The 85,118-nt window shown below is 42.9% G+C and carries 70 protein-coding genes; 23 read left to right on the forward strand and 47 right to left on the reverse strand.

Annotated elements, in window-relative coordinates; all coding sequences use genetic code 11:
* Positions 1-297: 297 nt before the first annotated feature.
* Positions 298-2,871, reverse strand: coding sequence for a phosphoenolpyruvate carboxylase (locus AC1DU2_RS24570; protein WP_477357003.1), 2,574 nt, complete (start codon positions 2,869-2,871; stop codon positions 298-300).
* 196 nt (positions 2,872-3,067) lie between these two features.
* Between AC1DU2_RS24570 and AC1DU2_RS24575 the strand changes: the two genes are divergently transcribed.
* Both AC1DU2_RS24575 and AC1DU2_RS24580 read left to right on the forward strand, forming a co-directional pair.
* A complete protein-coding gene (locus AC1DU2_RS24575; RefSeq protein ID WP_477357005.1) occupies positions 3,068-5,302 on the forward strand; it encodes an FUSC family membrane protein in 2,235 nt (744 codons plus the stop codon).
* A gap of 211 nt (positions 5,303-5,513) precedes the next feature.
* Entirely contained in the window at positions 5,514-6,464 is a 951-nt protein-coding gene (locus AC1DU2_RS24580) for an aldo/keto reductase (RefSeq protein ID WP_477387634.1), read from the forward strand.
* Positions 6,465-7,051: 587 nt separating this feature from the next.
* Here the strand turns inward: AC1DU2_RS24580 and AC1DU2_RS24585 are convergent.
* From AC1DU2_RS24585 to AC1DU2_RS24605, 5 genes are all read right to left on the reverse strand, one after another.
* Entirely contained in the window at positions 7,052-8,497 is a 1,446-nt protein-coding gene (locus AC1DU2_RS24585; RefSeq protein WP_477387636.1) for a hypothetical protein, read from the reverse strand.
* A 1-nt stretch (position 8,498) separates the two neighbouring features.
* On the reverse strand, positions 8,499-9,479 hold the full coding sequence (locus tag AC1DU2_RS24590) for an aspartyl protease family protein (protein ID WP_477387638.1): 981 nt from the start codon (positions 9,477-9,479) through the stop codon (positions 8,499-8,501).
* A 57-nt stretch (positions 9,480-9,536) separates the two neighbouring features.
* The gene (locus AC1DU2_RS24595) at positions 9,537-10,202 is read right to left on the reverse strand and encodes an ATP-binding cassette domain-containing protein (RefSeq protein WP_477357013.1); all 666 of its coding nucleotides are present in this window, start codon (positions 10,200-10,202) and stop codon (positions 9,537-9,539) included.
* A 2-nt stretch (positions 10,203-10,204) separates the two neighbouring features.
* The gene (locus AC1DU2_RS24600; protein ID WP_477357015.1) at positions 10,205-10,507 is read right to left on the reverse strand and encodes a hypothetical protein; all 303 of its coding nucleotides are present in this window, start codon (positions 10,505-10,507) and stop codon (positions 10,205-10,207) included.
* Positions 10,508-10,726: 219 nt separating this feature from the next.
* Positions 10,727-11,587: a sigma-70 family RNA polymerase sigma factor gene (locus tag AC1DU2_RS24605; RefSeq protein ID WP_090466905.1), complete on the reverse strand. Its 861-nt coding sequence runs from the start codon at positions 11,585-11,587 to the stop codon at positions 10,727-10,729.
* Positions 11,588-12,395: 808 nt separating this feature from the next.
* Here AC1DU2_RS24605 and AC1DU2_RS24610 point away from each other — a divergent pair.
* Positions 12,396-12,725 carry a hypothetical protein gene (locus tag AC1DU2_RS24610; protein ID WP_477357017.1) on the forward strand — a complete coding sequence of 110 codons (330 nt, stop codon included), beginning with the start codon at positions 12,396-12,398 and terminating at the stop codon, positions 12,723-12,725.
* Positions 12,726-12,830: 105 nt separating this feature from the next.
* Here the strand turns inward: AC1DU2_RS24610 and AC1DU2_RS24615 are convergent, their stop codons facing one another.
* The 4 genes from AC1DU2_RS24615 to AC1DU2_RS24630 all read right to left on the reverse strand — a co-directional run bounded on the left by AC1DU2_RS24615 (position 12,831) and on the right by AC1DU2_RS24630 (position 16,202).
* Positions 12,831-12,980, reverse strand: coding sequence for a hypothetical protein (locus AC1DU2_RS24615; RefSeq protein WP_477357019.1), 150 nt, complete (start codon positions 12,978-12,980; stop codon positions 12,831-12,833).
* A gap of 76 nt (positions 12,981-13,056) precedes the next feature.
* Positions 13,057-13,461 carry a DUF983 domain-containing protein gene (locus AC1DU2_RS24620; RefSeq protein WP_477387640.1) on the reverse strand — a complete coding sequence of 135 codons (405 nt, stop codon included), beginning with the start codon at positions 13,459-13,461 and terminating at the stop codon, positions 13,057-13,059.
* Positions 13,462-13,474: 13 nt separating this feature from the next.
* Entirely contained in the window at positions 13,475-14,350 is an 876-nt protein-coding gene (locus AC1DU2_RS24625) for an AraC family transcriptional regulator (RefSeq protein WP_477387642.1), read from the reverse strand.
* 88 nt (positions 14,351-14,438) lie between these two features.
* Positions 14,439-16,202: an ATP-binding protein gene (locus tag AC1DU2_RS24630; protein WP_477387644.1), complete on the reverse strand. Its 1,764-nt coding sequence runs from the start codon at positions 16,200-16,202 to the stop codon at positions 14,439-14,441.
* Positions 16,203-16,513: 311 nt separating this feature from the next.
* Between AC1DU2_RS24630 and AC1DU2_RS24635 the strand changes: the two genes are divergently transcribed.
* On the forward strand, positions 16,514-17,305 hold the full coding sequence (locus AC1DU2_RS24635) for a PhzF family phenazine biosynthesis protein (RefSeq protein ID WP_477357027.1): 792 nt from the start codon (positions 16,514-16,516) through the stop codon (positions 17,303-17,305).
* A 385-nt stretch (positions 17,306-17,690) separates the two neighbouring features.
* Here AC1DU2_RS24635 and AC1DU2_RS24640 read toward each other — a convergent pair whose 3' ends face one another.
* Positions 17,691-18,338 carry a hypothetical protein gene (locus AC1DU2_RS24640; protein ID WP_477387646.1) on the reverse strand — a complete coding sequence of 216 codons (648 nt, stop codon included), beginning with the start codon at positions 18,336-18,338 and terminating at the stop codon, positions 17,691-17,693.
* Here AC1DU2_RS24640 and AC1DU2_RS24645 point away from each other — a divergent pair.
* The 4 genes from AC1DU2_RS24645 to AC1DU2_RS24660 all read left to right on the forward strand — a co-directional run bounded on the left by AC1DU2_RS24645 (position 18,337) and on the right by AC1DU2_RS24660 (position 32,439).
* Positions 18,337-21,468: a T9SS type A sorting domain-containing protein gene (locus tag AC1DU2_RS24645; protein WP_477387648.1), complete on the forward strand. Its 3,132-nt coding sequence runs from the start codon at positions 18,337-18,339 to the stop codon at positions 21,466-21,468. The genes AC1DU2_RS24640 and AC1DU2_RS24645 overlap by 2 nt on opposite strands.
* A gap of 538 nt (positions 21,469-22,006) precedes the next feature.
* The gene (locus AC1DU2_RS24650; RefSeq protein ID WP_477387651.1) at positions 22,007-25,429 is read left to right on the forward strand and encodes a T9SS type A sorting domain-containing protein; all 3,423 of its coding nucleotides are present in this window, start codon (positions 22,007-22,009) and stop codon (positions 25,427-25,429) included.
* Between the two features lie 726 nt (positions 25,430-26,155).
* Positions 26,156-32,203 (forward strand): LamG-like jellyroll fold domain-containing protein, encoded by a 6,048-nt coding sequence (locus AC1DU2_RS24655; protein WP_477387653.1) that lies wholly within the window; start codon positions 26,156-26,158, stop codon positions 32,201-32,203.
* A 14-nt stretch (positions 32,204-32,217) separates the two neighbouring features.
* A complete protein-coding gene (locus AC1DU2_RS24660) occupies positions 32,218-32,439 on the forward strand; it encodes a hypothetical protein (RefSeq protein ID WP_477387655.1) in 222 nt (73 codons plus the stop codon).
* 51 nt (positions 32,440-32,490) lie between these two features.
* Here the strand turns inward: AC1DU2_RS24660 and AC1DU2_RS24665 are convergent, their stop codons facing one another.
* The 6 genes from AC1DU2_RS24665 to AC1DU2_RS24690 all read right to left on the reverse strand — a co-directional run bounded on the left by AC1DU2_RS24665 (position 32,491) and on the right by AC1DU2_RS24690 (position 36,004).
* A complete protein-coding gene (locus AC1DU2_RS24665; RefSeq protein WP_477387657.1) occupies positions 32,491-33,150 on the reverse strand; it encodes a DUF4136 domain-containing protein in 660 nt (219 codons plus the stop codon).
* 62 nt (positions 33,151-33,212) lie between these two features.
* Entirely contained in the window at positions 33,213-33,782 is a 570-nt protein-coding gene (locus AC1DU2_RS24670; RefSeq protein WP_477387659.1) for a Maf family protein, read from the reverse strand.
* Between the two features lie 98 nt (positions 33,783-33,880).
* Complete coding sequence (locus AC1DU2_RS24675) at positions 33,881-34,402, reverse strand: KdsC family phosphatase (RefSeq protein ID WP_147052511.1); 522 nt, start codon at positions 34,400-34,402, stop codon at positions 33,881-33,883.
* A 99-nt stretch (positions 34,403-34,501) separates the two neighbouring features.
* Positions 34,502-34,744, reverse strand: a complete 243-nt coding sequence (gene iscX, locus AC1DU2_RS24680; protein ID WP_477357041.1) for a Fe-S cluster assembly protein IscX — start codon at positions 34,742-34,744, stop codon at positions 34,502-34,504.
* Positions 34,745-34,869: 125 nt separating this feature from the next.
* Positions 34,870-35,202: a 2Fe-2S iron-sulfur cluster-binding protein gene (locus AC1DU2_RS24685; RefSeq protein ID WP_090648362.1), complete on the reverse strand. Its 333-nt coding sequence runs from the start codon at positions 35,200-35,202 to the stop codon at positions 34,870-34,872.
* 19 nt (positions 35,203-35,221) lie between these two features.
* Positions 35,222-36,004 carry a Rossmann-like and DUF2520 domain-containing protein gene (locus AC1DU2_RS24690; RefSeq protein WP_477387661.1) on the reverse strand — a complete coding sequence of 261 codons (783 nt, stop codon included), beginning with the start codon at positions 36,002-36,004 and terminating at the stop codon, positions 35,222-35,224.
* A gap of 82 nt (positions 36,005-36,086) precedes the next feature.
* Between AC1DU2_RS24690 and AC1DU2_RS24695 the strand changes: the two genes are divergently transcribed.
* Entirely contained in the window at positions 36,087-37,013 is a 927-nt protein-coding gene (locus tag AC1DU2_RS24695; RefSeq protein WP_477387663.1) for an alpha/beta fold hydrolase, read from the forward strand.
* A 137-nt stretch (positions 37,014-37,150) separates the two neighbouring features.
* Here the strand turns inward: AC1DU2_RS24695 and AC1DU2_RS24700 are convergent, their stop codons facing one another.
* Complete coding sequence (locus AC1DU2_RS24700; protein ID WP_477387665.1) at positions 37,151-38,677, reverse strand: family 43 glycosylhydrolase; 1,527 nt, start codon at positions 38,675-38,677, stop codon at positions 37,151-37,153.
* A 598-nt stretch (positions 38,678-39,275) separates the two neighbouring features.
* Between AC1DU2_RS24700 and AC1DU2_RS24705 the strand changes: the two genes are divergently transcribed.
* Positions 39,276-39,746 (forward strand): hypothetical protein, encoded by a 471-nt coding sequence (locus tag AC1DU2_RS24705; protein WP_477387667.1) that lies wholly within the window; start codon positions 39,276-39,278, stop codon positions 39,744-39,746.
* Positions 39,747-39,784: 38 nt separating this feature from the next.
* Here the strand turns inward: AC1DU2_RS24705 and AC1DU2_RS24710 are convergent, their stop codons facing one another.
* The 3 genes from AC1DU2_RS24710 to AC1DU2_RS24720 are packed head-to-tail and all read right to left on the reverse strand — an operon-like array spanning position 39,785 to position 43,395.
* Positions 39,785-40,498: a phytanoyl-CoA dioxygenase family protein gene (locus AC1DU2_RS24710; RefSeq protein WP_477387669.1), complete on the reverse strand. Its 714-nt coding sequence runs from the start codon at positions 40,496-40,498 to the stop codon at positions 39,785-39,787.
* Between the two features lie 13 nt (positions 40,499-40,511).
* On the reverse strand, positions 40,512-42,974 hold the full coding sequence (ccsA, locus tag AC1DU2_RS24715; protein WP_477387671.1) for a cytochrome c biogenesis protein CcsA: 2,463 nt from the start codon (positions 42,972-42,974) through the stop codon (positions 40,512-40,514).
* 10 nt (positions 42,975-42,984) lie between these two features.
* A complete protein-coding gene (locus tag AC1DU2_RS24720; RefSeq protein WP_477357056.1) occupies positions 42,985-43,395 on the reverse strand; it encodes a cytochrome c maturation protein CcmE domain-containing protein in 411 nt (136 codons plus the stop codon).
* A gap of 217 nt (positions 43,396-43,612) precedes the next feature.
* Here AC1DU2_RS24720 and AC1DU2_RS24725 point away from each other — a divergent pair, with 217 nt between their 5' ends.
* Both AC1DU2_RS24725 and AC1DU2_RS24730 read left to right on the forward strand, forming a co-directional pair.
* On the forward strand, positions 43,613-43,816 hold the full coding sequence (locus AC1DU2_RS24725; RefSeq protein WP_477357058.1) for a DUF2683 family protein: 204 nt from the start codon (positions 43,613-43,615) through the stop codon (positions 43,814-43,816).
* A complete protein-coding gene (locus AC1DU2_RS24730; RefSeq protein ID WP_477357060.1) occupies positions 43,792-43,971 on the forward strand; it encodes a type II toxin-antitoxin system YoeB family toxin in 180 nt (59 codons plus the stop codon). The genes AC1DU2_RS24725 and AC1DU2_RS24730 overlap by 25 nt, the downstream gene beginning before the upstream one ends.
* Positions 43,972-44,194: 223 nt before the next feature.
* Here the strand turns inward: AC1DU2_RS24730 and AC1DU2_RS24735 are convergent, their stop codons facing one another.
* The 6 genes from AC1DU2_RS24735 to ccsA (AC1DU2_RS24760) form a co-directional block, all read right to left on the reverse strand.
* Positions 44,195-44,707, reverse strand: a complete 513-nt coding sequence (locus AC1DU2_RS24735; protein ID WP_477387673.1) for a hypothetical protein — start codon at positions 44,705-44,707, stop codon at positions 44,195-44,197.
* A gap of 6 nt (positions 44,708-44,713) precedes the next feature.
* Positions 44,714-45,250 carry a hypothetical protein gene (locus AC1DU2_RS24740; RefSeq protein WP_477387675.1) on the reverse strand — a complete coding sequence of 179 codons (537 nt, stop codon included), beginning with the start codon at positions 45,248-45,250 and terminating at the stop codon, positions 44,714-44,716.
* A 277-nt stretch (positions 45,251-45,527) separates the two neighbouring features.
* Positions 45,528-46,037, reverse strand: coding sequence for a hypothetical protein (locus AC1DU2_RS24745; RefSeq protein ID WP_477387677.1), 510 nt, complete (start codon positions 46,035-46,037; stop codon positions 45,528-45,530).
* A gap of 289 nt (positions 46,038-46,326) precedes the next feature.
* The gene (locus tag AC1DU2_RS24750; RefSeq protein ID WP_477387679.1) at positions 46,327-47,763 is read right to left on the reverse strand and encodes a Glu/Leu/Phe/Val family dehydrogenase; all 1,437 of its coding nucleotides are present in this window, start codon (positions 47,761-47,763) and stop codon (positions 46,327-46,329) included.
* Positions 47,764-47,915: 152 nt separating this feature from the next.
* Positions 47,916-48,125 (reverse strand): CcmD family protein, encoded by a 210-nt coding sequence (locus AC1DU2_RS24755; RefSeq protein ID WP_090644910.1) that lies wholly within the window; start codon positions 48,123-48,125, stop codon positions 47,916-47,918.
* Positions 48,125-48,799: a cytochrome c biogenesis protein CcsA gene (ccsA, locus tag AC1DU2_RS24760; RefSeq protein WP_090644907.1), complete on the reverse strand. Its 675-nt coding sequence runs from the start codon at positions 48,797-48,799 to the stop codon at positions 48,125-48,127. The genes AC1DU2_RS24755 and ccsA (AC1DU2_RS24760) overlap by 1 nt, the downstream gene beginning before the upstream one ends.
* A 330-nt stretch (positions 48,800-49,129) precedes the next feature.
* Here ccsA (AC1DU2_RS24760) and AC1DU2_RS24765 point away from each other — a divergent pair, with 330 nt between their 5' ends.
* Positions 49,130-49,894: an SDR family NAD(P)-dependent oxidoreductase gene (locus AC1DU2_RS24765; RefSeq protein ID WP_477387681.1), complete on the forward strand. Its 765-nt coding sequence runs from the start codon at positions 49,130-49,132 to the stop codon at positions 49,892-49,894.
* Positions 49,895-50,103: 209 nt separating this feature from the next.
* Here the strand turns inward: AC1DU2_RS24765 and AC1DU2_RS24770 are convergent, their stop codons facing one another.
* The 6 genes from AC1DU2_RS24770 to AC1DU2_RS24795 all read right to left on the reverse strand — a co-directional run bounded on the left by AC1DU2_RS24770 (position 50,104) and on the right by AC1DU2_RS24795 (position 56,012).
* On the reverse strand, positions 50,104-50,958 hold the full coding sequence (locus AC1DU2_RS24770; protein WP_477387683.1) for a helix-turn-helix domain-containing protein: 855 nt from the start codon (positions 50,956-50,958) through the stop codon (positions 50,104-50,106).
* An 18-nt stretch (positions 50,959-50,976) separates the two neighbouring features.
* Positions 50,977-51,861 (reverse strand): oxidoreductase, encoded by an 885-nt coding sequence (locus AC1DU2_RS24775; RefSeq protein WP_477387685.1) that lies wholly within the window; start codon positions 51,859-51,861, stop codon positions 50,977-50,979.
* A gap of 163 nt (positions 51,862-52,024) precedes the next feature.
* The gene (locus tag AC1DU2_RS24780; protein WP_477387687.1) at positions 52,025-52,774 is read right to left on the reverse strand and encodes an HAD-IIB family hydrolase; all 750 of its coding nucleotides are present in this window, start codon (positions 52,772-52,774) and stop codon (positions 52,025-52,027) included.
* 129 nt (positions 52,775-52,903) lie between these two features.
* Positions 52,904-53,584 carry a phosphonatase-like hydrolase gene (locus AC1DU2_RS24785; protein ID WP_477387689.1) on the reverse strand — a complete coding sequence of 227 codons (681 nt, stop codon included), beginning with the start codon at positions 53,582-53,584 and terminating at the stop codon, positions 52,904-52,906.
* Positions 53,585-53,659: 75 nt separating this feature from the next.
* A complete protein-coding gene (locus tag AC1DU2_RS24790) occupies positions 53,660-54,754 on the reverse strand; it encodes a zinc-binding dehydrogenase (RefSeq protein WP_477387691.1) in 1,095 nt (364 codons plus the stop codon).
* Positions 54,705-56,012 carry a DUF5690 family protein gene (locus AC1DU2_RS24795; protein WP_477387693.1) on the reverse strand — a complete coding sequence of 436 codons (1,308 nt, stop codon included), beginning with the start codon at positions 56,010-56,012 and terminating at the stop codon, positions 54,705-54,707. Before AC1DU2_RS24795 ends, AC1DU2_RS24790 begins: the two co-directional genes overlap by 50 nt.
* Positions 56,013-56,449: 437 nt before the next feature.
* Here AC1DU2_RS24795 and AC1DU2_RS24800 point away from each other — a divergent pair, with 437 nt between their 5' ends.
* The 3 genes from AC1DU2_RS24800 (at position 56,450) to AC1DU2_RS24810 (ending at position 60,331) form a co-directional block, all read left to right on the forward strand.
* Positions 56,450-57,910: a sensor histidine kinase gene (locus tag AC1DU2_RS24800; RefSeq protein WP_477387695.1), complete on the forward strand. Its 1,461-nt coding sequence runs from the start codon at positions 56,450-56,452 to the stop codon at positions 57,908-57,910.
* Positions 57,911-57,979: 69 nt separating this feature from the next.
* A complete protein-coding gene (locus tag AC1DU2_RS24805) occupies positions 57,980-59,071 on the forward strand; it encodes a PAS domain-containing sensor histidine kinase (RefSeq protein WP_477357086.1) in 1,092 nt (363 codons plus the stop codon).
* Positions 59,072-59,206: 135 nt separating this feature from the next.
* Entirely contained in the window at positions 59,207-60,331 is a 1,125-nt protein-coding gene (locus tag AC1DU2_RS24810) for a C1 family peptidase (protein WP_477387697.1), read from the forward strand.
* Between the two features lie 45 nt (positions 60,332-60,376).
* On the opposite strand, the gene AC1DU2_RS24815 is transcribed toward AC1DU2_RS24810, so the two are convergent.
* Both AC1DU2_RS24815 and AC1DU2_RS24820 read right to left on the reverse strand, forming a co-directional pair.
* Complete coding sequence (locus tag AC1DU2_RS24815) at positions 60,377-60,751, reverse strand: DUF779 domain-containing protein (RefSeq protein WP_477387699.1); 375 nt, start codon at positions 60,749-60,751, stop codon at positions 60,377-60,379.
* Between the two features lie 350 nt (positions 60,752-61,101).
* Positions 61,102-62,604: an aldehyde dehydrogenase family protein gene (locus AC1DU2_RS24820; RefSeq protein WP_477357093.1), complete on the reverse strand. Its 1,503-nt coding sequence runs from the start codon at positions 62,602-62,604 to the stop codon at positions 61,102-61,104.
* Positions 62,605-62,759: 155 nt separating this feature from the next.
* Between AC1DU2_RS24820 and AC1DU2_RS24825 the strand changes: the two genes are divergently transcribed.
* The gene (locus AC1DU2_RS24825; protein WP_477387701.1) at positions 62,760-63,689 is read left to right on the forward strand and encodes an AraC family transcriptional regulator; all 930 of its coding nucleotides are present in this window, start codon (positions 62,760-62,762) and stop codon (positions 63,687-63,689) included.
* A gap of 114 nt (positions 63,690-63,803) precedes the next feature.
* Here AC1DU2_RS24825 and AC1DU2_RS24830 read toward each other — a convergent pair whose 3' ends face one another.
* The 3 genes from AC1DU2_RS24830 to AC1DU2_RS24840 form a co-directional block, all read right to left on the reverse strand.
* Positions 63,804-64,040, reverse strand: a complete 237-nt coding sequence (locus AC1DU2_RS24830) for a helix-turn-helix domain-containing protein (protein ID WP_147052534.1) — start codon at positions 64,038-64,040, stop codon at positions 63,804-63,806.
* Between the two features lie 148 nt (positions 64,041-64,188).
* A complete protein-coding gene (locus tag AC1DU2_RS24835) occupies positions 64,189-66,681 on the reverse strand; it encodes a response regulator (RefSeq protein ID WP_477387703.1) in 2,493 nt (830 codons plus the stop codon).
* A 1-nt stretch (position 66,682) separates the two neighbouring features.
* On the reverse strand, positions 66,683-67,489 hold the full coding sequence (locus tag AC1DU2_RS24840) for an alpha/beta fold hydrolase (protein ID WP_477387705.1): 807 nt from the start codon (positions 67,487-67,489) through the stop codon (positions 66,683-66,685).
* 264 nt (positions 67,490-67,753) lie between these two features.
* On the opposite strand from AC1DU2_RS24840, the gene AC1DU2_RS24845 reads away from it, so the two are divergent.
* Entirely contained in the window at positions 67,754-68,071 is a 318-nt protein-coding gene (locus tag AC1DU2_RS24845; protein WP_477387707.1) for a hypothetical protein, read from the forward strand.
* 117 nt (positions 68,072-68,188) lie between these two features.
* Here AC1DU2_RS24845 and AC1DU2_RS24850 read toward each other — a convergent pair whose 3' ends face one another.
* The 6 genes from AC1DU2_RS24850 to AC1DU2_RS24875 form a co-directional block, all read right to left on the reverse strand.
* A complete protein-coding gene (locus AC1DU2_RS24850; RefSeq protein ID WP_477387709.1) occupies positions 68,189-70,549 on the reverse strand; it encodes an ABC transporter permease in 2,361 nt (786 codons plus the stop codon).
* 203 nt (positions 70,550-70,752) lie between these two features.
* A complete protein-coding gene (locus AC1DU2_RS24855; RefSeq protein ID WP_477387711.1) occupies positions 70,753-71,565 on the reverse strand; it encodes a DUF4097 family beta strand repeat-containing protein in 813 nt (270 codons plus the stop codon).
* Positions 71,566-71,576: 11 nt separating this feature from the next.
* Complete coding sequence (locus AC1DU2_RS24860) at positions 71,577-72,428, reverse strand: DUF4097 family beta strand repeat-containing protein (protein ID WP_477387713.1); 852 nt, start codon at positions 72,426-72,428, stop codon at positions 71,577-71,579.
* Between the two features lie 11 nt (positions 72,429-72,439).
* Entirely contained in the window at positions 72,440-73,258 is an 819-nt protein-coding gene (locus AC1DU2_RS24865; protein ID WP_477387715.1) for a zf-HC2 domain-containing protein, read from the reverse strand.
* Positions 73,259-73,262: 4 nt separating this feature from the next.
* Entirely contained in the window at positions 73,263-73,814 is a 552-nt protein-coding gene (locus AC1DU2_RS24870; RefSeq protein ID WP_477387717.1) for an RNA polymerase sigma factor, read from the reverse strand.
* Between the two features lie 547 nt (positions 73,815-74,361).
* Positions 74,362-76,773, reverse strand: coding sequence for an ATP-binding protein (locus tag AC1DU2_RS24875; protein ID WP_477387719.1), 2,412 nt, complete (start codon positions 76,771-76,773; stop codon positions 74,362-74,364).
* Positions 76,774-76,942: 169 nt separating this feature from the next.
* On the opposite strand from AC1DU2_RS24875, the gene AC1DU2_RS24880 reads away from it, so the two are divergent.
* Both AC1DU2_RS24880 and AC1DU2_RS24885 read left to right on the forward strand, forming a co-directional pair.
* Entirely contained in the window at positions 76,943-77,365 is a 423-nt protein-coding gene (locus AC1DU2_RS24880) for a secondary thiamine-phosphate synthase enzyme YjbQ (RefSeq protein WP_477357115.1), read from the forward strand.
* 183 nt (positions 77,366-77,548) lie between these two features.
* On the forward strand, positions 77,549-78,250 hold the full coding sequence (locus tag AC1DU2_RS24885) for an NUDIX hydrolase (RefSeq protein WP_147052543.1): 702 nt from the start codon (positions 77,549-77,551) through the stop codon (positions 78,248-78,250).
* Positions 78,251-78,343: 93 nt separating this feature from the next.
* On the opposite strand, the gene AC1DU2_RS24890 is transcribed toward AC1DU2_RS24885, so the two are convergent.
* Entirely contained in the window at positions 78,344-79,306 is a 963-nt protein-coding gene (locus AC1DU2_RS24890; protein ID WP_477387721.1) for a TolB family protein, read from the reverse strand.
* 89 nt (positions 79,307-79,395) lie between these two features.
* On the opposite strand from AC1DU2_RS24890, the gene AC1DU2_RS24895 reads away from it, so the two are divergent.
* Positions 79,396-80,685 carry a DUF885 domain-containing protein gene (locus tag AC1DU2_RS24895; RefSeq protein WP_477387723.1) on the forward strand — a complete coding sequence of 430 codons (1,290 nt, stop codon included), beginning with the start codon at positions 79,396-79,398 and terminating at the stop codon, positions 80,683-80,685.
* A gap of 50 nt (positions 80,686-80,735) precedes the next feature.
* Here AC1DU2_RS24895 and AC1DU2_RS24900 read toward each other — a convergent pair whose 3' ends face one another.
* Complete coding sequence (locus AC1DU2_RS24900) at positions 80,736-81,683, reverse strand: Smr/MutS family protein (RefSeq protein ID WP_477387725.1); 948 nt, start codon at positions 81,681-81,683, stop codon at positions 80,736-80,738.
* A 136-nt stretch (positions 81,684-81,819) separates the two neighbouring features.
* Between AC1DU2_RS24900 and AC1DU2_RS24905 the strand changes: the two genes are divergently transcribed.
* Positions 81,820-82,326 (forward strand): DUF892 family protein, encoded by a 507-nt coding sequence (locus AC1DU2_RS24905; protein ID WP_477387727.1) that lies wholly within the window; start codon positions 81,820-81,822, stop codon positions 82,324-82,326.
* A 277-nt stretch (positions 82,327-82,603) separates the two neighbouring features.
* Positions 82,604-84,484 carry a M1 family metallopeptidase gene (locus AC1DU2_RS24910; RefSeq protein ID WP_477387729.1) on the forward strand — a complete coding sequence of 627 codons (1,881 nt, stop codon included), beginning with the start codon at positions 82,604-82,606 and terminating at the stop codon, positions 84,482-84,484.
* Positions 84,485-84,557: 73 nt separating this feature from the next.
* On the opposite strand, the gene AC1DU2_RS24915 is transcribed toward AC1DU2_RS24910, so the two are convergent.
* Positions 84,558-84,956, reverse strand: coding sequence for a YtxH domain-containing protein (locus tag AC1DU2_RS24915; RefSeq protein WP_477357127.1), 399 nt, complete (start codon positions 84,954-84,956; stop codon positions 84,558-84,560).
* Positions 84,957-85,118 lie beyond the last annotated feature (162 nt).

The following is an 85,118-nucleotide window of genomic DNA, read 5'->3' on the forward strand; positions in this document are numbered from 1 at the left end:
ATAAACTTGTGCAGCGCATCTTCTCCTGTGTTAACCAAAACAGAAAGTATGAAAAAAATTATCTTAAATTAGTTGCATAGATCATAGAAATCGACGCACGAAGCAATCATCGACATGCTAAGTCCCAAATAGTTCGGGATTGCTTCGTACCTCGCAATGACGGCAGTTTAGAACATTCGTTTAACTATATCCACTGTACGTTATAACGATTTTTTTAGGTTTTACCTGATAAATCCTCGCAATGACATATTTTCATTTTTTTCAAGTCTCCCCTTCAGGGGAGATTTAGAGGGGCTTCTAAGCCAAATTCCTTCCCGCGTTCACTATACCATAAACCGTCCTAATCACCAGCTTGCGGTAAATTTCTATTAGTTCTTCGTCCTCGCAGTTATTTAAGCACTGCAGGGCATAATGCTGCATTATAACCAGCGGCAATACAATTTTTTCGCGGATGGCGATTGATTTACGTTCAACGGGGTATTCCTCCATCAGTACGGTACTGGCGGTTAACTCTAGTAACATGGCGCGGGTAAGTACAAACTCTTCCTTCAGCATTTTCCAGAACTCGCCAAACTTCTCGTCTTTTTCGAGGTAAGCGGTAACCCTGAAATCAGATTTTGACATCGACATCATACAATTGTCGAGCATGGTTTTAAAGAAACCCGATGTTTGGTACAGCTCCTGAATTTCTTGCCACTTACCCTCGTCCTTCATCTTTTTTAATGATGTACCTACGCCGTAAAAACCCGGAATGCTTTGTTTAAGCTGGCTCCAGGAAGTTACAAAACTGATGGCACGCAGGTCTTCCAGTTTCATTGGCCCGCCGCCGCCACGCTTGGTTGGCCTGCTGCTAATATTTATTTTTGATAGTAATTTGAGCGGACTAAACTTTTCAAGGTACTCTAAAAACAACGGATGCTCTCGCAATGCCATAAAAAGCGAGTAGCTTTCATCGGCCATTTCCGATATCAGGGTTTTGTGCCTGTTATCTAACAAATCTTTACGGTTAGGATGCAGCGCCGAGATGATACCCGCGTTAAGCAACTGCTCCATATTAAACCTTGCAGTTTCCACAGAGCCATATTGCGAACTCACGGTTTGACCTTGGATGGTAAGCTGGATGTGCTCATTAGCAATCTCGTTACCCATTGAGGCGTAAAACCGGTGTGTTTTACCACCACCACGTGCCGGTGGGCCACCCCGGCCATCAAAAAACGCCAGGCTAATGCCGTACTTACGGGCAATGGCCGTCATTTCAACTTTGGCTTTATAAATACTCCAGTTGGCCATCAGGTAGCCGCCATCTTTAGTTCCGTCGGAGAAGCCGAGCATGATGGTTTGCCTTTGGCCGCGTAACTTTAAATGCTCTGCGTAATATGGGTGGGTGTACAACTGCTCCATAATCTCGCCGGCATTGGCCAGGTCGTTCACGGTTTCAAATAGCGGCATAAAATCAACTTTCAGCTCATCCTTTTTCCATCCACTCCATAAAAACAGGTCAATCAGTTGTAAAATGTCTGATGCGCGCTGGCAGTTGCTTATAATAAAACGCTGGCAGGCTTTTTCGCCGTTGCTGTGCTGGATTTGTTTTATCAGCCTGATGGTGTCCAGCGTATCGCAGGTCATGGCATCTGCATCTTCCGCACGATGATAATCAAGCTCATTAAATGGAAGCGCTTCAAGCTTTTCCTTTTCTTCAAAATTATTATAACCTGCAACAACACCTGTTTCAGTTTGCGAGGTTACATAATCAAAAACATTACGCAGTACGCGGCTGTCCTGCCTGATATCCAGGGTAGCAAAATAGCAACCAAACAGTCGGATCTTTTGAATCAGGTTTTCTACAACATCTTTAAACAGGCCATCATGGTCGGTTATCAGGGTGTGTTTAATGGTTTGCAGCAAATCCAATAGTTCGGCCTGCAGGTCTTTGGGGTCTGCATGGTTTTCATTGGCGTTCCTGTAAATCAGTTTTTCCAGCTTGGCCATCGGTTTTTCTACCCCGCGGAAAGTGATGCGGCGCTTAAGCACCCTGTAATCCCTGTAGTAGCACCTGAACAAGCGCTGCCTTAAATACCTGGCTACCTCTTTGGTACTTTCGGTGGTAACGTTGGGGTTGCCGTCCCTGTCGCCGCCTGGCCAAAAGCCCATTTCAAGCAATTGGTTAGTGGTGTCAATATCAAACTCCTCTTCCAGTTTGGATTGGATGCCCGATACGGCATAATAAAATATGTTCTCTAAAAACCAGGTAAGGCTGATGGCCTCATCAACCGGCGTTGGCGATGTTTTGTTAAAGAAGGGCGTTTTGCCCAACTGTTGTAACAATACATCAATAGTAGGGATATCGTTAATTTTTACGGCCTCGATAAGATCTGTCATGATACCCAGCACTGTGCCCGGATAAAATTGGGTTGGGTGGGCAGTAAGTACCAGCCTTAACGAAAAATCTTTCAGTTTCTCGCTAATGTTTTTGCGGGTATCATCGCTTATAGCGGCTTGCTGCAACAAGCTTTGCAGGGTGCCGGTATCATCAAACTTACCTATTTTATTAAATGACGAATCTTCAATGGCATCAAACAAAACCACCTGGCGTTCTATATATTGTATAAAACGGAACATACGGTTAATTTGCTCGCGATGATCAATATCAGGTACGTACTTTTTGAAAAAGCTTTCAATAATATCTGTAGGCGATGCGTTCATTGCGGCGCCCTTTTCGCAATGCGAGCTGAAAAAGGGCAGCAAAATTCCGGTATCCTTTACCTGGTAAAACGGCAGGGTTTGGAATAAACTGTTATACAACTCAAAACGGGTTACAACTTCGCTGTTAAAAGTTGTTTCCCTTTGACTGAGTTTTAAATTTAACGACATAGCACAAATAAATTGAGGGTTAAAATTGATGGGTAAAGGGCGGGCCACAATACCGGGGGTGAATTTAATTCATTTTTGGCAAAAAATAGATAATTACTAACAAAAAACTGGTATTAATGCCATATTTACTAAAACCCGGTCGAAATATTTAATTATTGTAAATTTGCAGTACATTTTGAGTGTAAAAAAAGCGTAAATGAAAACAGAATATCTGTTTCAACAAAAAATCAATCATAAAAGTATTCATCGTAGCTTTATTGCCGGTAAAAACGGACAAAAAATAATGAAATTTAACACCCGCGAAATCAACAGTTTTTTTTACAGTCAGTACTTTTCTGATGGTTTGCGCATCTCGGCCGGCATCCTGTTGCCATCGCTTTTGTTACTGGAGTTTGGCCAATTTGATCTTGGGCTTACCTTATCATTAGGGGCGCTTTGCATTTGTGTTATTGACAACCCAGGCCCGGCAACACACAAGCGCAACGCAATGGCCATTGGTAATTTGTGCCTGTTCATTGTAGCAGTTACTACCGGTTTTGCACGCCTGAATATTTATACCCTGGGTATCGAGATTACTTTATTCTCTTTCCTGTTCAGCATGTTTACGGTTTACGGCAACAGGGCCGCATCGGTAGGTACCTGCAGTTTGCTCATTATGATATTTATGATGGATAAGGCCCTGCCCCCATCAGCAGTTTTACTGTACAGCCTGCAGATACTGGCCGGTGGTGTATGGTATATGTTGTTCAGCCTTATTTTTTTTGGCATCCGCCCCTACCGGGCTGCACAGCAAACCCTTGGTGAAAATGTGGCCGATATTGCCAAATTTTTGCGCATCAAAGCCGAGTTTTACAACCCCGATAGCGATATCGACGATAATTACCGCAAGCTGGTATCGCAACAGATACAGGTAAGCCAGCACCAGGATGCCGTACGCGAAATGCTGTTTAAAAGCAGGCTGGTGGTAAGGGAATCAACCCCATCAAGCCGCATCCTGGTTTTAACCTTTGTTGACCTGGTAGATATGTTTGAGCAAATAATGGCCACGCACTATGATTACTACCAGATGCGCGAAAGGTTTAAGGATACCGGCGTATTGAACGAGATAGCCCGCATTATTCACCACATGGCCGACGAACTGGATGATGTAGCCTATATTGTATTATCAAACACCCGCCACCGCCATGTAATGGATTTTAATGTAGAGCTTGAAAAGCTGAAATTAAAAATAGATGCCATAGGGAAAGATCAGCAGGAAACCAGCACCCTGGTACTAAAAAAGGTGCTCATCAACCTGCGCAACCTTACCGAAAGCATTAACAATATTTATAACTACTATAATTCAAAAACCTTATTAAAATCAACCGAAATAAAGGGCGAAGTGGAGTACTCCCAGTTTGTAACCCACCAGGATTACGCCCCTCATATTTTCTTTGATAACTTCACTTTAGGATCGGGCGCCTTTAAACACGCACTGCGGGTATCATTGGTTTGTTTGGTTGGTTTTATAACAGCCAAAACCATAGCGCAGGGCCATCATAGTTATTGGGTATTGTTAACCATTATTGTGATATTAAAACCAGGGTTCAGCCTATCTAAACAACGCAACTATCAAAGGCTTATAGGTACCATAGGCGGCGGCGCAATGGGGATATTGATTTTGAACTTTATACCCGATAGCACCGTTCAATTTATTTTACTTACCATATTTATGGTGGGTGCTTATAGTTTTCAACGGCTAAACTATGTGGTAAGCGTTATTTTCATGACACCCTATGTACTTATCCTGTTTAAATTTTTAGGCGTAGGCCTGTTAAATATTGCACAGGAGCGCATACTGGATACATTAATAGGCTCATCCATAGCCTTTATTGCCAGCTACCTTATTTTCCCAACCTGGGAGTTTGAGATAATTGAAGAAACCCTGCGCGATGTTGTAACAGCCAATATTAGGTACCTGGTTACCATTGCCGAAAGTTTATCGGGCAAAACTATAGGTACCACAGCCTACAAGCTGGCCCGTAAAGATATCTATGTAAAATCGGCCAACTTATCGGCCGCTTTTGAGCGTATGACCTCCGAGCCAAAAAGCAAGCAGCGTAACGTTAAGGAAGTGCACAAATTTGTGGTACTTAACCATATTTTATCATCATATATAGCCGTTATACAGGCCGGCCTGGTAAAAAACGCGCAGCGGCCACACCCCGAAGCGCTGCGGTTACTCAAAAAAAACATATCGGTACTTAACGAAAGTAATAAAAAACTGCATGGCCAAAATATTGAGTATACTGTTGGCAAAACCCCATTGCCCGAAGTTGAAAAGCCCGAACTTACCGCCGACGAAAACCTGCTGAAAGAGCAGCTGGGCTTCATCAACAAAATAAGCTACGACATTGCGAAGGTGACGGATAGTATTATTAGTATCGAGTAGCTAGTATCAAGTAGCAAGATTTTTCCCGCAGCTTGTGTCCTCACAAGCTGGCACCAGTAATGTCGAATTAACAATGAAAACTCACAACTCCAGTCTTGATACTTGATACTAACTACTTGCTACTAATATCACAACTATTTCATTTCCCTGACAAACAATTACCCCACCCCGGCACTTTTATCAGCATATAAGTTTTTTAACAATTTATGCTATGGAACAACGCGAATTAGGTTCATCGGGTATTAAAACAGCTCCTTTGATTTTTGGGGGCAATGTGTTTGGATGGACAGTTAAGGGCACCGGCACGGCATTACTGCTGGATGCTTTTTTAGATGCAGGTTTTAACGCTGTTGATACGGCCGATGTTTACTCAGCATGGGCACCCGGCAACCAGGGCGGCGAATCGGAAACCGAGATTGGCAACTGGCTTAAGCAAAGCGGCAAACGCGATAAGGTAATTATAGCCACAAAGGTTGGGGCCGAACTATCGGCCGATAAAAGAGGGCTTAAAAAGGATTATATTATAAAAGCGGCCGAAGCTTCATTAACCCGGCTGCAAACCGATTATATTGATCTTTACCAATCGCACTATGATGATGCAGGTACGCCGGTTGAAGAATCGTTAAGCGCGTTTGACCAATTGGTAAAGGAAGGCAAGGTAAGGGCCATAGGCGCATCAAACTTCTCAATAGAAAGGCTGCATGAGTCGCTCAAAGTGAGCCGAGAAAAAGGACTAACCGCCTACCAAAGCCTGCAGCCCGAATACAACCTGTTTGACAGGGAAAAATATGAAACAACGTTTGAACCATTTATCAAAGAACAAAACATTGGCGTTATCAGCTATTTTTCGTTAGCGAGTGGTTTTTTAAGCGGCAAATATCGCTCTGAGGCCGACCTGGAAGGCAGCAAACGGGCGGGCATGGTAAAAAAGTACCTTACCGAGCGGGGCTTACGCATTCTGAATGCTTTAGATGAGGTATCGGCGCAATACAATACCAAACCTGCCGCTGTTGCACTAGCCTGGCTAATAGCAAGGCCAACGGTAACTGCCCCAATTGTAAGCGCAACCAACATTCCCCAATTAAAAGACCTTACCGAAGCAGCTACATTGCAACTAAGCAATGAGGCTATTGAATTATTGACGACGGCAAGCGCCTATTAATTGCTGCAGAACAAGAGATTGTATTGCACACAGATTGCCGACAACACCCGTAAAACCAACAGATTAAGGAGCGTTGCCGGCAATTTTCATTAAGCGACTCTAATCCGCACAAACTGCTACAGCCATATTTTGTCTGAACCAGGAACAGGGGCAACGCATCTAATTGGGTTAACATAACTTAACACATTTCAGGTAAAATATTTACAAATACTTGATAATCAATATTTTAAACTTTAATCATGGTTAACACTAAACTGATAGCGCAATTTAGGCGCATCCTAATATTTTTGCCTGTCGTTGACCAATACGAGTCCCTTCGGTACCTCGATCATTTAACCAGGATCAGCCAATAAAAACAAGGTGTCATTTAATGCTTTTATCTTCCCGACGACATAAGCTTATTCCGTTAGCTATTATTAAATACAGCTTATCGCCATTAACTATTTAGATGCGTTTGCCCTGGAACCAGGAAACAATCTTTCGCGTTTTTTTGGGGATTTTGATTATCTTACCGTCTATTTTACTCACAACTCACAACTCACAACTCACAACTCACAACTCACAACTCACAACTCACAACCCACAGTTCACTCCACCCACAGAACAGAATTTCCTGTATTATATTCGTTTTGCTCGTATAATTTATTGGCGGGGTCAAGAATCCAGTTGCCGTCAATCAAAAACTTGTACCGGTATTTGCCAGGTTTAAGGTACAGGCTTATTACCCACTCGTCGGCATTGTGCGCCATGGTGAAACCCGATGGATCCCAATCATTAAAGTTGCCTGCCAGGTGCACGCTTCCGGCGTTGGCGTGCCCCTTGAGCCAGAACGTATAATTAGGTTTAACGGCAATAAAGGAATTGTTTACGCCGCCCTCAATAGCATAAAGGCGGTTTTTAGGGTCAGTTATCCAGTTTCCGTCAACAATAAATTTGTAGCCGTAATTGCCCGCTGGAATCATTAAAGGTATGGCCCAGCCGGTAGCCGTTTTCCGGAGGCTTATTTCATTGGGTTTCCAGTTATTAAAGCTTCCGGCAATGTAAACGGCTTTAGCATCTTTATATCCATCAAGTTTAAAGCTAACCGCCTCGCCCTGGTTTAACACCGAATTAATATGCCCTTCGTTATCTTTCACTTTCGCCGGGTTTGCCGGATCGGCGTACCATTGGCCATCTACCCAAAACCGATAAGTATGAGTGCCATCGCGCAGGTAAAGTTTGGTTTCCCAGCCGCCGTCCTTTTTTTGTAGCGGGATATTATCGGTATTCCAGTTATTAAAACTACCGGCTACCATAACTTTATGGGCACCTGTAAAGCCATTAAGCCTGAAGATATGATTAACGCGGTAGTAAACCGAGTTTACATCACTAAAACCATCCGGGTGTTGCTGCAGGTTGTTTTTATCGTGCTGCCAACGGCCATTTATGATGTATTTGTACTCATATACCCCCGGCGACAGTTTTATATCGCATACCCAGCCACTATCGGTTTTTGCCATTACACCTTTTAGCGTACTCCAATTGTTAAAGTTACCAGATAATAAAACGCGTTTTGCGTTTAAGTAACCGGGCAGGTAAAAGCGTGTTAAGCCCGATGGTAATTCATATACCGTAACCCGCATAAACTTGTTTACGCCGTATAATTCATCGGCAGGATAGCCCGGCATACCCGCGGGGGCGTCAATATTGCCGTCGAGGTGGGTAGTTATCTGGTAAGGTGGGTTTTGTGGGTTTAGGTTTAAATCGGTAAGCGACCTGTCAAACCTAACCATATTTTTATCGCGTTTACCAATGTTCCATCCGTCTTTGGCCAATGACGAGAAATCGCCCTTTAAAATAGCAGCGCCGTTTGGCTTTTTTATACCCGCGATTTTTAAAATACTATCCAGTTGTGTTTTTGACGAATGCAGATCAAGCAGCATAATCAAATGATCTTTACCTAACACAAGGGAATTGCGTGTTTGCGCCCTTGCTGCAATTGAGAAGCAGGTAAACAACAAAAAAATAATTAAAACCGATCTGCACTTTTTCATACTACTGGTTAGTGTAAATGTACATTTCAAATTCTCTTTTTACAAAGTTGATGCTAAAGATACCACGGATAAAAAAATCAAAGCCAAGTATCCCATCAACAGTGTGTCCGTAGGCTTTGCCCATTTTATCAAGGTTTGTTAACAGCACCCGGTTTTTCACAAACCGCCGGCCGCCGACCGTAAGCGTATCAAACCTGGCGTAAATCACCTCGAATGATGAGCCGCCAATGCCGGTAGTTTTTGTACGGTTGAGTACTGCCATCCCCGGCAATAGTTTGCGCATCCTGTCATAATCCATCAGGTTGGTTTCGGCACCGGTATCAAATGCAAACCACAAGGGTGTGTTATTGGCAACGCCCTTTATAAACATTACATCATTGGAATAATTAAACGAGGTAAACATCCATGGATTATGAAATACTTTTTCATTTACAGGTATTTCACCGTCGTCATTCAGTTTGTGGATGTACAGGGTATTCCTGAACAAATCAACAGTAATGGCAAATTTTTTAAACAGCCGGGTACCCAATAAGCCCAGTATTTTAATGTTTCGCCCGTTTTCGATGGCCGAAAGATCTGTTACATCGGCCGTAAGGCGCGGGTAATGCAAATCAAGGATGCTGAAATTGCGCACTTCGGTAGTGAATGCGCCGGGCGCATTACCATTTAAACCCGCCGATTCCTGGTCGGCTATAACGGGCATGTACCTGAAGTAGGTAGCGTTTAAAACGAGGTAAGGCGCGCCGGTATCCAGCACAAAATTGCCTGCAACGGAGTCAATCTGGGCTTCTACCAGGATAAGATTACCAGCCCGTTTTATAGGCACTATAAGTGTATTAAAATCGCCCGAGGGGTCTGGATCGGGTCCGCGTTTGGCGTTTTTGAAGGTGATGCCGTTGATGGCTGTGTTTATGCTGCACTCGCCTTTTTGCCAGCAAGCAACAAATAACAAAACTATCAAATATACGTAAGGCCGGGGCATCGTGGTTGTTTAGGTAATAGACAGTGCCAAATGCTTATATGTTACATGGGGTGGTGTTTAATTAATATGGCTCACATAGCCATACGTAACCAATTCATCCTTATTGCGTATTGGCCTTGTGTAGCCATCGGTTATCAGGATAATCCTGTCGCTTACATCCAGGATATTGTAATATTGATGATCGGTTACTATGATGCCTTTTATTTTGGCGCATTTCCTGATAATTTCCTTAAAAGCTTCGGCCTGTATGGGCGAGATGTGGGTGAAAGGCTCATCAAGCAAAATAAAGTCGGCTTTGCTGTAAATAACCATCAGTGTTTCCAATTGCCGCAGTTCGCCGCCCGATAAGTCGGCTATAGTTTTTTCGGCGTATTTTTCATAGATGGGATGAGCCGAAAAATCGTCCCAAAACCGATCGTCGATAATGGTTGCAGCCAGCTTTTTTATTTTAATGCCTTTGGGCAGGTAGTTATGCTGGGGCAGGTATGCCACGCGCATATTTTTATAACCTTTTTTAATGTATTCGCCGTTAATGCTTACATGTTTGTAGGCAGGGCTGAGCGTGCCAAATATAATCCGTAATAAAGATGATTTGCCGCAGCCGTTTCGGCCCAGGATGCCCAATACTTCGCCTTGTTTGCACTCCAAGTAAACATCCTGCAGTATTTTGCGCCCGCCGAACTCCAGTTGTACGCTATCGGTTTTTAAAATGAGTGGCTCCAAACTTAACGGATAGTTGATAAGGATAAAAGAATGATGAAAGCGGCAAAATCGCAGACGAATACGGATAAGTAAAGCAGGTTGATATTATAGCCGGCATTGCGAAAATAGAAATAGGTTTGCACCGCATTAAAATTGAGGTACTGCACGCCAAGTATGGCGGCGTAACTAACCAGCTTACATAGTACAACGAACGGAACATTCAGTTGGTGCGAGGTAAGGTAATATAAACAAGCCAGCGAAGCCAGTATACACCATACCATTAACGGTTTATAAAAGTACCACCCTATTTTTATTGATTTTACCATTTGAGCTAACTATGACAGGTTAGCTATGTAACGGCAATTTGAGCATTAAATTTTACGGAGACTAAATTGTTGCAGGTTTGTAATTATGGGGTGCAATTGCTGAGGGATGTATGCGATGCGATTCGTTTCTCCCATAAAAAAGGCCGGGACTTAAGTAGTTAACTCAATCCTGGCCTTATATATCTTAATTCTTGGTTCTTATTTCTTGACTCTGCTCAACTACCCCAAATACGATTTCAAAATTTTGCTCCTTGACGTATGGCGCAAACGTTGCAGGGCTTTATCCTTTATTTGGCGAACACGTTCGCGGGTAAGGTTAAATTTTTCGCCAATTTCCTCTAACGAAAGCGGGTGATTGGTGCCCAAACCAAAGAATAGCACAATAATTTCACGCTCGCGCTCGGTTAGGGTTGAAAGGGAACGTTTAATCTCTTCGGATAACGACTCATTGATCAGGATCGAATCTGTGTTGGGCTCCTGGTTTTCCAGTACATCCAATAAGGTATTTTCTTCGCCCTGTACAAAGGGGGCATCCATAGATACATGGCGGCCAGAATTGCTTAGGGTATCAGATATTTTATCTACAGTGGTTTCCAAAATGTCGGCAAGTTCTTCGGGCGATGGCTCACGCTCGTACTCCTGCTCCAGTTTGGAGAATGCTTTACTTATTTTACTTAATGAGCCTACCTGGTTTAACGGCAAACGTACAATGCGCGATTGCTCGGCTATAGCCTGTAATATGGATTGACGGATCCACCAAACGGCATAGGATATGAATTTGAAACCCTTGGTTTCATCAAAACGTTTAGCGGCTTTAATCAGGCCCAGGTTGCCCTCATTAATCAAGTCGCCCAGTGTAAGGCCCTGGTTTTGGTATTGTTTAGCAACGGATACAACAAAGCGCAGGTTGGTTTTGGTTAAACGCTCCAAAGCGGCCTGGTCGCCTTCGCGGATTTTTTGGGCTAATATTACTTCTTCTTCGGCTGTTATCAGATCAACTTTACCAATCTCGTGTAGATACTTGTCAAGCGACTGCGACTCGCGATTGGTAATGGATTGCGTTATTTTGAGTTGTCTCATCTATTTATAAACCTCTCTGTACTTTTTTATTTACTACAGAACGACCAAAGTTATAAAATTGTTGTAAAAAATTACAATTGTACGGTGTATTTTCAAAAAAAATAAGCTATAGATAATTTTTTTAATATATTGATTTACAATCAATTAAAAATTCAACAATGATGAATTATTCTGTTTTTGTATAAAAACTACGGAAACAGGCAAGCGGTATGGTTTTTGTGGTGTTCGTAAAACACTATCTATATTTAACAGTTTTAGAGCACGTTTTTTGTGCCGATATCCCATTTTATTTACAACCGGATATGGTGTTGATTTGACTTAACCGTTCATATTTTTGAGAAGCTTCTTTCGACGAAAAGTTGTCGGTTGATTCAGTTTTTGTTTTTAAACATTTGTGGGGCGCCTAAATTGTTTTAAACGTTTGAGGTTTATCTTTTTGCCAACTTGTTATTTAGGCAATGTCTGTTGTTAAGCATACTCCCAATCTAAACCATAGCATCAGCAAGCACATTTTAATTTGCAGGACTTCAGTAGTACCAAGCCACAAACTGGCACCTATTTGGCGTGCCAGGGCGCTCCAGAACAGATGCGGGTTTTACGGCTCAATTGTAATAGGTATGTTACAAAGAATTTAAAATCTGAGGGCATTAACTATAAAATATATCAATAAAACCTAATTTCTCTTGAAAATTGCGTAAAACTACGTATGCATTTTCAGTGAAAACACCGTGTGTTTTTTAATTGTCAAGCCGTATATTTGATGTAACATTTATTTAATACCTAGTCCTGATATTAATCGCCTATCGCTATGAAATTATTTTACCATTTTTTATTCTTCGTGATTGCATCACTCGTGTTATTGGCATGTGCCAGTGTGTTTGCATCCGATCCGCAGATTCAATCGCAAACAGACGAATTTACATCACCAGAGCCAGGTAGCGAAAACCCGGCACATGATTCAACAATGGCTGCCAACCAAACAGGGCCGTTTGTACTTACCAATGTAAAGGAAACTACACCTTCATATATTTATTATGCAAATAACGAAAATATGCTTCACGCCTATAAAAAGTATTCGTACCTGGGTAATTTTCAAATGGCATTTAATCAATTTAGTCTGCCCCAAAAATTCAAATAGTTCGATTCAGTTAATTTTAGTTTAATTTAGTTAGGGAAACAGTTGCAAGCAGCCGGTACAGTAATGTGCCGGCTGCCTTGTTTTTATACACTGCCGTGCAGCATATTAATACTTAAAATGGCCGAGGGTGAAAAATACAGTAAGCAACGGAATTGCCAATAAAAAATACGCTTTGGCTAATTGCACGTTATCAGCATTACCTGTTACAAATACTTTGTACATGTCGGTCTTTATGGTTTCTATTCTCGCTTTCATAACTCAAAAAATTAAAGTCACGGTAAATGTGGACTGTTATAATTTTGACAGAAAGCGCACCGCTTGGTTTAATGGTTTACAAATTATCCTTGCTCATTTCGGGATGATAATGCAAACCCGGAGTTAGCCAATGCAACAACACCACCCTTGAATACCTGAAATTAAAAGGCGACAATACCACAGCCACACTTAATATAATACCACAATATAACCATGGGTTGCTGCTGCCAGTTAAAACACTAATGGCAACTGCAAGGGTAACCATCTCGGCAACATTTAAGGCGTAACTCACAAACATGGCCACATAAAAATAGCCTGGCTCACGTTCATAAACGAGGCCGCAGTGTGCGCAGGTTTTGTTCATCACCTGGCCTTTAAAGCCATACATGCTGTTGGCAAACAAGTCGCCCCGGCGACAACGGGGGCATTTGGCGTGCACTATGGCCGGCCAGGCCGCTAATTTATATTGGGTATTTTCCATGATGTTATCCGTTTTAAGATTTTAATATTTGTTTGCGAAACTCTTCGGGGGTAACGCCTTCTGTTTTTTTGAAAAATTTGGTAAAATAAGAGTTGTCGCTAAAATTCAGCCTGAGCGAGATGTCGCTGATGTTCAACTGTGGATTGGTGAGCAAGCGCTTAGCCTCCAGCAAAGTGCGGTTACGGATCAGTTCGCCTGCCGATAAATCTAACAGATCCTTACAAACCGCGTTAAGGTGATTTGGGGTAATGTACAGCAGCTCGGCATAATCTTTTGGCAGCTTGATATCGGCATAATGCTGTTCAATTAATTTTTGATAGTTTTTGAGCAGCGTTTGATTGTAGCTTAATTTACCCCAACCAACCGGATTGGAATTAAGCCTGTTTACATGGATGAATATCTGTAGCATCAGTAGGCGCACCATATCGCTGCCCGATGGCGCAGGTTTCATTATTTCGTGAATAATTTGTTCAAACAGCTCTTTTGCGGTGGCAAAAGTATCGGCAGGTAAATTAACTACGGCATCCTTTAAATTGCMATTAAAAAACGAAAAACTATCCAGGTAACCCGGCTGTAATAAAAACGACTGGATAAAAGCTTCCGAAAAATTGATGATATACCCATCGGTAAGGCCCTCAAAATGCCAGGAGTGAACCTGTCCCGGCACCATGAAATATATCTGGCCCGGCTTTACATCAAAACGCTCAAAATCGATGCTATGTGTGCCGGCACCGTGGGTAAATAGTACCAGGTGATAAAACGAGTGCCGGTGCGGAAAAAAAAGATTTTTATGAGCATCAAGATACGGTGCAAAACGGCTTACCAGCAAATCATCCTGCCTTACGTCAGACAGTGAACAAATATCATAAACGGGAATGCTTTGTATCATGATTCAAAGCTACACACAATACCATCGCTTTAATGGTACTGTACATAGTTTGAATGGTATTATTTACTGATTTTTTAATTTGGGACTATCAAACCTTAGTCCATTTCTGTATTACGTTCTCCAACCGCTCAAAGGTGAAGGGTTTACTTACAAAATCCTTCATACCGGCTGTGGCACACTCGTTTTCGTCTTCGCTTAAAACATTGGCGGTCATGGCTATAATAGGCGGTGCGTTTTTACCCTGCTTTTTAATAATGGTACGGGTGGCTTGCAGCCCATCCATTTCGGGCATCTGTACATCCATAAATATTAGGTCGTAATGCTGCTTGTCGCTCATCAGGATAGCTTCAACGCCGTTTTCGGCAATGTCGATACTATAGCCAACCTTTTTAAAAATTTTGCTGGCTATCAGCTGGTTCATCTTATTATCCTCGGCCAAAAGTATTTTAAGCGGGCGATACCTAAAAGTCTCTTTATTATCCGTTTTCGTTTCGGCGGGCAAATCGCCGCTGGTAATTTGCAGGGGCAAATTAAAAATAAACACCGATCCTTTGGCTTCTTTACTGATGGCCCATATTTTGCCCCCCATCAGCTCCACCAGCTTTTTACAGATGGATAGGCCAAGGCCGGTACCACCGTACTTGCGCAGGGCGGTAGTATTTACCTGCGTAAAGGGTTTAAATAGCTGCGTTAATGATTCCTGGCTAATGCCTATACCATCGTCCTTTACGTGGAAACTGATATCCTGTATGCCATCTTTTATCTCGGCCCCTTTAACTGTTACAGTAACCGCGCCTTCATCGGTAAATTTAATGGCGTTGCCTATCAGGTTTACTAAAATTTGCTGCAGGCGCCCCTCATCAACCTTTACAAATTGCGATACATTATCATCAACATGATAACTCAGGTTAATGGGTTTACGCAAATTGGTGATACCTGGCTGGCTAATATCAATGATAGTTTTAACGCAATGCCTGATGTTGGTGGCAACCGGGGTAATGGTTAGTTTATCAGCCTCGATTTTTGAGATATCCAATATATCGCTGATGATATTGATGAGGATGTGCCCGCTTGATTGCAAGGTTTGCAAAAGTTCATGCTGCTCTGGCGTAAGGGCAGACCTGGATAACAACTGCGAAGCCCCGATGATGCCATTTAACGGTGTGCGTATTTCATGGCTCATATTGGCCAAAAAGTTCGATTTAGCAAATGTAGCGGCTTCGGCCTCTTCTTTTGACGACCGGAGTTCAACTTGTGACTGTTGCAGTTCCTCGCTTTTTTTAATTAAGTCCCGTTTATCGCTTTCGTGACTTTTTTTGATGAAACCTATAAGTAAGCCTACCAGCACTATATTAATTACGGCAGATGTAATCAGGTCAAATTCGGCAGATGCTTTGCTGCCTGCCCCTGTTACCCATTCGGGATGTATTTTTTCTAACTGATAACAGGTAACAAAAACTGCACATAACAAAGCGATGAAAATATAATGGTAACGTTGCTTTACTAATAAGGTTATCAATACAATTAAAAAGATGCCTATTTGGGTTGTTGACCCGCTGATGCCACCGTTGTAAAACCAACCAGGGAACATGGCTGCAATACCCAAACCAATATAAATGTAAGCCGTTTTTTCGCTGTAGCGTACAAAACGGCTACGGTAATAAGCAAAAGCAGAAAAACTTAGTACAAAAAGATTGGCCAGTATCAGCCCCCAACTGAACCCTAAAAAGACATTGACACTAACCGATATAACATTATTAAGGCAAATGAATAAGGCTATGGCATTAAAAAGTTTATTCTCGAGCGATAAAGCTGGATCGCCATAACCAATAATTCGTTTCAGCTTTTCCATTTAAAATAAATAATTAATTAAAAAGGCGGTTTTACGTGATAAAGCACTAAAAAGATGGGTTAAGTAAGCGATTTTTTTCTGAATAAAAACAATTTATTCATACAAAGAGCCAAATGGACACATTGAATTGTTTAATAATTAACTTTTTGCTTGGCCCTAATTATAAAGCAAGCGGAGAGTTAGTAAATTACGATTCAAGGCGGGATATTATTGGCAGTTTAGTGTAACTCCAAATTAATAAGCTTTTTATTGATTAATCAGACTTTATTCTTGATTCTCATCACTATATTAGCTACACCGAAACATTTGTTATGACTATCCCAATATACCAGGCTGACGCCTTTACTGATAAATTATTTGGCGGCAACCCTGCGGCTATTTGCCCGCTTGCCGAATGGCTGCCAGATGCTACCATGCAAAAGATAGCCATTGAAAACAATTTGGCAGAAACTGCCTTTTTTGTAAAAACTGATAGTGGCTACAAACTGCGCTGGTTTACCCCCGAATACGAGATTGACCTTTGCGGCCACGCCACCCTGGCAGCCGCTCATATATTGTTTACCGAGTTGGGCTTTGAGGGCGACGAAATACATTTTGAAACCGTAAAAGCAGGCACTTTGCATATTAAACGCGCTGGCGATAAGTACACGATGGATTTTCCGTCAAGGCCGCCCATACCTATTGAACCACCAAACGGGTTGGCCGAGGCGTTAGGCGAAAAACAACCGCTCGCCTTTTTCCGGTCAAGGGATTACTTCCTGGTTTATGAGAGCGAACAGGATATTAAAGACATTATGCCTGATTTTTTCGCCTTGTCAAAAATGGATACTGTGGGCGTTATAGTTACAGCTCCAGGCGATAACAGCGATTTTGTATCGCGCTTCTTCGCCCCCGGTGCGGGCATCCCCGAAGACCCGGTTACGGGATCGGCACATTGTAACCTGATCCCCTACTGGGCAAAAAAGTTAGGTAAAAACACATTGCACGCTTACCAGATCTCGACCCGCCGCGGCGAACTTTGGTGCGAACTTAAAGGCGACCGCGTACTTATGAGTGGCAAAGCTGTAACTTATTTAAGGGGCACAATTTCCGTTAGTCATTAATTTTAAGGCAGCGACAGTGCATATCGCTGCCATCTTATATATTTTTCAGCTTGTTTTATCCTCGATTTGGAACTTCAATCACCAATTATCCGATGCATTGCCAAAAATGCCATATTTTAACCTAAAGGATAACTTAATAACTAATACGATTCCGTTTTCTTAGGCMACCCAATCCAAAGTACTGGTTTTTCACCGGGAGAAACATCACTTTCCTTAAGTGAAAATCAACACACCTTTAGGAGCACTATTTTTGAAACTTTTTTTCATAAAACGCATCTATTTTATCGATTTCATATTCAAATAGTACTATTGTTGAAATTTTTATTAGTTTTAGGCGATTATATGTTCTCTAACATTGTTTTATATACCCCTATTTTATTAATATTTATTTGAAAACAAAATTACTTTTTTGGATAGCATTTTTAGGAGTAATGATAAACGCTGAGAAAGCAAATGCGGCAACAAATAGTTGGCTTGGCGTTTCTTCCAGTTGGAATACTTCAACTAATTGGTCTTTATCACATGTACCAACAAATTCGGAGGATGTCGTAATTACACTTTCTGGAGTTTTAAATAACCCTACCATAAGTACTACAGCCGGTGCTTGCAAAACGTTAACTATAAATGGCCTTGGCACTACACTCACGTTAAATGGTGTTGGCCTTGCGGTGAGCGGTGCAATCAGTATCAGTACCAATACAACACTTGCAGGTACAGGCACGCTTTCGGGTACCAGTACATTGGCTATAAACGCCGTCGCGTTTACGGCGAATACGCCCGTTAGTGTTAGCGGGGCCGTCACTTTATCAAGCGGAAGCACTTTAACTACCACGGCCGCTGTAGCTGCCGCAGGCATGTCGGTTACGGGCTCAACTGTTGCATTAGGATCGACACTTACACTTTCGGGTGCCTTAACAGCCACAAGCAGCAGCACAATTACGTCTACTACAGGATCAACTATCTCTGCTACAAGTTTATCCATCGCCACAGGTACATACACACTAAGCGGCCAATTAGCAATTAGCGGAGGCATGACAGTGACGAGTTCAACAACAATTACTACTAATGCAACCGGCAACACCATTGGTGCCGCGTTATTTGTGGGCCAGCCTTTTGCATTAACCTGGAATGGAACAGGCACAACAACCTTAACCGGCGACCCAACTTTTAAGTTTAATTCGTCTTTAACTATTGGAACCGGTAATACAATTACATTTGCAGCCAATACAACTATTGATTATTCGGGTACTCAAAAACCATTTACCAATAATGGAACGCTGTATTTACTTTCCGGCTGTGCTTTAAGTCTAGGCACTTCAAGTTCTTTTATAAATACGGGCACCCTCAATTTAGCATCAAGCACACTAAGTTTATCCGGCGGCAATCAAAACATAGCCAATACAGGTACAATTATCGCAAGCTCATCAACCATAACTTTAAACAATAACAACGTAAATTTAACCAATTCGGGCACTGCGTTGGTAACTGCTAAAAACACCACGTTCAACATATCGGGATCTGGCTCCTATATCGACAATTCATATACATTGAATGCAACCGGTTGTACTTTTAATTTCAACAATGGTAACTACATAAAAAACTCGGGCACACTTACTACGCAATCGGGCTGTATATTCAATGTGAGTACATCCAACTCGTATATCGCTAATACAGCTACTTATAACGACCATGGATCGACCTATAACCTGTTTGGCTCAGGCTCCTATTTTCAAAATTCAGGTACCAGTGCGGTTGTGAAAGCCCGGGGAGCTACTTTTAACCTTGGCACCAACGGAAGTAATTCTATGAATATGACCAACAGTGGCACCTTCACAGCCGATTCTACGTCATATATCAACCTGGCATCGTACCAGGATGGATTAACCAATACAGGTGTTTTTAACGCCGGTACTTCCGGATCCTCCTGTGTAATTACATTAAGCGCCCAGGCTTGTTTTGTTACCAATACCGGCAGCTCGTCACAAGCTGCATATTTCAATCTTGGTTCAACATCTATCATCGATCTTTCGGCCGGTTACCTGCCAACGGTAACCAACACCAACAATGCTTATTCGTTTTTTACTTTAATGTCTGATGCCCTAGGGTCTGCTGCTTTTGATCAGATATCATCTACCGGCTACGATTCGGGTACTCTGGCAATTGCAGGCACATATAATGTTCAACGTTTTGTAAGCGGCGGCAATCTTGCAACCAACCGCGGCTACAGAATTTTTTCATCGCCAACAAACATTACAAGTCCTTATTCCACAAGTACTACTTATACCAATTACATCACATTAAACACGCTAAAAAACAGCTATACGGTTTACAGCAGTTTATCTGCCAGTTCAAGCTATCCCGGCGCGTTTACTGCAGGGCCTTCGGGCGGAACAGGCTTTAGTTATATTAACCCCAATAACAACTCCATTATATATTTTTATAACGAAACCAGGGCATCAAGCAATTTAACATTCAATTCAGGCAAGCACGTTGGGGTTACCGCTATTGGTGCCAGCACCGTTACATTAAATGGCGTTGGAGCTGTAAGCATGCCTGTGGGCAATGGTTATTTAATGTATTATGTTGGGCCCAATAGTCGTACAAATGGCACTACAGGCAACCCGCTGGATTGTTACATTACCAATGTAGGTTACATTAACCAGGGCGATGTTACGGTTGCATTATGGTATACCCCTAAAAACGGGGCATCAAATGCAACTACAGGCCAGCTATCTTATTCGTTAAGTACGTTAACCGGCGGTGCCGGCTATAATATGGTAGGTAATCCTTATCCCAGCACTATCAATATAGCCACGGTGCTGGGCCATAACTCCAATATAAGTACCGCTTATTTACTAAACAGAACCAATAGCCCTGGCCAGGCCTATTATGCTTACACCGCAAACGGCACATCGGCACCTGGTATTGGTTACGCCTTAAGTGGCGAAGGTTTCCTGGTGCGCACAACAAGCGGGGGCAACTCATTAACATTTAAGGAGACCGATAAAGTTGCTACACAACAGCTTACCGGCAGCAACCTACTTATGTCGTCGCCAAAAGGCCAGGCGTTAACAATTGATGGCACCGGTAAATCTTTTAAAAGTGCCGCCACAGCATTTGGACCCCAAACGGCCTCGGTTAAAGAGTCAGATGCTCAAGGCAATCCGCTTACTGGTTTATATGTAAAACTTGAAAAAGACAGCGCTACATACGATTATTGCGGTGTATATTTCAGAAGCGACTGGCAAAGCACCTATAATGAAAACTTAGACGCGTTGGAGCTGGATGCAAGCACCTCAAGTGCGTTGGTGTCAAGCCTTTCATCAGATGGGATGAATGCATCTGTAAAGCACTTTCCTGATTATAGAAAAGGCGTAAGCATTAAGCTTTATGCCAACGGAAAAACTGATGGCTTATACAACTTAAAAGTTGAAGGAATACGTAATATTGATACCAATAACTACAAAATAACCCTGCTTGACCACTTTAAAAAAGACTCGTTGGATATCGGCCGCTATAAATCTTACGCTTTTAACATCTTAAAAAGCGATACCGGCACTTATGGCGCCAATAGGTTTGAACTGTCTATTCAGCAACTGCCAAGTACTGCCCGGTACCAGTTGGCAAGTTTCACGGCACAAAAGGCAACAGACGGTGTGCTGCTTACCTGGCGGGCATACAATGAGGGAGTTAATTACTTTTATACGCTTGAAAAACAACAGGCAAATGGTACCGGTTACACCTCTTTATATCAAATACAAAGTAATGGTGGCACCATTTATAAATACACCGACAAAACACCAAATACAGGCAACAATATTTACCGCCTGAAACAGGTAGATCTATTTGGTAACATCACTTACTCGGCACTTGTTAATATTTACTATGATAACAACGGCAATGCAAGTATGTTCACCTTATACCCTAATCCTACGGTAGAGGCGATTAATATAAATGTAACCTATGGTAAAACATCACCTGCCACCACCGGGAGTTATAAATTAAATATTTATGATGCAACAGGTTCATTGGTAACCCAAAAAACAGCCGATAACAGCTCGTTCAGTCAAAACGTTTCGGAATTTAAACCAGGTGTTTATGTTGTAGAATTAAAAGACAATAAGGGTAGCTCGTTAGGAAAAACCAAGTTTTTAAAGCAATAGTAAAATCATCGGCTTTAATAAAAAAATGTAGCACATCCAAATGACAATGCCTCACTTATTGCCAATTTAACTATTGCTAATATTACTGCTCCAGGCAAAACAAAGGGCCAATTACCCCGAATACTTTCGCTTTATTTCGCACCGCATACTCATTTCTCTTTGGGTTATCGTAGGAATGATTGTAGCTGCCTTATTTACCGAGATTGACTTAAACGAAGAAGATTATTGCTTGTTTAAGTCGGCTACATTGGTTACAACAAGAAACATTTTCACCGCATATTTTCGTATACTGCAAAACCGCTTAAAATAAATCCCCACAGGCAGTAACCTCTGTTTATTTTTTTTCTTTTCAGATAAACAAAGCTGAGAAAAAAAACTATAAGGAAACTTTATTTTTTTTATTTCCGTAAACGTTTTGATTACAATAAGTTTAGGTATTTTTATCATGATAAAACCTACCAATGTAACTATTGTAAACCTTATTTAATTAAATAGCCAGTTGAAAACGAGATTCCTTTTTTGTCTTCTGCTTTTCGTAATGACATTAAATATTACGGATGTAGCTGCAACGACTTATACATGGGTTGGCGGACTCTCGGGCAGCTGGACTCAAAACTCAAACTGGTCTCCAAGTACCGGGTATCCGGGAAGCAGCGGAACAACAGATGTGGCGCAAATCCAATTGTCGCTGGCAAATATTACGCTTTCAAGCAGTATTACAATTTCCTCGCTTCAAACACAAAATTATGGCACATACGGGGTAACAATTACAATGTCAGGGTCGCCTACGGTAAATATTAGTAGCCTAACGGTCGCTCAGCCAGTTGCTTCGTTAATCGGGATTACATTTACCGGCCCTGGTACGGTTAACATAGCTACCTCACCTTCCTTTGGTTATGCAGCAGGTTTTGGTGTTGGTGTTAACGCTACGGTAAATTTTGCTTCAGGGGCGGYGGTATCCTTCAACAATCCCCCCTCATTTGTTTGTGATGGCACGCTTAATTTAAATAATGCAACATTTACAACAACAACCTCTTCAACCATAAGCTCAACAGGTACGCTTAATATCAGTGGGGCGAGCGCCTCTTTTTCAACAAGCGCCGCTACCACAAATAATGGAACTATCAATTGCACAAGCGGCACGTTTTATACCACAAGCGACTTAACTAATAATAATAAAATAGCCTTAACAAGCAATGCCTTATTTGACTTTCCCGGAACACCGTCTATTTTTACAAATACAAATACCTTAACGTTAAACTCATCAACTATAAGGTTAAACAATACTAACTGCCGCTTAATAAACTCTGGCTCGGCAACCGTCACTGGGGTTAGTAGTACGTTTAATATGGCAGGTGCGGGTACTTATATTACTAACTCGGCAACGTTTAAAGCTACCGCTTGCAGCTTCCCGTTTGGCAATGGCAACAATATTCAAAATTCCGGCACATTTACAACACAGTCTGCATGTACATTTGGCTTAACAACAAGCAGTTCATATTTTAGCAACACAGGCACATTCAGAGACCATGGCTCTACGTTCACCCTGAGCGGGCAAAGCTGTAACATTCAAAATACCGGTTCAGGAAATTTTTATGGCAGCGGCACCACCATAACTTTTGGCCCAACCAATAACAACCACGTTATCAATAATACGAATATATTTAAAGTAGATTCGGCATCTGTTATCACAATAGGCACTTTTACCAGTGCTATAACCAATTCAGGTACATTTTATTGCGGAACATCAAATTCGGCGTGTAATATAACTTTAACCGGACAATCTGCCAATATTGCAAATACCAATATTTTTTATGTTGGTTCAACTTCTGTTATAACCATGAGTGGAGTTACCGAAAATGTAACCAATACAAACCCAGGCATTTTTACATTACAATCAGACCAATACGGATCGGCAGCTTTTGGTGCTATCAATTCTGGTTGCACTGCTGTAGGATTATTTAATGTGGAACGTTTTTTAACTGGCGGCGGGTTATCATCCAATCGCGGGTATCGTTTGCTATCCTCTCCGGTTAACCAAACCAGCGCACCCTCAAGTACATCAAATACAGTGGGGCTAAATTATCTGAATAGTCACGTGTATCGTAATGCTACCTACGCAGGTGCTTTTACCGCCGGGCCCGGCGGCACCTCAAGCGGGTTTAGTTACGCCAATACCAACCCAACTATTTACGTTTATCGCGAAAACCTGAACAATAATAATTCACTTTTCACATCGGGCAAAAATGTTGCGGTAATAAAAATTACAACAACCAATACTACGAGTGCAACAGGCACAACCAGCACTATCGATCTTACCAATACACAGACAGGTTCTTCGCTCGGGCAATCGCTACCGGTAGCCAACGGGTTCCTGATGTATTTTGTTGGGCCAAGCAGCCGTACCGACGGATCAACGTCAACCGCGCCTGCCAATACTACATTAACAGCAGGGGGGTACATTAACCAGGGGGATGTTACCGTCAATTTATGGTACAGCCCTAACGGCGGAGTAGGGAAGCTTGGTAATACGGCATCATTATCCCCGGGCTATAACATGGTTGGTAACCCCTATCCCTGTACCATAAACCTGGCAACAGTTTTATCCGACAATAACAGCAGCACCGGAATTGATAACATTTACCTGTTATCGGCAAAAAATAGCCCAAACCAGGTTTACACCGCCTACACCCCCTCGGGTACCTCGGCGCCGCTGGGCACCGGCGGCCGCGGTTATGCTGCAAGCGGCGAAGGGTTTATGGTACATGCAAAATCATCTGCGGGCATTTCAGGCGCGCTTACATTTAAAGAAAGTGAAAAAGCGCCCCTTATTCAGCTCACAGGAAGTTCGTCGATTTTATCGGCACCCGAACGGCCAATACTTACCACAAGTAATATTAATACCGGAAGAAGTTTCAATCAACTAATTCCGGTCGGTGGCAACACAACTATTCAATCTATACAGGATGGGTTAACCGGTCTTTTCATGAAAATGGAAAAAGACAGTACAACTTATGATTATTGTGGTATCTATTTCAACGATCAATGGGATGCCAAATTCCATGATGGTGATGCCCTTGATCTTGACGGTGCCGGCCCGAGAGTTTATATGTCGAGCTATTCGTCAGATGGCATACGCTCGGCAGTTAAACACTTTCCCGATTATAAAAAAGGAGCGCTTATCAGGCTATATGCCGACAGTAAAACGGATGGTTTATATAAATTAAAAATAGAAGGCATCCAAAACATTGATACCCTTAATTACAAAATAACCTTACTGGACCATTTCAAGAATGATTCATTAGATATTGGACGCTATAAATCTTATGCTTTCAACATCTTAAAAAGCGATACCAACACTTTTGGCGCAAACCGGTTTAAGTTATCTATTAGGCAATTGCCGACATCTGCCTATCAATTGGCAAGTTTTAATGCCCAAAAGGCTACAGACGGTGTTTTACTTACCTGGCGTGCTTACAATGAAGGCAATAATTACTCCTTCAGTCTTGAAAAACAGCAGGCAAACGGGATCAACTATTCGCCAATTTATCAGTTGCAGAGCAATGGCGGCACAATTTATAAGTACACTGATAAAACACCAAACGCGGGCAATAACATTTACCGCTTAAAACAGGTCGACTTATTTGGAAACATCACCTACTCGGCCCTGGTTAATATTTACTATGATAAAAGTGGCAATGTTAATATGTTTACCCTTTACCCCAACCCCACCGCCGAAACGATCAATGTAAATGTAACATACGGCAAAACATCATCGGCGACAACCGGAAGCTATAAATTAAACATTTATGATGCCGCAGGAACATTGGTGACTCAAAGAACATCGGCTAACAGTAGCTGGTCTGAAAACGTTTCGCAGTTTAAACCAGGTGTTTATATTGTTGAATTAACAGAAAATGGCGGAAATTCGTTGGGAAAAGCTAAATTTGTAAAAAAATAAGTAATAGATATATTGATGAAGATTTGCAAGACTGGGTTGAAGTGCGTTTATAGTGTATTAGTTACGTTTCTTTTAATAACGGCGCCCGTAATAGGCCATGCGCAGGGTGAGTTGCCTTGTAATGATGCCGATCCTTTTAATTCAGCATGCCCGCTTGATACCTGGGTAGTGGCACTTGTAATTGCGGCTGGTTTATCGGCTGCAGTATATTTGCATCGCAAACAAAAAGCATTTCAATCCTAAAGTTTTTTCGTCAAACCTCGGTTTTATTATCTGAAGTTTGATATCATATTTCCGGTTCCCTATTGCCCCAAAACGCAGTACCAGTGCGTTAACACCTTCATATTCACCTGCCGGCCAAAAAAAAATACACCAACTTCGATGCCGATCCTTGCGCTGACGGTTTTCCTTCGGGGTGGCAAGCAATCAATATTCCTGTTGTAGTTAAAAAGAAAGTTAAATTTCTTTTTAACTACAGGCAGGTAGAATTATGTTTCACACCCGTCTTAAACAGCTTACTATCCAAAAAAGGTCCTCAAGTACACAAAATACAATCGGGGCAAACATTATTCTACTTTCCCGATATTTTTTTAAGAAAACACAAAACAATAACGCCTTCATTATCGTAAAAAAACACAGGTTTCTTTAAAGGAAAACCACCAGGTGTTCTAAGTCTATTTTATACCCGATAAGTTGAAACGTTTATACATTCTTTTAATAATCCTGATGTTTGTACCAGCAATACAGCTCCTGGCCCAAACTGCGCCCGGTATCACTTATTCACCTTCAACAAATATTTATTCAGTAGGTACTCCTATTACAACTCTTTCCCCCACAACTTCGGGCGGAGCGGTATCCCCGGCTAATTACGGTGCTGTTTCAACATTCGTAAGTTTAAATAGTGCTTACAGCATCTTCATTGATGGTTCAAACAATGTTTTTGCTACAGATTACAATAATGGTTATGTATATAAATATAACTCCGCCGGTACAAATACACTTTTTATTAATACGCCTTACTTTCAAACTTCAGAGGTAGCGGTAGATGGGTCGGGAAATATATACGTTTCTTGCTACACAAACAATGTTGTTTTAAAATATAGTTCAAGCGGAACACTATTGAATACAATAACTGGCTTTAGTAATCCTTTAGGAATTGCATTTGATGCATCAAACAATGCATACGTGGCTAACAGCGGGGCAGGTAACATTATTAAAATAGCGGCAGGTACAGCTGCAACAAGTACTTTTTTAACTGGCTTCTCATCAATATATGGAATAATTATCGACGCATCCGGCAACACATACGTTTCGCAACTCACTCAAAACAATATAATTAAAATTGCCAACGGATCAACCACTAAAACCACATTTGCAACCGGCTTTAACCTTCCACGACATTTAAGTGAAGATGCCTATGGCAATATTTACGTAGCCGATTACGGCAACAATGCTATCAAACGCATTAGCAGCACAGGTACTGTTACCACCATACTATCAACTGGCTTAAACAGTCCCCGACAAGCTGCATTCGATTCCAATGGTAATCTCTTTGAAGCCGACTATGGTACCAATACGATAAAAGAATCTTTGGCTACCACCTATTCTATCAGCGCCACATTGCCGGCAGGTTTAAGTTTCAGTACAACAACAGGCCAAATTACCGGCACCCCTACTGCTACATCAGCTTCAACCAACTATACTATTACTGCCTACAATACAGGTGGCAGCGGCAGTACCGTGGTAAATATAACCGTAAACTCAGGAGCGCCCTCTGTTACCAATGGTTCGGCTTGTGGTGCAGGTACGGTCACTTTAACTGCATCCGGCGGTTTTCCATCAGGCGGAACTTATAACTGGTATACCACTTCATCTGGCGGCGCAGCTTTACAGAGCACCACATCTGCCACCTACACTCCTACTATTGCAGCTACAAGAACATTTTATGTTTCATATACTTCCGGCGGTATCGAGACCTCCCGCACAGCAGTCACAGCAACTATTTATCCGGAAGTTTCTTCACCCATCGCCAACTCCACAATTTCTTATTCGTTTTCAGGAAACACAAAAGATGTTTCAGGTAATCAAAATGATGGCATATTAATAAGCGCTCCCACCCTTACCACAGACAGATATGGAGCGGCAAACAGTGCTTACAGCTTTAACGGCACCAACCAATTTATCGAAACTACAACCCCGGCAGGTAACCCTCAAACCTTCTCGATAAGTGTTTGGTTTAATACCTTAACCACGTCCGGTGGCCGGTTGGTTGGTATTTCGCAAAACCAGGCAGGCACAGGAAGCTTCGACAGGCATATTTACATGAATAACGCCGGTCAGATTTATTTTGGTGTTTATTTTGGCGCAACCAACACCGTTAATACCACATCGGCGTATAATGATGGTTACTGGCACCATGTTGTTGCCACATTATCAGCAACATCGGGCATGAAACTGTATGTTGATAACATACTTCAGGCATCAAATGCGGCTTATACATCGGCCGAACCGCAAACAAACGCCTACTGGGAAATAGGCGGCAATAATCTTGGTGGCTGGCCATCGTCGCCAACAAGCGCATATTTTAGTGGTAAAATTGATGATGTTTCCATTTACAGCACCGAACTATCTGCAGCCACGGTAGCTGCATCAAACGATGTATTACAAATTGGCACCTACGCCCCAGTATGCACCGGCAATCCGCTAACTATTTATGCGCCAACTATCACCGGTGCCACCTATACATGGACAGATCCTTCAGGCGCTACCACTACCGGGCAAAACCCAACATTTAGCAGTGCCATAGCTGGTACCTACTCGGTTACTGTAACCGGCGGGCCGGGGGGCTGTAGTTCGACAGCCACATTTACACCAACCCTCCTTACGGGGGCATCGTCGGCATTCACGGCCACTTCGCCGGTTTATGGATCAGGTACATCTACCGTTACCTATACTGGTACCGATCCGGCAACATCAACCTTTACCTGGGATTTTGGCGGCGGCACACCTGCAACAGGAACAGGAAAAGGGCCGTTTTCGGTTACCTGGAGTACTACCGGTACCAAAACTATTACCTTAACGGTTACCAATGCCGCCAGCTGCAGCTCAACATCAACTCAAACGGTTGTTTATAGTGGCGCCCTGGCAGGCTACGGTTTCAGCAAGCCAATTGTGTTAAACACATCATCAATAACCGGGGGCATATCATCAACCCTTACAAACTTTCCGGCGCTGGTTTATATACAGGACGACGCGCTTAAAACAGGTAATGCCTGCGGCGATAAGGTGCAATACCCAACAGGAAACGGTGGCGGTCTTGCGGCAGGTACAAACTACGATTTTGCTTTTACCCTTGCAGGCAGCACCACCGAATTGAATTATCAGATTGATACCTATGATCAGGTTAACGGCATTTTACTGGCCTGGGTACAGATAAGTTCATTAACGTCAACAAATACCAGTCTTACTTTTTATTTCGGATCGGCAACCCCTACGCATACTGCGGCGTTTGCCACATCCACATGGTCAAGCGATTATCTTGCCGTTTACCATTTTAGCGAAGGATCTGCCACGGCTACCGTTTTGGATGCAACCAGCAACGGCCGAAAGCTTACCCAATCAAATACAACCGTAAGCAACGATGAGATCCATGTAGCAGCTGGCATGCCGGTTGTTGGTGGTGGTTATAGTTTCAATGGTACAAGCAGTAAAATTATTCAAACCTCCGGCACAAATCCAGATATCACAGGCAAATTCACATTGTCGGCATGGGTATATTATAACGGCTCATCATCAAGTGATAATAAGATCATATCTGACGAACTGAATTATGGGCATGGCTACAAAATGAGCGTTAAATCGGGCAAAATCGAAACCGAAACACGAACAACAGCAAACCCGGTGCCAGGCAACCTCTTGCAAACAGGTACGGTATCGTCGGCAACGTGGACGTATATACAAGGTGAATTTGATGGTACCAAATTTATAAATTTTGTAAACGGAACGGCTTCGGCTACCACAGCAACCGGATACGCCCCTGAAGCCGGTAACGTAATTTCTTTGGGCGTTGACTATTTACTTCCAACCGGGACAACAAATTTTTATAACGGCTATATGGATGAAGTGCGCATCTCAAACGTTGCAAAATCGGCGGATTGGATAAAAGCAGAATATTACAATCAATCAAATCCTACAACTTTTACAAATTACAGTGGTTCTGTTTCTACTTATCCAACCAATGCCTCGGCGCTAACTGGCGCCCTTGTATACACATGGACAGGCACCACCAGTACCGACCCCACCGTTGCGGGCAATTGGGACATAGGCCAGGCACCAGTATTTAACAGCAAAACATCTTTTGTTGTTCCGGTTGTTGGCACCGGCAATTACCCGGCTTTAACTTCCGATGTCGGTATTTACGGCCTTACTATTGCCAATGGTGCATCACTTAATTTAAATGGTCATATTTTAAGTGTGGGATGCAATATTTACAATAATACAACCACCGGCGGCACAGGCATACTTAACGCAAGCAACATGGCATCGGCCATTAACTGGAACGGCTCACTGGCGGCACAATCCTACACCGGCACCAATAATACCAACACCGCTATACTGGGCAATATGACGGTAAATAACACAGCATCCGGCACAGTTACAATAAAAAGTGGGCCTGTAGATGTATACAATTTGCTAACAATGACACAGGGTAACCTGGCTATTGATAATGCCAGCAACGGGTTATTGACATTGAAAAGCTCAGCCTCGCAATCGGCAGCAGTCGCTGTGCTTCCGGTAGCCTGTAAAATCACCGGCCAGGTTGCGGTAGAACGTTTTTTAACCGGGGGTAATTCCTTATCGAACAGAGGATACCGCGTACTATCGTCACCTGTTAACCAAACAAGCGCCACCATAGCATCAACCAATACCTTTGCTATGAATTATATGGGCAGCCATACTTACAATAGTATTACCTATGCAGGCGCCATGACTGCCGGATTAAATGGTACTACCAATGGCTTTACCATTTCAAACGCCAACCCAACCATCTATTTGTACAAAGAGCCTCTTAAAATTGATAATAAAACCTTTACATCGGGTAAGCATGTTGGCGTTAGTAATATTTACACCTCCGGAGGTAACAGTGTGATTGACCTTACCGACGGTACAACTACAAAAGCGGTTCCTATAGGCAATGGCTTTATCATGTACTTTGTAGGCCCAAGCAGCCGTACAAGCGGTACCACTTCCATAACACCGGCAGATGCAACCATGAGCGCTACAGGCTATCTGAACCAGCAGGGTTTTACTGTAAATTTATGGTATACCCCTGCCGGCGGCGCAAACAAATTGTCAAATTCAGCAGTGGCGTTGCCGGGTTATAATCTGGTGGGTAACCCTTACGCATCAACAATTGATTTAAGTAAAGTATTGGCCGACAACGCCTCAGCAGCTACCGGGATAGACAATATCTATATCCTATCGGCCAAAAATAGTCCTAATCAAACCTATACTGTGTACACGGCTGCAGGTACCTCGGCACCTACCGGGACCAGCGGCCAGGGTTACGCATTAAGTGGCGAAGGTTTTATGGTGCATGTTAAAAGTTCGGCCGGCAACAACGGCGTACTAACCTTTAGCGAATCGGAAAAAGCGCCTACCGTTCAGCTTACAGGCACCTCCCTTATTATGGCCGAGCCGCAGAAACCTATTTTAGCAAACAATGGCAGCGTAAATACTGGCCTAAGCTTTAATGCCCTTACCCCCGCCGGCATGCAGCGAGACAGCCTTACCGGCTTGTACATGAAAATGGAAAAGGACAGCCTTACCTATGATTATTGCGGCATTTATTTTGGCCAAAACTGGGGTGCAAACTTCCAGGATGGCGATGCAMGGGATCTTGACGGGGCCGGGCCACAGGTGTACATGTCCAGTTTATCTGCAGATGGGATCCGCTCGGCAGTGAAGCACTTCCCCGACTACAGGAAAGGCCTAAAAATTAAGTTGTATGCAGATGGAAAAGCCAATGGCATGTATACTTTAAGAATGGAAGGCATCCGCAATATCGATACCAATAACTATAAAATAACGTTGCTTGATCACTTTAAAAAGGACTCTACGGATATTGGCCGCTACAAATCATACGCTTTTAATGTGTTAAAAAGCGATACCAATACTTTTGGCGCCAACCGCTTCGAGCTTTCCATTCAGCAACTGCCGGGTGCCAGGTACCAATTAGCAACATTTACTGCTCAAAAAGCTACAGATGGCGTACTGGTAACCTGGAGAACATACAATGAAGGCTCAAACTACTCCTTCACGCTGGAAAAACAACAAAGCAACGGAACCGACTTTTCGCCGGTTTATCAAATCCAAAGTGATGGCGGCACCATTTATAAGTACACCGATAAAACACCAAACACCGGTAATAATGTATATCGTTTAAAACAGGTAGACCTGTTTGGCAATATCACCTACTCGGCACCGGTTAACGTTTATTACGACAATAGCGGTAATGCAAGCCTGTTTAGTTTGTACCCCAACCCTACTGTAGAAAAGATTAATGTTAACGTTACCTACGGAAAAACAAACACAACGGCATCAACGTATAAGTTAACCATATATGATGTTACAGGTATGATGGTATTGCAAAAAACGACCGATAGCAGCACTTTTAGCGAAAATGTTTCGCAATTTAAACCTGGCGTTTACGTAGTTGAACTCAAAGATAAAAGTGGCAGCTCATTAGGAAAAGCCAAGTTCATGAAAAAATGATATAATTAAAACAGATGAAGATTGGTGCCTACAGGCTGAATACCAAAACGGTAACTACCCTACTTTTATTAACAATACCCCTTATTAGCAATGCCCAGGGCGAATTGCCATGTAATGATGCCGACCCATTTAACTCAGCCTGCCCGTTGGATAGCTGGGTAGTTGCTTTGGTTATTGCAACCGGGCTGTTTACTGTTATGTATTTACGTCGTAAACAAAAATCCCTCCGGGCTTAAGGCCCAAAGGGATTTTTAAATTTATTGCTTGCAGGTGAAATAAATTTTGGATTAAGCTTTTTTAGTGTCTAAAACAACCGGTGCATGGCCGGTATAATTAAGGTTAAGTTGCTCTAAAATACCGCTAACCACCTTTGGTAATTCTTTTAAAGTAGTTTTGGGATTGTGTAATTCGCCAACGCCAAAGCCACGCCACACCAGTTGCCTGGTATTGCGGTCGATGATATCGATGATTAAAGTACCCTCTTTGTACGGCACGCGGGCTACAACACCGCCGCCACCGTAATAAGGATATCCCCAGCCGTAGCCAAAGCCGCCGTATCCGTAAAACGGACGGTATCCCCAGCCAAAACCACCCCAGCCCCAGCCAGAGTAAAGCGTACCATAATAAGCAGGGTAAAATTCATTTTTTACGCCCCTACCTGTTACGGTTGAATAGCTTACCAGCAAATCCGGATCGGTCTCCTGTAGTTTTAGCCCTTTGGCTGTTAATGCCTCGATGGTAGTTTCTTTAACCTTCTCGTCGGCAATTTCCTTTTTTACAATGCCACCTGCCTTATTTGGCTGCGCATCGGGGGGCAACCAGGCAAAAGTACGGTAGGCAGTAAGATTGGTTTTGTTTTTTGCTGCGGTGTAATAGTTGTAACTGCTGCAAGCAGACAGGGCAGATACCAGCAACAGTACCAGTCCTGTGTTAATAATTGTTTTCATGACAAAATGCTCCCTTATATTTATTGTTAGACAATGCAGAAACGAAAGGTTTAATTTAAATATTATTTATTTAAATTAATTAGCTGGGCGTACAATTTCTCGGTAGGTAAACCAACCACATTGGTGTAAGAGCCACTTATCTTTTCGATACCGATAAGCCCAATCCGTTCCTGTATGCCGTACGAGCCGGCTTTATCAAGCGGGTTATATTGGGCAACATAACTGCTTATTTCGTCCAAAGTAAGCTTCCGGAAAAACACTTCAGATACGTCAAAAAATACATTGTATTGGTGCTTATACAACAGGCAAACCCCTGTAACCACCTGGTGAACTTTGCCCGACAGCATTTGCAGCATCTCCACAGCATGTGCCGGAGTTTCGGGCTTACCTAATATTAATCCGTCAACACAAACAATGGTATCAGCGGTCAGTACCACCTCGTCACCCACCGTTTCGTCAAAGGCTTCGGCTTTTTTACGGGCTATGTAAACAGCAACCTCCTGTGGCGTTAAGCCCTCGGGGTAACTTTCATCCACATCCTTCAGCACCACCTCAAATTCCATATCCATCAAACGCAAAAGCTCCTGCCTGCGCGGCGATTTTGATGCAAGAATAATTTTTGGAATATTCATTTTGGATGATAGATTTACAGATGATAAGCTTGTTTATCAAAGGCTTGTAGACAAAGGATAGAGTTTTTTGACTTTTTAATTTTGACTTTTGACATAACTTACCAGCTATACGCCTCTTCGCTCATCCACCTGTCCTGAACTTTAAGTACTTTTTCAATAATATCGCGGGCACAGCCTTTACCGCCGCCATAAGGCGAAACGTATGCGCTTACAGCTTTTATTTCTTCAACCGCATCGGCCGGGCAAACGGGCAGGCCGGCAAGTTTCATTACTTCCAAATCTGGGATATCGTCGCCCATGTATAATACGTTGGTAGCTATAATGGCTTTCTCCTCCAGGTAAATTTTAAAACGTTGAGATTTGGTATGCGTACCCATATAAACATCATTGATGCCCAGGCTGTTTAAACGATAAATAGCGCTTTTTGAACGGCTACCCGATATGGCACAAACATTATACCCGCATTTTACAGCAAGCTGTAAAGCATACCCATCCTTAATATTAAAGGCACGGCTTTGCTCGCCACTGTCCGTCACAAAAACAGAGCCATCGGTAAGCACACCATCCACATCAAAAATAAACGTGGTTATATCTTTTAATTTATTCAGGAACGACTCCATATTGTTTTATGATTTCACCGATTATTAGGGTGATTACACCGATTTAGGGTTGATTGCACTGCCAAAAATGAAAACTGCCAACCGTTAACTGCAAACCAACTATTGGTTATCCCGCCATTCGTATACCCAGGCTGATTGAATTTGCTCCAGGTGGCCTTCATTTGATTCTTCCCGTTTACCGGCAAAATTAGGTAGGCTTAATACCCACTCCAGCAACTCGGTAAAGCGGATACGGTATATTTTCGATTCGCCAAAATCATCGCCAAATTTTTCGTAAAGCTCCATGGCAATATCTTCGTAATCGTTCCAGTTAATGGGTAAGGCAAATTTATTATCGCTCATTTTTTATATGTTGTACGTTTTACGTGGTACGTTATACGTTTTTTAATCTCGTGTTAATTATCAGTGTGCGCAATTCACGTAAAACGTAAAACGTGATACGTAAAACCTCACCAACCTGCATGGCCTTAGTGCCCCATAAATGCCGACTGATCAGGAATGGTAACTTCTATATCGCCATCGATGATTACACACTGGCAGCCCAGGCGCGATGTTATACGCGGGTTTACAGCCCTGTCAATAAAATCCTCTTCCTTGTCAGATATTTCCTGGATGTTATCCATCCCTTTGTTTACGTAAACATGGCAGGTGCTGCATCCGCAAACGCCGCCGCAATTGTGCTGTAATTCAATGCCGTTCTCCAGGCATACGTCCAAAACAGATTCTCCCTCGGCTATTGGCAGCTCAACGGTGTCGTGCCCCTTCTCCTCGAAGTTTATCTTTACTTTAAAAATATTCATTTAGGCAAAAGTAACAAAATTACTTATCCTCATGCCCACCATTGTTGTTTTTGATAATACCCTGACTTAATAACGTGTACATTGCCTGCAAATGCGGTTGCCCTTCAAGCATTTGCAGGTGCGCGGCCATAGTAGTTTGGTCGTTACGTACCGCGGGCCCGGTTTGTACATTAGCCGGCAGTTGCTGTTGTACCTTTTGGGCCGTCTCTAAAATCAAGGGTCTCAGCAAATTAAAGTCAATTTCATGACCGGCAAGCAGTTGCTGGGCTACACCGTACAGATAATTGGGGAAATTACAGGCAAATACCGCTGCCAGGTGCAATATTTTACGCCCGGCCGAGTTAATGCTATAAATGCTGTTGCTAACAGTGGCCGCAAGTTGCTTAATATCAGTACATATACTATCATTTGCGGCTTCAATACACAAGGGGACAGTTAAAAAATCAACTTCGCGCGTTTTGCTAAATGTTTGCAGGGGATAAAGCACACCTGCATTGTTAGTATAGTCCAATAAAACATCGAGGCTGGTTGAGCCTGATGTATGTACTATTAATTTTTGATGTACGGCCAATGCTTCAGCAATTTGGGCAATAGCGTCATCCTTTACCGAAATAATAAAAATATCGGTTTCGGAACTGATTTCCGTAAGCAGGTTTGTGGCGGCAGCGCCAACATGGTAAGCCAACAAGGCCGCGTTGTGCATATTAGGGCTGTAAACCTGCACAATGCGGTGCCCCGCATTTTTAAATGCCGCTGCCATGTGGGTTGCAACGTTGCCCGATCCGATAAATGTTAAGCGCATATAAATTTTACATTTAATGTAAAAATAGATTAACTACCGATTAAATATTTGTGTATTTTAGTAATCATCATCCTAATACCTCATGAAAATACTCAAAGCGAGCATAATAATTATAATATTCCTGGTCGGCGCGGCTACTTTAATACTATTTGGTTTTTATAAATATAATAATAAAGAGAAAAAAATACTTACCAATACCGACCGTAAAAATATTGCCGGCAGCTTTATCAAATTAAGCCAGGGCGTTACTCATTACGAACTAAAAGGCCCCGAAAATGGCGAAGTCATTGTGCTTGTCCACGGCTTCAGCGTACCATATTATATATGGGATGGCACTTATGAATATCTTATTAGCAAAGGCTATAAAGTATTACGATATGACACCTACGGCAGGGGCTATTCTGACAGGCCCGAGGTTACTTATAATAAAGAACTTTACACCAATCAACTGCTGGAACTGATAAGTCAGCTAAAGTTACAGGCCGGCAAAGTAAACCTTGCAGGTGTATCATTCGGCGGTAAAATTGTAACCGACTTTACCTGCCAGCATCCTGATATAGTGAACAAAGTTATACTTATTGACCCGGTATACGAACAACAGAGGCCAAAAGCGCCTAAATATTTGGCCATGTATAACGAAGCCGTAAACTCCGACGAGCGGGCCGCGGGGCAGGTTACCGATTTTAAGTATCCTAAACAGCATCCCGGATGGAAAAACCTGTATCTGCCACAAATGCAATACAAGGGTTTCAGGAATGCCCTGGTTTCAACTCTCTACGATTATGAAAAACAAGGCCGTCAAAGCTACGTTTGCCTTAACGGAGCCAATAAACCGGTATTGCTCATATGGGGCAAAGATGATAAAACCGTACCATTCGTTTACAGCGATACCATACGCAGCATTTTGAAAGTGAACTTTTTCCCGGTAACCGATGCGGCGCATTTGCCTTTTTTAGAAAAACCCGATTTGGTAAACCCAAAAATTGTCTCGTTTTTAAAACAGGGGTAGGGATTATTGATTGTTGAGCGCGCGTGCAATAGGTTTGGCGTCGCAAAGCCCGTGATAGCAGTGAAGTTTTAACTTAAAAAGACCGGCTTCAATATCGAAAACCGGTCTTTTAATTTTATATAATTGAACTATAATCGCTACGGTACTATGCTCCATAACTCGGCATCGTACTGGTTTTCGTACCATTGCTCCAGCTTGGTACCGGGGGTGGTATTGCTGTTGGGTACATTTAGCGCCAGTAAACTGCGGCGGCAGATGATCTTGAAATAGCCGCTGCCCATATCCTGAACCCGCCACTCCTGTGCATTGCCGCCTACATCGTTCCATTCTATCAAAATATTACCAGCGTTTAAGGAGTTACCGGCATCATCCAAACACAAATTACTTGCTGCCGATTTTATTTTATAATATCCATTACCTAAACTGGTAAATACCCATTTTTGCGCTATGTTACCGTTATCTGTCCACTCCTGTAACTGTGTGCCGGGCGTAGTCGAGCCGCTCGGCACGTCCAGGCATTGCCCGGTAACTTTTGATTTAATGCGATAGGTACCATTGGCTATAGGTATGCTATAGCTTGTACCAATAGCGGGCGCAGGGATTGGAATACCTTTTTCAATCGGATAACCCAAAAAGGGCACATCGCCATCCCAGGCAAATTGCTGGGTCATGATCCTCCTGTCCCAGCCCGAGCCATCGGCATTGGCGGCATGGTATACTATCCACCACTGGATATTATCGGGCGATTTAACAAACGACGCATGCCCAGGGCCAAATACGTTGCCAAATTTTGCAAATGCCGGGGTTGATTGCTTTGTCCACGATGCTTTTGACATTAAGTTGCCGTTGGTGCAGGTAAGGCGGCCAAGGCAATAATCATTAGTCCAGCTGCCACTTGCCGAATAGATAACGCTAACCGTTGTGCCGCTTACCAGTGTTTCGGGGCCTTCGTTCACGGTTGGCGTGCCCACTTTTTCCCAGGCATAATCGGGCCGCGAGATCTCCACCCTTTGGCTGTTGATGGTATAAGGATTACTCATGGTAGCTATATACAGGTACTGTGATACATTGGTAGTACCCTCCCAGCCCGACCATACAAAATAAGTTACCCCGTTATACACAAACGGAGAGCCGTCAATTGCCCAATTATCGGTAGTGGCCGCCAGTTTGGCTTTGTAGTTGTACCCGCCGTTTAACGGGTCGTTGGCATCAATACCGCCCTCCAGCACATGCATGCGGTGGTTGCTATTATTACCATCATCGGCGGCAAAGTATACATACCAACGCCCGCCCAGGAAATGCAGCTCGGGCGCCCACAAATCGCTTGAATAGCTGGTGCCCGCCGGTGGTGTAAAAATATAGGTTTTGGCCTGCTGCAGGATGCTTTGCGGTGCAGATGATTTGGCTATCCAAAGCCGGCCACCGTCCGATCCGCAGTAATAATAATAGCTGCCAACGCGTATCACCCATGGATCATAATAGCTGCCGTTATCAATGGAGGGTAGCGCATTGGTAAAAATGGCCGACAGACTGTTGGTTTTGGATTTCGACAATTGGCTTGAATCGGCAGCAGCGCCAGTTTTTAATGTGGCTTTCGTTTTTTGACAACTGTTAAATAGTAACATCGACGCGATGGCCGATAGGATCAGAAACTTGTTTTTCATATTATAGGTTATTGGTTAGCATTCATGAACCTCCGCTTTGCATCATAGCATGGCGTACCCAAACCATCGTTTTACATGCACCCCAAACCATCCCACCCTCATTTTATAAAGCAGCGAAAATGGCAGGCACCCGCTTTGTAAAACAAATTCGGATTTAAATCAGTAAGATGTTAAGCAATAGTTATTGTTTATAAATTGGTGCTTATAAGCGCACTTGACAGTTTGCTTAATAAGCAAGCAAATAACTTTATTTATAGGGAAACAATTGAGTATCAACGTATCAATAGTTAGTTAAATCGTATCATTTTTACCGATTCTAAAAGTTCTCGCTTTTTGCTAACTTGAGTTAATGAAACCTGAATTACTACTGTGCCTTTTTGCATTGCTGAGCTTTAGTTATTATGCAAACACTGCTCCTTTAAAAAAAGATACCAGCTATACTATTGCGCAGGCAAGAAGGATGGCTAAAAAACACATAGGAGTAACCAGGGAAGCGATAAAAGGCTATAAGCCGGGCTTTGATAATTGCTTATTTACCAACAAGTATACTGTAGCTAACAGGCTAAAGAAATACCCTTATTCCGTGGCGATTAAAATAATGTTGGTATCATATTACGGTGGCGGGCAACCAAATCAGGATATTAAAATTGACTCGCCTTTCAATGCTCCCATCCCATCAACTCACAAGCAGGGCAAGCATTACATGGGCTTAGTTATAAAGAATAAAAAATTGGACTATTCTACGCTGATAGAAACAAAAGTTTTAAACCAGCAACAAGTTGCAGACCTAACCAACATTATTTTCAATTATGAATATGCCGGTATGAAAAACTACACAGTTACAGGTTTTGCAGCGTGTTTTGAGCCAAGAAATTCCATTTTGTTTTTTGATGAAAACGGGGAAATATTTGACCATCTCGACATTTGTTTCCACTGTAATAATTATGAATCGGCTTCAAAAAAGTTAAGTATAGGAACTGCGTGTGCTCAAAAATTCGGCATGCTTGCCCGTTTTTTTATAAAAGCAGGAATTAGATATGGGGCGGATAACAAAGTACCGTTAGATTAATTGCAAAAGCGTAGCAATCCGGCAGGGCAAACGTCGATTTAAACTGGAAGCCTCTCAGCCCAGTTCAATCCACCATCCAATTCTTCTCTGCTAAATTCGATATGTACCACCCTCCTTTTTTTATTATTGGTAGTACGGTTTGATGCATGGAGCAGCAGGGGGCGCATAATCATTAAGCCGCCTGCGTTTACATTGCAGGTGGTTTCAGTTTCCAGGTCCCATTTAATGGTTTCTAGGCGATACACGCCCTTTTTGTGCGATCCGGCTACAACCTTCAGCGCACCGTTGTCGCCGTTGGTATCGTCGAGATGAATGCGGATGGTGAAGTTATTTTGCAGGATGTTTAAAGGCGGCTGTACGCCAAACTGGTTTTGTTTTACCGTCCAGGGGCCATAACCGGGAGCATCGGTCCTCTTATCAACCACAATGGTTAAATCCTGGTGCCAGGCTACAAACCAGTTGCTTAGTTCGGGCTTATCAAAGTAAATGGATTTGGTAACAAAGTATCCTTCGCCAAATAACGCCAGGATGAGTTCCTTTACCTTTGGGTTAAAAATTAAAGGAATTACCTGCGGCAGTTCCTTTAAAAATTGCCTGATGGCAAACAGATCGTCGGTTTTACGGAAGGCGGGGTTCGACTGATCGGCCGCTTCAATCGCAGCGATAATACTGTTAACCTCCGCCTGGGTGTAAATATCATTTACAATGGCAAAACCATCGTTTAAAATATTATCCTGTTGTGTTGTTACCACAGCCGGGCCTGGTTTAAACCGTTTTTAATTCGCTTTTACGGCGCAGTATCGACATAAAGAAACCAATCACCATAATGATAGTGCCCGCCCAAAAGAAATTGATAAAAGGAAACTGAATAGCCTTCATCACCACGAATTTCTTTTTGCTTTCGGGCTGCTGGTAAACCACAATCTCTACCGTTTTATGCTCAGGTATTACCTTGCTGAAACGCAGTTTTAAACCGGCATCATCAACCTTGCGGGCAAAATCAAACACGTTGCCGTTTTTGATCATGTAAACCGGGGTAGCGCTGTATTTATTACCGTTAGATACAATTTCCAAGTGCGCGCCAATGGCCACATCACTATCGCTAAGGGGAATGTTTTGAACTTTAGCCTCCTTGTTTAAACCTGTTAATACAATATATCCATCGCGGTACCTAATAGTGTCGCCGGTTTTTACTTCGTGGCTCACCGGTGCATCGTAATTCTTATCATCGTTATCAGCATCGTGAGCAGCTTCGGCGCTTTCGGTACCTGCTTCGGTAGGCGTAATAGCGTTGGTTAGGGTAATGTGTGTGTAGATATCGCTAAACAGGTAATGGCGTGTATCCGGCGAAGCCGACATGGTGCCTTTGCTTACCTGTACTTTAGGTTTCAATGTAAACTCCTCGGTAACCTTGCCGCTTGCATCTATCTTTTTGTAGTTGATTTTAAACCAGTGATTTGGGGATGATATCGAATCGCCTATATAAGTAACGGTATAATCGCCCAGTTTTGTTGGCTGGTTGCGGTAAACTGTTACGTTTTCGCGCGGGTTTTCCTCTTTGGCAAATTCGGCGTTATATGCTTCGCCGGTGTTGTTTATAGATATTACCTTACTGGTACCTGCCGAAATAAGCGCGCCTATCATCAGCAAACCAAAACCAATATGCGCCACTGCCGAGCCGGCCAGTTTAAACTTGCCTTTGAAAGCATCGGCCAAAACTTTGCCGTTAACCAGTACCGAATAAACCGAACCCCACATGGCCAGCACAAACACAAAGTTGAGTTTGTACACCCCGGTTGTATAAGCGATAAGGGCTGTTAACGCAGCGGCAATTAGCAGGTATGAACCTGTTATTACAAAGAATTTAGTAACATCTGTTTTTTTGTACTTCAAAAACTGGCTGAAACCGGTTACTAAAACGATAACAAACACAAACGACGACTGGATAACGTTGTAATGCTTAATAATATCAGATGGCGGCGCCATTTTGGTATGGAAAATGGCATTCCAAACCGGCACCGAAGTAACCACCAGCAAATGGAAGCAAGACAGGCCCATGAATACGGCGCCTACAAACATCCAAAATTCGCGGCTGTAAGTATCTTCATCTTTTTTGGTGATAGGCAATTCTTTCCAGCGGGATACCAATAACCATACAGATATAGCCAGGAATATAAAAATACTGATCACCAACTGCCAAAACATGCCCAAGTCGGTAAAGGAGTGTACCGATGTATCGCCCAGGATACCGCTCCTGTTCAGGAACGATGAATACCATACTAAAACGTTGCTTAGCAGTACTAAAAAGGTAGCTGTAAAATAGGAATGGCCGGTGTTTTTGAATACGATTAATACGTGCAGCCCCGCTACAAGTACAATCCAGGGAAAGATAGAGGCATTCTCTACCGGGTCCCAGGCCCAAAAGCCGCCAAAGTTAAGCGACTCATATGCCCAAAACGATCCCATCACCACACCAGTACCCAATATCATACAGGCAAACAGGGCGTAAGGGATTGCGGGGGCTACCCACTCTTTATATTTTTTTTGCCAAAGCCCCGCTACGGCGTAAGCAAATGGCACTACCATGGATGCAAAACCCAGGAACAAGGTTGGCGGGTGAATTATCATCCAGTAATTTTGCAGTGATGGCACCATGCCCTGCCCGTCTTTAATAAACTCCAGGTAATTGGGGTTTGAGAAGATGGGCGCTTCCATTGATTGCCTTAACAGCAAGAACGGCGAGCTGCCTATCCGCTGACCAAAAACTTCGACACCTAAAACCATAGCTGCCAATACCACCTGCGACATAGCCACAACCGTCATCACCGGGCRCTCCCATGATTTGGAGCGGAAGATAAGTAAGGTACCTAAAACTGCCTGCCAGAATAGCCAAAGCAAAAAGCCGCCTTCTTGTCCGTTCCAAAAGGCCGAAAGGATATAGTAAATAGGCAATGAGCGCGAGGTATAAGCCCAGGCGTAATGATATTCGAAATAATGCTTATAGATAAGTGTAAACAGGCATACACCTATCCCTATAATAGAAGCTAAATTTACCAGGAAGCCCGCGCGGCCCAATTTTTGCCAAAGGCTGTTTTGCTTGCCGGCATCGTCGGTAGTGGCAAAATAATAACTGATAAATGATAAAAGCGCGGCACCGAACGAAAGGACGATAAAGAACTGGCCTATCTGGCCCGGTAAAAGGTGTTCACCTTTAAATTGAATATCCATTAAAACGGGTTTATATGCTGGCCGACGCGGCCTTAACTTCTTTGGTTTCTAACTTATCCTGCGTGTATTTGGATGGGCATTTCATCAGGATACTTGATGCGTGGAACTCGCTGCCAACCATTTTACCGGTGAGCACCAATTGCTCGCTGCGCTCAAAATCTTCAGGCTTGGGGCCTTTCAATATTACCTTGCACTCCTCGCCGTTATTGTCCTTCGCGTAAAAAGAAAAGTAGTTGGCATCCTTAGTGGCATCAAAATATAACTCTTTTGCTTTATTAAGGTGGCCAACAATATGCAGCTCGCTGCTGGTTTTTTCGGCATCGCCAAAAGAACCATATGTGCTTGTGTTAGCGTATACACTTATGATAACCGCTATAGCTATAGCTATAACAACAAGACCAAAAATTGAACTTTTTTTCATCTGCGGTTTATAAAATAAAAATCGTTTTGCAAAAATACAAAACCTAAAGCTAATAATGTTTATTAAGGGTTGTTTGTGTTATTTAGAATCATTCTTAAGAAAAATCAAGAGTTAAGAATCAAGAGTCGAGACCTGGGAGTGGTTAACACCTTGTAATATATTTTAACGTATTGATTTGTAACTTCTTTATTTCGTGCATAAATTAATAAATTTGTTTATGGAAACGCTAATCATGCACCCGAAGAATAAGGAACAGCTATTGGCTTTAAAAGCTATTGCGAAAGCCTTGAAGATTACTGTTGAAACCCGGAAAAGCCCCTACGACCCTGATTTTGTGGTGATGGTAAAAGACGCTGAAAAACGAGGTAATTATAAAACTATTGATGTGGCTGATATATGGGGCAGTTTAAACTCCAAGTAGAGGAATTAGCCGAAGCGCATATAAGGCGACACTTAAAATCCGGAGACAAAGCGAGTATAAAGAAGATCGAAAAAATACTTGTCGAGCTTACAGAAACACCATATAATGGTATTGGAAACCCAGAGGCTTTAAAATACGAGCTTTCTGGATTTTGATCGAGAAAGATTAACCAAAAAGACCGGTTAATATACAAAGTAGAAGAAGATGTTGTCACCGTCTTTGTGATCTCTGCTATGGGGCATTATAATAGTAAGTAACCCACAAGTTCCCGATAACTGTGTGCTCAGAGGCGTCGTCCCGGTAAGCCATCGGTTTGTCGAATGCGAACGAATTGCGATCTGTGAGGACACAGATCGCGGAGTAGATACACAATAGACCTTACTCTTTCACCAATTTCTTATTTCTTATCACATAATACCCAAACAATCCCTTGTTTACCGTGAGCACTCCGTATGACATGCTATCTACTTCGGCATCGGTTGAGGTTGATATACTGCGCTCAAGGTCGCGAAATTTTATTGTAGCATAGGGACTATTACGCCGGTATTGGTGGTGTTTTTCTATAATTATCTCCTTCAGCATAACATTCTTTTTGTCGGCAAAGAAGCTATTGACAGAGAGCACTATTGTGGTAAAGATGCCCATCAGCGGTATAACCGGGGCCAAGTAATAGCGGTAGTCTTTATTAAAGATAAAGGATACCACCAGGCCAAATATCAGCTCGCCGCCAAGCGGCAGCTGGTATCCAATAAACGTATCGCGATACAGGCTAAAGCTTTTAAAAAAAGCGTAAATTCCAACTCCGTAAAGTAACAGTAACCACCAGCCTTTTATCCGGGCAACACGTTGTTGCTCCTTTCGTTCGGATATCCTTTGTTCTCGTTTATTCACAGTACGTTATTGCTTCATTTCGTTCTGCAGTTGCTTGTACAACGCCTTTAAATCTATTTTGAAATTATTGAGCCTTAAAGTTTTGGCGGCATTTAATAAAAGATCGCTATTGGTTTCCAAGGTTTCGCCCTGGGTAACCGGATTATTTAAGTTCAACACATGAGCAAAGCAAAGGGTGCTTAAGTTTAGCTGTTGTAAAACCGATTTATTGTCGGGAGGCATATTATAGGTCCAAAACAAAAACAGTTTATTATTTATGGTTATCCATTTTTCAGTAACGCCGGAAATTTTCATCTTAACCTCCTTTTTTACATAGTCAAGTTCGTAATCAGCATAGCCAAGCAATTCAGCCTTTTGTCTTGCCAATGTTGTGTCGGTTGTACTTAAAGCGCTGTTGGGTATCAAAATAAACTGTAAGGGTTTATTATCGACATTAATAAGATTAGGATTATCTGTTGGCGCAATCTTTTTTGATACCACATCAAAAGTAATGGAACGCTTGTCGCTGGTATAAACCACTTTGGCGCCTGATTTTGTTTCCATTTAAGCCGGAGTGAATTTTTCGGTGGTTTGTGCAAAAAGTTTACCGCTGCACAACAGGAGCGATAGTATTAAGGTTCGGGTTTGCATTGATGTTGATTTGGGGACAAGATATAAAAATGCGGGAAATGTTTACAAATTATGTGGATGTCAGTTAAGCAAGAGCGAACAGCCCGCATTAGCGAAGTATTGCCGGTACAGGCCCGAGCTAATGCCCGGTGCGCGTATAAGCGCATAGCGCGGGCCGCAGGCAATGCCATGATAAGCTGTATTGTATGTATTACTCTTTGACCAGTTTACTTTGTTGGATAACGTAATAACCCAACAGCCCTTTATTAACCGTTAATAGGAGATAGGATGAGCTGTCGAGTTGAGACTCATCGTAAACAGGTATACTTTTAACCAATCCCTGGTAATTGACAACCACATAAGCATCGGATTTACCTTGCTTGTATTGTTTTTGAATAATGGGTTGTTTTAGTGTTACGAATTTATTACTGGCAAATACGTTGTTTATTATCAACGGGATATTGACCATTAAGGAGCATGCGCCCAATATCATGAAACGATACAGGTGCTGCTTTTTCCTGATAGCCAGCAAAATTAACACACCCGAAACTATGCCTGCTGTTACCAGCCATGTTGGGTTGATAAGTGTGCGTTCAAGGCAGCTAAACATATAGCTAAACGAAATAAGAGCAAGTATAACAAGTAATACACGCGCCGAGGTAAAATACTCGTCGTCATGGATTTCGGTTGTGCCGGGTCTGTTCGATTTAGGCTTTTGCACCTCTTTAAATTTTATCCAATATTAATTAAAAAGAGGCAAATTTTAAATTCCGGCATTTACATTAAAGGGGTAGGTTGTTGAAAATAAAAAGAGGCAAGTTGTCAAACCTGCCCCTTTCTTACTATAACATCGAACCTTCGCAGTTCGCGATTGCTTCGTTCCTCACAAAAACATGGTTATAAACGCTTTGCACCAATGACCAATGACTAATGACAGCGCAGCGAAATGACCAATAACTGCGAAGCAAATGACCAATGACAGCGAAGCGAAATGACCAATGACTAATATTTTACGGCCAGATACCTAAGTTTTGGTAGCTTACTGCTATTTTATTAATTGCACCTACCATGGCAGCGCTACGCAGGGTATCAATAGCCGGGTTGTTTTTGTAAATCTCCCTGATCTCGTGGTACGAACGGATCATGGTATCTTCCAAACCGGAGTTTACCAATTCTAATTCAGAAGCACCTTTGATGATGGTTGACCTTTGCATCGGGGTTAATGATGTACCGGTGATGCCCTCTACCATGTTTACCAGGTTAAGGTTTGAGTTTTCCTCAAACCTGCGGTTCATACGACCAAAGGCTACGTGGCTCAGGTTTTTTAACCACTCAAAATATGATACCGTTACCCCGCCGGCATTGGCATACATATCCGGGATGATGATACCGCCGTTGGCATAAAATATGGCTTCGGCCTCGGGCGAGGTTGGGCCGTTTGCACCTTCGGCAATAATTTTTGCTTGTATGTTGCGGATGTTGGCTTCGGTTATCTGGTTTTCTAAAGCTGCCGGTACCAGGATATCGCATGGCTGCTCCAGGCCTTCCATGGTATTCTTAAATTCTTGTGTTGCATCTGCGTAACCCAAAATAGATCCACTTGCTTTGCGGTGCTGGAAAACTGCTTCAACATCCAACCCGTTTTCGTTATAGATAGCGCCTTCAAATTCGCAAAGGCCTACAATGATGGCGCCAAATTCGGCCAGGAACTTGGCAGAGTAGTAACCTACGTTACCTAAACCCTGCACAATGATCCGTTTGCCCGATAAACCTGGCAGCAGGCCAATTTTTTGCATATCATCGCCAAAGCTAACACACTCGCGGATAGCGATAGCTACACCGCGGCCTGTTGCCTCCCTCCTGCCTGCAATACCATGCAAGGCAATTGGCTTGCCGGTAACAGCACCCATGGCATCCAGCTGACCAGGGTTCATGGTGGCATACGTATCGGCAATCCAGCTCATTTCGCGTTCGCCGCTGCCGTAATCGGGGGCGGGTACATCGATGCTGGGGCCAATAAAGTTTTTCTTGATCAGCTCTACAGTATAGCGGCGGGTGATGTTTTCCAGTTCACTTACGGTGTATTTTTTAGGATCTATTTTAATGCCGCCTTTTGCGCCGCCGAAGGGAACGTTTACGATAGCACACTTGTAGGTCATGAGGGCGGCCAGGGCCATTACCTCATCCTCGTTCACCATTTCGCTGTAGCGGATACCGCCTTTGGTTGGCGATTGGTGGTGCGAGTGTTCAACGCGCCAGGCGTCAATTACCTCGAAACCATTACCCCTGCGGATAGGAAAACGGAAACGGTAAACACTGTTACATGACTTAATCTGATCCAGCAAACCAGCGTCGTGTTTGGTAAACTGTGCTGCGTAATCAAAGTTTTTACATACGTCGCCAAAAAAGTGGGTTTCCTGGTCGGCAACTAAAATATTGGTATCCATAATTATTGTATAAATATTAAACTCTTAAAAAAGTGTGCAAATTTGGTACAATTTTTATCAATATTGCAAATATATTATAGTTAGTGTTTCAGGTACACACTATGCATGCATAGTAAAATCGGTGTTTAAACAGAATAGGGCTATCTTTTTTATTATTGGTTTTTTTCTATTTTTCTAAGCCTGCGGTCGATAGAGAACAGATAAATGGCCAGTCCTAAAAAAACGATCACGATAGTACACACTACGACGTATATTTTCCCCGAACTGCGCAACACGTCGGCCATTTCAACCGGACCATTCTGTTGTGCAAAAGCAGTAGCAAAGCTCAGCAACAACATTAACATTAATGTTAACTTTTTCATTAATTTATTTGGTTCTTTTTATATTCAATTAAACGGATGCGGTAACGTACCGATGCTATCCACACGCCCATAGCGCTCCAGGCAATAAATGCCGGGTACAATACCATACGCATGCGGTTATCCATATCCAGCTTGCCGAAGGCAGGGTTACCGCCGTTGCCGGGGTGTAATGAATCTGTCATACGGGGCAGTACCATAATGAGTACGATCATGATAGGGAACGCGAAGATGTTATAAATGGCCGAAATTTTGGCGCGCTTTTGCTCCTCATCGATAGAGTTACGTAGTACCGAGTAAGCACAATACAACAGGAACGCAATGGCCGCGCTGTTTTGCTTAGGATCGTTACTCCAGAAAGCGCCCCAGGTGTACCTGGCCCAAAGCATACCGGTTATAAGCCCTATAACAAAAAAGAAAAGGCCTGTATTAGCGCTTTCTACGGCTATCAGGTCGTATTCCTCTTTACCGGTTTGCAGGTATTTAATACTGTAGTAAACCGATATGGTAAATACAGTAAACATGGCCATCCACATGGGTACGTGGAAATAAGTATTACGGATAGTTTCGTGCAGGATGGGCATGGTTGGCACGCCAAGTAATAAGCCCGCAATAAGTGTGTAAACAATCACAATTACGGTTACTACCTTCCACCAGGTTTGATAAATAAACTTCATATTATTTGGATGGCCAAAGGTAGAAAAAAATGTTCATTGGTTCACTGGTTCATTAGTTCATTGGTGGCATAGTTGGTTACCGGAATAGCTGGAGATAAATAGCCCAAATAAAACACATCACCACTCTTATCAAACAAGCTAATTAACCGCCAATCACCAATAAACTAATGAACCAGTGAACCAATGAACGAAAAAGACAACACCAATGAACTAATGAACCAGTAAACCAATGAACTAATAAGATTTGATTTTGGTAAACTTCGGATTGAATTGCGCAAACCAGCCGTAATATGGCGTGTTACCTTTGTGCTGTTAAATTAAAATACACAAATGGAACCAATAAATAAAATAGCCCTTATTACCGGCGGCAGCCGTGGTTTGGGCAAAAACATGGCTTTTGCCCTGGCCAAAAAAGGCATCAACGTAATAATTACCTATCATAGCAAACAAGATGAAGCACAGGCCGTGGTAACCGAAGCCGAAAACCTGGGCGTTAAAGCCGCCGCCCTGCAATTAGATGCCGGCGATGTTAAAAGCTTCGACGGCTTTTTTAATCAATTAAAAACGGTTTTGAAGGAAAAGTTTGACACCACCAACTTCGATTTCCTGGTTAACAATGCAGGGATTGGTATTCACGCCCCCTTTGCTGATACCAACGAGGAAGATTTTGATTTACTGGTTAACGTACACTTAAAAGGTGTTTTCTTTTTAACCCAAAAAGCGTTGCCCCTGATTAATGATGGTGGCCGCATTATCAACCTATCGAGCGGACTGGCACGTTTTAGTAACCCGGGTTATGCTGCTTACGCAGCCATGAAGGGTGCCATTGAAGTATTAACCCGTTACCAGGCCAAAGAACTGGGTGCCCGCGGCATAGCGGTAAACACCGTGGCCCCCGGCGCCATTGAAACTGATTTTGGCGGCGGCGTGGTACGCGATAATGAGCAGGTAAACAAAATGATTGCCGGTGTAACCGCACTTGGCCGTGTTGGCGTACCCGATGATATTGGCGGCGTGGTAGCGTTTTTGTGCACAGAAGATGCGCGTTGGATTAATGCGCAACGCATTGAAGTATCGGGCGGCATGAACGTTTAACGCGGTTTCGCCATCACACAAAAAAACTCCCGGTTGGCAGCCGGGAGTTTTCAAACAAAAATTCAAACCAATAAATAACTAACCTTTTACACCTTGTTGTACGTGAACCAAAACGTAATGGTTACGTTAAAAATTAGATTTTTTATTTATTTAAACAACTCAATACAAATTGATTATCCCCCGGTTACTTTAGCCACCGAAGGCTTACTTTAAACTTTAGACGGCGCTACGCCAAAGGCTTTTTTAAACGCGAACGAGAAGTGCGAGAGGTCTTCAAAACCCAGTTCAAGGTAAACCTCAGATGGGGCCTGCTTTTTCTGCTTAATCAGGTAGTGGGCCTGTTGCAGCCTGCGCTGCTGTAACCATTTGCCGGGGGTAGTATGAAAGGTTTTTTCAAAATCGCGTTTAAACGTGGCCAAACTCCGTCCTGTTAGGTAGGCAAAGCGTTTTAGCTCTACATTAAACTGGTAATTTTTGTTCATAAAGCCTTCCAGGTCTATTTTACCAGGCTCGCTGAAATCAAACAGCACATCGTTAAGTTCGGGATTGCCCTGCAGTAATATCAATATAGCTTCGCGGAGTTTTAAACGTTGTAACTCATTGCTAATGGTATGTCCGCTCTGCTGGTAAGGCAACAGCGACTCCATAAAGCTTTTATATAAAGCGTTGGGCTTTAAAGCGATAAAAGGCCCGTCGGCATCATGCTTTTCTGATTTCAGGCCGTACTCTATACTAAAGTTACGCAAGGTTTGCTGGTCGAGGTAGATGGATAAAGCCCTGTACTCGCCATTGAGCGGTGGCGATTTTATAAATTTGATAAGGTGATTGCGTTTGCTTAACCTAAAATCACCCTCTTTAACATGATAAGTATGCTCTCCGTCGGTTATCTGGATGGAGCCGGCTATCTGGTAACTAAAAACATGCTCGGGCACAAACTGCTCGCCCTCCCTGCTCCTGGTAATGTAGCAGGAGTGCTTTATTTGCTGTAAAATGGGTTCTTTATCCTGTTTAAGCATATCATTCAAATTTACAATAATAGCTGCGCCTGTAAAATAAACCTGCACAGCTATTATTCCTGGTGATTATTTTTTGAGCGTGAGGTATGCTTTTCCCTGCGCCGACTCAAAGAAGTTCTCCGATTCATCATGATCGGTTGAAATACTTAAGGGGGCCCATTTTTCAAGTTCGGCCATTTTTGCGGCGTCGGATGCTTTTACAATTGCTAAGCCCTCGCTGCCCAGTATTAAATGTAGTGGCGGCTGCGGATGGTCAACAATTTCAAGCATTATTTTTGCAGCCTTATCAGGGTCGCCAACCGGTTTAAAATTGCCACTTTTGAAAAAGGCGGCCCTTTTTTCGACTGTAGATTCGTATCCTTCAATTGATTGTGCGTAAGTCATCGAGTCGCCGGCCCAATCTGTGCGAAAACCACCCGGTTCAATCACAATTACTTTGATACCCAATGGGGCCACTTCCTGTGCAAGGCCCTCGCTAAAGCCGCTCAAGCCAAACTTTGCTGCCTGGTAAATGCTTACACCACCGCTACCTACCCTACCACCAATGGAGCTGATTTGCAAAATATGCCCCGACCGTTGTTTACGCATATGAGGCAAGGCCGCGCGGGTAATTGCTATAGGTGCCCACAGGTTGGTATCCAGCTGGCTATGCACCTGCTCATCCGTATAAGCTTCGGCAGCACCGGTAATACCGAAGCCAGCATTGTTTACCAATACATCTATGCGGCCAAAATGCTGTATCGTACTTTCAATAGCTGCGTTTATTTGTTGCTGGCTTGTTACATCCAGTTGAATGGGAAGCACCTGGTTAGGGTATTTATCTATAAAATCCTGTAACTGCCCGGGGTTACGGGCTGTAGCGGCTACTTTATCTCCTTTGGCCAATACTGCTGCTGTGAGGCTGCGTCCCAATCCGCGGGAGCTGCCTGTAATAAACCATACTTTTTCCATGTCTCTTTTTATTTGTTTGTTAATACAAATATCGGGAGAACCCATGGGCTACGTTTTGTTGTAAAGCTCAAACTGCTTTGTTGAAAGGTGCAGATATAAAGCCGGCAAAAATTGTTTGTTAATCAACTATTACTGCTTTACCCGTTGAATGAAACTTGTAACCCTATTTTTTTAAACAGGCCACTACGCCCTCAATCACCCTTTTTGTTTCCTCCGGGTCGCGCACCTGTATACAATCGGCGCTGGTAGTACGGGCCGGGTAATCATTACCGCCATCAAACAAGGCATCGCCCATAAACAGCATTTGGCTAATGGGTATTTTCAGCATATCGCGCAGCTTGTGCATTCCGTAGGCTTTATCTATCCCGGGTTTGGTAACATCAATGGAGGTGGCGCCACCCAGGTTAACGGCAAAATCAGGGATCAGTTTATCCAGTATAGTTTTAATCTTTTTGCGCTTTTTAAAATCGGGATCCCAGGCTTTTTTAGGTTCGAGCGGGGCTTTTTGACCGAGGGCCGAAAAAGTGATCTGGCTGTCGCGGTCCTCTACCTGATCGCCCCAAATCTTTTCGGCCTTAAAACCCGATTTTTCAACGGCTTCATTTAGCGAACTGATGATTTTTTTCTTTTCGGCGGCAGTAAAATCCTCTGAATATATCTTTTTCCAGCCAGTGGGCTTGTATTGATAAAACTTGGTACCACAGGTAGGCAGGATGGAAAGTTTTGCCAGCTTTGTACCTTTAGGCAGGTGGGCAATAACCTGTTTTTCAAACTGGGGCCAGTCGCCGCCAGATATGATGGCAACTTTAGCCACATCCAGCAGTGCCGAAAACAATTTGGCCATTTCGGCATCTATCGCTGCCTTACTTTCGGCAAGGGTGCCATCCAGGTCAAAAACAATTAGTTTTTTCATGATGGTTAAGCAACAGGCAGAATGGTTGTTTGGTTTGTGACGATTTTAGGTATTATTTAACTCGTATAACAGCAAAAAGAAATCGCCATTAATTTATACTTAAATGGCGATTTCTTTTTTTGGTGATGACTACTCAACCGCATCCACCAATTTCAACAACTCCAATAAATTATCAATAATACCCTCGGGATTGGCCGATTGCAATTGCTGCAAAGTATGCGCGCCCGTGGTAATACCAACATTCAGTAAGCAACCCGCATTGCGGCCTTCTTCAATATCAATAATCGAATCGCCAACTTTTGCTACTTCTGCACCATCAGTTATGCCAAAATGCTTCATGGCAAACAGGATCATGTCAGGGTTGGGGCGATTTTTATCTACATCAGTAGCGGTAACCAGCAAATCAAACTCTACACCTTCTTCCCAGCCTAATTTTTTAACCAATGATTCGGCAGTTTCCCGGTTGTAACCGGTATTTAAAACTACAATAATATCCCTTTCGGCTAAAGCACCAAATAAATCTGTTGCGTTGGGTTGCGGCAATACTTCCAGCGTGGCATAAGCATCCGCCAGTTGTACAATAAAGTTGGCGTAGATGGCATCGGCAAGGGTATCATCGTCAATGCCTGCATAAGCCTGTAATATGCTTTTTATTGCCTGCAATTTTTCTTTACCTGCACCTTGGGCCAACACCTCATCAAGGCTAAAGTTATAACCGGCCTCGTTTATAGCTGTCCGAAGCGTTTTGTATACTACGTTATTCTCGTCAACTGTAGTACCGGCCATATCAAAAACAACCATTTTTATCATATCATTCTATTTTTTATCTGTTAGTAAATCTTTTTTTTCAATTCCCTGGTATAGAATCATTTCCCCTGCCAGGTGTTAATCTCCAATCTTTATGCCCACCCTTACCGGTTTGCTGTCGCTGGCAAAGGTAAAGGCTTCTGATACCTCATCCAAAGTGTATTCTTTTTCAATCAGCGCCTCAAATGGGTATTTGGTGTAATTGTTTTCTATAAACACGGTCGCATTTACAAAATCTTCATAATTATAATTATGCAAACCCCTTATTTGTAAAACCTTGCGTACAACCTTTTGGGCATCTACCTGTACAGGCCTGGCGGGAAACACGGCTCCTATCCATACGGCTATACCGCCCAGGGCCAGCGAATCGATCCCTGTGAGCATGGCCTGTGGGCTGCCTGTCATATCAAATACAACATCAACCTCGGGCCATGGCAGGCCTGTGGCGTCGTCGGCCGGCGAAATATAGTTTTCATCGGCGCCAAATTTTTTGCCCCAATGCAGGCGCGACTCATCGTTATCAATTAAACCAATCCATGACGCACCAGCTTCTTTACTCATGGCCACGCATGACAGGCCCAATAAACCCGCGCCAAAAACCAGCACCCTTTTACCGGCAATATCCCCGGCTATCCTAAGCGCCCCGGTAACCGTTGCATGGGCGCAACTAATGGTAGCAGCCACCTGCACGGGAATATCAGCGGAAATTTTGATAAGTGCCGTGTTGGCATGCAGTACACAATAGTCGGCAAGGCCGCCGTTAAATACATCGTTGCCATTGGCCAGTGCATGGCCGTATTTAAAAAGCTGGTCGCTTTTTTGGGGCATATCGGGCCTTGGCGCGGTTACATCAGCAGGTACCGAAAATATAGACCAGGTAACCCTATCCCCCACTTTAATATCATCACCCCTGAAATCTTTTGCCGGATGGGCCGGGTCGATATACAGGATATCGCCCACAATTTCGTGCCCTAAAACTACCTGTGCCGGCTCAACGCGCCGACCGCAATAGGTATGTATATCGCTGCCGCAAAGTGTTGTGTAAAGGTTTTTTACCAATATTTCGCCGGGTTTAATAACCGGCAATTCCCTTTCTATAAATTCAAAAGGCAGGCCGGCACCGTTAAATACGGCCGCCTTGCCAGCCGGGAACCGGAGCAATTTGTTGTTCATTCCTTTTTAACTTTATTTTAAAATACCAATGGCAAAACAATACAATGAGCGCCCCGGCAATACCCAGGGCAATACATATTTTCAAAAAAATAAACAGTATCGAATCAGTAGAAGGCGTGAAATATCTTAAAAACATAAGCACGATATAACCTGTATACCCAACCGAATCAACAATATACATCAGGAAGCCAACATTTGCACGCTCTTTGGTTACGGCTATCAGGCGCTCAAATACGATGGAATGTATGGCCACATAAGGCATATAAACGCCCAGGCCCAACAGCACCATAAAGTTGAAAGTACCCAAACCGTGATTTAAGCCCCAAACAGCAGCCAACAAAATAATAAAGCCCGCGAGGCAAATAAAGAGCGAAAACCGGAACGCTTTATAATGATTGCTAATAAAAACMGCGAAACTGATAATAACTATAACAGCGAAGGAAACCAACAACTCCGATTGGGTAAAGGTAGCCGGCGTTTGATGAAAGCCTAAGCCGGCCCATAACTCGGGAGCAAAGTCGGCACGGACGCTGCGTAGTAAGGTTACAAATAAATAAACCGTTATGATGCCTATAAGCCCCGGTGCATATTTTATAAAAAAGTCGCGCCTGTCTTTGCTGCACATAGGCTCCCTTGCCGATCGTTCGGCCACATCGGCGGCAGATGGCAAGGGCACAAATGCCAGCATACCTATAAAAATCAATGTAGGCACGGCAAACAGCAGGCCCGCAAAAAAAGGCATCCAGCTTTCGGTAACTCCATAGTTCAACAGCATGGTACCTAACGATTTGGATACCCCATCAGATACGATGAAGCTGGCGCACAGCCCTGCAATTAAAAACTCGGTATGCTTGCGGCCTTCTAAAAAGCCCAGCACCAGGCCAAATATCACCCCAAGGGATAAACCATTCAGCAGCAGGCAAATTATATTCCAGGGGCGTGGTATAAAGCCAAAAAGCAGCAACATCAACTCGGCAAAGGCTATAAAACCCAAAATGGCCCGGATACGCTGATGTGGTTTTATTTCGGACACTACTTTTATCCCTACCCATTTGGCAATAACATAACCAATGGTTTGTGCAATAATGAGCAGGAATTTATAGTTAATACCCCAAAACATCGCATCGGCATAGGTAGCCGCGGTATAGGGCTTACGAAACCCGTACATACAAAAATAAGTACCAAACGCTGCCACTAACGCCCAGGCCGGATTCGAAACTATTTTTTGCAGACGAACTGAAAAATTATGTTGATGCATAACTGGTTGCAGAAATTGCTTTTGCATCGGATCATAGTGCAGCCGAATTGAGCCAAACTGATTACAGCTCCTTATAAAACAATCAAACTATTAATAAACGCCAAATATAAGGTGGCTAAATGGGTAGCCTGTGTTTACTGTTTTATTAAATTGTTATTTAATTGTTAGGCATTATATAGCAAAGTATCTACAGTTTGGTATAATCCGCCAACCAGCGCACTATTTTTCAAACTTTATTTAACAGCGTTTTTTTTAAGTTAATTTCTTTTATCTATTTTCAGAATTACGAAAACAATCCCGGCTTTCATTTGTGCTATTGCAGATCCGGTTTTTTTAAGCGTAGCAACTCAAAATCAGCTTGCAATATTTTACAAATATCTACCTGTTCGGACGGCGTTGGTATCTCATTTAAATAATGGTATTGTCGCCCCTGTGTTATGGAAGTAAATAAGCTATCGGAACAATTGAACGTTGCCAATAAAGAATTGGTAAGCCAGCATCAGAAAAACGAACAACTTGCCGAAGATTTAAGCCGGGCACTGATAAAACTTGAACTGCAAAACCAGGAAAAAGGAAAGTGGGCTGATGAATTGATGATTGCAAACATCGAGCTTAATTTTCAGAACGTTGAAAAACGAAAACGCGCCGAAGAGCTGCTTATTGCAAACAAAGAACTTGATTTTCAGAACGAAGAAAAGGAAAAACGAGCCGCCGAGCTTGTACTTGCTTATGCCCAGCTGAGTTTTCAGAACGCGGAAAAAGAGAAACGGGCTGCCGAACTGATATTGGCCAATACTGAACTAATTTTTCAAAACCAGGAAAAAGAAAAACGGGCCGCCGAATTAATTATAGCCAATACCGAATTAATTTTTCAAAACCTGGAGAAGGAAAAACGGGCAAATGAACTAATTATAGCCAACAAAGAGCTTGTTTTTCAGAACCTGGAGAAGGAAAAACGGGCTAACGAACTAATTATAGCTAATAAAGAACTTGTTTACCAAAGCAAAGAAAAAGACAAGCGCGCCGCCGAGCTGATTATTGCCAATATTGAACTCGATTTACAGGATGAAGAAAAAGGAAGGCGGGCCGCCGAGCTGCTTGCGGCCCTTAAGGAGCTTGATTTCCAGGACGAAGAAAAGGGCAAACGTGCCGCCGAGTTAATTATGGCTAACCGGGAAATACAAGCGCAAAAGCAGGAAAAAGTACGACGTGCTGCCGCCGAAGCCAAAAAAGATGAGTTTTTTAACATGGTAAGCCACGAATTTAAAACCCCACTAACCAATATTAAGGCCATTAACCAGTTATTGGAGAAAACAGCCGATAAAACCGACAAAACTTACGCATTCATTTTAAATGCCAACCACAGTATTAAACGCCTGGAGCGGTTAATTGAAGATTTGCTGGATGTTACCCGTATAAATGCAGGACTGATAGATTTAAATATAGCCGAATTTAATTTTACAGATGCCCTTACCCATAGTATTGGTAATGTGCAGCTAACAGCCGACAGGCACAAGATTTTACTGGAAAACTCCGTCAGCATAAAATACCTGGGCGACCAGTTCCGGATAGAACAAGTAATGGTAAACCTGTTGAATAATGCAATCAAATATTCGCCCCAGGCTGATAAAATATTAGTTAAAGCCGAAATTGCAGCGGGTAGTATCATGGTAATTGTGGAGGATTTTGGAATTGGAATTGCCAAAGAAGATATAGACCAGTTGTTTCAGCGATTTTACCGTGTAAGCAAGACAGCTATGCTTTACCAAGGTGTAGGTTTGGGTCTTTACATTGCAGCAGAGATCATTAAGAAACACAACGGCATTTTCAGTATTGAAAGCGAGCCCGGTAAAGGCAGCCGTTTTTGTTTTAGCCTGCCCTTAAATGCAGGCGCTTAAACAAATTACATTAAATACAAAAGCTATTGCTTAACTTGTTGGCCTTATCCAATTATCAACGCAACAGTTATGTCGTCATTGTTAGCCTATAAGGAGCCGTCTATCAAAGTAACCCAGGAGCATCTGAAGATAGCGCTCGACCAGGTTCAATTAGGTTTTTGGGAGCTTGACCTTAGCAATTACTCGCTTAACTGTACCTCCAAATGTAAAACTAACATTGGCATCGGCGAAAACGAAACATTGGATTATGATAAGCTGCTAAACTGTATACTGCCCGATGACAGGCCGCTAATGCCCGAAGCAATTATTGAAGCCATTCAATCTGCATCGGGGGTTTATAGCCTGCAATACCGGGTAAGGCATGCTGATAATACCATTCATTGGATTGATGCAAAGGGCACGGTACTATTTGATGCGGCAGCGCCCACCCACATTATAGGCACCATGGTTGATATCACCGAGAAGAAAGACCTGGAGCTTTTAAGGGATGAACTTTTTAATGTAACCACACATGAACTTAAAACACCCCTATCGGCAGTTAAGGGCTATTTGCAACTATTAGATAGGTTTATTGCCGGCATTGGCGATGAAAAAATCACCCAGGTTGCCAAACGAGCCCTCGGTTCGGTAGAAAGGATTACCAGGTTGCTGAATGAAATGGCCGATCCGGCCAACCTATCCAACCACATTAAACTGGCCAAAGATTCATTTGATTTAAACGCCCTTGGCGAAGAAATTGCCGCTAATGCCATGCTGATAAACCCTGAATACAACATTCGGGTGGCTACCACAAATGATAAAAACCTGGTATTTGCCGATAGATACCGTATTGCCCAGGTGCTAACCAATTTGGTTAATAATGCCGTTAAATACTCGCCCGATTGTACCAATATTGTGGTATACATTGGCGCAAACGACAAAGAAGTAAAAGTACAGGTTAAAGATTTTGGCATCGGCCTGCCCAAGAGCGAACATCACAAGGTGTTCCAAAAATTTTACCGGGCAACATCAACGCCACAAAACATACCGGGATTTGGCATCGGCTTATTTTTAAGCGCCGAAATCATCATCAGGCATGGTGGCATTATTGGTGTAGATGATGATGAATTGGCAAACGGTACCTGTTTTTATTTTACCCTGCCGGTGCCTGCTGTTGGTTAAAATAAAATCCCACCCCTTCGCAAACCGATTAAACAGGTATTAAAAAAGGCTGCCGATGAATTGGCATTATCGGCCCGGGCCAATCGCCCAATCAAAATTTATTCCTATTTTAGTGGTTTACCCAATTACTTATAGATGAGAAAATATTACCTATCCCTGTTATTTGCTGCTGCTTTTGGTTGTGCTTATGCACAGCAACCTGTCACCATTAAAAAAATTACAGCTGGCACCGTAAAATACCAGGGCGGCACCAATACCTGCTGGTCGTTTTCAACTACGTCGCTGGTTGAATCGGCCGAGATAGCGAATGATAAAAAAGATATTGACATTTCGGAATTATATACCTCGCGTAACCTGTTTATTGAAAAGGCAAAGCGTTATATTCTGTCAAATGGCACAAGTTTATTTGAGGCCGGCGGCCTGGCTCATGATGCCATGTACGGGATAGAAAAATACGGCGCTATCCCCAACGAGTTTTATGCACGTAAAAAAGGTGTCGAATTTTCAGATAAAAGCAACAGGCAAACCGACGAAATCCTGAAAAGCTACCTGGATTCGGTGCTTAAAACAAAACCTATTGATGCCAACTGGCTGGCCGGTTTTATTAAAAAGCATGACGATATTGTTGGCATTCCACCAGCCAAATTTACCTGGGAAGGTAAAGAATATACGCCGCTTAGCTTTGCAAAGGAGGTTTTAAAATTCAACAGGCAGCAATACGCCACCATAACCTCGTTTACGCACCATCCATTTTACGAAAACTTTCCGCTGGAAATTCCCGATAACTTTTTGCTGCGCGAAAATTACCTGAATGTACCGTTGGATGAGTTGATAGCAATTGCCAAAACAACCATCGAAAAAGGCCAATCGCTGGTAGTCGATATGGATGTAAGCAACAACGGCTGGAATTGTGGCAAAGCAGGCTACGCCCTGTTTGAAGACAAACGCTTTTACCGGGTGGGCAACGCCGATACAGCAGAGATGGCGTATAGCATTCCGCTAAGACAACAGCTATTTGAAACCCTGGTAACCCAGGACGATCACCTTATCCATATTGTAGGCATTGCCAAAAGCAAGGCTGGTAAATTATTTTTTATCCTGAAAGATTCGGGCGGCGATCGCTACGGGCCATTTAAGGGCTACGACTATGTATCGGTAAATTATTTTGCGATAAATGCATTAAGCATCACCGTGCCGGTAAATTCCCTGGATGAAAAGTACGCTAAACTGGTAAAGGCCCCGGTACCGCTTATTAATTAAAAACGGGAGACAACGCAATAGACAGAAAGCAGTTAAAAAGCCGGATTAGGATTCAAAATACTCAACAGGCTCCAAATCACCCAGTTCCTCATCAGTAAATAACCTGGAGCGGATAATAAACCTTATCCCCATCGGGATTTCGATTGAAAAACTGCTGCCGCGGCCGGGGGTAACATCCAGCGTAAGGTGTGTGTGTTTCCAGTATTCAAACTGATCAATGCTCATGAAAAATTCGCAGCCTGCAATCTCGCCTATTTTTACGTCGCTGCTGCCAATTTTAAAGTCGCCTTTTTCAAAACACATGGGCGATGAGCCATCGCAGCAACCGCCACTTTGATGAAACATCAATTCGCCAAACCGGGATTTTAACTCAGCTATTACTTTTTCGGCTTCGGGGGTAATGGACACTCTTTTGGTCATGGTGTGATAGTTGTTTCAATTCTCCTCTTGAGAGCTACTGCATGTATACAGTTTTTAGATAAAAAGAAATGTCATTTCGAACGAGGTACGAGGAGAAATCTTGTAAGCCCTGCATTCCGATGGACTTGTCGAGATGCAGGGCTTACAAGATTTCTCCTCACCCCACCGCTAACATCCACCTCTGATTCGTTCGAAATGACATTTTGTTTATTTGATGATACTAATCTAAAAAATGTTCCTCCCAATCTCGATAGGAGAATCCCGCTTTCCCTCGCATTTGATTTGCAATAAACTAATAAAAGGCGCCGCAAAATCCCAAACATTTCGCGGTCGCCTTTAACATTACCAGGCTAAAAGAAGCCCAGTTTGTTCTTATTATAGGAGATCAGCATATTCTTGGTTTGCCTGTAGTAGTTCAGCATCATTTTGTGATTTTCGCGACCAAAGCCCGATTTTTTGTAACCACCAAAGGGTGCATGTGCCGGATAAGCATGGTAATTATTAACCCAAACCCTGCCTGCCTGAATAGCACGGGGCACCTGGTAAATTTCGTGGGCATCGCGTGTCCATACACCTGCACCAAGGCCGTAAAGGGTATCGTTGGCAATTTCAATAGCCTCTTCGGTAGTTTTAAAGGTTGTAACCGATACCACCGGGCCAAAAATTTCTTCCTGGAAAATGCGCATTTTATTATGCCCCTTAAAAATAGTTGGCTGTATATAATAGCCGCCACCTAACTCATCGGGCAATTTTTGAGCGCCACCGCCGGCCAGCACCTCTGCTCCTTCTTTTTTACCAATATCCAGGTAACTCAGAATTTTTTCATATTGATCATTAGATGCCTGAGCGCCCATCATGGTAGTTGAATCCAATGGGTTCCCCATAATGATGGCATTTGTGCGGGCAATTACACGTTCGATAAATTTTTCGTAAATATTCTCGTGCACCAGCATACGCGACGGGCAGGTACAAACCTCGCCCTGGTTTAAAGCAAATAATACGGCGCCTTCTACTGCTTTATCAAAAAACTCATCGTCAGCATCGCCCACAGACTCAAAGAAGATGTTTGGCGATTTACCGCCCAGCTCCATGGTTACTGGGATTAAATTTTCTGAGGCGTATTGCATAATTAACCTGCCTGTTGTGGTTTCGCCCGTAAAAGCTACTTTACTGATGCGCGGATTGGTAGCCAGCGGTTTACCTGCCTCGGGACCAAACCCGGTAACAACGTTTAACACTCCCGCAGGCAAAACATCGCCTATAAGTTCCATTAGCACCATAATACTGGTTGGCGTTTGCTCGGCAGGTTTTACAACCACACAACAACCGGCCGCTAAAGCAGGTGCTATTTTCCATGTGGCCATTAATAATGGGAAGTTCCAGGGAATAATCTGGCCAACTACGCCAAGAGGCTCCTGCAGGTTAATACTTACGGTAAATTCGTCGTGCTCAGATATGCTGCTTTCTTCGGCGCGGATGGCACCTGCAAAATAACGAAAGTGGTCAACACACAGCGGCAAATCGGCAGCCATGGTTTCGCGGATGGCTTTCCCGTTATCAATCGTCTCTACCGTGGCCAGGTAGCTTAGGTTATCTTCAATTATCTGCGCTATTTTAAGCAATAAGTTACTGCGGGTAGTGGCTGCGGTTTTGCTCCAGGTTTTAAATGCTTCTGTGGCAGCATCAACAGCTGCTTCAATATCTTCTTTGGTTGATCGGGCGGCTTTGGTAAAAACTTTGCCATCAATAGGCGAAATGTTGTCAAAATATTCGCCTTTAACAGGCGGAACAAATTTACCGCCAATAAAATTGTCGTACTTATCCTTAAAGGATGGTCTTTGGGCTACACTCATACTGTTTATTTTTAAAATTGGTTAGGCTAAGTTACCAGCCCGTTGTATCGGGCATTTGCACGATACTCTCAATTGGGTGCATTATAATTTCAATTTTAAAATGAATTATAAACTACCAATTAGTATGTCTAATTTTATTTAATAATAAACCAATTATGACCGAGAGAAACCTGGTATCTCCGTTTGCCCTTAGCGGTAAACGCGAGTTGCACACGCTGGTAGAAAATCGCCGTGCATATACGTTAAACCACTGCGAACTAAATATTTACGAAACGTATCAGCGCAGCGAGCTGGTTCCGCTTACTTTTGATGACCTTGTTATTACCAGTATGCTACGCGGCAAAAAAGTAATGCACCTGTTTGATAAACCCGGTTTTGATTACCTGCCCGGCGAAACGGTGATAGTACCGCCAAATGTTACCATGACTATTGATTTCCCCGAGGCATCCGAGCTTAACCCCTCGCAGTGTACCGCCCTGGCCATAAATCATCACGAAATAAAAAGTACCCTTGATTTTTTGAATGAGAATTACCCGCGCGCTGACGACGACCTATGGAAGCTAAACTACCAGCAATTCCACTTCTTTAATAATCATGAACTGGCCCAGCTGATTAATAAACTCATCAGTATAAGCACCGGCGATGTGTTAACCAAAGACGTACTGGCCAATTTAACGCTGAAAGAACTTTTGATACGCATAATGCAAATGCAAAACCTGCATATTGTACAAGATAATATGCAGCAACTATCAACAGGAAACCGTTTTGCTTATATTTTACAATACATTAAAAACCACCTTACCGAAAAGCTGAACATTGACGCCCTGAGCCAAATGGCTTATATGAGCAAGGCCAGCTTTTTCAGGGCATTTAAGCATGAAATGGGAATTTCGCCGGTTGATTATATTATTAAGGAGCGGATACAGTTTGCCAAACAACTATTGCATAATCCGTATTGCAGCATTGCCGATGCCTGCTTTAAAGCAGGATTTAACAACCAGCATTATTTTAGCAGAGCGTTCCGCAAAATTACCGGTACCACACCAAGTTTTTATAAGGCGGGGATTGTAAAGGGGATTAATTAAACTTTGCGCTCCCAACCATCGGGATTTGGGAATCCTGGATAACACGTCATATTTTTTTACAAACCTACCCTAATACCAGGGATGACAAGGCTGTTTTCTATACTTACTTTTAACTTAGGCCGCTACACCATCAGCATTAATAACCTCGGCCGGATCGATCTCCAATACCCGGCAAATCTTAAAAAACCGCTCTAAGGTTAGTTTAACATAGCCCAATTCAATTTTGCTGTAGGTATTTTGCGATACATTCAACTTGGCAGCAAGATATTCCTGCGAGTAAGCCAAACGTATCCTGGTATTGCGGATGTTTTCGGCTATGGTTTTTACGCTGTGGTTTACTAAGGCACTCATTGGTTATGACTTATTATTTATTACATAAACGCAATAAACAATAAGCCGGATTTACCGAATATTCACTTACTTCAATAAAGAGTAATCGCGTAGGTTGTACGTTTGATTATAAGGAGCAAAAAAATATTTTCACCTTAGCCATACTCTCTTACACCGTTTGCCCAACTTTGCCTTTCCAGAAATTAAACTTGTAATAAAAGCTATCAAAATCAAAGGGCTTGGTAATATAATCGTCCATCCCGGCTTCCAGGCATTCCTGTTTATCTTTTTCGTATGCACCGGCCGTCATAGCGATGATGATTGGGCGCTTTTCACCATATTGCCTGATAATCTCGCGGGTGGCTTGCAGGCCATCCATTTCGGGCATTTGTACGTCCATCATCACAATATCATAACGTTGCCGCTCCAGAGATGATAATACTTCCAGCCCATTGGCTACCACATCGCACCGATGGCCAATGTTTTGTAAAGCCTTGATCACTATTTTCTGATTAATCAGGTTATCTTCTGCCACTAAAACTGCCAAATGCTCATCGTCAACAACCGGAACATTTTTTATAATATCTGCTAACACCGGGGTTCCTTTAGTAATTCCTTCTGCCTGCGATATGGTATCAACAAGCATTTTTTGGAAGTATGATTGTTTAATGGGCTTATCCAATATGGCTGTAAAAAGCTTGCGGTCTTTTTTCTGCTCTGCCGGAAAATGCCCCGCCGAACTGAAAAGCACCATCGGTACTTCTTTGCCATATTTTTTTGCAATTTGCTTTGCTACATCAATGCCGTTCATTTCGGGCATTAGCATATCAATAACTACAATATCGTACTTGCGCTTAGCTATGGCAGCTACACCCTGTTTGCCGGTAGTAAAAACATCGGCATGCATACCCCAATGTTCGCAATGCCCTTTCAGGATACGTAAGTTGGTCACATTATCATCTATCAGCAATGCATATTTACCGGTAAGTTCTTTTAGCGCTATTACGGGTTTAAATGCCTTGATCTGCGCATCGGTGCGCAAATGAATAGTAAATTTAAAGGTGGTACCTACATTTACCTCGCTCTCTACCCAAATGCGGCCGTTCATCTTCTCCACCAAACGGGCACTAATGGCCAGTCCCAGGCCTGTGCCACCGTATTTACGGGTGGTAGATGAATCAACCTGGCTAAATGAGCTAAATAATTTGTGCATCTTATCGACAGGGATACCTATACCGCTATCCTTAACCGAAAATTCAAGTTCGTAATTATTGCCTTTTTTTGATACCAATTTAATACTGGTCAGAATTTCGCCGCTTGGGGTAAATTTAATGGCGTTACCCACCAGGTTCATCACAATCTGGCGTAGGCGTGTCATATCGCCTATTACCTCCATCGGTATCTCCGGATCGACCATATAAAGCAGGTCGATATCCTTTTCGTAAGCCTTCAGCGCAAGCAGGTCATAAGTTTCCTCAATGATTTTATGTACAAAAAACGGGTGTTCTTCCAGTTCAAGTTTGCCCGATTCAATTTTAGAGAAATCGAGGATCTCGTTGATTATCTCGAGCAAGGCATCCGCGCTCAGCCGGATAGATTCCACAAAATCAAATTGCTCTTCATCCAAACGGGTATTACGTAACAGGCTGGTCATCCCGATAACACCATTCATTGGCGTACGGATTTCGTGGCTCATATTAGCCAGGAATTCCGATTTGGCTTTATTCTGAGCTTCAGCCAATTCGCTTTTCTCTTCCAACTTCACATTTAGCTCTTTTAAATGCAAGTCGGCAAGGTATTGTTGGGTAATGTTTTCAAATGTCCATAACATCCCGCTTACGTGCTCGGATACGGTAGGCCGGGCACACACACTCAACACCAGCACATCGGCACCTTCAAAAATCCATTGCCAATTGTCAATACGCTTGTCCTTTGATTTAAAAAACTCCATCCCCCGGCGAAATAGCTCTTCTTTATTTGTAGCCCTATCGCGCAGTTGTTGCATGGCAGCTGATAACAACGCAGGCTGCACATTACCGCCTGGCAAACCGAACAACTTAGCGGCATGATCATTTACCCAGCTGTTTTTACCGGTATCATCGGCAAAAACAATGCTCTGCGGTACAGTTTGCAAGATGCCATTAAAGCGTACTTTTAACTCTTCGAGCGAATAATAAGTGGTGGATAGCTTTGCCGTTTCGTCTATCTTGGCTGCGCAACTTTGAACAAACTCTTTAAAATCGTCATTAAAGCTGAAGTTATTTTCCCAGGCTAACAATATATAACCTTTGGTATCGCCCTGCACAATAGGCAGCACCGCCAACGACGCCGGGGTATTTAGCAATTCAATAGTTTTGATGTTGATATGGGCGTACTGCTGATCAAAATATTGAACACTTTTATCATCAGCGAACGCGGATATTGCGGCAGGGTCAATATAAACCACCTCGTTCTCCTGCGAATCAGGAGTGTAAACTCTAACCGTAATGCTGTCTTCAATTTTAAACAACAATACAGTCGATGCTCCTGATAATTCCTTTAAATACGCAATGCTACGCCGCATGATGGTTTCCCATTTTTCAAAACGGTCAACCACGCCCAGCCGGGTTATAAAATTGAGCGCTCTTTTTGCCCAGTTTATATTTGAAGTGTCAGGCAGCAAACTATATGAATGATTTAATGGCGGCTATAACTTCTGTAGGCGCACTGATGTGTGGAAAATGCCCTGTGGCATTTATTATTTTTAGTTCGCTTCCCTTGATATGCTCGTGCAGGTATTCGGCTACTTCTAATGGAACAGCAATATCATGCCTGGTTTGAAGTAACAGAACTTCTTTATCCAGTTTCTCAACCTCATTGCGCAAATCTGATTCGAAAATTACTTTAGCAACCGATAAAGCAACGTCCGGGCGGATGGCAGATAAACTATAAGCAAAATATTCGCCTAACTCCGGGCGGTCCGGATTACCCATGGCATAATTCGAAAAGCCGCTTACCCACGCATAATAGTTATTGGTCATGGCATCGTACATACTATCGAGCGCGGGTTGGGTAAAACCGCCTGTATAACCAACACTTTCGTCATTTATATAACGCGGTGAAGCGCCTATAAAAACCATCTTGCCAAAATACTTTGGTGCTTTATTGGCGGCCAGTAAGCTAATCATCGAACTTACGGAATGCGCTATAATAGTGGCATCATGCAGCCCCAGGTCGGCCATAATGATCAGCATGTCATCGGCATATGTATTTATATGATGATATTTGATAGGGCTGTAAGCATCCGGATCGGCGCTGCCTCCTCCCACATTATCGTATAACACCAGGCGGTAATCGTCCTTAAAAGCTTCTTTTACCCAGTTCCATGCGGTTTGGTCGGTTCCAAAACCATGTGCAAATAACAATGTTTTTGCAGATTCAAGATTACCTTCGATTGTAACATTATTCTTTTTTTGAATTGCGGGGGTCATACAAAAATCAATAGTAAAGTATCAGCTCAGATAAAGTACGAAAAAAAGCGAAGGTAGGATTTGAAAAGAAGCAAAAATTTAAAAAAATATTAAAATTAAGCGATAATAGAAATATCAGTATGACGCTGCGCTGCGCGAAAGCGTACATCTGCTGTATCAAAAATGAACGGAGCCGAACATACATGCAACTTAACTTATTGATATACAATAAAATAAAAGCATGGCATTTGGTTTGCTTTGTACATTTTACTAAGGGAAAGCACCATGAAGCACCATAAACAACTGGAACGGCGCACGTTTTTACAAGACCGTTTTGATATTTTAATTAAACGACAAAAAAATGGCACAGCTACCTTTAACGAGCTTACCGAACTTGACGATATTGTAAACCGCGACCCTGCCATCCGCGAAAGCATCCTGGTAGAAATGCAGGAAGGCGATGCATCTGATGATCATACACTGTCTATTGAAAAGGCGCCTATTGAGCCGACAAAAAAACTGAGCCTGCTTGACGTGATCCGAGGATTTATTAACAGATGGTTTGTAGCAGAACCTGCCGGAATGAAAACGGTATTGATTTAGAATAATATTGACAAACCACTACTTTTGGCACGGCAATTTAAGCGCGGATATCGAGGGAGCAAAAGGCAAAGGGGAAAAACATAACATACCTTTTACCTTTCACCCTTTACCTTTCACCTACTCGCTCCTCAAACTTTTTACCGGGTTCATCAACGCGGCTTTAACCGCCTGGAAGCTTATGGTAGCAAAGGCAATAAGTATGGCCATAAAACCGGCAATTACAAATACCAGCCAGCTTACATTTATTTTGTAGGCAAAATCCTGCAGCCATTTATACATGGCGTACCAGGCAAGGGGCGACGCGATAAGGATTGCTATCAAAACTAATTTTATGAAATCGCGGGCCAGCAGGCTTACTATACCGCTTACACTTGCACCTAACACTTTGCGCACGCCAATTTCGCGGGTACGCACCTGGGCGGTGTAGGCGGCCAAACCCAATAAACCAAGGCATGATATAAATATGGCAATACCCGCAAAATAGCTGAATAGCTTACCCTCCTGCTGCTCGCTTTGGTACATTTTATTGAAAAGATCATCCAGAAAATTGTAGGCAAATGGGTACTCGCCATTATATTGTTTAAATTGCTTCCCGGCCGCACTTATTGCCTTCTGCACATCGCGACCAGTGGTTTTAATGTAGATGGTGTTTAGGTACGCGGGCTTGTACCAAAACATGGCAGGTGCAATTTTCACTTTCATAGATGCGTAATGAAAATTTTTGACTACGCCTATGATGGTGCCCTTAACACCTTGCATGGTAAAACTTTTGCCTATAGGGTTAGTAATACCCATTTCCTTGATGGCTGCTTCATTCAACACATAATGCGAAGTATCAGCTATCGAACCGGTAAACGTAGTCCCCTCTTTCATATTCATTTTAAAAAAGGATACCATGTCCTTATCCACCACAATCGGGTGAATCATCATGTTTTGTTTAGGATCTTTACCGTCCCAATCCAGCCAGCCCGTAAAACCGCCAAAGCGCACTATATTTTGGTTAGACCGGGTGACGGCCAGTACGCCGGGTTGCTTCAATAGTTCGGCCTTCACCGCATCATAGTGCGATGCCATATCACGCATCCAAAAGCTAATTACATTCTCCTTATCATAGCCCAAATTCTTCTGCCGGATGTAGTTTAACTGTCCCGTAATAACCATGGTACTGATGATAAGCACAATCGAAAACACAAACTGGGTTACTACCAATATTTTGCGGAATAACACATCGCCAATACCTGCCGAGATTTTCCCTTTTAAAGCTTTTAACGGCTCGAATGACGACAGCAGCAAAGCAGGGTAAATACTCGATAGCGCTAAGGTGCCGCCGATGGCAGCGAGAAGGATGAGCCATACCTGATAGTCGCCAAGATTAAACATCATTTGCTTGTTGAGCAGATGGTTAAACATCGGCATTAATATAAATATCAACCCAATTGCCAACAGCGCGGCCAGCGAAAACAATAATGCCGTCTCCACAATAAACTGCATAAATAGCTGCATTTTGGCTGCGCCGATAATTTTACGCATGCTGATTTCTTTTGACCGGAGCATAGATCGCGCGGTTGAAAGGTTTACATAATTGATGCAGGCGATAACCAGTATCAACAGCGCTATGATAATAAAGATGCGCACGGTAGATATACCCCTATCCGTCATATCAGCATTGTATAGGCGCATTTTAGATATCGGCAACAGCAGGTATTCGGCATCAGTATCATCAGCCTTATGGTTAAGGTGAATCTGGCGTATTTTGGTGGTTAATGCTTTAGTTGCCGAGCCCGGTTTGAGCTGTAAATACGTTTCATAATTAAAAAAGCTGAAGTTATTACTGAGGTCGTTTTTGCTTGCCAGCATCGCTTTTTCGTGGAAGCTCATAGGCATCAGCATATCGTAATTGATGCTGGAGTTTTTAGGAAAATCAGCTATTACACCGCTTACTGTAAAATTGGCTTTGTTTCCGTCTGCAATGATGAGTTTACCAATCGGATCCTGATCGCCAAAGAATTTCTGCGCGGTTTTTTGGGTGATAACAACCGAATTATCATCATTAAATGGCTTGTCTGCATCCCCTTTTATCAAATGAAAATCGAACATCGAAAAAAACGAAGGATCGGTAAAGGCGGCATTCTCATCTCCAAAAACCTTATCCTTGTATTTGTACAGCGAAAAATTATAATTACCGGTAATGCGTACACACTCCTTCACCTCGGGTAATTGCTGTTTGGCCATAGGGCCAATAGGCGCTACGCCTACACTATATATCTGCCTGCTGGCACCCGTGCCGCCAAACAATTCCAGCCGGTAAATATCCGGCGCTTTGGTATGGAAACTATCAAAACTTAATTCATCCTGCACCCAAATGAGTATCAGGATACCAATAGCCAAACCAAGCGTTAAACCGGCTATATTGATAACCGAATAAAACTTATTCTTGAGCAAATTGCGCCAGGCTGTTTTTAGATAATTTTTGAACATGGGGGTGGTTGATTGGGTGAATGGTTGATTGTGTTGATTGAGTTGGATTAAGTTGGGCTGGCGTTGGCCGGGTTAGGGTGGGCTTAGATGCATCGACTGAATCTTGTGTTAATTGGTGAACTATTTTTACCCTATCACCTAATCAACATACTCCAACTCAATTAACTGCTCACCTAATCAACTCAATCAACCACTCACTAAAATCACTTCGCTTTCCTGATATACACCGCGCCAAAGGTGGTTTTCATCATTAGTTCGGGGCCGCCGCCTGCAATTTTGCCGTATACCCATTCATCAACTTTCAGGCCGTACATGCCGTCTTTATTGGTGCGGGTTACGTTGGGCTTTTGTTGCTCGGTTGATACATCAAAATCGGTAAATATATCGCCTCTGTCCGATTTCAATTTTACATTGGCCTTCAGGCTTGCAGGAAAGGTAACATCGATTTTGCCATTCAGGGTCGAAAATGCCATAGCTGCCTTTGGGTCGATGGATTTAAAAGTAACGATTACCGGGCCGTTTACGGTGGTTGCTACCACAGAACCCGATATATCTGTAAGTTTTATAGAACCATTTACGTTACTTACTTCCAATTCACCATCCAGGTTGCTGCCTGTAATATCGCCGCCATTTACAGTTGATATTTTAAAAGTGGACGTGGTTTTAGGAACCTTGATGGTTAAATTAACCTGTTTACCCATGCTGCTGTGTACTGTTACCTGATTGTTATTTTCCTGGGCGCTGATATCCATACCGTTGCTGTTTAAGCGATGCATACCGTTTACTTTTTCCTTTTCTCTATCCCGGTCTTTGCGTTTTTCATCGAGCTGACCTTCAACAACAATACTTTTACCTTCGTAGCCTATCACGGTAATTGATCCGTCTATCAAGCCTACGTTCAGTTTAAAGGGTTTGCCGGGATCGCTCAGCGGAACTACCAGTTGTTCCTGCGCCAAAAGCCGGGTTGTTATCAGGGTGGCTATCGCGAATACACTTAAAAATTTTATCGTTTTCATCTTATCGTTTGTTATTGTTGTTTTTTGATATAAATATTCCCGTTAAGGGTCTCGAATTTGAATAGTTTACCGCCCGAACCAATGCGCACATCGGAGTTTGAACTGAGTTTATAAGTAGTGCCCGCCCCGCTTTTTGCCTCGGTTTTTACTACTTTGCTGGGCATTACCTGGGCATCCGGAAAGTCGGTAAAAAACTGCCCGTTCATGCTTTTAAAAGTCAGGTCGGCCGATAGGTTTGCCGGATAGGTAATATTCATTTGCCCGTTGATGGTATGGTACGATGATTCGCCGGGAGGCACAGCCAGGTAATTCACTGTTACCGGGCCATTTACAGTGTGCGCAATGGTGGTTCCTTTGGCGTTGACGATCTCTAATGAGCCGTTTACGTTGTTCACTTTTAATGATCCGTATACATCTTTAACGGTAATATGGCCATCGTTTACTGTTGATACTGCCAGGCTTGCATTAAAGGGTACTTTGATGGTGTAATCCAGGTGTACAGTATAATCCCTCCGGTGGCCTTCATCGTTACGGTTCCAGGTATGCGGCCGGGTATCATAAGGTTCGGCAGTATACGCTATCACACTATCCGCTTTCTGATCAAAGCCCAGCTTAACTTCTTTTTTGGCTATGTCAACATCGGCCTGGGTTTTGCCCTTGATGGTTTCGTCAATTTCCATTAATACTTTGTCGCCGCTGTAGCCTTCTACTTTAATGGTTCCCCAAATGTTGTATACTGCAATCGTGCCGACGCTAACGGTAAATTGTTTGGTAATGTGCTCTTTATACTCCTGTGCCTGTACGCTGTTTTGGGCAAGGCATAGCCCGAGTGCCGAAAAAACGGCAAATAAAACTGGTTTCATAATGGTTATTTTTAAATGAGTTGTGTTATGGTTTGTTTAATTTTGTCTTTTACACCAGGGTTTAGTCCTTTTTGTTTCAGTAACTCTTTAAACGAATTAACCGACCTTTTTTCCTGCAGCTTCAGCATCACATCGGCAATGGCCGATTGTAGCAGCGGCGAATCCTGCTGAACGATGGATGCAATAAGTCCCTGCCGTACTTCGGGATGTGCGGCCAGGTGGGTTAAGGCATCCAGTGTGCTTAAACGCACATTCACATTCGGATCGTTGTTAAGGGTGGCAAACAAAGCATCAATAACCTCCTTATCGGCATGCTTAATCTCGCTGGTATAGCTTACCCCTCTTATCCTTTCAGATGCCGACGGATTTTCCAACAACGCAAGCATCATGGTTTGTTTCAATTCATGTACCTGCGATGTAAGGTCTTTCAACTGCTCGTCTTGTTTACCGCCGGTGCTTCCCCTGAAAGCCAGGTACCCCGCGCCAAAACTAACCAGTACAATAAGCAGGCTATACGCCAGCGGCCAGCGCTGCTGCCATTGCCAAAAGCGGGCAAATTGTTCTTTTATATTAAAGCCAGGCTTGCTCTCCTCAACCGATTCCTTGTAGGTATCCAGCATCGCTTTAAACTTTAGCTCCATATGGGCGCCCGGCTCTGGTGGCGGTATATCGCCCATCAAACCCCATACCTGCTGCATTTCGGCAAGTTGCTGCATACAATCCTCGCAACCCGATACGTGTTTTTCAAACCCATCACGCTCGGCAGCGGTTAACTCATTGCTTATATAGCCGCTAAATTTTTCTTCGTATTGCGCACAATTCATCTTCATCTGTTTAACGTTCCATTTTGGCGTAAATATCTTTTAACTCCTGCATAGCCCTAAAAGCGCGTACTTTGGCGGCCCCTTCGGTAATACCTAAAATCTGCCCTATTTCCTGGTACTTCAGCTCCTGGAAACGACTGAGCGTTAATATTTCCCGGTTGTCATCGCTCAACTTTTCCATCGCCTTGTATAACCCGGCATTGGCCTGCTTTTTTTCCAGGTGCGCATCGGCGCTGGTGCCTCCCGGCAGCCTGTCGGCCAATTCGCCTACATCCTGGTGTACAACTTGTTTACTGCCTTTTTTGGCATTGTCTTTTAACACGTTACGGGCAATCTGGTACATCCAGGCCACAAATTCCCCCTCGCCTGTAAAGCTGCTACGATACCGCAGCATTTTGTAAAACACGGTTTGTACCATATCCTCGCTGGCCTCGCGCTGATAGGTCATGTGGAACAGGAAACCATATAAGGCACGGTAATGCCTTTGGAACAGCAGTCCCATCCTATCCAGATCTCCGGCCTTTACCCGGAGCATGATCGTGTTATCACTTAGTGCGTTCAAAAAGGCCTGGTTGCGTTAGTTATATATTGGAGACCGCCGTAATTTTAATTGGTTACAGGAAATTTAAACTTTTTTTTGGAAAAGGGCGAAAGGTAAAGGGTGAAAGGTAAAAGGCGAAAGGTAAAAGGTGAAAGGTAAAAGGGTGAAAGGTAAAAGCAGGACAAACGTGTCTAAATAGCTAACGGAATGAGCTTATGGTGTCGGGAAGATATAAGCATCAAACGACACCTTATTTTTATTGGCTGATCCTTGTTAAATGATCCACCTACCGAAGGGACTTGTGTTGGCTCACAACAGGCACACGTATTTGGATGAGCCTAAATTGAGCGATAAGTTTAGTGTTAACCATGATTATCCATAAAATATTGATTATCAAATATTTATAAATTTTCTATCTAAAATGTGTTAAGTTATGTTAACCCAATTAGATGCGTTTACCCTGGAAGCGAAAGGTAAAAACTTTCAAAAAGGCATTCAAGGCGTAAAGCACTAAACACCGGTTTGAACGCAGGCAACGACTCATTTTATCCCCTAACGACCGCCATACCTACTCCAGCGGCAATGTAAACCAAAACGTACTCCCCTGCCCTAATTCACTCTCCACCCCAATTTCGCCACCATGGCGTTTTACAATTTCAGAGCTGATGTACAAGCCCAGGCCCAGCCCCGCGTTTTGGTAGCTGGCGGGTTCGGCACGGTAGTAACGATCAAAAAGATGGCCTATTTTTTCTTTTGACATACCCGGGCCGGTATCTTTTACAGATATCCTCGCAAAATCATCCAGTTTTTCGATGACGATATAGATAATTTTTGACTCGGGCGCGTATTTAACAGAGTTGTTTACCAGGTTTACCAATACCTTGTCTACCTGTTGTTCGTCGGCATAAACAATTAAACTTTCGTCGCCCTGAACTATAAGTTCATGCTTACCGGTTATACGCACGTGGTTGCAGCAAACGTTCAGCATGGCGGAAATATTAAAGGGTTCCTTATGAAGTTGCAGTTTTGTTTCGTTCATCCGGCTCACATTTAGCAGGTCTTCAACCAGGGCACTTATTTTGCCCATGCTCCTGCTCGATTGCTCTATCAACCTTGGCAGCATTTGCGACGATGGATCATCCTTCATCCGCTCAAGCAATTGCAATGATGCTTTAAGACTGGTAATAGGGGTTTTAAGTTCGTGGCTGGCAATACTTATAAAATCATCTTTCCGTTGTTCCTGCTCGCGGCGGTCGCTTATATCAAACATTACACCCGAAAAATGCGAGGGTTTACCAGGTTCTGCTTCATATAACTTACCCGTAGCTTTTACCCACCTGGTTTGGTTATCATGATAACCAACAATAGGGTGTTCAATTTCATGCAGGGCACCGGTTTCTATAGAATGTTCAATAGAGTTGAGCACCATTTCGCGGTAAGGTTCCGGTATTTGCCGGGCAGCTGCATCGTATGGCATTTCCTCGTCGACATTAAAACCAAACAACTGCCCCGGGTCTTTTAATGGCTGATAAACAAAGTTGGAGTATACCTCTTCAATTTTCCCTTCCTGTTCCAATAAGGTTTTAACTTCATTGCCGTAGTAAGGTTTGCCGCTAACATATACATTGCCAAGTAAATCCAAATACTTTCGTCCAATCCACTCTGGTATTGCCTCTTGCAGGGGTTTGCCAATAATATCGTCAGTTTTTCCCCATACTTCTAAAACCTTTTTATTGGCCGATTCAACAATAAGATTGTGGCCTTTCAATACGGCAATTGCAACAGGAGCATCGGCCAGCATATAACTTAGCTTAGCCTCACGCTCGGCCAGTTCAATAATGTTCGCACTTAAATTCTCCTTTGCTTGTATCAGTTCTTCGTTGGTAGCCTGCAGCTCTTCATTTGCGGCAGCCAATTCCTCATTTGATGCGCCTGTCTCTTCGTTAAGCGCCTTTTGCTGGTCGTAGCTTTTTTCCAATAGCTGCCTGGCTTCAACAAGCCCTGTAATATCGTTAGCGGCAACTACTATCCCGGTTACATTTCCATCTGCATCAAACAAGGGGTCGTAGTAAAAGCTTATGTATTTAACTACCGTACCGGTTGGTGTATTTAAATAAAATAATTCTTCATCCTCACCATAGCTGATACCTGTATCGTAAACCCTGGCCAAGAAAGCGGCAAAGGGCTGCCCTTCTAATTCGGGCAATAGTTTCAGAAGCTGTTTCCCGGTAATATCTCCGGCAACTTTACCCCAAATATCGGCAATTGCCTGGTTTGCTATTTCAACTGTCCAATTACGTCCTCTTATTATAGCCAGCGGGTTACGCGCTGTAGCTATTAGGGTTCTTAAATTCAGTTCACTCTCAAATAGTTCTTTGGTGCGCCTGGCAACCCTGTCTTCTAGTAAGATGTTCGCCCGCTGCAATTCTTCCTGCGTTGCCAGCAGTTCTTCGTTGCTGGCCTCCAGCTCTTCTACCGTGGCTTGTATTTCATGGTTGGCCTCACTCAATTTACTGTTAACTATTATAAGCTCATCTTTTGAAAGCGCGAGCCTCTTTTCGGCCAATACCTTATCGGTTACATTGGTAACCATATGAATTATGTACTGGATATTATGGGCATCGTCAAAAACAGGAGCATTTAAAGGCTCCCAATAGCGGGTTATAAATTTGCCGGCCACAACAGGGTGTGGTACATCATAATGCTGCAGTTCCATTTTATGGGGCTGCTTATTGCTCAAAACTGATTGCAGCGAAGCATTCAAGTTGAATACCCCCTTCGCTTCCGGCGTATTAGGGTTATCAGGAAACACGTCAAATACATTGCGCCCTACTATGTTTTCGCGGATGGTTTCTGTTTCTCTTAAATATTGATCGCTGGCAGTTAATATCAGCAATTGCGGCGACAGGATAGCTATAGAAACCGGAACGGTTTCCAATGCTTTAAGCGTTTGGGCAGACGGACCAATATTTATAGACATAGATAGGTTATAAGCCGCAATTTACTTGGTGTTTTGCAAAATTTAAAGTAATAATTAAAATAAACCCCAGGATTAATTTGTTTTAACAAAACAATATCATAGCTGCCCTGAATAATACATTTTTAAACTAATACTCCCTAAATTTGTTACCTAACTACAGTTTTTCAAAATGCAGATACACCAGCAAGCTATCCGACTACGCGAACGCAAACGAGGTTTCCATTTAATAACCGGCGAGGTGCTGCAGGCACTACCGCAAATAGCCAGTATCAGGGTAGGCATGTTACAGGTTTTCATTCAACATACTTCGGCATCGCTCACTATTAATGAAAATGCCGATCCAACTGTGCGCGTGGATTTTGAAATGTATTTTAACAAAGCTGTGCCCGAAAATGACCCCGACTACCGGCACGATGATGAAGGATCTGACGATATGCCCGCCCACCTGAAAGCGGCAATGCTGGGAAGTTCGGTAACGGTACCTATCCGTAACGGCAGGCCGGCGTTTGGTACCTGGCAGGGTATTTATTTATGCGAGCACCGGAATTACGGTGGCAGCCGCGATTTGGTAATTACCGCCTGGGGAGAATAGCCCTATCTGTTCCGCGCCAAAGTTTTGCCAAAAAATTCATTGCAGGTTTTTCTTTATTTTTTGTCAAATTACCGTCTTAAACACACTAATTAAACGCTATGGGGCGGCGATGGCTTAGGCTGGGCTTCACATATCCCAAATGTTATTATATATTTGTTTTTGTTATAAACCTTTACGATAAAAATGCAGAAGTATTCGAAACAAACCAGGTTATTATTAGCTGTAGATTGTATAATTTTTGGCTTTGACGGGGAGGTTTTAAAAATATTACTGATCAAAAGAGGATTCCAGCCCGAAAAGGGTAACTGGAGTTTAATGGGTGGTTTTGTTCAGAATGAAGAGAGCCTTGACCAGGCCGCCAACCGTATCCTGAAGCAGCTTACCGGCCTTGAAGGCGTGTACCTTGAACAATTATACACCTTCGGCGACCCAAACCGCGATCCATTGGAACGCACCGTTTCTGTAGCTTATTTTGCTTTGATTGACATTCATAAATATGAAACCCAGATAAGCGCCGATTACCACGCCGAATGGTTTCAGCTAAAACGGGTGCCAAAACTAATATTCGACCAGCAGGAAATGGTTGAACAGGCACGCAAGCGTATCCGCTACAAAGCGGCCATGCACCCTATCCTATTTGAGTTGTTGCCAACAAAATTTACCATACCACAGTTACAGATCCTGTATGAGAGCGTGTTTAATACCACTATTGATAAGCGCAACTTTAGTAAACGGGTACTGGCTACAGGACTGCTTATTAAACTTGCTGATAAGGATAAAGCGGGATCCAAACGGGGCGCGTACTATTACCAGTTAAACATGCAAAATTATTATGCCAAATTCCAGGCGTTCATGAATTTCATCCCAAATCCGGATAGCTTGTAGGGGCAATAAGGGTCTTCGTTTCTGCTTATCAAAACTCGAAAGATCCCAGACTAACGAAGTTTTAAAAACTTCGTTAGTTTCTCCACTCTATTGTTACCAATCGGGGTTGAATTTCACCCAATAGATATCATCCCAGCCATTTCCCGCATCACTTAGCAATTTCTTTAATTGCAGATAGGTTTTGGGTTTACCATTTGTAAAATCTTTATTTAACCGGCTGCTGGTAAATACCAGGTACTTTTTATCCCATGTTACAAAAGGGCAGTAATCAATGGCGATAGAATTGACAGGCCCAGGTAGATGCTTTACCGGCTGCCAGTTACCTGCTTTATCTTTACGGCTCATATATAAATCTCCGCGGCCAAGGTTATCCGGCCGGCCATCCGAACTAAAGAGGATGAATTGCTCGTCGGGATCAACAAAAGCGTTAAATTCATCATACTTGGTATTGATGTCTTCGGGCAGGCTCTCTGGCTTGCCAAAACCGCCCGCTGCTGCCGGTTTGCAAATTACAATATCCTCGCTGCCCTTGCCATAGTCGGCCTCTACCGTAAAATACAGGTTGCCGCTGCGGGTTATGCTGGGGTAAAATTCGTTTTTATCTGTGTTAACTATCGTGCCTAAGTTCTCCGGTTCTGTCCATGTACMGTTCGACTTACGCTTAACCCGCCAAATGTCAAAGTCTTTTTTTGTGGGATTACTTACCGTAGGCCTGTCTGACGAGAAATAAACCGTCTGCCCATCGGGCGAAAACGTCGCTTCCAGATCCTTATATCGGCCCGAAAACGGGGCTACCTGTGGCTTGCCCCATTTACCGTTATTTTTAACCAGTTGTAAAATGGTGCTTGTTACAAAACGGGGCTGTTGTAAAGTATAAAATATCTCGTCGCCTTTTGGCGACATGGCAAAATCGCGGTTGCTTAGTCCATCTGTTAGTAGTCCTTTAGCAAAAAGTCTTGGGGTATCAGTTGGTAATAACGCATCGGGATAATTTACCTGCGCGATGGTTTTATTGCCTATAATTAATAAGAGAATAACAAAAATAAATTTATACATGGCGGTTACAATTTACATTATAAAACGCATGTTTTGTAACATCGGCGCCAAATTATCATCGAATATATTAACCATTCAAATACCTGTTGATGAAGATAAATTTATGTTGTTTTTACTTTTTTATACTGTGCTTAGTTAATGCAGGCGCGCAAGAAAAGTTTGATGCTTTTTCGGATAAGTTTGTAAGCGACTACAAAGCTCTTAACCTGCCACAACTTGAGCTGAGTTATGTAAGTGGACTGGAACATATTGGCACCGCCGAAAATATACAAAAGCAAGCCGCTTTTTTTACCTGGACACAGTCTGGCCTTTTAAATTATAAAGCCGATAAACTAACGCCGGCGCAAAAGCTGGATTATAACCTGATTACTTATGAAACTGGCCTAAACCTGGAGCGCCTGGCGTTGGAACAGGAATGGATAAAACATCGCCTGGATAAAATACCCACAGGCGGCATTATAACTATCCCAAACGGTAAGGCATGGTATGCCTACTTATTAAAACGATGGGTAAGCGCCGATGTAACACCCGACGAAATTTACAAATTCGGCCTTACAGAGGTGGCCCGTGTACAGCGGCACATTGAATTAGTGCGGCAACAAACCGGCTTATCAGATGATGCTTTTTATAAACATTTAAATGATGCTGTTTTTTTTGAAAGCGACCCCAAAGTAGTGCAACAAAGCTTTGAGCATACCAAAGCAATTATATATACCAACCTGCCCAGGCTGTTTAATGATGCGGAGCCAAACCCTTTAAAGATCAAGGCAGGCGAGAGCAGGCAGCTGGCGCAAACACCCGGCTATTACGATAACAACACTTTTTACTATAATCTTTTTGATAAGCCCTACAACAAGCGCCAATACGATTGGCTGTTTATACACGAAGCTGTGCCGGGGCATCACTACCAGGCAAGTGTTGAAAGCAAAACCAAAACATCGGCAGTACAGCAACTTTTTTATTACATGGGTTTTGCCGAAGGATGGGGCGCTTATACCGAAGAATTAGGCAAGCAATTGGGGGTATACCAAACGCCTTATGATGAGTTGGGCAAGTGGGAATGGGATATTGTACGCTCGGTACGCGTGCCGCTTGACGTTGGGCTAAACTATTATGGCTGGACTGATGAACAGGCCCTTGCATTCTGGAAAAAGAACATCCGCAACCAGGATGACATTGCCTTGCGCGAAATTGCCCGCATGCGCCGCTGGCCTGCCCAGGTAGTTACTTACAAATACGGAGCGCTGCAAATACTGCACTGGAAAGAGGAATTGCAAAGAAAGCAGGGCACGGAGTTTAACATTAGGGACTTTCACTCGCGCGTGTTAGATCATGGCTCGCTACCCTTGTTTTTAGTAAAAGAAAATGTATTCAGGTAAATAAAACCCGCAATGTTATTTACACTACCGCGGGTTTTATCTACCATGTTTTATTTCAGAATCACCTTTGTAGCGCCATAGCCAAATTTTTCTTTACGGGCATCCATAAAGGTTTGTACTTTAGGGTGTTTGCCCAATAGTTTATGCAACTCATGCCGTAAAATGCCGTTGCCTGCCCCATGAATAAATGTAATATCAGGCAGCTGATGTACTATGGCCGAGTCAAGGGCTTTGTGAAAGTGGGCCAGCTGGATCTGAATCATTTCACTGGCCTGTAAAAACTGGTGGTCGTCGCGCAGCTTCTCTATATGCAAATCAACCTCGCTTACCGGCTTTTCAAATACAACCTTTTCTTCGGCGGGCTTAAAAAAGCTTTCTTTTAGTTTTTGGGCATCTATCACCAAATCCGGTTCGTCAAGCCTTATCAGCCACCCGGCCTGGTTTAACAAAGGCACCTGTTTTTTGGTTGATGAAAAGTCTTTTGCCTTAAATTTTTCTTTTACAACCAATGGCAAAGGTGGTTCGATATTCTGTTTGGTGTTATAAACAATATGGAACGTAAACAACGGCCATAATTGCAAATCGGCCAGTTGAGCCGAGTAAATTTTTTCTGCGGATGATGGAGCTATTACACCGGCAAACTCGCCTTTAAATACCTGTTGCTTTTCGGTGTTAAAGGCTGCCAATAGCTGGAACGATGTGGTATTAACCAAATGAAAATGAACTACCGAAGGAGCCTTTACATCAGCCACAACACCAATATAAAYGCCTTTTTTTTCAAATAACCCCAAATCAACTGGTTTTTCATCAGCTATCGCAGCCTTTTTTGCCCCGGCTGGTTCATAGCCATGTACGGTTGTTACTTTGCTGGCCAGCACCGGTATTTCAAATTCGTCATCGCCGGTTACGCCTATCATTTGGTCGTCAATAATGCGCGTTACAAAACCTTCCATTTTTTCGTCAACAAACCGAACAAAATCGCCTAATTTATATTTCATAGTCATGCTTATCAGCAGGCAAAGTTAGCTTATATGGGCACATTAAAATATAAAATAAAATTAACCCTATAAGTATTACTTTTGGTCAACCTTCCGGTAGGTTAATCTACTGATCACAACATTTATTTTTAAAGATATGAGCGGTAATACCCCTAATTACTTAAACCACTATTCGTTAAAACAGGTGTTTTTACACAACCTTAACCGCATTTACTTTGGCAAGTGTTATCTTAATAATAACATGGAGCACATTATAAGCCTGGCTTCCTTCAATAATTTACAACTGGCCATACACGAGTTTTGGGGGGATATTAAAAAACAGATAGCCCGTATGGACGAAGTTTATGCCTATATGGGCGAAACGCCGTCGGATAAAAACTGCAACCCCATAAAATCAATTGTCAAAGATGAGTTTTGCCTGGATGAAAAACAGGAAATAACTATTTTGAGTGATATGGACATCATCATGTACCTGCAATTACTTGAGCATGTTAATATTACATCCTGTCGAATGCTGATGATGGTTGCCAAATTGTTGAAATACGATAAGGTTAACCAATTACTTACTGAATGTTTTGACGAATCGACAGACAACGACCGCCTGTTTGTGCTTATATCAAAGGAATACCTTACCGAGGAGTAAACAGCCTTTTAAAAACCCATTATGAAAAAATAAAGCCACCCGAACAAGTTCGGATGGCTTAAATATTAGTTATTTAATACCCCTATTAAAATAACTTGAACAAATAAAAAAAATATTTCCCATAATCGCAAACTATTTATTCTCAATTAAAAAGATGTTACAATTTTGTTACGAAAAACTGACCAGTAAGTATGTGTGTTAAATTTTTATTTAGTTTGTAACTATTTGATGTTAAAAGCATCTTTACAAAAGTTGACACACTGAATTTATTTATATTATGAAACTGATCAAACCAATCGCGTTATGCGCGTTATCTTGTTTTGCGTTGACGCAGGTAAGGGCCCAATCCTTGTACATGCCGCGTGATATTCAAAAAGCGTTTACAAAAGGAACGCGACAGGCCGATGGTAAACCCGGGCAAAAATACTGGCAAAACCATGGCACTTACAACATCACCATTACTGCACTACCGCCAGATAGAAATATCAAGGGATCAGAAACCATAAGTTACGTAAATAACAGCCCTGATACGCTGAAAAGGCTTAATATGAAGCTGATACTGAATATTCACAAACCGGGTGTTGCACGGTTTGGAGATGCAGACGAAGATTACCTGACCAGCGGCATTCAGTTCGATAAGTTTTTGATTAATGGCGAGGCTAAGAAAGTTAATAGTAAAGGAGCTTCAACCAATATGGCGGTAAGTTTGACAAAACCTTTAATGCCGCATGATTCGCTGAAACTGGATATCGACTGGCATTTCCAGATCTCGTTACAAAGTGGACGCGAGGGTATGATAGACTCTACCTCCTATTACCTGGCCTATTTTTACCCACGTGTATCAGTTTATGACGATTATAACGGCTGGGACAGGCTGCCTTTTTTAGACGCACAGGAGTTTTATAACGATTTTAACGATTACACCCTTACCGTAAACACCCCTAAAAACTATATAGTTTGGGCAACAGGCACATTGCAAAACCCTAACCAGGTTTTACAACCAGAATACGCCAAACGCCTGGCAACATCCATGACCAGCGATTCGACCATACATGTAGCAACCGCTGCCGACCTTGCCAAAAAAGAAATTACAGCGCAAAAAGGCCAAAACAGCTGGGTTTGGAAAGCCAATGATATCAGCGATATGGCTGTTGGCATTAGCGATCATTATGTATGGGATGCCGCAAGCGCCATTGTTGACGATGCCACGCACCGCAGGGCAAGTATGCAGGCTGCCTTTTTAGATAAGTCTGAAGATTTTCATCATGCCGTGCAGGCTGGCCGTCATTCGTTAAGCTGGTTATCGCACAACTGGCCGGGCGTGCCTTATCCTTTCCCTAAGATGACGGCTTTCCAGGGTTTTGCGGATATGGAATATCCTATGATGGTCAATGACAGCCATACCGATGATATTCAGTTTGCCGCCTTTGTTCAGGATCACGAAATTGCACATACTTATTTCCCATTCTATATGGGTATTAACGAAAGCCGTTATGCCTTTATGGATGAAGGCTGGGCCACAACTTTTGAACGTTTGATTGGCACCGACGAAGTGGGCGCCGAAAAAGCCGATGCACTTTATAAAAACTTCAGGATAAATGGATGGATTCATGATGCATCATCCGCCGAAGACCAACCTATTATCACCATGTCTAACGAACTGAGGGGTGGCTATGGTAACAATTCGTACGGTAAGCCATCGTTAAGTTATTTCGCTTTGAAAGACATGCTTGGCGACGACCTGTTTAAAAAAGCCCTGCATGGCTATATGGACCGCTGGCACGGCAAGCACCCGATACCATGGGACTACTTTAACTCCATGAGCAATGTATCCGGCGCTAACCTCAATTGGTTTTTCAATAACTGGTTTTTCACCAATTACTACATCGACCTTAACCTGCTAAAAGTTGGCAAAGTTAAAGACGGCTACATTGCCGATATAAAAAACGTTGGCGGTTTTGCTATTCCGTTTGATGTAAAAATAACTTATGCCGATGGAACAACTGAAACCAAACACCAGACGCCTGCCGTTTGGCAAAAAAATGAAAAACAGATTTCCGTCAACATTAAAACTGCCAAAACAATTCAAGCTGTAACCCTAGACGGTGGCATTTTTATGGACGCAACCGAGAATAATAACACGTTCACTATTAAATAAGATCAATAATATTTAAAACAAAAAAACCGGCAATTTCTGGCCGGTTTTTTTGTTTTTAGCTTAGTACTAAAAATTATGCATTTTGTATAGTATTGTTCCAGTTATTTGCAGTAGTCTTTACTTTTGCTTTAGCGTCATCAACAACCTCTTCGGCTACATGTTGTGCCTTTTCTGTAGCAGCCCTTGCCTTTGATTTTGCTGCTTCCAAAGCATCGTCTTTATAATCATAAAGATCGCTAACCGTGCCATTAAATTTTGATTTGGCCCTTTCAACGGCATCACTGCTATATTGTTTTATGCCACTGGCAGTTGTTTGCGCCTTGTTTTTAGCGGTATCAACCAGGTCGTTTATATAATCGGCAATATCGTCTCTAAGTTCGTTGCCTTTTTCGGGAGCCAACAATAAACCCAATGCAGCTCCTGCTGCTGCACCTACTAACAGTGCGGCTATAATTTTTGCTTGATCTTTCATGTTACTCGTTTTTTTGTAGATATGATTTAACTTGAATAAGTTAGAACAACAACAATGCCAGTTTTGAGGGGGAAGAAGAATCAAGAGCCAAGAGTTAAGACTTTTTGGACTTTGGTATCTTTGGACTTCGGACTTTAAAACACCAATAACCAATGACGGCAC

This window comes from Mucilaginibacter sp. P4_C11 (assembly GCF_056402115.1).

Excerpts from the sequence above, each read along its gene's own strand:
- AC1DU2_RS24615 (WP_477357019.1), bottom strand. The coding sequence starts at position 12,980 with ATGAAAGCGAGAATAGAAACCATAAAGACCGACATGTACAAAGTATTT.
- AC1DU2_RS24825 (WP_477387701.1), top strand. The coding sequence starts at position 62,760 with ATGACCGAGAGAAACCTGGTATCTCCGTTTGCCCTTAGCGGTAAACGC.
- AC1DU2_RS24600 (WP_477357015.1), bottom strand. The coding sequence starts at position 10,507 with ATGGTAAAATCAATAAAAATAGGGTGGTACTTTTATAAACCGTTAATG.
- AC1DU2_RS24850 (WP_477387709.1), bottom strand. The coding sequence starts at position 70,549 with ATGTTCAAAAATTATCTAAAAACAGCCTGGCGCAATTTGCTCAAGAAT.
- AC1DU2_RS24855 (WP_477387711.1), bottom strand. The coding sequence starts at position 71,565 with ATGAAAACGATAAAATTTTTAAGTGTATTCGCGATAGCCACCCTGATA.
- AC1DU2_RS24610 (WP_477357017.1), top strand. The coding sequence starts at position 12,396 with ATGAAATTATTTTACCATTTTTTATTCTTCGTGATTGCATCACTCGTG.
- AC1DU2_RS24635 (WP_477357027.1), top strand. The coding sequence starts at position 16,514 with ATGACTATCCCAATATACCAGGCTGACGCCTTTACTGATAAATTATTT.
- AC1DU2_RS24910 (WP_477387729.1), top strand. The coding sequence starts at position 82,604 with ATGAAACTGATCAAACCAATCGCGTTATGCGCGTTATCTTGTTTTGCG.
- AC1DU2_RS24725 (WP_477357058.1), top strand. The coding sequence starts at position 43,613 with ATGGAAACGCTAATCATGCACCCGAAGAATAAGGAACAGCTATTGGCT.
- AC1DU2_RS24580 (WP_477387634.1), top strand. The coding sequence starts at position 5,514 with ATGGAACAACGCGAATTAGGTTCATCGGGTATTAAAACAGCTCCTTTG.
- AC1DU2_RS24880 (WP_477357115.1), top strand. The coding sequence starts at position 76,943 with ATGCAGATACACCAGCAAGCTATCCGACTACGCGAACGCAAACGAGGT.
- AC1DU2_RS24750 (WP_477387679.1), bottom strand. The coding sequence starts at position 47,763 with ATGGATACCAATATTTTAGTTGCCGACCAGGAAACCCACTTTTTTGGC.
- AC1DU2_RS24730 (WP_477357060.1), top strand. The coding sequence starts at position 43,792 with ATGGGGCAGTTTAAACTCCAAGTAGAGGAATTAGCCGAAGCGCATATA.
- AC1DU2_RS24775 (WP_477387685.1), bottom strand. The coding sequence starts at position 51,861 with ATGGAAAAAGTATGGTTTATTACAGGCAGCTCCCGCGGATTGGGACGC.
- AC1DU2_RS24675 (WP_147052511.1), bottom strand. The coding sequence starts at position 34,402 with ATGGAGTCGTTCCTGAATAAATTAAAAGATATAACCACGTTTATTTTT.
- AC1DU2_RS24575 (WP_477357005.1), top strand. The coding sequence starts at position 3,068 with ATGAAAACAGAATATCTGTTTCAACAAAAAATCAATCATAAAAGTATT.
- AC1DU2_RS24875 (WP_477387719.1), bottom strand. The coding sequence starts at position 76,773 with ATGTCTATAAATATTGGTCCGTCTGCCCAAACGCTTAAAGCATTGGAA.
- AC1DU2_RS24630 (WP_477387644.1), bottom strand. The coding sequence starts at position 16,202 with ATGGAAAAGCTGAAACGAATTATTGGTTATGGCGATCCAGCTTTATCG.
- AC1DU2_RS24860 (WP_477387713.1), bottom strand. The coding sequence starts at position 72,428 with ATGAAACCAGTTTTATTTGCCGTTTTTTCGGCACTCGGGCTATGCCTT.
- AC1DU2_RS24690 (WP_477387661.1), bottom strand. The coding sequence starts at position 36,004 with ATGCGCTTAACATTTATCGGATCGGGCAACGTTGCAACCCACATGGCA.
- iscX (WP_477357041.1), bottom strand. The coding sequence starts at position 34,744 with ATGAGCGATAATAAATTTGCCTTACCCATTAACTGGAACGATTACGAA.
- AC1DU2_RS24780 (WP_477387687.1), bottom strand. The coding sequence starts at position 52,774 with ATGAAAAAACTAATTGTTTTTGACCTGGATGGCACCCTTGCCGAAAGT.
- AC1DU2_RS24695 (WP_477387663.1), top strand. The coding sequence starts at position 36,087 with ATGAAAATACTCAAAGCGAGCATAATAATTATAATATTCCTGGTCGGC.
- AC1DU2_RS24815 (WP_477387699.1), bottom strand. The coding sequence starts at position 60,751 with ATGACCAAAAGAGTGTCCATTACCCCCGAAGCCGAAAAAGTAATAGCT.
- AC1DU2_RS24645 (WP_477387648.1), top strand. The coding sequence starts at position 18,337 with ATGACAGTGACGAGTTCAACAACAATTACTACTAATGCAACCGGCAAC.
- AC1DU2_RS24915 (WP_477357127.1), bottom strand. The coding sequence starts at position 84,956 with ATGAAAGATCAAGCAAAAATTATAGCCGCACTGTTAGTAGGTGCAGCA.
- AC1DU2_RS24585 (WP_477387636.1), bottom strand. The coding sequence starts at position 8,497 with ATGAAAAAGTGCAGATCGGTTTTAATTATTTTTTTGTTGTTTACCTGC.
- AC1DU2_RS24670 (WP_477387659.1), bottom strand. The coding sequence starts at position 33,782 with ATGAATATTCCAAAAATTATTCTTGCATCAAAATCGCCGCGCAGGCAG.
- AC1DU2_RS24840 (WP_477387705.1), bottom strand. The coding sequence starts at position 67,489 with ATGACCCCCGCAATTCAAAAAAAGAATAATGTTACAATCGAAGGTAAT.
- AC1DU2_RS24810 (WP_477387697.1), top strand. The coding sequence starts at position 59,207 with ATGAGAAAATATTACCTATCCCTGTTATTTGCTGCTGCTTTTGGTTGT.
- AC1DU2_RS24805 (WP_477357086.1), top strand. The coding sequence starts at position 57,980 with ATGTCGTCATTGTTAGCCTATAAGGAGCCGTCTATCAAAGTAACCCAG.
- AC1DU2_RS24620 (WP_477387640.1), bottom strand. The coding sequence starts at position 13,461 with ATGGAAAATACCCAATATAAATTAGCGGCCTGGCCGGCCATAGTGCAC.
- AC1DU2_RS24570 (WP_477357003.1), bottom strand. The coding sequence starts at position 2,871 with ATGTCGTTAAATTTAAAACTCAGTCAAAGGGAAACAACTTTTAACAGC.
- AC1DU2_RS24740 (WP_477387675.1), bottom strand. The coding sequence starts at position 45,250 with ATGGAAACAAAATCAGGCGCCAAAGTGGTTTATACCAGCGACAAGCGT.
- AC1DU2_RS24665 (WP_477387657.1), bottom strand. The coding sequence starts at position 33,150 with ATGAAAACAATTATTAACACAGGACTGGTACTGTTGCTGGTATCTGCC.
- AC1DU2_RS24785 (WP_477387689.1), bottom strand. The coding sequence starts at position 53,584 with ATGATAAAAATGGTTGTTTTTGATATGGCCGGTACTACAGTTGACGAG.
- AC1DU2_RS24765 (WP_477387681.1), top strand. The coding sequence starts at position 49,130 with ATGGAACCAATAAATAAAATAGCCCTTATTACCGGCGGCAGCCGTGGT.
- AC1DU2_RS24590 (WP_477387638.1), bottom strand. The coding sequence starts at position 9,479 with ATGCCCCGGCCTTACGTATATTTGATAGTTTTGTTATTTGTTGCTTGC.
- AC1DU2_RS24685 (WP_090648362.1), bottom strand. The coding sequence starts at position 35,202 with ATGAATATTTTTAAAGTAAAGATAAACTTCGAGGAGAAGGGGCACGAC.
- AC1DU2_RS24720 (WP_477357056.1), bottom strand. The coding sequence starts at position 43,395 with ATGAAAAAAAGTTCAATTTTTGGTCTTGTTGTTATAGCTATAGCTATA.
- AC1DU2_RS24865 (WP_477387715.1), bottom strand. The coding sequence starts at position 73,258 with ATGAAGATGAATTGTGCGCAATACGAAGAAAAATTTAGCGGCTATATA.
- AC1DU2_RS24640 (WP_477387646.1), bottom strand. The coding sequence starts at position 18,338 with ATGCCTCCGCTAATTGCTAATTGGCCGCTTAGTGTGTATGTACCTGTG.
- AC1DU2_RS24845 (WP_477387707.1), top strand. The coding sequence starts at position 67,754 with ATGAAGCACCATAAACAACTGGAACGGCGCACGTTTTTACAAGACCGT.
- AC1DU2_RS24705 (WP_477387667.1), top strand. The coding sequence starts at position 39,276 with ATGTTGGTATCATATTACGGTGGCGGGCAACCAAATCAGGATATTAAA.
- AC1DU2_RS24800 (WP_477387695.1), top strand. The coding sequence starts at position 56,450 with ATGGAAGTAAATAAGCTATCGGAACAATTGAACGTTGCCAATAAAGAA.
- AC1DU2_RS24790 (WP_477387691.1), bottom strand. The coding sequence starts at position 54,754 with ATGAACAACAAATTGCTCCGGTTCCCGGCTGGCAAGGCGGCCGTATTT.
- AC1DU2_RS24660 (WP_477387655.1), top strand. The coding sequence starts at position 32,218 with ATGAAGATTGGTGCCTACAGGCTGAATACCAAAACGGTAACTACCCTA.
- AC1DU2_RS24905 (WP_477387727.1), top strand. The coding sequence starts at position 81,820 with ATGAGCGGTAATACCCCTAATTACTTAAACCACTATTCGTTAAAACAG.
- AC1DU2_RS24755 (WP_090644910.1), bottom strand. The coding sequence starts at position 48,125 with ATGAAAAAGTTAACATTAATGTTAATGTTGTTGCTGAGCTTTGCTACT.
- AC1DU2_RS24700 (WP_477387665.1), bottom strand. The coding sequence starts at position 38,677 with ATGAAAAACAAGTTTCTGATCCTATCGGCCATCGCGTCGATGTTACTA.
- AC1DU2_RS24885 (WP_147052543.1), top strand. The coding sequence starts at position 77,549 with ATGCAGAAGTATTCGAAACAAACCAGGTTATTATTAGCTGTAGATTGT.
- AC1DU2_RS24820 (WP_477357093.1), bottom strand. The coding sequence starts at position 62,604 with ATGAGTGTAGCCCAAAGACCATCCTTTAAGGATAAGTACGACAATTTT.
- AC1DU2_RS24830 (WP_147052534.1), bottom strand. The coding sequence starts at position 64,040 with ATGAGTGCCTTAGTAAACCACAGCGTAAAAACCATAGCCGAAAACATC.
- ccsA (WP_090644907.1), bottom strand. The coding sequence starts at position 48,799 with ATGAAGTTTATTTATCAAACCTGGTGGAAGGTAGTAACCGTAATTGTG.
- AC1DU2_RS24605 (WP_090466905.1), bottom strand. The coding sequence starts at position 11,587 with ATGAGACAACTCAAAATAACGCAATCCATTACCAATCGCGAGTCGCAG.
- AC1DU2_RS24895 (WP_477387723.1), top strand. The coding sequence starts at position 79,396 with ATGAAGATAAATTTATGTTGTTTTTACTTTTTTATACTGTGCTTAGTT.